The 111,880-nt window shown below is 68.0% G+C and carries 104 protein-coding genes, 1 pseudogene and 1 other annotated feature (2 of these 106 cut by a window edge); of the genes and pseudogenes, 62 read left to right on the forward strand and 43 right to left on the reverse strand.

Annotated features, from left to right (window positions below):
- Positions 1-115, forward strand: partial view of a LacI family DNA-binding transcriptional regulator gene (locus PBN85_RS17465; RefSeq protein ID WP_271301039.1) — the final stretch only. Its footprint begins 908 nt before the window's first position; the window shows 115 of its 1,023 coding nt (coding positions 909-1,023); its start codon lies beyond the left edge, outside the window; the stop codon is at positions 113-115.
- Between the two features lie 15 nt (positions 116-130).
- Here the strand turns inward: PBN85_RS17465 and PBN85_RS17470 are convergent, their stop codons facing one another.
- Positions 131-1,000, reverse strand: coding sequence for an MBL fold metallo-hydrolase (locus tag PBN85_RS17470; protein ID WP_271301040.1), 870 nt, complete (start codon positions 998-1,000; stop codon positions 131-133).
- 72 nt (positions 1,001-1,072) lie between these two features.
- On the opposite strand from PBN85_RS17470, the gene PBN85_RS17475 reads away from it, so the two are divergent.
- Genes PBN85_RS17475 through PBN85_RS17485 form a run of 3 tightly spaced genes read left to right on the forward strand, consistent with a single transcriptional unit; the run spans position 1,073 to position 2,694 of the window.
- Complete coding sequence (locus PBN85_RS17475) at positions 1,073-1,384, forward strand: ArsR/SmtB family transcription factor (RefSeq protein ID WP_271301041.1); 312 nt, start codon at positions 1,073-1,075, stop codon at positions 1,382-1,384.
- Positions 1,385-1,388: 4 nt separating this feature from the next.
- Positions 1,389-1,907, forward strand: coding sequence for a rhodanese family protein (locus tag PBN85_RS17480; protein ID WP_271301042.1), 519 nt, complete (start codon positions 1,389-1,391; stop codon positions 1,905-1,907).
- Between the two features lie 7 nt (positions 1,908-1,914).
- The gene (locus tag PBN85_RS17485) at positions 1,915-2,694 is read left to right on the forward strand and encodes a sulfite exporter TauE/SafE family protein (protein WP_271301043.1); all 780 of its coding nucleotides are present in this window, start codon (positions 1,915-1,917) and stop codon (positions 2,692-2,694) included.
- Positions 2,695-2,730: 36 nt separating this feature from the next.
- On the opposite strand, the gene PBN85_RS17490 is transcribed toward PBN85_RS17485, so the two are convergent.
- Positions 2,731-3,585 (reverse strand): serine hydrolase, encoded by an 855-nt coding sequence (locus tag PBN85_RS17490; protein WP_081793131.1) that lies wholly within the window; start codon positions 3,583-3,585, stop codon positions 2,731-2,733.
- A gap of 301 nt (positions 3,586-3,886) precedes the next feature.
- Here PBN85_RS17490 and PBN85_RS17495 point away from each other — a divergent pair, with 301 nt between their 5' ends.
- Positions 3,887-4,783 (forward strand): Gfo/Idh/MocA family protein, encoded by an 897-nt coding sequence (locus tag PBN85_RS17495; protein ID WP_037535363.1) that lies wholly within the window; start codon positions 3,887-3,889, stop codon positions 4,781-4,783.
- 30 nt (positions 4,784-4,813) lie between these two features.
- Here PBN85_RS17495 and PBN85_RS17500 read toward each other — a convergent pair whose 3' ends face one another.
- Positions 4,814-5,260, reverse strand: coding sequence for a hypothetical protein (locus PBN85_RS17500; RefSeq protein ID WP_037535364.1), 447 nt, complete (start codon positions 5,258-5,260; stop codon positions 4,814-4,816).
- A gap of 193 nt (positions 5,261-5,453) precedes the next feature.
- Between PBN85_RS17500 and PBN85_RS17505 the strand changes: the two genes are divergently transcribed.
- From PBN85_RS17505 to PBN85_RS17520, 4 genes are all read left to right on the forward strand, one after another.
- The gene (locus PBN85_RS17505; RefSeq protein WP_271301044.1) at positions 5,454-5,831 is read left to right on the forward strand and encodes a hypothetical protein; all 378 of its coding nucleotides are present in this window, start codon (positions 5,454-5,456) and stop codon (positions 5,829-5,831) included.
- A complete protein-coding gene (locus tag PBN85_RS17510; RefSeq protein WP_271301045.1) occupies positions 5,824-6,225 on the forward strand; it encodes a hypothetical protein in 402 nt (133 codons plus the stop codon). Before PBN85_RS17505 ends, PBN85_RS17510 begins: the two co-directional genes overlap by 8 nt.
- 154 nt (positions 6,226-6,379) lie before the next feature.
- Positions 6,380-6,910, forward strand: coding sequence for an SAM-dependent methyltransferase (locus tag PBN85_RS17515; protein WP_271301046.1), 531 nt, complete (start codon positions 6,380-6,382; stop codon positions 6,908-6,910).
- Entirely contained in the window at positions 6,907-7,170 is a 264-nt protein-coding gene (locus PBN85_RS17520) for a hypothetical protein (protein WP_037535367.1), read from the forward strand. The genes PBN85_RS17515 and PBN85_RS17520 overlap by 4 nt, the downstream gene beginning before the upstream one ends.
- A 28-nt stretch (positions 7,171-7,198) precedes the next feature.
- Here PBN85_RS17520 and PBN85_RS17525 read toward each other — a convergent pair whose 3' ends face one another.
- The 3 genes from PBN85_RS17525 to PBN85_RS17535 form a co-directional block, all read right to left on the reverse strand.
- Positions 7,199-8,227, reverse strand: a complete 1,029-nt coding sequence (locus PBN85_RS17525) for an SDR family oxidoreductase (protein WP_271301047.1) — start codon at positions 8,225-8,227, stop codon at positions 7,199-7,201.
- 821 nt (positions 8,228-9,048) lie between these two features.
- Entirely contained in the window at positions 9,049-9,390 is a 342-nt protein-coding gene (locus PBN85_RS17530; RefSeq protein ID WP_271301048.1) for a hypothetical protein, read from the reverse strand.
- An 85-nt stretch (positions 9,391-9,475) separates the two neighbouring features.
- Positions 9,476-11,242 (reverse strand): chloride channel protein, encoded by a 1,767-nt coding sequence (locus PBN85_RS17535; protein WP_051583530.1) that lies wholly within the window; start codon positions 11,240-11,242, stop codon positions 9,476-9,478.
- 393 nt (positions 11,243-11,635) lie between these two features.
- Here PBN85_RS17535 and PBN85_RS17540 point away from each other — a divergent pair, with 393 nt between their 5' ends.
- Complete coding sequence (locus tag PBN85_RS17540; protein ID WP_271301049.1) at positions 11,636-13,069, forward strand: DUF4139 domain-containing protein; 1,434 nt, start codon at positions 11,636-11,638, stop codon at positions 13,067-13,069.
- Positions 13,069-14,631 (forward strand): DUF4139 domain-containing protein, encoded by a 1,563-nt coding sequence (locus PBN85_RS17545; RefSeq protein ID WP_271301050.1) that lies wholly within the window; start codon positions 13,069-13,071, stop codon positions 14,629-14,631. Before PBN85_RS17540 ends, PBN85_RS17545 begins: the two co-directional genes overlap by 1 nt.
- Positions 14,632-14,653: 22 nt before the next feature.
- On the opposite strand, the gene PBN85_RS17550 is transcribed toward PBN85_RS17545, so the two are convergent.
- From PBN85_RS17550 to PBN85_RS17565, 4 genes are all read right to left on the reverse strand, one after another.
- Positions 14,654-17,818 carry an efflux RND transporter permease subunit gene (locus PBN85_RS17550; protein WP_271301051.1) on the reverse strand — a complete coding sequence of 1,055 codons (3,165 nt, stop codon included), beginning with the start codon at positions 17,816-17,818 and terminating at the stop codon, positions 14,654-14,656.
- Positions 17,815-19,089, reverse strand: coding sequence for a TolC family protein (locus PBN85_RS17555; RefSeq protein WP_081793132.1), 1,275 nt, complete (start codon positions 19,087-19,089; stop codon positions 17,815-17,817). Before PBN85_RS17555 ends, PBN85_RS17550 begins: the two co-directional genes overlap by 4 nt.
- Positions 19,090-19,197: 108 nt before the next feature.
- Entirely contained in the window at positions 19,198-20,412 is a 1,215-nt protein-coding gene (locus PBN85_RS17560) for a DUF1501 domain-containing protein (protein ID WP_271301052.1), read from the reverse strand.
- A 15-nt stretch (positions 20,413-20,427) separates the two neighbouring features.
- Positions 20,428-21,936, reverse strand: coding sequence for a DUF1800 domain-containing protein (locus tag PBN85_RS17565; RefSeq protein ID WP_271301053.1), 1,509 nt, complete (start codon positions 21,934-21,936; stop codon positions 20,428-20,430).
- Between the two features lie 265 nt (positions 21,937-22,201).
- On the opposite strand from PBN85_RS17565, the gene PBN85_RS17570 reads away from it, so the two are divergent.
- Positions 22,202-22,663, forward strand: coding sequence for a VOC family protein (locus PBN85_RS17570; RefSeq protein WP_271301054.1), 462 nt, complete (start codon positions 22,202-22,204; stop codon positions 22,661-22,663).
- A gap of 100 nt (positions 22,664-22,763) precedes the next feature.
- On the opposite strand, the gene PBN85_RS17575 is transcribed toward PBN85_RS17570, so the two are convergent.
- The 5 genes from PBN85_RS17575 to PBN85_RS17595 form a co-directional block, all read right to left on the reverse strand.
- The gene (locus PBN85_RS17575) at positions 22,764-23,000 is read right to left on the reverse strand and encodes a DUF3253 domain-containing protein (RefSeq protein ID WP_037535371.1); all 237 of its coding nucleotides are present in this window, start codon (positions 22,998-23,000) and stop codon (positions 22,764-22,766) included.
- Positions 23,001-23,009: 9 nt separating this feature from the next.
- On the reverse strand, positions 23,010-23,831 hold the full coding sequence (locus PBN85_RS17580; RefSeq protein ID WP_271301055.1) for an SDR family NAD(P)-dependent oxidoreductase: 822 nt from the start codon (positions 23,829-23,831) through the stop codon (positions 23,010-23,012).
- Entirely contained in the window at positions 23,828-24,814 is a 987-nt protein-coding gene (locus PBN85_RS17585; protein ID WP_271301056.1) for an aldo/keto reductase, read from the reverse strand. The genes PBN85_RS17580 and PBN85_RS17585 overlap by 4 nt, the downstream gene beginning before the upstream one ends.
- A 112-nt stretch (positions 24,815-24,926) precedes the next feature.
- Positions 24,927-25,661 (reverse strand): SDR family oxidoreductase, encoded by a 735-nt coding sequence (locus PBN85_RS17590; RefSeq protein ID WP_037535393.1) that lies wholly within the window; start codon positions 25,659-25,661, stop codon positions 24,927-24,929.
- 95 nt (positions 25,662-25,756) lie between these two features.
- Positions 25,757-26,629 (reverse strand): aldo/keto reductase family oxidoreductase, encoded by an 873-nt coding sequence (locus PBN85_RS17595; RefSeq protein ID WP_271301057.1) that lies wholly within the window; start codon positions 26,627-26,629, stop codon positions 25,757-25,759.
- 187 nt (positions 26,630-26,816) lie between these two features.
- On the opposite strand from PBN85_RS17595, the gene PBN85_RS17600 reads away from it, so the two are divergent.
- Complete coding sequence (locus PBN85_RS17600) at positions 26,817-27,725, forward strand: LysR substrate-binding domain-containing protein (protein WP_271301058.1); 909 nt, start codon at positions 26,817-26,819, stop codon at positions 27,723-27,725.
- Position 27,726: 1 nt separating this feature from the next.
- Here the strand turns inward: PBN85_RS17600 and PBN85_RS17605 are convergent, their stop codons facing one another.
- Positions 27,727-28,917 carry a tyrosine-type recombinase/integrase gene (locus tag PBN85_RS17605; RefSeq protein WP_037535392.1) on the reverse strand — a complete coding sequence of 397 codons (1,191 nt, stop codon included), beginning with the start codon at positions 28,915-28,917 and terminating at the stop codon, positions 27,727-27,729.
- 196 nt (positions 28,918-29,113) lie between these two features.
- Here PBN85_RS17605 and PBN85_RS17610 point away from each other — a divergent pair, with 196 nt between their 5' ends.
- The 4 genes from PBN85_RS17610 to PBN85_RS17625 all read left to right on the forward strand — a co-directional run bounded on the left by PBN85_RS17610 (position 29,114) and on the right by PBN85_RS17625 (position 31,234).
- Positions 29,114-29,356, forward strand: coding sequence for an AbrB/MazE/SpoVT family DNA-binding domain-containing protein (locus PBN85_RS17610; protein WP_037535391.1), 243 nt, complete (start codon positions 29,114-29,116; stop codon positions 29,354-29,356).
- Positions 29,353-29,739, forward strand: coding sequence for a type II toxin-antitoxin system VapC family toxin (locus tag PBN85_RS17615; RefSeq protein ID WP_037535390.1), 387 nt, complete (start codon positions 29,353-29,355; stop codon positions 29,737-29,739). The genes PBN85_RS17610 and PBN85_RS17615 overlap by 4 nt, the downstream gene beginning before the upstream one ends.
- A 111-nt stretch (positions 29,740-29,850) precedes the next feature.
- Positions 29,851-30,426: a universal stress protein gene (locus PBN85_RS17620; RefSeq protein WP_271301059.1), complete on the forward strand. Its 576-nt coding sequence runs from the start codon at positions 29,851-29,853 to the stop codon at positions 30,424-30,426.
- A gap of 595 nt (positions 30,427-31,021) precedes the next feature.
- Positions 31,022-31,234, forward strand: coding sequence for a hypothetical protein (locus PBN85_RS17625; RefSeq protein WP_271301060.1), 213 nt, complete (start codon positions 31,022-31,024; stop codon positions 31,232-31,234).
- A gap of 202 nt (positions 31,235-31,436) precedes the next feature.
- On the opposite strand, the gene PBN85_RS17630 is transcribed toward PBN85_RS17625, so the two are convergent.
- The gene (locus PBN85_RS17630; protein ID WP_271301061.1) at positions 31,437-31,949 is read right to left on the reverse strand and encodes an energy transducer TonB family protein; all 513 of its coding nucleotides are present in this window, start codon (positions 31,947-31,949) and stop codon (positions 31,437-31,439) included.
- Between the two features lie 262 nt (positions 31,950-32,211).
- On the opposite strand from PBN85_RS17630, the gene PBN85_RS17635 reads away from it, so the two are divergent.
- From PBN85_RS17635 to PBN85_RS17650, 4 genes are all read left to right on the forward strand, one after another.
- A complete protein-coding gene (locus PBN85_RS17635; protein ID WP_271301062.1) occupies positions 32,212-32,907 on the forward strand; it encodes a DUF4396 domain-containing protein in 696 nt (231 codons plus the stop codon).
- 163 nt (positions 32,908-33,070) lie between these two features.
- A complete protein-coding gene (locus PBN85_RS17640; RefSeq protein ID WP_271301063.1) occupies positions 33,071-34,279 on the forward strand; it encodes a hypothetical protein in 1,209 nt (402 codons plus the stop codon).
- A gap of 38 nt (positions 34,280-34,317) precedes the next feature.
- Positions 34,318-35,883: a DUF389 domain-containing protein gene (locus PBN85_RS17645; protein WP_271301064.1), complete on the forward strand. Its 1,566-nt coding sequence runs from the start codon at positions 34,318-34,320 to the stop codon at positions 35,881-35,883.
- Positions 35,880-37,082, forward strand: a complete 1,203-nt coding sequence (locus PBN85_RS17650; RefSeq protein WP_271301065.1) for a cation:proton antiporter — start codon at positions 35,880-35,882, stop codon at positions 37,080-37,082. Before PBN85_RS17645 ends, PBN85_RS17650 begins: the two co-directional genes overlap by 4 nt.
- Positions 37,083-37,166: 84 nt before the next feature.
- Here the strand turns inward: PBN85_RS17650 and PBN85_RS17655 are convergent, their stop codons facing one another.
- Positions 37,167-39,530 (reverse strand): membrane-bound PQQ-dependent dehydrogenase, glucose/quinate/shikimate family, encoded by a 2,364-nt coding sequence (locus tag PBN85_RS17655; protein WP_271301066.1) that lies wholly within the window; start codon positions 39,528-39,530, stop codon positions 37,167-37,169.
- Positions 39,531-39,717: 187 nt separating this feature from the next.
- Between PBN85_RS17655 and PBN85_RS17660 the strand changes: the two genes are divergently transcribed.
- On the forward strand, positions 39,718-41,541 hold the full coding sequence (locus PBN85_RS17660) for a diguanylate cyclase (RefSeq protein ID WP_271301067.1): 1,824 nt from the start codon (positions 39,718-39,720) through the stop codon (positions 41,539-41,541).
- Between the two features lie 48 nt (positions 41,542-41,589).
- Here the strand turns inward: PBN85_RS17660 and PBN85_RS17665 are convergent, their stop codons facing one another.
- Positions 41,590-42,624 carry a cache domain-containing protein gene (locus PBN85_RS17665; protein ID WP_037535080.1) on the reverse strand — a complete coding sequence of 345 codons (1,035 nt, stop codon included), beginning with the start codon at positions 42,622-42,624 and terminating at the stop codon, positions 41,590-41,592.
- Positions 42,625-42,850: 226 nt separating this feature from the next.
- The gene (locus PBN85_RS17670) at positions 42,851-43,153 is read right to left on the reverse strand and encodes a hypothetical protein (RefSeq protein WP_271301068.1); all 303 of its coding nucleotides are present in this window, start codon (positions 43,151-43,153) and stop codon (positions 42,851-42,853) included.
- 145 nt (positions 43,154-43,298) lie between these two features.
- On the opposite strand from PBN85_RS17670, the gene PBN85_RS17675 reads away from it, so the two are divergent.
- Positions 43,299-45,302 (forward strand): beta-galactosidase, encoded by a 2,004-nt coding sequence (locus tag PBN85_RS17675; protein ID WP_271301069.1) that lies wholly within the window; start codon positions 43,299-43,301, stop codon positions 45,300-45,302.
- Positions 45,303-45,376: 74 nt separating this feature from the next.
- Entirely contained in the window at positions 45,377-46,141 is a 765-nt protein-coding gene (locus PBN85_RS17680; protein WP_271301070.1) for an IclR family transcriptional regulator, read from the forward strand.
- Between the two features lie 52 nt (positions 46,142-46,193).
- On the opposite strand, the gene PBN85_RS17685 is transcribed toward PBN85_RS17680, so the two are convergent.
- The gene (locus PBN85_RS17685) at positions 46,194-46,493 is read right to left on the reverse strand and encodes a hypothetical protein (protein ID WP_271301071.1); all 300 of its coding nucleotides are present in this window, start codon (positions 46,491-46,493) and stop codon (positions 46,194-46,196) included.
- 320 nt (positions 46,494-46,813) lie between these two features.
- Between PBN85_RS17685 and PBN85_RS17690 the strand changes: the two genes are divergently transcribed.
- The 4 genes from PBN85_RS17690 to PBN85_RS17705 all read left to right on the forward strand — a co-directional run bounded on the left by PBN85_RS17690 (position 46,814) and on the right by PBN85_RS17705 (position 51,056).
- The gene (locus PBN85_RS17690; protein WP_037535092.1) at positions 46,814-48,322 is read left to right on the forward strand and encodes an alpha-L-fucosidase; all 1,509 of its coding nucleotides are present in this window, start codon (positions 46,814-46,816) and stop codon (positions 48,320-48,322) included.
- Between the two features lie 105 nt (positions 48,323-48,427).
- Positions 48,428-49,714, forward strand: coding sequence for a TonB-dependent receptor domain-containing protein (locus PBN85_RS17695; RefSeq protein WP_271301084.1), 1,287 nt, complete (start codon positions 48,428-48,430; stop codon positions 49,712-49,714).
- A gap of 81 nt (positions 49,715-49,795) precedes the next feature.
- Positions 49,796-50,779, forward strand: coding sequence for a glycerophosphodiester phosphodiesterase family protein (locus PBN85_RS17700; protein ID WP_271301072.1), 984 nt, complete (start codon positions 49,796-49,798; stop codon positions 50,777-50,779).
- Positions 50,780-50,801: 22 nt separating this feature from the next.
- Entirely contained in the window at positions 50,802-51,056 is a 255-nt protein-coding gene (locus PBN85_RS17705; RefSeq protein WP_271301073.1) for a hypothetical protein, read from the forward strand.
- Between the two features lie 99 nt (positions 51,057-51,155).
- Here the strand turns inward: PBN85_RS17705 and PBN85_RS17710 are convergent, their stop codons facing one another.
- Positions 51,156-51,626 (reverse strand): monooxygenase family protein, encoded by a 471-nt coding sequence (locus PBN85_RS17710; protein WP_271301074.1) that lies wholly within the window; start codon positions 51,624-51,626, stop codon positions 51,156-51,158.
- A gap of 57 nt (positions 51,627-51,683) precedes the next feature.
- Between PBN85_RS17710 and PBN85_RS17715 the strand changes: the two genes are divergently transcribed.
- Entirely contained in the window at positions 51,684-52,232 is a 549-nt protein-coding gene (locus PBN85_RS17715) for a TetR/AcrR family transcriptional regulator (protein ID WP_037535073.1), read from the forward strand.
- A 282-nt stretch (positions 52,233-52,514) separates the two neighbouring features.
- Here the strand turns inward: PBN85_RS17715 and PBN85_RS17720 are convergent, their stop codons facing one another.
- Entirely contained in the window at positions 52,515-53,432 is a 918-nt protein-coding gene (locus tag PBN85_RS17720; RefSeq protein WP_037535090.1) for a LysR family transcriptional regulator, read from the reverse strand.
- Positions 53,433-53,537: 105 nt separating this feature from the next.
- Between PBN85_RS17720 and PBN85_RS17725 the strand changes: the two genes are divergently transcribed.
- From PBN85_RS17725 to PBN85_RS17770, 9 genes are all read left to right on the forward strand, one after another.
- Entirely contained in the window at positions 53,538-54,236 is a 699-nt protein-coding gene (locus tag PBN85_RS17725) for a pirin family protein (RefSeq protein WP_037535072.1), read from the forward strand.
- A 47-nt stretch (positions 54,237-54,283) separates the two neighbouring features.
- On the forward strand, positions 54,284-55,111 hold the full coding sequence (locus PBN85_RS17730; protein ID WP_271301075.1) for an alpha/beta fold hydrolase: 828 nt from the start codon (positions 54,284-54,286) through the stop codon (positions 55,109-55,111).
- A gap of 88 nt (positions 55,112-55,199) precedes the next feature.
- Positions 55,200-55,790 (forward strand): NADPH-dependent FMN reductase, encoded by a 591-nt coding sequence (locus PBN85_RS17735; protein ID WP_037535070.1) that lies wholly within the window; start codon positions 55,200-55,202, stop codon positions 55,788-55,790.
- Positions 55,791-56,134: 344 nt separating this feature from the next.
- Positions 56,135-56,467, forward strand: a complete 333-nt coding sequence (locus tag PBN85_RS17740; protein WP_271301076.1) for an ArsR/SmtB family transcription factor — start codon at positions 56,135-56,137, stop codon at positions 56,465-56,467.
- Between the two features lie 11 nt (positions 56,468-56,478).
- On the forward strand, positions 56,479-56,907 hold the full coding sequence (gene arsC, locus PBN85_RS17745) for an arsenate reductase (glutaredoxin) (protein ID WP_037535068.1): 429 nt from the start codon (positions 56,479-56,481) through the stop codon (positions 56,905-56,907).
- A complete protein-coding gene (locus tag PBN85_RS17750; protein ID WP_037535067.1) occupies positions 56,907-58,193 on the forward strand; it encodes an arsenic transporter in 1,287 nt (428 codons plus the stop codon). Before arsC ends, PBN85_RS17750 begins: the two co-directional genes overlap by 1 nt.
- A 244-nt stretch (positions 58,194-58,437) precedes the next feature.
- Positions 58,438-58,492 (forward strand) — a sequence feature (sul1 is cis-regulatory element that is thought to sense ions involved in sulfur or methionine metabolism; They are found in Alphaproteobacteria).
- Between the two features lie 87 nt (positions 58,493-58,579).
- Positions 58,580-60,064 carry a SulP family inorganic anion transporter gene (locus PBN85_RS17760; RefSeq protein WP_271301077.1) on the forward strand — a complete coding sequence of 495 codons (1,485 nt, stop codon included), beginning with the start codon at positions 58,580-58,582 and terminating at the stop codon, positions 60,062-60,064.
- Positions 60,065-60,075: 11 nt separating this feature from the next.
- Positions 60,076-60,918: a universal stress protein gene (locus PBN85_RS17765; RefSeq protein WP_271301078.1), complete on the forward strand. Its 843-nt coding sequence runs from the start codon at positions 60,076-60,078 to the stop codon at positions 60,916-60,918.
- A gap of 130 nt (positions 60,919-61,048) precedes the next feature.
- Positions 61,049-61,282, forward strand: coding sequence for a cold-shock protein (locus tag PBN85_RS17770; protein WP_037535064.1), 234 nt, complete (start codon positions 61,049-61,051; stop codon positions 61,280-61,282).
- 350 nt (positions 61,283-61,632) lie between these two features.
- Here the strand turns inward: PBN85_RS17770 and PBN85_RS17775 are convergent, their stop codons facing one another.
- On the reverse strand, positions 61,633-62,658 hold the full coding sequence (locus PBN85_RS17775; protein WP_271301079.1) for a LacI family DNA-binding transcriptional regulator: 1,026 nt from the start codon (positions 62,656-62,658) through the stop codon (positions 61,633-61,635).
- 215 nt (positions 62,659-62,873) lie between these two features.
- Between PBN85_RS17775 and PBN85_RS17780 the strand changes: the two genes are divergently transcribed.
- The 5 genes from PBN85_RS17780 to PBN85_RS17800 all read left to right on the forward strand — a co-directional run bounded on the left by PBN85_RS17780 (position 62,874) and on the right by PBN85_RS17800 (position 70,374).
- Entirely contained in the window at positions 62,874-63,581 is a 708-nt protein-coding gene (locus PBN85_RS17780; protein WP_051583348.1) for a DUF6445 family protein, read from the forward strand.
- A gap of 182 nt (positions 63,582-63,763) precedes the next feature.
- Complete coding sequence (locus PBN85_RS17785; protein WP_271300920.1) at positions 63,764-66,976, forward strand: TonB-dependent receptor; 3,213 nt, start codon at positions 63,764-63,766, stop codon at positions 66,974-66,976.
- Positions 66,977-67,109: 133 nt separating this feature from the next.
- Positions 67,110-67,835: a SapC family protein gene (locus PBN85_RS17790; protein ID WP_037533509.1), complete on the forward strand. Its 726-nt coding sequence runs from the start codon at positions 67,110-67,112 to the stop codon at positions 67,833-67,835.
- Positions 67,832-68,866 carry a cupin-like domain-containing protein gene (locus PBN85_RS17795; RefSeq protein ID WP_271300921.1) on the forward strand — a complete coding sequence of 345 codons (1,035 nt, stop codon included), beginning with the start codon at positions 67,832-67,834 and terminating at the stop codon, positions 68,864-68,866. Before PBN85_RS17790 ends, PBN85_RS17795 begins: the two co-directional genes overlap by 4 nt.
- Positions 68,863-70,374: a tryptophan halogenase family protein gene (locus tag PBN85_RS17800; RefSeq protein WP_271300922.1), complete on the forward strand. Its 1,512-nt coding sequence runs from the start codon at positions 68,863-68,865 to the stop codon at positions 70,372-70,374. Before PBN85_RS17795 ends, PBN85_RS17800 begins: the two co-directional genes overlap by 4 nt.
- A gap of 206 nt (positions 70,375-70,580) precedes the next feature.
- On the opposite strand, the gene PBN85_RS17805 is transcribed toward PBN85_RS17800, so the two are convergent.
- From PBN85_RS17805 to PBN85_RS17815, 3 genes are all read right to left on the reverse strand, one after another.
- The gene (locus tag PBN85_RS17805) at positions 70,581-71,813 is read right to left on the reverse strand and encodes a histidine-type phosphatase (protein ID WP_271300923.1); all 1,233 of its coding nucleotides are present in this window, start codon (positions 71,811-71,813) and stop codon (positions 70,581-70,583) included.
- Between the two features lie 8 nt (positions 71,814-71,821).
- A complete protein-coding gene (locus PBN85_RS17810; RefSeq protein WP_271300924.1) occupies positions 71,822-74,395 on the reverse strand; it encodes a TonB-dependent receptor in 2,574 nt (857 codons plus the stop codon).
- Between the two features lie 991 nt (positions 74,396-75,386).
- Entirely contained in the window at positions 75,387-76,817 is a 1,431-nt protein-coding gene (locus PBN85_RS17815; RefSeq protein ID WP_271300925.1) for an IS1182 family transposase, read from the reverse strand.
- 92 nt (positions 76,818-76,909) lie between these two features.
- On the opposite strand from PBN85_RS17815, the gene PBN85_RS17820 reads away from it, so the two are divergent.
- Positions 76,910-77,131: a hypothetical protein gene (locus PBN85_RS17820; RefSeq protein ID WP_152542197.1), complete on the forward strand. Its 222-nt coding sequence runs from the start codon at positions 76,910-76,912 to the stop codon at positions 77,129-77,131.
- Positions 77,132-77,276: 145 nt separating this feature from the next.
- Here the strand turns inward: PBN85_RS17820 and PBN85_RS17825 are convergent, their stop codons facing one another.
- From PBN85_RS17825 to PBN85_RS17840, 4 genes are all read right to left on the reverse strand, one after another.
- Positions 77,277-78,851: an MFS transporter gene (locus PBN85_RS17825; RefSeq protein ID WP_443026790.1), complete on the reverse strand. Its 1,575-nt coding sequence runs from the start codon at positions 78,849-78,851 to the stop codon at positions 77,277-77,279.
- A 139-nt stretch (positions 78,852-78,990) separates the two neighbouring features.
- Positions 78,991-79,398: a CBS domain-containing protein gene (locus PBN85_RS17830; protein WP_271300926.1), complete on the reverse strand. Its 408-nt coding sequence runs from the start codon at positions 79,396-79,398 to the stop codon at positions 78,991-78,993.
- 250 nt (positions 79,399-79,648) lie between these two features.
- A complete protein-coding gene (locus PBN85_RS17835; protein ID WP_271300927.1) occupies positions 79,649-80,854 on the reverse strand; it encodes an IS1182 family transposase in 1,206 nt (401 codons plus the stop codon).
- A 258-nt stretch (positions 80,855-81,112) separates the two neighbouring features.
- On the reverse strand, positions 81,113-82,711 hold the full coding sequence (locus PBN85_RS17840) for a chloride channel protein (RefSeq protein ID WP_443026791.1): 1,599 nt from the start codon (positions 82,709-82,711) through the stop codon (positions 81,113-81,115).
- A gap of 64 nt (positions 82,712-82,775) precedes the next feature.
- Here PBN85_RS17840 and PBN85_RS17845 point away from each other — a divergent pair, with 64 nt between their 5' ends.
- A complete protein-coding gene (locus tag PBN85_RS17845) occupies positions 82,776-83,177 on the forward strand; it encodes a MarR family winged helix-turn-helix transcriptional regulator (protein WP_152542196.1) in 402 nt (133 codons plus the stop codon).
- Positions 83,178-83,293: 116 nt separating this feature from the next.
- On the opposite strand, the gene PBN85_RS17850 is transcribed toward PBN85_RS17845, so the two are convergent.
- Positions 83,294-84,175 carry an AraC family transcriptional regulator gene (locus PBN85_RS17850; protein WP_271300929.1) on the reverse strand — a complete coding sequence of 294 codons (882 nt, stop codon included), beginning with the start codon at positions 84,173-84,175 and terminating at the stop codon, positions 83,294-83,296.
- Positions 84,176-84,634: 459 nt separating this feature from the next.
- Positions 84,635-85,075, reverse strand: coding sequence for a MerR family transcriptional regulator (locus tag PBN85_RS17855; RefSeq protein ID WP_271300930.1), 441 nt, complete (start codon positions 85,073-85,075; stop codon positions 84,635-84,637).
- A gap of 71 nt (positions 85,076-85,146) precedes the next feature.
- Between PBN85_RS17855 and PBN85_RS17860 the strand changes: the two genes are divergently transcribed.
- The 7 genes from PBN85_RS17860 (at position 85,147) to PBN85_RS17890 (ending at position 93,065) form a co-directional block, all read left to right on the forward strand.
- Complete coding sequence (locus PBN85_RS17860) at positions 85,147-85,809, forward strand: cation transporter (protein ID WP_271300931.1); 663 nt, start codon at positions 85,147-85,149, stop codon at positions 85,807-85,809.
- Positions 85,796-86,161, forward strand: coding sequence for a hypothetical protein (locus tag PBN85_RS17865; RefSeq protein WP_271300932.1), 366 nt, complete (start codon positions 85,796-85,798; stop codon positions 86,159-86,161). The genes PBN85_RS17860 and PBN85_RS17865 overlap by 14 nt, the downstream gene beginning before the upstream one ends.
- 65 nt (positions 86,162-86,226) lie before the next feature.
- Positions 86,227-87,492, forward strand: a complete 1,266-nt coding sequence (locus tag PBN85_RS17870; RefSeq protein ID WP_271300933.1) for a TolC family protein — start codon at positions 86,227-86,229, stop codon at positions 87,490-87,492.
- Positions 87,489-88,655 (forward strand): efflux RND transporter periplasmic adaptor subunit, encoded by a 1,167-nt coding sequence (locus PBN85_RS17875; RefSeq protein ID WP_271300934.1) that lies wholly within the window; start codon positions 87,489-87,491, stop codon positions 88,653-88,655. The genes PBN85_RS17870 and PBN85_RS17875 overlap by 4 nt, the downstream gene beginning before the upstream one ends.
- A gap of 3 nt (positions 88,656-88,658) precedes the next feature.
- Positions 88,659-91,886, forward strand: a complete 3,228-nt coding sequence (locus PBN85_RS17880) for an efflux RND transporter permease subunit (protein ID WP_271300935.1) — start codon at positions 88,659-88,661, stop codon at positions 91,884-91,886.
- A gap of 11 nt (positions 91,887-91,897) precedes the next feature.
- The gene (locus PBN85_RS17885) at positions 91,898-92,812 is read left to right on the forward strand and encodes a cation diffusion facilitator family transporter (protein WP_271300936.1); all 915 of its coding nucleotides are present in this window, start codon (positions 91,898-91,900) and stop codon (positions 92,810-92,812) included.
- Positions 92,813-92,822: 10 nt separating this feature from the next.
- Positions 92,823-93,065: a hypothetical protein gene (locus PBN85_RS17890; protein WP_271300937.1), complete on the forward strand. Its 243-nt coding sequence runs from the start codon at positions 92,823-92,825 to the stop codon at positions 93,063-93,065.
- 35 nt (positions 93,066-93,100) lie between these two features.
- Here PBN85_RS17890 and PBN85_RS17895 read toward each other — a convergent pair whose 3' ends face one another.
- Positions 93,101-93,283 carry a hypothetical protein gene (locus PBN85_RS17895; RefSeq protein WP_183930285.1) on the reverse strand — a complete coding sequence of 61 codons (183 nt, stop codon included), beginning with the start codon at positions 93,281-93,283 and terminating at the stop codon, positions 93,101-93,103.
- Positions 93,284-93,345: 62 nt separating this feature from the next.
- On the opposite strand from PBN85_RS17895, the gene PBN85_RS17900 reads away from it, so the two are divergent.
- Positions 93,346-93,681: a hypothetical protein gene (locus tag PBN85_RS17900; RefSeq protein ID WP_271300938.1), complete on the forward strand. Its 336-nt coding sequence runs from the start codon at positions 93,346-93,348 to the stop codon at positions 93,679-93,681.
- Positions 93,682-93,722: 41 nt separating this feature from the next.
- Here the strand turns inward: PBN85_RS17900 and PBN85_RS17905 are convergent, their stop codons facing one another.
- Positions 93,723-94,319 (reverse strand): recombinase family protein, encoded by a 597-nt coding sequence (locus PBN85_RS17905; protein WP_271300939.1) that lies wholly within the window; start codon positions 94,317-94,319, stop codon positions 93,723-93,725.
- A 233-nt stretch (positions 94,320-94,552) separates the two neighbouring features.
- Between PBN85_RS17905 and PBN85_RS17910 the strand changes: the two genes are divergently transcribed.
- The 6 genes from PBN85_RS17910 to PBN85_RS17935 all read left to right on the forward strand — a co-directional run bounded on the left by PBN85_RS17910 (position 94,553) and on the right by PBN85_RS17935 (position 102,543).
- On the forward strand, positions 94,553-94,846 hold the full coding sequence (locus PBN85_RS17910) for an AbrB/MazE/SpoVT family DNA-binding domain-containing protein (protein ID WP_271300940.1): 294 nt from the start codon (positions 94,553-94,555) through the stop codon (positions 94,844-94,846).
- Positions 94,843-95,229 carry a PIN domain-containing protein gene (locus PBN85_RS17915; RefSeq protein ID WP_125994373.1) on the forward strand — a complete coding sequence of 129 codons (387 nt, stop codon included), beginning with the start codon at positions 94,843-94,845 and terminating at the stop codon, positions 95,227-95,229. Before PBN85_RS17910 ends, PBN85_RS17915 begins: the two co-directional genes overlap by 4 nt.
- A 676-nt stretch (positions 95,230-95,905) precedes the next feature.
- On the forward strand, positions 95,906-97,420 hold the full coding sequence (locus tag PBN85_RS17920; RefSeq protein ID WP_271300941.1) for an ATPase domain-containing protein: 1,515 nt from the start codon (positions 95,906-95,908) through the stop codon (positions 97,418-97,420).
- Positions 97,420-99,393 carry a hybrid sensor histidine kinase/response regulator gene (locus PBN85_RS17925; protein WP_271300942.1) on the forward strand — a complete coding sequence of 658 codons (1,974 nt, stop codon included), beginning with the start codon at positions 97,420-97,422 and terminating at the stop codon, positions 99,391-99,393. The genes PBN85_RS17920 and PBN85_RS17925 overlap by 1 nt, the downstream gene beginning before the upstream one ends.
- A gap of 388 nt (positions 99,394-99,781) precedes the next feature.
- Positions 99,782-102,127 (forward strand): PAS domain-containing sensor histidine kinase, encoded by a 2,346-nt coding sequence (locus tag PBN85_RS17930; protein WP_271300943.1) that lies wholly within the window; start codon positions 99,782-99,784, stop codon positions 102,125-102,127.
- Positions 102,128-102,144: 17 nt separating this feature from the next.
- A complete protein-coding gene (locus PBN85_RS17935; RefSeq protein WP_271300944.1) occupies positions 102,145-102,543 on the forward strand; it encodes a response regulator in 399 nt (132 codons plus the stop codon).
- A 97-nt stretch (positions 102,544-102,640) separates the two neighbouring features.
- Here the strand turns inward: PBN85_RS17935 and PBN85_RS17940 are convergent, their stop codons facing one another.
- Positions 102,641-102,862, reverse strand: a complete 222-nt coding sequence (locus PBN85_RS17940; RefSeq protein WP_152542197.1) for a hypothetical protein — start codon at positions 102,860-102,862, stop codon at positions 102,641-102,643.
- A gap of 315 nt (positions 102,863-103,177) precedes the next feature.
- Here PBN85_RS17940 and PBN85_RS17945 point away from each other — a divergent pair, with 315 nt between their 5' ends.
- Positions 103,178-104,383: an IS1182 family transposase gene (locus PBN85_RS17945; RefSeq protein WP_271300927.1), complete on the forward strand. Its 1,206-nt coding sequence runs from the start codon at positions 103,178-103,180 to the stop codon at positions 104,381-104,383.
- A gap of 191 nt (positions 104,384-104,574) precedes the next feature.
- Here the strand turns inward: PBN85_RS17945 and PBN85_RS17950 are convergent, their stop codons facing one another.
- The 4 genes and pseudogenes from PBN85_RS17950 to PBN85_RS17965 form a co-directional block, all read right to left on the reverse strand.
- Positions 104,575-105,033, reverse strand: a complete 459-nt coding sequence (locus tag PBN85_RS17950) for a c-type cytochrome (protein WP_271300945.1) — start codon at positions 105,031-105,033, stop codon at positions 104,575-104,577.
- 38 nt (positions 105,034-105,071) lie between these two features.
- Entirely contained in the window at positions 105,072-106,307 is a 1,236-nt protein-coding gene (locus PBN85_RS17955; protein WP_007406293.1) for a molybdopterin-dependent oxidoreductase, read from the reverse strand.
- Positions 106,308-106,396: 89 nt separating this feature from the next.
- Positions 106,397-107,548, reverse strand: a pseudogene (locus PBN85_RS17960) (TDT family transporter).
- On the reverse strand, positions 107,545-108,417 hold the full coding sequence (locus PBN85_RS17965; protein WP_063690128.1) for a LysR family transcriptional regulator: 873 nt from the start codon (positions 108,415-108,417) through the stop codon (positions 107,545-107,547). The pseudogene PBN85_RS17960 and the gene PBN85_RS17965 overlap by 4 nt, the downstream one beginning before the upstream one ends.
- Positions 108,418-108,563: 146 nt before the next feature.
- On the opposite strand from PBN85_RS17965, the gene PBN85_RS17970 reads away from it, so the two are divergent.
- Both PBN85_RS17970 and PBN85_RS17975 read left to right on the forward strand, forming a co-directional pair.
- Positions 108,564-109,631 carry a molybdopterin-dependent oxidoreductase gene (locus PBN85_RS17970; protein WP_063690130.1) on the forward strand — a complete coding sequence of 356 codons (1,068 nt, stop codon included), beginning with the start codon at positions 108,564-108,566 and terminating at the stop codon, positions 109,629-109,631.
- The gene (locus tag PBN85_RS17975; RefSeq protein WP_063690133.1) at positions 109,628-110,140 is read left to right on the forward strand and encodes an MgtC/SapB family protein; all 513 of its coding nucleotides are present in this window, start codon (positions 109,628-109,630) and stop codon (positions 110,138-110,140) included. The genes PBN85_RS17970 and PBN85_RS17975 overlap by 4 nt, the downstream gene beginning before the upstream one ends.
- A 51-nt stretch (positions 110,141-110,191) precedes the next feature.
- On the opposite strand, the gene PBN85_RS17980 is transcribed toward PBN85_RS17975, so the two are convergent.
- The 3 genes in view from PBN85_RS17980 to PBN85_RS17990 are tightly spaced (at most 1 nt apart) and all read right to left on the reverse strand, a layout consistent with a single transcriptional unit that may run on beyond the window.
- Positions 110,192-110,962, reverse strand: coding sequence for an anti-sigma factor family protein (locus tag PBN85_RS17980; protein WP_063690136.1), 771 nt, complete (start codon positions 110,960-110,962; stop codon positions 110,192-110,194).
- Positions 110,959-111,468 (reverse strand): RNA polymerase sigma factor, encoded by a 510-nt coding sequence (locus tag PBN85_RS17985; RefSeq protein WP_188658595.1) that lies wholly within the window; start codon positions 111,466-111,468, stop codon positions 110,959-110,961. Before PBN85_RS17985 ends, PBN85_RS17980 begins: the two co-directional genes overlap by 4 nt.
- 1 nt (position 111,469) lies before the next feature.
- Positions 111,470-111,880, reverse strand: the 3' portion of a protein-coding gene (locus tag PBN85_RS17990) for a beta-propeller fold lactonase family protein (protein WP_063690139.1). The gene runs 1,029 nt beyond the window's last position; only the last 411 of its 1,440 coding nucleotides appear in the window; its start codon lies off the right edge, out of view; it ends in the stop codon at positions 111,470-111,472.

Genomic DNA, 111,880 nt, shown 5'->3' on the forward strand with positions numbered 1-111,880 from the left:
GGTCGCCGCGGCCGACATGGTCGTCGCCCAGCTCAAGGGCGAACCGTCCGTGCCCTGCCGCCGCCACCGCCACGAGCTGATCGTCCGCGGATCGACCGGGCCGGCGCCGCGATAGGGGGGGCGACCCCCGTCACCCCGCGCGCCACGTCACCGGGATGCGCAGGAAGGTGACGCCGTTCGCCTCCGCTTGATGGACATGGCCCGCGCGGATGTTGACCTGGATCGAGGGCAGCAGCAGCTTGGGCACGGCGAGCCCGGCGTCGCGCCGCTCGCGCATCGCGACGAACGCGTCCTCGCTCACGCCGTCATGGACGTGGACGCTCGAGCGGCGCTGCTCGGCCACCGTCGTCTCCCAGCGATAGTCGTCGCGGCCCGGCGCCTTGTAATCGTGGCACAGGAACAGCCGCGTCGCGTCGGGCAGCGCCAGCAGCCGGCGGATCGAGCGGTAGAGCGTGCGCGCATCCCCGCCGGGGAAGTCGGCGCGGGCGGTGCCATAGTCGGGCATGAACAGCGTGTCGCCGACGAACGCCGCATCGCCGATCCGATAGGCCACGTCGGCCGGGGTATGGCCGGGGACGTGCAGCACCTCGACCGCCAGCGTGCCGATCGCGAACCGCTCGCCGTCCTCGAACAACCGGTCGAAGTCCGAACCGTCGGGGGTCAGATCGTCCATCGCGAACATCGGGCGGAAGATCGTCTGCACGGCGCGGATATGCGCGCCGATCCCGATCCAGGCGCCGGTCTGCGCCGTGACGAAGGGCGCGGCCGACAGGTGATCGGCATGCGCATGCGTCTCCAGCACCATCGCGATCCGCCAGTCGTGCGCGCGGGCGAAGGCGACGATCCGTTCGGCCGAGCGCGTGTCGGCGATGCCGCTCGCCGGATCGAAGTCGAGCACCGGATCGATCACCGCCGCGATGCGCGTCGCCGGATCGCCGACGAGATAGCTGATCGTGTTGGTCGGCGCGTCGAAGAATGCCTCGATGAAGGGCTGGGTCATGATGGGCTCCTTACCCCCCTTGCTCATATATTAGCATATGCTACATAAGCAACACCTAATGGAGTGGCGACGATGCTCGAGCCGATGGATCTGGCGACCTTCGAGGCGAAGGCCGGACAGGTCGCGGACACGCTGAAGGCGATCGGCAATGCGCGCCGGCTGATGCTGCTGTGCAAGCTCGTCGAACATGGCGAGATGACGGTCGGCGATCTGGCGCAGGAGGTCGGCCTGTCGCAATCGGCCTGTTCGCAGCATCTGGCGAGGATGCGCGACGAAGGTCTGGTCACCTTCCGGCGCGAGAGCCAGACGCTGTGGTATGCGATCGCCGACGCCCGCATCGAAACGCTGCTCGCCACCCTCTACCAGCTCTATTGCAAGGAGTGACGCGATGACGCCTGCGACGCTTTCCCCCGCCGACACCCGCGCCGCGATCGACGCCGGCGCGCGGCTGATCGACATCCGCGGGGCCGACGAACATGCGCGAGAGCATATCCCCGGTGCGGTGAACGTGCCGCTCGACCGGATCGGCGATCTGCCGCGGGACGGCCGTCCGGTGATCTTCCATTGCCGGTCGGGGATGCGCACCGCCGCGCATGCGGCGGCGCTCGGCGCGGCGGCGGGCGACGCCCCGGCCTATATCCTCGGCGGCGGCATCGCGGCGTGGCGGCAGGCCGGACAGCCGATCGTCGCCGATCGATCGCAGCCGCTGGAGATCATGCGGCAGGTGCAGATCACCGCCGGTGCGCTGGTGCTCGCCGGCGTGCTGCTCGGCGCGTTCGTCGCCCCCGGCTTCTTCGCGCTGGCGGGGTTCGTCGGCGCGGGGCTGATGGTCGCCGGCGTCACGGGATGGTGCGGCATGGCCAGCGTGCTGCGCGTCATGCCGTGGAACCGGCGCGCGGCGGCCTGAGGCGGGCATGGCCAGCGCCGCCATCCTCGCCGCGCTCGCATCGGGAGGCGTGATCGGGCTGATCCTCGGCCTGGTCGGCGGCGGCGGATCGATCCTCGCGGTGCCGCTGCTCATCTATGGCGTCGGGATCGGCTCGTCGCATGCGGCGATCGGGACGGCGGCGGTCGCCGTCACGGTCAATGCGCTCGCCAGCCTGATCGGCCATGCCCGCGCTCGCCGCGTCAAGTGGCGCTGTGCCGGCGTGTTCGCGGCGTCGGGGATGATCGGCGCGGCGCTGGGCGCCGAGCTCGGCAAGGCGTTCGACGGCCAGCGGCTGCTCGTCCTGTTCGGGCTGCTGATGATCGGCGTCGGCCTGTCGATGCTGCGCCCGCGCCGGACCGCGGATGCGCCCGACGTGCGGCTGACCCGCCGCAGCGCGGCGACGTTGCTGCCGCGTCTCGTGCCGATCGGGCTGGGCGTCGGGCTGGCTGCCGGCTTCTTCGGGATCGGCGGCGGGTTCCTGATCGTGCCGGGGCTGGTCCTCGCGACCGCGATGCCGCTGTCCGTCGCGATCGGCACGTCGCTGGTCGTGGTCAGCGCGCTCGGGCTGACCACCGCCGCCTCCTACGCCCTGTCGGGGCTGGTCGACTGGGGCGTGACGGCGCTGCTCGTCGCGGGCGGCGGCGCCGGGACGATCGCCGGCATCGCGCTCGGCCGCCAGCTCGGCGCCCGCAAGGGACTGCTCGAACGCGGCTTTGCCGCCGTGGTGATCGCGATCGGAGTCTATGTCACGGCGACGGCGGTCTAGGGTTGCCGGGTCGCGGCCATCCGCCGGAGCGCAGCCCTATTTCAGCTGCAGGAACAAGGTCAGCGCGTTGCGTTCGGCGTCGGCGAAGCGGTCGTAGATGGCGCGGGCGACCGCGGCGATGCCGGGCTGGCGATCGCGGCCGCCGCGCGCGAAGACCGCGACCGCGAGCCGGCGGCCGTCGGGCATGGTGATGAAGCCGACGTCGTTGGTGACGCCGTCGAGCGTGCCCGTCTTGTCCTCCACCCGCGTGCCCGCCGGCAGCAGCGCGCGGATGCGGCGGGTGCCGGTCGCGCAGCGGCTCATCAGCCCGAACAGCAGGCCGCGGCTTTCGGCGGAGAGCAGCGGGCCGTTGAGCTTGTCGAGCAGCGCGACCATCGCATTGGGCGTCGCCACATCCTTGCTGTCGAAGACATGGCCGGGTTCGCGGAGCAATTGCGCGATCGTCCGGTCGACGCGGATGCCCGCGATGCCGTTGGTCGCGAGCCATTGCTGCACCGCGACCGGGCCGCCGACCGCGGCGAGCAGCTGGTCGGCGGCATGATTGTCGCTGCGCACGATCATCAGCTCCATCAGCTGCGCGGCGGAGCGGCCGGCGACGACGTCGGTCAGGCGGCGCCGGCCGCGATCGACGTCGGTCAGATAGGCGCCGGCGATCGCGAGCTTGACCGTGCTCGCCATCGGATAGGCGATGTCGCCGTTGATCGACACGGTCGATCCGTCGCGCAGGTCGAGCGCGGCGATGCCGTAATCCCCCGGCCAGGCCGCCACCAGCGCGCTGAGCGTCCGTTCGAGCCCGATCAGCGCGGGCGAACTCGCCTGCGCCGGGGCGGGCAGCAGCAGACCGGCGGCGAGACAGCAGGCGAGCAGGCGGGGCAGCGGGAGCAGACGCATCGATGACTTTCGCGGGGGCGGTGTTGCGCTAAGGGATATCGCGTAAATCGTAGCTTAACGCGACGCGCCGCCAACTGGCCAGTGCGCCGTGTCGCGCCGAACCGCCGGCCCGGCGCGCCGAACCGGGCCATGCGGCACGACGGCAGGCGTTCCCCGGACAACCGCGACCGGTCGGGAGGGCCAGATCGGCCGCGCATGCCGATAGGGCGCGCGCACCGACCGCGACGATCCATTGCTAGACGCGAAAGCAACCCGCTATCGCCGCACGCGGGCCAGGTCCGGCCCGGCGGGAGAGACACGGATGCGGGTGCTGGTGATCGGGCTGGGCGATATCGCCCGCAAGGCATATCTGCCGGTGCTGTCGCAGCGCGGCGATCTCGACCTTCACCTCGCGACGCGCGATCCTGCCGCGCTCGCCGAGGTCGGTGCCGCGTTCCGGATCGCGCCGCGCTACGGCAGCGTGCAGGACGCGCTGTCCGCGACCGCCTTCGACGCGGCCTTCGTCCATGCCGCGACGCCGGCGCATGGCGATCTCGTCAGGCTGCTGATCGAACGCGATGTCCCGACCTTCGTCGACAAGCCGCTCGCCGATCATCTCGGCGCGGTCGAGGCGCTCGTCGCGCTCGCCGTGGCGCGCGGCGTGCCGCTGGCGGTCGGATTCAACCGGCGGTTCGCACCCGATTATGTCGCGCTGCGCGGGCGCGGCGCGTCGCTCATCGTCATGGAGAAGCATCGCCGGCGCCAGCCCGACGCGCCGCGCCGGGTGGTGTTCGACGATTTCATCCACGTCGTCGACACGGTGCTGTCGCTCGCGCCGGCACCGGTCGTCCGGCGCACGATCGAGACGCATGTCGTCGACGGCCGGCTCCACGCGGTCACGCTGACGCTGGCCGGCGACGGCTTCACCGCGATCGGCACGATGCACCGCGACAGCGGCCTCGACGAGGAACGGCTCGACGTCATCGGGCGCGGCAGCCGTCACAGCGTGCGCAACCTCGCCGAGCGGATCACGGCGCGCGACGGTGCGCAGCAGCTGCACCGCCGCGGCGACTGGGCGTCGGTCGGCGAGCAGCGCGGCTTTGCGGCGATGTGCGACGATTTCCTGCGCGCGGCGCGCGAGCGGCGGCCGGTCGATGCCGCCGCCATCCTCGCGACGCACGCGATCTGCGAGGCGATCGTCCGGCACGCCGAGGGCTGACGCGGCGCTCCCCCCGCGGAGGCGATGCGGCTACCGCCGGGCGAGCCGCTGGCGGGTGAGGCGCGGGTCTTCGTAGAGGTCGCGGCAGGCGCGCAACCGGAAGCGGTTCCACCAGCGCTGCCAGCGATGCTCCGCGGCATCGTGGAGGATGTGGCAGCGCTGGCACAGCGCGCGGAGGTTGCCGCGCGCGCTGTTGCCGGGATCATGGTCGAGATGCGCGCAGGCGAGCACGACCTTGGTGATCCGTACCGAGCCGAGCGTGACCTGGCCCCTGATCGTCACCGGCCGGCCGCGACCGTTGCGCCAGCCATGCGCCTCGACGTCCCACCAGCGCCCGTCGCCGAGATGCGCGACGCGGCGCAGATGCGGCCGCCCGCATTGCTCGCAGCGCGCGCCGGCGCGGCGGAAGCGGACGTCCGCCGACAATTGGTCCCAGTCGATCGGATAGAGCCAGCGGTTCTCGGGGCGGATCGGCATACCGATTCTATGAGTCAGTCGCTCGCGGAACAAAAGGGAAAACGTGCGGCGCCCGCCGCCCGGCCGCGGCGCGCCGGCGTGTCCGCGGGGTCGGCCGGGCGGCGGCTATGCCGGCACTATGCGGAAAGCCGGAATCGCTCTCGCAATACTATGCGTCGCCCGATAGCTGGATGGCCGCAACGAGGATTGTGGCATGACGGCTTCCCATCAACAGTGGCGTCTGGATTTCGCGATGCGCGCCGCGGGCCTGCTTCTGTGCGGCCTTGCCGGTCTGGCGATCGCCCGGCTCGGCGCGATGCCGCTGCGGCCGCGCGCGGTGAGCGCGGCCGCCTATCTGCTCGCGACGATCGCGTTCCTCGGCGCGAGCGCGGGCAGCGCGATGGCGCTCCTCGGCCGGCATCTGTTCGACGAGGTCGCGGTGAGCCAGCGCTGGCGGCACCGCCGGCCGGTGCGGCCGCCGGTCGCCGGCTTGGTCCCCGTCACGGCCGCGCCGGACGCGGACGGCAGCGGGACGGACGGCAGCGGGGCGGGCGGCGGGCGCCAGTTGCTCGGCGCGCGCGGTCATGCGTGATCGCGGCGCCCGGCTGTGCGGAGGCATCCTGCTCGCGGCGGCCGGCGCCACCACGCTGATCCACCGCGCGGTCTATTCGGTCTACCGGGGCGGGCCGGCGACGGTCGCGGAGTTCGCGCTCGGCCTCGCCACCTTCCTGCTCGCCGCGTCGGGCGTGCTGCTGCTCCTCCACGGCCGGAGGCTGCTGGCGCGGCCGGCGACGGCGCAGGACCGGCGCGGATCGTCGCCGCAGCAGGACCTTCGCGCGCGGCTGCTCGATCCGATCACCCCGGCCGGTCGCGCTTATGATACGCGGCGGGGTGCGGCGCTGATGAAGACGCGGCATCGAGCCACCGCGGCGACGGCCTGCGCCGACCGGCGCCACCGCCGCGGGCCGCAGCGGCGCGGCGATTAAGGCACCAGCCGCCCGTCCCGATGCGACGAACCGTTGGCAAGGCTATGCGCGCGCTATGCGATTCACCGGAATCGCTCTCGAATCGCTATGCGCCGCTGCGTAGCTCGGCCGGGCGAGCGCGAGACGCTCGATCCTGTGAGGCCAGCGCAGCGCCATGACGTCCGATTCCGATTCCAGACCCGAGCGCGGGTCGACCATCCCGATCGCCGGGCCGCGCGCCGGCTGTCGGCGTGACGGGCGCCACGGCGCGCGCGGCGCCTGCGCCGATCCGCGCTGGCCGCAGATCGTCGCGGCACTCGCCGCGCTGCGCGAGCGGCACCGCCGCGCGGTGCGGATCGTCGATGCCGATTGCGCCTGCGGCACGCTGTTGATCGCCGCGGCGCGTCACGCCCATGCCGCGGGCTTCACCGGCATCGAGGCGCGCGGCATCCATGGTTCGCCGACGCTGATCGGTCGCGCGCGCGCCGCGGCGGCACGGCTGCACGATCCGGCGATCGGCGTCGTGTTCGAGCGGGCGGAGGCGCAACAGGCGCTCGCCGCGGAGGCCGAGTTTCCCGCCGACATCGTGCTGTGGCACGACGCCGGCCCGGCGGGGGAAAGCGCCGGCGTCCGCGCCGCGGTCGCCGCTGCCGGCCGATGGATCATCGGCGATCCGGCACCCGATGCCGGCGGGAGGCGGGCATGACCCGCCGCGACCTGCGGTGGAAGCTGGTCGGCGTCGCGCTGACCGCGGCCGGCTGCGCGCTGCTGCTGGTGCTCGACCGGTCGCCGCTGATGATCGCCGTCTTCCCGCTCGCCTTCGCCGGCCTGCCGCTGATGATCCACGGCAAGCGGGTCGGGCAGGCGATCCGGGCGGAGCGGCGCGGCCATTACAACACCGCCGAGGTGCTGCACGCCGCGCGCCTGCGACGCCGGATCCGGCGCGACGCCGACCTCGACCCCTGACGGCGGGAGGCCGGCGCCTGCCGCCGGCTTACGGCTGGCCCGAGCCGCCGGCCGCGCCATAGACCTGGCCATTGGCATAACTGGCGTCGGAGGCGGCGAGCTGGACGTAGATCGAGCCGAGCTCGGCGGGCTGGCCGGGGCGGCCGAGCGGGGTGTTGCCGCCGAACTGCTGGAGCTTCTCCATCGTCGCGCCGCCCGCCACCTGCAGCGGCGTCCAGATCGGGCCGGGCGCGACGCCGTTGACGCGGATGCCCTTCGGCCCGAGCTGCTTGGCGAGCGATTTGGTGAAGTTCATCATCGCCGCCTTGGTCATCGCGTAATCGACCAGATTTTCCGACGGGTCATAGGCCTGTTCGGAGGTCGTCTGGATGATCGCCGATCCCGGCTTGAGATGGGGCAGCGCGGCCTTGGTGACGTAGAACATGCCGTAGAGGTTGGTCTTGAGCGTCGCGTCGAAATCCTCGTCGGTGATGTCGAGCAGCGACTGCCGCTGCTGCTGCCGGCTGGCGTTGTTGACGAGGATGTCGAGCCCGCCGAGCTGGCGGACGGCGGTGTCGACCAGCTTGGCGCAATAGGCGCGGTCGCGCAGGTCGCCGGGAATCGCGACGGCCTTGCGCCCGGCCTGGCGGATCAGCGCGATCACCTCGCGCGCATCGGGCTCCTCGGCGGGCAGATAGGCGATCGCGACGTCGGCGCCCTCGCGCGCATAGGCGATCGCGGCGGCCCGGCCCATGCCGGAATCGCCCCCGGTGATCAGCGCCTTGCGCCCGAGCAGGCGGCCCGAGCCCTTGTAGCTCGTCTCGCCGTGATCCGGCCGCGGGTTCATCTTGCTGGCGAGGCCGGGAAAGGGCTGCGACTGTTTCTCGAACGGCGGACGCGGATATTGGGTGGTCGGATCGATCAGCCCCGGCCCGGCCGCACCGGCCGCACCGCCCGCCTGCTGGGCCGCGGCGGAGGCGGCGGTGGACGCCGCCAGCCCGATCGCCGCCCCGCCGACCACGGCGCGGCGGCTCAATCCTGCTTGCTGCGATACGGCGTCGTCGGGCTGCTTGCTCATGATATACTGCCTTGTTCTGCTTCGTTTTCCTGAACAGTGCAGGCAGTGCTCAGTTCCTCGGCACCGGTTCTTTGCCGAACCTCGCCACGATCATCGCGAACGTCGCCCTCTGCCCGGGCTTGGGAGAGGGATCACGCGGAGGCGCGGAGGCGCGGAGCGGGAGCGGCTCGGGCTGGCGCGGCCCTCCATCGCCTGCCGTCTGCTGTCCAGCGCTGCCGCCGCAACACAGCGAATCAACTCCGCGCCTCCGTGCCTCCGCGCCTCCGCGTGAACCCGATTTGGCTTCGCCCGAGGGCGGAGTGCGGAGGAGGATTGCACGCGAAGACGCGAAGACGCGAAGAGGGCGCGCCTCCGACCGGGCGTGGCCTACTCTACCTTCCTGTGGATGGCATGGCCGCGCTCGCGGCGCGCGGCCTATGCTCGGGCAGCGGCACAGAAAGACATTGGTTCACGCGGAAGCGCGGAAGCGCGGAGGCGCGGAGGGGTAGTGGTTTGGGCTGGCGCAGCCTTCCATTTCCGGCCCCCGCTGTCCCGCGCTGCCGCTGCAACACAGCGAAGCGCCTCCGCGCCTCCGCGTGAACCCGATTTGTTTTCTCCCGAAGGCGAAGTGGGGAGGAGGATTTCACGCGAAGACGCAAAGACGCGAAGAGGGCGCGCCTTGGACCGGGCGTGGCCTGCTCTTCCTGCCCGTGCAGGACATGGGCCGCGCTCGCGGCGGGCGGAACATCTTCGCGTCTTCGCGTCTTCGCGTGAATCAATATCCGCCCTCAGCGCCCTCTGCGCCTCAGCGCCTCAGCGCCTCTGCGCGAACCAGCCGCCCGTCAGCGCTGTTTCTTCGTCGCGGTGGCGGTGAAGTCGGGGTCCTTCTTCGCCACCCAGTCGATGAATTTGCGGATCGCGGGATCGGCGAGCAGGCCGTCGACGTCCATGCCGTGCCGCTGCAATTCCGAATTGGTGAAATTGGCGATCAGCGTCTGCTGGCAGATCGGATGCATCGGCACGACGTCGCGCCCGCCGCGGCTCTTGGGCACGGGATGATGCCAGACGGTGGTCGTGCCGAGTCCGCGCCCGCACAGCCAGCAGGGCGCGGCGGGGGCGGCGGGCGCCTCCGCCTCGGGCTCCGGCGCGTCATACGGGCCGTGTTTCGGATGTTTGCGCGCCATGCTTTCGCTCCCTGTCGATCCCGGCTGCCTTGCCGCGTCGCGCCGCGTGCCGCCAGTCTCTTGCGACCGCGGCATCGCCCCGCCGTCAGGCCTCGCCGAACAATTCGCGCTGCGCCTTGTCGAGCTCCTCGGCATAGCGGCGCCGCACATAGGGTTCGGAGAGCAGGCCGAGGACGCGGCCCTCGGCGGTGACGACCGCCATTTCGTCGGCGCTCGCCGCGTCGAACGCCGCCATGATGCGGCGGATGTCGGCGGCGGGATCGAGCGTGCGGTCCTGCTGGATGGCGAGCGTCGCGACCGGCTGGTCGGGCGCGATGCCGTCGGCATAGGCGCTCGCGGTGCGGACGATGCCGGCATAACGCTCGTCGCCGTCGGTCAGCACCACCCGGCTGGTCGCGCCGAGCGGCACGGCGCGGCGGAATTCGGCGACGGTCAGCGTCGCCGGCGTCGCGCGCTCGACCCGCCGCATCATCCGCCCGGCGGTGAGCGTGCGCATCCAGCCGACGTCGCGTGCGCTCTTGATCGTCTCGCCGCGCAGGTGGAGCCGCCAGGTCGAGAAGGAATAGCCGAACAGCTCGCGCACGATCGTCGTCGCGACCAGCGATGCGGCGACCGCCGCGCCGGCGAGCGAGAAATCGTGCGTCGCCTCGAGCACCAGCATCGCCATCGTCATCGGCCCGCCGACCACCGCCACCGCGAACGCCGCCATGCCGACGAGCGCGGCATTCTGCGGATCGACCACCGGATAGCCGGCGAGCAGCGCGACGACCCCGGCATAGAGATGGCCGAACAGGCTGCCGAGGAACAGCGAGGCGAAGAACAGTCCGCCGCGGAAGCCGAAGCCGAGCGAGACGATCGACGCCGCGCTCTTCATCACGAAGATCGCCGCGACGATGCCGAGCGGCAGCGCCGCCTCCAGGTCGAGGTGGAGCGCGCCATGACCGGCGGAGAGCACCTGCGGCGTCGCGAGCGCGAGCGGGATCAGCAACAGGCCGCCGAGCACCGGACGCGCGCCGGGCGGCACCGGCAGCTGCCGCGTCAGCCGCTCGACCTCGGCGACCGCGCGCATCAGCACGATGCCGAGCAGCGCGGCGAGGCCGCCGAGCCCGCCGTAGACGAGATAATGGTGCGTCTGCACCGCCTCGCCCGCCGCGGCATCGACCAGATAGGGGTGGACGCCGAGCGACTGCGCGACGAGCACCGCGGAGAGGGCGGCCGCCGCGACCGGCGCGATCGCGGCGGGGGTATAGGCACCGATGACGATCTCGAAGGCGTAGAAGGCGCCGGTCAGCGGCGCGCCGAAGGCGGCGGCGATCGCCGCGCCGGTGCCGGCACCGACCAGCACGCGCAGATCGCCGCGCCGCAGCCGCAGCCAGCCGCCCGCGGCGGAGGCGACCGCCGCACCGAGCTGCGCATAGGCCGCCTCCAGCCCGACCGAGGCGCCGAAGCCGTTGGACAGGATCGTCTGTCCCGAGATCACGAGGCTGTCCGTCCACGATACCTGCCCGCCGTGCAGCGCATTCGCCTCGACCGCGTCGACCAGCCGGCGCTGGCGGGCGCGGGTGAGCCAGGAGAAGGCCATCAGCAGCAGTCCGCCGGCGGGCAGCGCCAGCAGCGCGAGCGGCGGCACCGCGCCGGCGGTGCTCAGCCGCGCGCCGTCGGGCAGGCGGAACAGCCAATGCTGCAACGTCCGCGCGATCGCGCCCTGCAGGATGCTGAGCGTGCCCGCCGCGGCGCCGACGATCACCGCGAGCAGGATCAGCATCGCCTCGCTGGACCGCGTGCGCCGGCGCAGCCACGCCGCCAGCCCCTTGCCGGACGCGCCGGCGGGTATCGGCAGCCTTCCCGCCATCAGACCGTCGCGACACGCGGCGTAGCGGCGGGCAGGACTGGCAGGGCGGGCATGGCGACCGGCGTTAGCGGGATTCGGCCGGAGGGTCGAACGCAATGTCGAGACTTTTGCGACGGCCCGGCGTCGCCCGGACCGCGGCGGATCGTGCCGCACACGGGATGTCGGAGCAGAGTCGGTCCGGCATCCACGGTTCCGCAAGAGCATGAGCCGTTATGTTCGCGGCACGGTGGACCCGGAACACGTCCGGGGTGACGCCGTGTTGCGGACGCCGAGCGTGATCTTACCGCGATCGTCATGCCGGGTGCCGTCACAGAGTTTCGCCCGCCGGTCGATCACCGCGTTGCCCTTTGCCGCGGACCGCGTCATGTTCGCCGCACAGCGGGGGAGATGGACATGCGTACGACGATCTGGCGAGCCTGCGGGCTGGCGCTGTTGCTCGACCCGGCCGCGGCCGCGGCGCAGCAGGCCGCCCCGCCGCCCGCCGACTCGCCCGCCGCGGGCAGCGCGCAGGGCGACGTGTCGGTCACCATCTACACCAACAATGTCGCGCTGGTGCAGGACATCCGGCCGCTGGCGCTGGCGAGCGGGCGGGTGCAGCAGAGCTTTCCCGACGTCAGCGCCGCGATCCGGCCCGAGACGGTGTCGCTGACCGTGCCCGATGCCACGATCGTCGAACAGAATTTCGACTATGACCTGCTCAGCCCGTCGAGCCTGATGGAAAAGGCGGTCGGGGAGACGATCACGTTGCTGCGCACCAATCCGGCGACCGGCGTCGAGACGCGCGAGCGCGCCAGGGTGCTCGCGGTCAACGGCGGCGTCGTGCTCGACGTCAACGGCCATGTCGAGGTGCTGCGCGACGACGGCCTGCCGGTGCGTGCGATCTTCGACCGCGTGCCCGATGCGCTGCGCGCGCGCCCGACGCTGTCGGTGACGCTGGCGAGCACGCGCGCCGGATCGCGGCCGGCGACGCTCTCCTATCTCAGCCGCGGGCTCGGCTGGAGCGCCGATTATGTCGCGCTGTTCGACGACCGCAGCGGCACCGTCGACGTCCAGGGCTGGGTGACGTTGAAGAACACCAGCGGCACCACCTTCGCCCATGCCAAGACGTTGCTCGTCGCCGGCGAGGTCGGCAGCAGCGACGACGAGGACAGCGGCAATTACGTGCCGCGGCGCCGTCGTCCGACGCGGACGCAGCCCGGCACCGAAACATCCGGGCGCGAGCAGCTCGGCGATTTCTATCTCTATCCACTCGCCGCGCGCACCACGATCGCCGACAAACAGACCAAGCAGGTCAGCTTCCTCGATGCGAAGGGCGTCGCGGCGCGGTCCGGCTATCGCTTCGACAATGGCTGGCTCGGTACCTCGAACGAGCCGCGCAGCGCGCAATCGGTGCTGCGCTTCAGCAATTCGGGCGCGGCCGGGCTCGGCGACGCGCTGCCGGCGGGGGTGGTGCGCGTCTATGTCCGCGACGCGCGCGGCCAGCCGCAGTTCGTCGGCGAGAACCGCATCGACCATACGCCGCAGGGGTCGACGATCGCGCTGCCCACCGGCGACGCCTTCGACGTCAAGGTACAGCCCGTCACCGTCTCGCGCACCCGGCTGGGCAACGACCGCTGGCGCACCGCGATGCGCTACACGCTGACCAACGCCCGCGCCAGGCCGGTGACGGTGGAGCTGGTGCAGAACGGGCTCGACTGGGCCGACGTGCGCGTCGTCGAGGACAGCGCGCACGGCGAGCGGCGCGACGCCGGCACGCTGGCGTGGCAGGTTGCGGTGCCGGCGAACGGCAACGCGACGGTGACCGCGACCTTCGACACCCGCTACTGATGCCCCGGCTGCGCGCGATCGGGCTGGTCGCCGGCCTGATGCTGGCGAGCCTGCTGCCGGGCGGGGCAGCGGCGCAGACCGTCGTCACCTCGCCCGCGCCCGCCTCGGTCGCGCTCACCGTCTATCGCGCGCCCTACGGCCGGGGCGCGATGAACCTGCAATATCTCGACGGCTTCGCCTTGGTCACCGAGACGCGCCGGGTGCACCTGCCGCGCGGCCGCGCGACGCTGCGCTTCGAAGGGGTGGCGGAAGGGATCGTGCCGGTCAGCGCGATCATCGACGGCCTGCCCGGCGGCACGATCGAGAAGAACCGCGACGCGCGCCTGCTGTCGCCCGCGTCGCTGGTCGACGGCACGCTCGGCCGCGCGGTCACGCTGACCCGCACCGACCGCGCGACCGGCCGGCAGGTGCAGCAGGCCGCGACGATCGTCGCCGGCCCCGCGCCGGGGATCGTGCTGCGCACGGCGACGGGGATCGAGACGCTGCGCTGCTCGGGCCTGCCCGAACGGCTCGCCTTCGCGGGCGTGCCGGCGGACCTGTCGAGCAAGCCGGTGCTGAGCGTGACGACGACCAGCCCGACGCCGCGCACGGTGACGGTGCGCCTGTCCTATCTCGCCTCGGGCTTCGACTGGCGCGCGAGCTATGTCAGCACGCTCGCCGCGGACGGCCGGACGATCGACCTGTTCGCCTGGCTGACGCTCGCCAACGGCAATGCGGAATCGTTCGCGCAGGCGGAGGTCCGCGCCGTCGCCGGCCGGCTCAACCGCGTCCCCGTCGCGGCGATCCCGCGGACGGTCGGCAAGCTGCGCCTCGTCTGCTACCCGCTCGGCACCACCACGTCCGACCTGCGCGCGACGTCGTTCGAGCCCGCCGACGAGATCGTCGTGACCGGCTCGCGGATCATGGCGTTCGCGCCGCCACCTCCGCCGCCACCACCACCACCCCCGCCGGCACCGCGGGCACCGCCCGAGGATCTCGGCGACCTCAAGCTGTACCGCGTGCCGGTCCGCACCACCGTCGCCGCGCGCGGGCAGAAACAGGTCGCGCTGCTCGAGCAGAAGGCGGTGGCGGTCGAGCGCCGCTACCGTCGGCCGGTGATCTATCCCGGTGCGACGTTCGAGAACGCGCCGGCCGCGATCGTCCTCGTGCTGCGCAATGACCGCGCGGGCGGGCTCGGCATCGCGCTCCCCGCCGGCAGCACCGCGCTCTATGCACAGCGCGGCGGCGAGCGGCTGCTGCTCGGCCAGGGCGCGATCACCGACCGGACGGTGGGCGAGACGGTGCGGCTGGCCGCCGGGACGAGCGAGCGGGTGACGCTGACCCAGACGACGCTGCCCTCCGACCCGCCGATCGGCGTCCGGCCCGACGCCGAGGGCGTGCGCGGGGCGATGCTCACCGCGCGCAACGCCACCGCGCAGCCGGTGACGCTCGACGTGCCGATCGGCACGGCGGGACAGGCGATCACCGCCGAGGGCAAGCCGCTGCCCCGCATCGACGGCCTCGCCACCTGGTCGCCGCGGCTGCCGCCCGGCGGCACCGCGGTGCTGCGCTACCGCTATTGAGGCATCGGCCGGCGTGCCCCCCTCAGGCCTCGGCGTCCGTTCGGCGGGGGATCGCCAGCCAGCGGTAGAGGCTGGGCAGTAGCAAAAGCGTCAGGATGGTCGAGGTGACGATGCCGCCGATCACCACGGTGGCGAGCGGCCGTTGCACCTCGGCGCCGGCGCCAGTGGCGATCGCCATCGGCACGAAACCGATCGAGGCGACGAGCGCGGTCGACAGCACCGGGCGCAGCCGGTCGCGCGCGCCCTGCCGCACCGCCGCGTCGGTCGACAATGGCTCGCCGCCTTCGCGGCCGTCGCGAAGGCTGTTGATATGGTCGATCAGCACCAGCCCGTTGAGCATCGCGATGCCCGACAGCGCGATGAAGCCGATCGCCGCGGTGATCGAGAAGGGCATGCCGCGCAGCCACAGCGCCAGCACCCCGCCGGTGACCGCGAACGGGATGCCGGTATAGACGATCGCCGCCTCGCGCACACTGCCGAGCGCGGCATAGACGAGCAGGAAGATCAGCAGCAGCGCGGCCGGCACGACGATCGACAGGCGCTTCTGCGCGGCCTCGAGCTGGTGATATTGGCCGCCGAATTCGATGCGATAGCCGGGCGGCAGCCGGACGCCCCGCGTCACCGCGTCCCGCGCGCGCGCGACATAGCCGGCAAGGTCGCTGGTGTTGAGGTTGACCATCAGCGCCGCGCGCCGCTTGCCGCCGTCGTGCAGGATCGGCTCGACCGCGTGGATGCGGCGCAGGCTGGCGACGCGCGACAGCGGCACCATCCCGTATGCGCCGACGCGCAGCGGCAGCGCGAGGATCGCGGCGGGATCGGCACGCAGCGCCTCCGGCATGCGCACGACGATCATGTGGCGCGCCTCGCCTTCGGGGATGAAGCCGACCTCGGCGCCGGCGACGCCGTCGGTGATCGCGCTGTTGACCTCGGCGGTGCCGAGCCCGAGCCGCAGCATCGCCGCATGGTCGAGCTCGACGACGAGGCTTTCCGGGCGGCCCGCGGTCTCGAACGCGACGCTTTCGGTCCCGGCCTGCCGCTGGAGGATCGCTTTCGCCTGTTTCGCGGCGCGTTCGAGCACGACATAATCCTCGCCGAAGATCTTGACCGAGACGTCGGCACGCACGCCTTCGAGCATCTCGTTGAAGCGCATCTCGATCGGCTGGGCGAATTCGAACGTCTGGCCTTGGTAGACCTGCCGCCCGACGCGCTCGATGCCGGCGATCAGCGCCTGCTTGGTCGTCGGCCGGCCGTCGCCCTGCGGCCAGTCCTTCGCGGGCGTGTAGAAGAGGTAGAGGTCGTTCTCATTGGGCGGCATCGGGTCGGTCGCCACCTCGCTGGTGCCGATCCGCGAGAAGCTGTGGGTGATCTGCGGATACTGCCGGCGGATCGCGCGCTCGGTCGCCTCCTCGATCGCGAGGCTGCGCTCGAGCGACATGCCGACCGGGCGATAGACCATCGCGGTGATCGCGCCCTCGTCGAGCTGCGGCGTGAATTGCGAGCCGAGGCTGCGGAACAGCAGATAGGTGAGGGCGAGCAGCCCGACGGCGGCGATCGTCAGCCAGGCGGGATGCGCGATGGCGCGCTCCAGCACCGGCGCATAGCCGCGCTCGGCATAGCCGATCAGCCCGGTCTGCCGCCCGTCGGTGGCGTCGCGCGCCGGCGCGCGCAGCAGCCATGCCGACAGCGCCGGCACGATCGTGAAGGTCCAGACCAGCCCGGCGCCGATCGCCAGCATCACCGCCTGCGCCATCGGCTGGAACAATTTGCCCTCGACCCCGCCGAGGCTGAGCACCGGCACGTAGACGAGCGCGATGATCGCGATGCCGAACAGCGTCGGCCGCGCGACCATCGCGGCGGCATGGGCGACCGTCTCGCGCCGCGCCTCGGCATCGAGCGCCGCACCCGTCTCGTGCCGGTGCCGGGCGAGCAGGCGCAGGCTGTTCTCGACGACGACGATCGATCCGTCGACGATCAGCCCGAAATCGAGCGCGCCGAGGCTCATCAGATTGCCCGACACGCCCAGCGCATTCATCCCCGTGACGGTGACGAGGAAGGCGAGCGGGATGACGATCGCGACGATCAGCGCCGCGCGCCAATTGCCCATCACCAGCAGCAGCACGAGGGCGACGAGCAGCGCGCCGACGCCGAGATTGTGTTCGACCGTCGCGATCGTCCGGTCGACGAGGTCGGAGCGGCTGTATTGCGGGTGGATCGCCATCCCCCTGGGCAGCGCCGCCTGGATGTCGGGCAGCGCCTGTTCGGCGCGCAAGGCGACCTCGCGGCTGTTCTGGCCGACCAGCATCATCACCGTGCCGAGCACCGTCTCGCGTCCGTTCTGCGTCGCCGCGCCCTGCCGCGGCGCCGACCCGATCACCACGTCGGCAAGGTCGCGGACCTGCAACGGCAGCACGCCCGCGGCGAATTTGACGGGGATCGCGCCGATCTGCGTCGCGTCCATCACCCGCGCGTCGGTGCGTACCGTCAGCCGCCGCGGCCCCTGCGCGATGATGCCGCCCCCGGCATTCTCGACGTTCTGGCCGACCGCGCGGGCGAGCTCCGCGGCGGTGACGCCGTGCAGCGTCAGCCGGGCGGGATCGGGCTGGACGACGAACTGCTGCTCGATGCCGCCGTTCGAATTGACGTCGGCGACGCCGGTGACCGCGCGCAGCATCGGCCGCACGGTATATTCCTGCGCCTCGTACAGCTCCATCAGCTGCCGCTGCGCATCGAGCCCCGGCGGCGGCGTGCGCCATTCGAGCGTGTAATAATAGATCTCGCCGAGGCCGGTGGTGATCGGCGCGAGCTGCGGCGAGGCGCCGGGCGGCAGTTGGTCGCGCACCGCGGCGAGCCGTTCGGTGACGAGCTGGCGCGCGCGCAGCTGGTCGGTGCCGTCCTTGTAGAGCAGCGTCACCTGGCTGAGGCCGGTCTTGGTCAGCGAGCGCGTCTCGTCGAGCCCGGGCTGGCCCGCCATCGCGCGCTCGATCGGCAGCGTCGCCAGCCGCTCGATCTCCTCGGGCGCGAGCGCGGGGACCATCGTGTTGATCTGCACCTGCACCCCGGTGATGTCGGGGATCGCATCGATCTTCAGCGTCGCGAACGCCCAGAGGCCGAGCGCCGCGACCAAAGCGGTGACGAGGGCGACGGCGAGGCGATGCCGCGTGACGCCGTCGAGCAGCCGCGCGATCATCGGCCGGGCGCGGTCCCGCCGTTGAGCGCACGCAATTGCAGCAGCGCCTCGATCGCCTCGCGCCGCGTATCGAGGATCGCCACCGTCGCATCGACATAGGCCTGCTGCATCTGCGTATAGGTGGTCAGCGGGATCGCGCCGAGCCGGTAGTTGCGGTCGGCCTCCTCCGCCGCGGCGGCGAAGCGACGCGCCGATTCACCGTCCCACTGGCCGAGCGCGCGGCGCTTCGCCTCATATTGCGCCGCCTGATCGAAGACGTCGCGCGCGATGCGGCGTTCGGCGGCGATCAGCGTCGCATTGGCCTGCGCCTGCCGCCCCGCCTCGACCGCGACGTCGCCGGCCTGGCGGTTCCACAAGGGCAGGGGGGTCGACAGGCGGAGGCCGTAATTGGTCTCGCGCACGTCGGAGCGGGCATGATCGTAATAGGGGCCGACGCTGACCACCGGGATGCGGCTCTTGCGGGCGAGATCGACGCGCAGCCCCTGTTGCTCGAATTGCGCGCGCAGCGCGCGCAGCTCGAAATTGTTCGTCGCGGCCTGGGCGGCGAGCGCGGTGCCGGGCGGCAGGTCGGGCAGGGTCATGTCCGGCCGCACGATGCGGATCCGCGCGGCAAAGGGCGTGCCGCGCAACTGGTTGAGTTCGTAGAGGATCGAATTGGCCTCGGCATCCGCGGTGGCGGCGGTGCGCTCGGCGCTGATCGCATCCGCCTGCAAGGCCGCCGCCTCGAGCTGCGGCGCCGGCCCGGCCGGATCGCGCGACACGATCACCCGCGCCAGCGTCCGCATCCGCGCCGCGACGGTGCGCGCGGCATCCGCCTTCTCGTCCGCGGCGAACAGGCCGTAGCCGAGCGACCGCGCCCGTGCCGCCAATGTCGCGTCGAACTGCTGCAGGCCGATCCGCGCCAGCGCGATCTGGCGTTCGGCGATCGCCCGGCGCAGCGCGATGCGGCCGCCGAACTCGATCGGCTGGACGACCGATACCGCATAGCTCTGCCCGTCGCCGAGCGGGGCGCCGGTGACGGGATCGCTCGCCCGCCGTTCGCCGAATTCGACCACCGCCTCGGGATCGGCCCAGCGCCCGGCGGCGTCGCGCGCCTCGCCCGCGGTGTCGATCTGGCGCTGGTAGAATTGCCGCTCGGGATTGCTGGCGATCACCTCCTGCGCCAGCCGGTCGAGCGAGATCGCCGTCGCCTCCTGCGCCGCGGCTGCGGCCGGGATCGTCGCCGCTGCCACCGCCAGCCCTGCCCATCGCGTCCCTGCCCATCGCGTCATCGTCATCGTCGCCACTCGTGCCGGACCCTCGCCCGCGGTTAGGCGGATGTCCGTCGCGACGCGACTAAATCTCGGTTTAGTTTACCGATCAGCGGGCGGGCCGATGGCTCAGATCAGCTTCAGATCGTCCGGCCGCGCATTCGGGAACAGCGTGTCGAGCTGCGCGCCCGACAGCGAGAATTGCCGCCGGACGAGGCCGCCGATCAGCGACCGGTAATCGGTCAGCACCGGCAGATCGCGGTTCTGGTTGAGCGTCGCCTCCGATACGGCGACCTGCGCGCCGGCGAGCCGCCCGCCCGACAGGCCGCCGCCCATCACCCAATAGACGCTGCCATGGCCGTGATCGGTGCCCTTGTCGCCATTCTCGCGGAAGGTGCGGCCGAATTCGGAGACGACGACGACATTGGTGGTCCGCCACGCCTCCGGCCCGATCGCCGCGACGAAGCCGGCGAGGCCGCGCCCCAGCGCGCCGATCCGGTCGGCGAGATAGCCGGTCGCGCCGCCCTGGTTGACGTGCGTGTCCCAGCCGCCGACGTCGACGAAGGCGAGGTTGAACTGGTCGCGCATCAGCGTGCCGATCCGCCGTGCCGACAGTTCGAACCCCTTGGCGCTGACCGCGCCGCGGCTCGCCGCGGTCATCTCGTCGGCGAGCGCCTTGTAGACGGTGTCGCGCACGTCGAAGCCTGCGTGGACCGAGCGGCCGAGCAGCGCGTCGTTGCGGTACATCGCCTCGATCAGCTGCGCCTGGCGCGCGTCGATCGGCTTGCCGACGCTGGCGAGCGCGAGATTGGGCACCGGGCTGGAGCCGCCGCGGAAGCAGAGCGGCAGCTGGTCGGTGAAGGCGATCGGCCGGTCCGCCGCGCCGCGCCCGAGCACGCCGGCGAGCCGCGCCATGAAGCCCGAGCCGTAATCGCGATGCCCGCCGACCGGCTGGCCCAGTTCGATCGTGTCCTGCGTCTCGAAATGGCTGCGGCTCATGTCGTCGGTGCCGGCGAAGGGGACGAAGGCGATCTGCCGCGCCTGCCACAGCGGCATCAGGCTGTCGCGGAGCGCGGAATGCAGGCTCCACGTCGCGTCGAGCGCGACCGGCGCGGCGGGATCGGCCGCGTCGGGGCGGGCGAGCGCGATCGTCGGGCGCGCCTGATGGTAGAAATCGCTGCCGGTCGGCGCGACGACGTTCGCCGCATCATAGGCGCCGCGCAGGAAGACGACGAGCAGCCGGCTGCCCGCCTGCGGCGCGGCGAAGGCGCGGCCCGCGACGACGACGGGGGCGAGCGCGGCCGCGCCTCTCAGCAGATCGCGGCGGTGGACGTGCGGGGACATGGCGGCGACTCCTGACTAGCGGCGCATGAATTCGGGCGAGGAGAGGAACAGCGCATTCCATTCCTGCGGCGAGCGGGCCTGCGCGAGCGCGTCGCGCGTCGGCGGGCCGAGCGTTGCGGCGAGGCCGTCGTAATAGAGCGCATTCTGCACTTGCGGGAAGGCGGGCGCCTCGTCGGCGACGCCGGGGCGGCGGAACAGCCCGGCCGATCCGCCCCCGATCTGGCGCGCGATGTCGAAGCGCGTCGCCATCTGCCCCGGTCCCGACCAGGCGGCGCGGTCGAGCGGATAGCCGTCGGGGGTTTCGTGATTGTACAGGCCTTCGCCCATCCGGTTGAGCCAGCCGACGATCGGCATCGGGTTGAGGATCACCCGGTCGCCATAGGCGAGCCGCACCGCCGAGATCGCATAATGCGCCGGGTCCTTGAACGCGCGGCCGGTGGAGGCGGCGAATTCGCGCGAGCGGATCATCGTCCGCATCACCTCCGCCATATCGCCGTGGCTGCGCTGGAAGCGCGCCGCCATCCGCGCGACCAGCGCGGGCGGCGGGGCGTCGCCCATGAAATAGGTGGCGAGCTCGGTCGCGACGTGCTGCGCGGTCGCCGGCGCGGCCGCGATCAGGTCGAGCGCCTGTTCGACCTCGCCGAAGCCCGAGCCCTTGATGACATGGCCGAGGAAATGCTTGTCGCCGAAGTCGTGGCGCGCCGGGTTGAATTCGAACAGGCCGGCGCGGAGGTAGAGCGGCTGCCATTGCGGCCTCAGCCGCGGCGGCTCCGGCCTCAGGCTGACGCCGACGCCGGTGAGGATGCGCGCCAGCTCCTGCACGTCCTGCTGGCTATAGCCCGAGCCGACGCCGAGCGAGTGCAGCTCCATGATCTCGCGCGCGTAATTCTCGTTGATCCGGCCGACGGCATTCTGGTCGTTGTCGAGATAGCGCAGCATCGCCGGATGGCGCAGCGTCGCCTCGAGGATGTCGCGGAAGCGGCCGAAGGCATGGGCGTGCAGCGTCTGTTCGTAATCGCCGACCATCAGCCGGATGTCGCGCTTGTTCGCCTGGACGTTGAAATGGTTGAACCAGAACCAGGTCATCTGTTCGCGGAGCTGGTCGGGGGCATAGAGGTCGCGCAGCACCGAACGCTGCCGCGCCTCGTCGGCGACGGCGTTGAGCGTCGCCTGATAGGCCTTGCGCGCCGCCTCGCGCTGCGCCGGATCGGTCAGCGCCTTGGCGGCGCGGTTCTGCGCATCGACCGCGACGACGATCTGCGCGAGCGGCTCGCGGCTGATCCGCATCTGCGCCACCGTCGCGGCGAGCGGCGCGGGCAGGCTGGTGTCGTCGCTGGCGAGCTGCGCGTCGAGCCAGCGATCGGGGTTGGCGGCGCGCGCGTCCGCGGCGGTCACCCCCCAGGTGAGGCGGTTCGCCCAGCCGATCCCCGCGCCGGGCGCCTCGCCCGCGGCGAGCGCCGGCGCCGGCAGCAGCGCCAGCGCGACGGCGGCGAGCCGCGTCGCCCCGATCCCGTGATGGCGCATCGTCGAGTCCTCCATCCGTGGCGGCTAACTCCTTGCCGCCGCGAAGCTGAACGGCAACTTTCCTGGCGCGATCGTGACGATCATTTCATCGGGCCGTCATGCGCCGCTGGTGGTGGCGGATGACCGGTTGCGCCTCGCCGGCCGATCCTTTTCGGGAAAGCAGTCTTGCCCTAATCCAGCACCATGAGAATCATGTTCGCCATGCTGTTGGCCTCGGTCGCGACAGGTCCAGACAGCGCGCGCACGGGCCAGTGAGACTGCACCAATGAACGACGCCGCAAACGTGATGGCCGTGGATCACACCGGCTTTGCCGTATCATCTTTGGACGAAGCCATTCGCTTCTGGACGGCAGCGCTTGGCTTCACGCTGGAGCGGCAGTCGGAAATGGGGGGCGACTTCCTGCATCAGGTGACGGGTGTCGATGATCCGCGTGTGAAGACGGCGATCGTCAAGGCAGCTGACGGGTATGTGGTCGAATTGTTGCAGTATTCAAAAGGACGTCAGAACGGGGAGGTACCGAACAGCGCGGGGGCGATCGGTGCGGCTCACCTCGCTCTGACCGTGAACGATATCCATGCTGCCATTGGTCGCGTCGAAGCCGCAGGCTGGAAGGCCAAGGGTCGTCCGCTGCCAATCGCGGGTGGTCCCCGAAAGGGGACTTTGGTGGCCTATGTTTCAGGCCCCGATCATATCACGATCGAGCTCATGCAGCCGCCAGCCCGTTAAGGCGCCCGTGGGACCTATCCCATCTCACCATCGTCAATCGTCGGTTTCATTGCCGAACCGCCCCCGCGCCCGCACGCACCGCCCGCGGCGATCGCAGGCGTCATTCCTCGCCCACCCGCCCGATCCGGTACGGCCCCGACCGCGTCGTCAGCGGCGTGCCCTGCCAGCTCAGCCGCACCCGCCGCTCGCGGACCAGCGCGTCGATCGCGGCGTGGACCGCGGGCATCGCCGCGCGCCAGTCGGGCGCGATCGCGCGGGCGACCTCGCTCGGGCAGACCGTCGCGCCCGGCGCGCGCCGGGCGAGCAGCGCCAGCGTCACGGTTTGCGGATCGGCCATCGGCGCCGCCTAGTCGCCCGCCATATGGCGGGCGAAGGCCTCGGCATGATCGGGATGCCAGCGCGACAGCGCGGGGCGATTGGCGAGGAGGTCGCCCGCCGCCCAGGCGATGCGCCTGGCGTCCTGTTGCGGCGTCGTCTCATTGTCCGGGCAGAGGATGTAGAAATCGCCGTCCGCGAGCCGCTCGAGCATCAGCGCGACGACCTGCTCGCCCGTCCATGCGCCGGCCGGCTTCTCGGGCCGCGGCGAGGTCATGCCGGTATAGGTGAAGCCGGGGATCAGCAGATGCGCGCTGACCCGATCCCCGGTGCGGGTGCGCAGGCTGTGCGCCAGCCCCTCGGTCAGCGCCTTCACCCCGGCCTTGCTGACATTGTAGGCGGTATTGCCCGGCGGCTGGGTGATCCCCTGTTTCGATCCGGTGGCGATGATCAGCCCGGGCGCGTCGCCCGCGACCATCGCCGGCGCGAACGCCTGCACGGCGTTGAGCACGCCCATCAGATTGACGTCGATGACGCGGCGCCAGACGTCGCCGTCGGCGAAGACGTCGCCGCCATCGCCGATGCCGGCATTGGCCATCAGCACCGCGACCGGCCCGATCCGCGCGGCGAGCGCGTGCATCGCCGCGGCGTCGGCGACGTCGACGCCATAGGCGCTCGCTCCGGGGATCGCCGCGGCGGCCGCGTCGAGCGCGTCGCCCGGCCGGTCGAGCAGCGCGACGCGCATGCCCTGTGCGGCGAAGGCGCGCGCCGCGGCGAGGCCGATGCCGCTCGCCGCGCCGGTGACGACCGCCTGCCGATCCGGCGCGATGGCTGCGAAGGAGGCGACGCTCACCGGTTGACGCTCGCCATCGTCGCGGCGGGATAGCGCATGCCGCTCGCCGCACCGGGCGGCAGGATCGTGTCGATCCGCGCCAGCTCGTCGGCGGTGAGCGTCACGTCGAGCGCGCCGAGATTGTCCTCGAGATAGCGGCGCCGCTTGGTGCCGGGGATCGGCACGATATCCTCGCCCTGCGCGAGCACCCAGGCGAGCGCGAGCTGCGCCGGCGTGCAGCCCTTGTCCGCCGCCATCGTGCCGATCGCGGTGACGAGGTCGAGGTTGCGGGCGAATGCCTCGCCCTGGAAGCGGGGATGGTTGCGCCGCGTATCGTCGGCGGCGAGATCGTCGGGCGTCCTGATGTCGCCGGTCAGGAAGCCGCGGCCGAGCGGGCTGTAGGGGACGAAGCCGATGCCGAGCTCGCGCACCAGCGGCAGGATCGCCTCCTCCGGATCGCGGCTCCACAGCGAATATTCGGTCTGCAGCGCGGTGATCGGATGGACGGCATGCGCGCGGCGGATCGTCTCCGGCGCGGCTTCCGACAGGCCGAGATATTTCACCTTGCCGGCGGCGACCAGCTCGGCCATCGCGCCGACCGTCTCCTCGATCGGGACGTCGGGATCGACGCGATGCTGGTAATAGAGGTCGATGATGTCGAGGCCGGTGCGCCGCAGGCTGGCGTCGCACGCCTGGCGTACATAGTCGGGCCGGCCGTTGATGCCGCGCGCGCTGCCGTCGGCGTCGCGGACGATGCCGAACTTGGTCGCGACGACGACCCATTCGCGCCGCTCGCGCACCACCCGCCCGACCAGCTCCTCGTTGGCGCCGACACCATACATGTCGGCGGTGTCGAGCAGGGTGACGCCGCGATCGAGCGCGAGGTTGATCGTCGCGACCGCCTCCGCCTCGTCGCGGCCGGCGTAGAAGTCGGACATGCCCATGCAGCCGAGGCCGAGCGCCGACACCTCCAGGCCTTGCCGGCCGAGCTTGCGGGTCTTCATGGCATGTCTCCGATGTGAGTGATGCCGGCACAATGATCGGCGCGGCATCGGGTTGCCGGCGATCGCGCGACGTCGGACGGACCGGCCCCCGGCGGGCGCCGGTCCGGGCCGGTCACGCGGTCACACCGCCGTCGATGGTCAGCGTCGTGCCGGTGATATAGCTCGCGTCCGGTCCGGCGAGGAAGGCGACCGCGCCGGCGATCTCCTCGACCCGGCCGTAGCGGCCGAGCGGGATGGCCGAGAGCATCTGCGCGGCGAACTCGCCGTCGGCGGGGTTGAGGTCGGTGTCGATCGGGCCGGGCTGGACCGTGTTGACGAGGATGTTGCGCGGCGCGAGATCCTTCGCCCAGCCGCGCGCCAGCGCCGCCACCGCCGCCTTGGTCGCGCTGTAGACGGTGGTCGCGGGGAAGGCCATCTCGCCCGAGATGCTGCCGATCAGGATGATCCGCCCGCCGTCGGTGAGGTGGGGCAGCGCCGCGCGCGTGCCGACGTGCAGCCCCTTGACGTTGACGTCGAACTGGCGGTCGAAGATCGCGTCGCTGTCCTCGGCGATCGTCGCGAAGGTGGCGACGCCGGCATTGTGGACGAGGATGTCGATCCCGCCCAGCGCCGCGGCCGCCTGATCGACGCCGGCGCGCTGCGACGCGGGGTCGGCGGCATCGGCCTGGAAGGCGAAGGCGGTGCCGCCTGCCTGTTCGATCGCCGCGACCGTGGCGTCGGCGGCGGCGGTGTTGCCGGCATAGGTGATCGCGACCGTCGCGCCCTCGGCCGCGAGCCGCCTCGCGATCGCCGCGCCGATGCCGCGCGATCCGCCGGTGACCAGCGCCGTCTTGCCTGTGAGTGACATATAAGGTCTCCAAATCGCCCGCGATCACGGCCTCGTGCGCTGTCGGCTGGCGGCAAGATGGCGCGGTCGCGCGTTAGTTCAATGATTCCGAACTATTAAATCTGTGGCGCACCGTCGATCGCGTCGAGCCGCGTCATCGCCGCCTCGGTCAGGGTCAGCGATGCCGCGGCCAGATTCTCGTGCAGGTGCGCCAGCGACGCGGTGCCGGGGATGAGCAGGATATTGGGTGACCGCCGCAACAGCCAGGCGAGCGCGACCTGCATCGGCGTCCCGCCGAGCTCCGCCGCCACGTCGGACAGGTCGTCCGACTGCAGCGGGCTGAAGCCGCCGAGCGGGAAGAAGGGGACATAGGCGACACCCTCCGCCGCGAGCGCGTCGATGAAGGAATCGTCGGCGCGATGGGCGAGATTATATTGGTTCTGGACGCAGACGATCGGCGCGATGCCGCGTGCCTCCTCATATTGCGTCGGCGTGACGTTGCTGAGGCCGATATGCCGCACCAGCCCCTGCCGTTGCAGATCGGCGAGGGTGCGCAGCGGCGCGGCGAGCGATCCCTCCGCCGGGCCGTGGACGTCGAACATCAGCCGCAGATTGACGACGTCGAGCGTGTCGAGGCCGAGATTCGTCAGATTGTCCTCGACCGCGCGCGCCAGTTCGTCGGGCGCGAAGGCGGGCAGCCACGCCGCGTCGTCGCCGCGCCGCGCGCCGATCTTGGTGACGATCAGCAGATCGTCGGGATAGGGCGACAGCGCCTCGCGGATCAGCCGGTTGGTGACGTGCGGCCCGTAGAAATCGCTGGTGTCGATATGGGTGACGCCGGCCGCCACCGCGGCGCGCAGCACGGCGAGCGCCGCATCGCGGTCGCGCGGCGGGCCGAACACGCCGGGGCCGGCGAGCTGCATCGCGCCATAGCCGAGCCGCGTCACGCGGCGTCCGGCGAAGGAATAGGTGCCTGCCTGGTCGATCATCATGGGTCTCCTGTCATGCTGCGGCGAGCCGCGTGCGGCAGCGGCAACCTCCCCTCCCGACGGACCACTCCGGCCAAGGCCGGGGTGGTCAGGAGACGTAAGCCGCGGTCGCCGATGCCGAGATATCGCTTGCGGATCATGCGGATAAGCCGGAGAGATCGGGACGGGCTGTGCGGAAAACCGAACGATGAAGGCCGACCTCGCCGATCTCAACGCCTTCCTCGCGGTCGCGAAGGCGCGCGGTTTCCGCGACGCGGCGCGCGGCACCGGATCGGGCGCGTCGACGCTGAGCGAGGCGGTGCGCCGGCTCGAGGCGCGGCTCGGCGTGCGGCTGCTCCACCGCACCACGCGCAGCGTCACCCCGACCGAGGCGGGGATGCGGCTGATCGAGCGGCTGGCGCCGGCGCTCGGCGAGGTCGCGGCGGCGCTCGACGTCGTCGACCGCTATCGCGACCGGCCGGCGGGGACGCTCCGGCTCAACGTGCCGGTCAGCGCGGCGCGGCTGGTGCTGCCGGCGATCCTGCCCGGCTTCCTCGCCGCCTATCCCGATATCGAGGTGGAGATCGTCGCCGAGGACGGCTTCGTCGACATGATCGCCTCGGGCTGCGACGCCGGCATCCGCTATGACGAGCGGCTCGAACAGGATATGATCGCGGTGCCGATCGGGCCGCGCGTCCAGCGTTTCGCCACCGCCGCGGCGCCCGCCTATCTCGCGGCGCGCGGCCGGCCGGCGCATCCGCGCGATCTGCTCGACCATCGCTGCCTGACCGCCCGTTTCACCAGCGGCGCGCTGACCAGCCCGTGGGAGTTCGAGCGCGCCGGCGAGATCGTGCGGGTCACGCCGCAGGGGCCGCTGATCGCCAGCGTCGCCGGAGCGGTCGATCTGCTCGTCGACGTCGCGATCGCGGGCGGCGGCATCCTGCATCTGTTCGAGGACTGGCTGCGCCCGGCGCTCGCCACCGGCGCGCTGGAGGCGGTGCTGCCCGACTGGTGGCAGTCCTTTTCGGGGCCGTTCCTCTATTATTCGGGCCGTCGCCTCGTCCCGCCGCCCCTACGCGCCTTTCTCGACTTTGTGCGGGAAGGGCCCCCGGCCTAGCTCACCCCCGCACCCCGGCGAGCAGGCGCGCGGTGGCGCCGCTCTTCACCTGCAACTGGCGGCCGTAGCGCAGCGCGGTCGACGGCGACGACCAGCGCAGGGTGAGCGCGATGCCGGTGCCGTCCTCGCCCGCGGCGAACAGGTCCTGCGTCAGCCCGACGCGCAGCGAGTGCGTCGACAGCGCGGCGACGCGCGCCTCGACCTCGCCGGCGGGCAGGTCGACCAGCCCCGCCGCCACCGCCGCGCGCGCGAGCCGGCGGTAGATGCCGGTGACGCCCTGGCGGGTGAGCGGCTGCGACCCGATCGTATAGGTGATCAGCCGCGCCGCATCGGCGGTGTTGCTCTCGCCCCAGCGCGCATCTGCCTGCTCCTTCGACCGCTGCCGCCGGCGGTCGACGCCGACGCGGCGGAACAGCACGCCCGCGGCGATCGCCGCGTCGCTGCGCCAGGCGGCGACGCGGCGCATCGTATCCGCCGACAGCCACGCCCAGGCGCCGAGCCCGTCCTGATCGGTCTTCGAGCGCGGCAGGTGGAGCAGGCCGCTGCCGTCGGGCTGCGCGCGCAGGTCGCGCACGTCGATCGCGGTGAGCTCGCCGACGCGCAGGCCGGCGTCGTAACCGAGGCTGAGCAGCGCCGCGTCGCGCCGGCCCTGCACGTCGCTGCCGCAGGCGTCGAGCAGCGCGGCGATGGTGAACCCGCCCGTCGCGCCGAGCGCCCCGCCGAAGCGCAGCGGTGCCGCCTGCCGCTGCGCCGCGCCATGCCGCCGGCGGTGCGCCCGCAGCGCATGGCGCACCATCGGCGCGGCGGTCGGCAGCGCCTCGGCGCGCAGCCCGAGCAGACGGTGGACGGTGGCGAGGCTGGCGATCCGCCGCGCGAGCGTCGCCGGCTTGCGCCCGTCCGCCTCGAGCGCGCGGAGATAGCGGACGAGATCCTCGGGATCGGCCGGACAGGCGGGGCGGCGCTCGCCCGCGCACCAGTCGAGCCAGCAGTCGAGGTCGGCGGCGAGCGCCAGTTTCGACGCCTCCGCCATCGCCTCGAGCGCCACCTCGACGCCGATGCCGCTGACCGCCGGCCAGTCGACCGGCGCGGCGCGGCCGAGCGCGGCGATGAGCCGGGCCGCCGGCGTGACGCCGCTGTCGTCGCGACGGCGCTGCGGCAGCGCACCGGCGGGTCGGATCGTCAGCAGGGTCATGGCGGTCCTGTATTTGGCGATAAGCGTTCTGTTGTTACCATAAGCCACGATTATGGTAAGTGGCAATACGGAAGATGGCAGAGGGCAGGGGGCGTGTCACACGCACGTCATTGCGTCATGTACGTTCGTATTTGTCCCACGACATGTCGCGAGATATATATGCAAACAATAGCCATAGCAGCGACGAGGTTTTCCGATGACCGTGCAGGTCAACATCACGCCCAACGGACGCATGAGCCTGCCGGCGGACATCCGCAAGCGGCTCGGACTCGTCGATGGCGGCGCGGTCTATCTCGACGAGACTGCCGACGGCGTCGTGCTGCGCACCGTGTCGCAGATCGTGGCGCAGGCGCAGGCGCTGGCCCGGCCGTATCGCGATACGCCCGGCGCCAGCGTCGAGGACTTCCTCGCCAGCCGTGCCGGCGAGTCGGGCGAGTGACGGTGGTGCTCGACGCCTCGGCCCTGCTCGCGATGCTGCGCGGCGAGGCCGGGGCCAAGAAGGTCGAGGGCGCGCTCGCGGGCAGCCGCATGTCGGTGGTCAACATGGCCGAGGTCGCGTCGCATTACATCAAGCTCGGCATGCCCGACGACGCGGTCGACCGCTTGCTGCGGCCGCTGCCGATCGACCTCGTCCCCGCCGACATCGATCTGGCGCGCGAGGCGGGGCGGCTGCGCATCCATACCGTCACCGGCGGCCTGTCGCTCGGCGACCGCTTCTGCCTCGCGCTCGCCAAACGCGACGGCCTGCCGGCCTGGACCGCCGACCGCCAGTGGAAGACGATCGCCGATGCGGCGGGGGTCAAGGTGGTGGCGATCCGGTAGGGGCGTCGGGCGCCGGGATGGCGCGGGCACCGATGTCCGGATCCCGACCCGATGGCCGGGATCCGACGTGACCAAGCGCGGGCCCGGCGAACTCAGAAGCGCGCGCGGTCGGTGAGGGCGAAGGTGCGCTGGGACTGGATCGACGCGACCGGCGATGCCGCGGCGGCGCTGCGCCACCATATCGGCTGCAGCGACCTCGTCGTCGTCAGCCGGCGGCTCGACAGCCCGTCGCTGCTCGACATGCGCCGCATCGCCGGCGAGCTGATCGTGCGACCGGGCAAGCCGATCCTCGCGGTGCCGCAAGGCTGCCCGCGGCTCGCGCTCGACCGGGTGCTGCTCGTCTGGGACGGATCGCCCGGTGTGGTCGCCGCGATGCAGGCCGCGACACCGATCCTCGCGCAGGCGACGGCGACGACGATCCTAACGGTCGCGGACGGTCGCGCCGGACTGCCCGCCGAGGATGCCGCGACCTATAGCTCCCGCCACGGCGTCGCTGCGCGGATCGAGCCATGGCAATCCTCACAGGGGTGCACGGCGCAGACGCTGCTCACCGCGATCGCCGCGCGCGCGCCCGACCGCGTCGTCATGGGCGGCTTCGGCCATTCCCGTCTCGAGGAGGCGCTGCTCGGCGGCGTGACACGGACGATGCTCGACGAAAGCCCGGTGCCGGTCCTCTTCGCGTATTGACGCGCGCCAGGCGAGCAGCGCCTCGGGCGGCTCGACCGGGGCTATCCCCATCGGAACGCCAACCTCCATGGGGCGGGCGGGGCCAAGTTCGAATCGGCCGAGACGCTGCTGGCGGGGGAGACTCCATCGGCCTCCGTCGGGTTGCGCAAGTAACGTCCGGTTCCAATTGCCGGCAGGTCTACGATCACCCAAAATTGATCCGCGTTGCGAAGCTCTCCGGCGATTGACAAACGACCGATTCGGCACCATTATCGCGCGAGTCGAAGAGCTTGCATAGATCGCTCGTCGTAAGATCATTTAATATCGTATACCGTTCAGGCTCTCGGCTGTGCAGCAGGGAGGATGGTCGTGTCATTCATTGCTATGATCGCCGATATCCTGTGCGTGATCTGGCTCCTTGAGCTTGTGATCGTTATCCTGTCCGGACTGTATTCGTGGAGACGATCCCAATACATCGACAGGAAGAACATGCACGTCTGGTCTGCGCCGGAGAGCAGATCACGCGACCTTCGGCCAGTTAAACGATAATTCCACTCTCCGATCCGCGTCCAAGATCATCCTGTCGGCACGTATCGATCCATGGAAAGGATGGATTATGTCCGTGTTCATCGAATATGGAGAGTCGCCGCGGGTGTGGGTCGATGATGGCCACGTCTTTCTGGAGGCGAGCGACGGCCGCAGGGTCCGGATGAAGCCGGAGGTGGCGATCAAGCTCGGTCGATCGCTCGAGGCGTGCGGCACCGAATCGTTCATCAACAAGGTGCTGGATGGCAATGCCGCGCCGACGGACTTTCCGGCGCCGAAGTAACGCCCCGGTCGATCCGCGCGAAAGCGCGACCTCGATCTGCCCCCTCCGACGACCTCGTCGAATGCCAGCAGTCGCCGCACCGGACCGACTTGCCCGCGCCGTCGGCGCGCTCACCATCGATCCGTCGCCGCGCCCTCCGCGAAGGCGCAGCCCGATACCCGCAGAGCCATCGGACTGCGCCCCCCTGGAATGCCCGGCGGCCTTAGCTGCCCGGCATCCGAGCCAGTGATGCAAGAACCAGGGGTGGATCGGTGCGTTCGGCAAGGGCATCGGCCGGCAGATCCCGGACTCGGGTGTTGGCCCGCACCATATCGCGCATCTCCTCTTCGTCTTCCGCGAAGAACAGCTGCGCCTCGATTTGCCGTCCCGACGCGATACCCGCCGGCAGGCTGGCGAGCCCGTTCAGTTTCGATGCGGCGTTCAGCGCGGCTTGGTCGATCTGCCGGTTGCCGGACTTGCGGCAGAACCAGACGCTCCGCAAACTTCCGTCCGCGTTCATAGTGAAGCGGACGTGCGCGAAGCCATACAGGCGTTCGGTCGGGCTCATCGCGACCGGATAGCGCATCGCATCGTTGATCCTGCGCGAAAGCTGCGCCGCCCAGAGCTGGACGGTGGCCGGCGCGGTGACATGGATATCGGTGGGTCGCTTCTTCGCTTCGGCGACCGGGAACAGAACAGACATTATGACGATCGCTGTGAGGAACAGTCGTTTCATGTTTCGATCTCCCACTGCCAGGTGATCGGCCATCAGACACGTGCGTAAACCTGCGGGCGTTTGCCGCATGGTCGCTTTGGTCGATGAGGGAAACGTGGTCTGCGGTCGCGCTTCGACTCGCCGCGAAATTGTGCCGGAACGGGCCAAATGTCAAGATAAAGCGTGTGCGTTGAACCACTTGCCCGGTCGACGATCGTCCGCCGCGGCGCGCGTCGCCGGACGACGGACGGCAGCCATCGCCGGCGTGTCGCGTTACACGGTCATGACGAACGTTCCGGCCTCCCTGCACCTCGCGGCGATCGCCTCGCTGTCGCTGGCGGTGGCCTGCGCGATCACCATCGCGCTCGATGTCTGGCGGCACCCGCCCAAGATGGCGGTGATGGCGCTGGTCTGGCCGCTGACCGCGCTGTTCGGCAGCCTGGTGTGGCTGGCGATCTATTATCGCTGGGGACGCGCGACGCGGCAGGACGAGGACACGCCCTTCGCCGTCTCGGTGCTCAAGGGGGCGAGCCATTGCGGGGCCGGCTGCACGCTCGGTGACATCGTCGCCGAGGGACTCGCGCTCGCGGTGCCGGCGGTGGCGGTCTGGTTCGGCTATGGCACGCTGTTCGGCACGCGCATGGTCGCGCTCTGGATCCCCGACTTTCTGTTCGCCTTCCTGTTCGGCATCGGCTTTCAATATTGGAGCATCGTGCCGATGCGGCAGCTGTCGCCGGGCGAGGGCATCAGGGCCGCGCTCAAGGCGGACGTGCTGTCGATCGGCGCGTGGCAAATCGGCATGTACGGCGGCATGGCGCTGATCCAGTTCCTGTGGTTCGCGCCGCAGTTCGGCGGCCTCGCCGAACCCGGCCAGCCGGAGTTCTGGATGGCGATGCAAATCGCGATGCTCGCCGGTTTCTGTACCAGTTATCCGATGAACTGGCTGCTGGTGCGAAACGGCGTCAAGGAGGCGATGTAGCGCGCGCGTCGATTATTCCGTCGCGGAGCCGGCATTTGCCGGCACGCCGCTGACGTTGCGAAATGTTAACCTTGGTTGACAGACGGCGACGCGGTCCCGAGGATAGCCGCACCCCTGCCGTGGCTGCAAAGCGGCCGCTTTGATCCCGTCACCGGAGTCCTCCATGATCGTCATCATCGCGCTCGGCGTCTCGATCCTCGTCGCGGCATGGCTGACCGTCAGCCCGTTCGCGCGATCGGATGGCTGGCGCGCGACGGTGACGCCGCTCGCGTCGATCATCGGTTCGGGCTTCCTGATCTGCGGGCCGTTGCTGGCGCGCGAGTTCGGCGGCGCGGCGCTCCTCGCGATGGCGGCGCTGCTGGCGATCGCTTATGCCGCCGGATGGGTGATCCGCTTCAACATCCGCCATGTCGAGGATCATCTGGCGACCGCCCCCTTCGCCGATCCGATCGCCTGGACGGCGCGCATCACCCAGGGCGTGCTCGCCCTCGCCTATGCGGTGTCGGTCGCTTATTACCTGAAGCTGCTGGCGGAATTCTCGCTCAAGCCGATCGCGGTCGATCCGGCCTGGCAACCGGTGATCGCCAATATCGTCGTCACGGTGCTGATCGCGGCGATGACGCTGCTCGCGCTCGGCGGCGATCTGCGCAAGGTCGAGCATGTCGCGCACGGCACGGTGTCGATCAAGATCGGCATCATCGCCGGCCTGCTGGTGGCGCTCGCCATCGCCTGGGTGACGGGCGGCGCGGTCCAGCCGCTGCCGCCGGCGCGGGTGGGCTGGGCCAGCCTGCCGATGCTGCTCGGCCTGATCATCACGGTGCAGGGGTTCGAGACGTCGCGCTACCTCGGCCACGATTATCCCGCCGAGCTGCGGATCCGGACGATGCGCCATGCGCAATGGATCGCCTCCGCCATCTATCTCGCCTTCATCGCGCTGCTCACCCCCTTCCTGTCGCGCGCGGCGCAGACCGAGGGGGTGGCGGGGATCCTCGACATCATGCAGCTGATCGCTCCGGCGCTCGGCGCCTTCGTGCTCGCCGGCGCGGTATCGAGCCAGCTCAGCGCGGCGGTCGCCGATTCGATCGGCGCGGGCGGGCTGATCAACGAAGTGTCGCGACGCCGCGTGCCCGTGCCCTTGGCCTTCGCGCTCGCCGGTATGCTGGCGATCGGCGTCGTCTGGCTGACCGATCCGTTCCAGGTGGTGGCGCTGTCGTCGCGGGCGTTCGCCCTGTTCTACGCGCTGCAATGCGCGCTGGCCTTCGCGGTGGCGCGGCGCAACGGCGTCGGCGACTGGCGTCACCGCTGCGGCTTCGTCGCCATCGGCCTGATCTGCCTCACCGCGGTCGCGGTCGGCGCGCCGGCCGAAAGCTGACCCCCCTCCCGACGCGCATGCAGGATTCACAGTCGCCGATGACCTCCCCCACCCTTCCCGCCGACCGGCATGCGGCCGCCGGACAGCTCGGCCGCCTCGCGCTCTATCGCTGGTGGCGCACGTCGGTGGTCGGCCGCGTCGACCATGAGGCGGTGCTGGCGCGCGTCATCGAGGAGAGCGGCTGGAGCCCGCGTTTCGCCTTCATGACGATGATGTCGGCCGGCATCGCCGAACTGGGGCTGCTGCTGTCGTCGCCGGCGGTGGTGATCGGCGCGATGCTGATCTCGCCGCTGATGAACCCGATCCTCGGCTTCGGCTTCAGCCTCGCGCTGTTCGATTTCCGCGAGCTCAGGCGATCGCTCAAGGCGCTGGCGATCGGCTCGGCGGTGGCGATCGCGTTCACCGCGCTGCTCGTCCTCGCCTCGCCGCTGCAGGCGCCGACCGCCGAGATCGTCGCGCGGACGCGCCCCAATCTGTTCGACCTCGCCGTCGCGCTGTTCGCCGCGCTCGCCGGCACCTTCGCGATCATCCGCGGGCGCGGCGACACGATCGTCGGCGTCGCGATCGCGACCGCACTGATGCCGCCGCTCGCGGTGGTCGGCTATGGCATCGCCACGCGCAACGCACCGGTCGGCATGGGCGCCTTCGCGCTGTTCGTGACCAACTTCATCACCATCGCGCTGTCGGCGACGGTGATGGCGCGCTTCTACGGCTTCGGCCATCATCTGTCGCGGCGCCAGGGCTGGATGCAGACCATCGTGCTGACCCTGGTCTTCATCGGCATGGCGATCCCGCTCGGCATCTCGCTCAACCGGATCGGCCGCGAGGCGCTGGCGACGTCGCAGACCCGCTCCTTGCTGTCGGAACGGTTCGGCGAGGCGGCGCGCGTGACCCAGCTCGACATCGACTTCACCGCCGAGCCGATCGTCGTGCGCGCGGTCGTCATCACCCCGCGCCGCGCGATGCAGAAGACCAGCGCGATCCAGGCGGCGCTGGCGACGGCGCTCGCGCGGCCGGTGCGCCTCAACCTCGACCAGATCCTGCTCGGCGCCGGGGCGGACGCGCTGGCAGCGCAGCGCGAGGAGCTGCGCCAGGCGGGCGAGGCGACCAACAGCGCCGCGCAGCGGGTGACCGATCTGGCGAACGGCATCGCGCTGATCACCGGCATCACCCCCGATGCGGTGACGATCGACCGCGACCATCATCGCGCGGTCGCGGCCGCCGCCCCGCTGCCCGGCGCGAGCGTCGCGACCTATCGCACGCTCGAACGGCGCGCGGCCGAGCAAAGCGACGACTGGGACGTCGCGATCGTCCCGCCGCAGGGACCGCTGCCGCCGATCGCCTTCGCCGACGGCGCCGACACGCTCGACGCGGCGGCGAGCGACGCCGTCGCCACCTCGGCCTGGGCGGCGCACCGCTGGAACGTCTCGGCGCTGACCGTGCCGGGCCTGCCCGCCGGCATGCCGCCCGAGGCGCCGACGCTCAGCCAGCGGCGCGCCCTCGCCGTCGCCGCGCTGTTGCGGCAGCAGGGCATCGCGACCGAGCCCGCCCCCGCCGCGGGCCGGCAGTTCGCGTTGACGCCGGTGGCGGGGGGCGGCCGATGAGCGGCGATATCGGCCTCACCGACCTCGGCACGCTGCTCGTCGTCGCCTCGCTCGTCGCGATGGTGTCGCGGCGGATCGGGCTGCCCTATACGGCCGGTCTGGTGCTCGCCGGGATCGGCCTTGCCTATTCGCCGGTCGGCGCCGCGCTGCCGCTGTCGCGCGAGCTGATCTTCAACGTCTTCCTGCCGCCGCTGATCTTCGAGGCGGCGATGCAGCTGCGCTGGTCGCGCTTCCGCCGGGAGATGCCGCTGACCCTGGTGCTCGCCTTCTTCGGCGTCGCGGTCAGCGCGGCGGTGGTCGCGGGCGGCATGCACCTGCTGCTCGGCTGGAGCCTGCTCGGCGCGGCCTTCTTCGGCGTGCTGATCGCGGCGACTGATCCGGTCTCGGTGATCGCCGCCTTCAAGGAGATGAAGGCCGAGCCGCGGCTCAGCATGGTGGTCGAATCCGAAAGCCTGCTCAACGACGGCGTCGCCGCGGTCGGTTTCGCGATCCTCATCGGCATCGCCAATGGCGAGGCGCTGACCGCATCGGGCGCCGCGCTCGCGCTGCTGTGGACGGTCGCCGGCGGTCTGGTGATCGGCGCGGCGATCGGCATCGGCGTGCTGACCCTCGCCGGCCGGACGACGGACCATCTGGTCGAGGTGACGCTGACCACCGTCGTCGCCTGGGGATCGTTCCTGCTCGCCGAACATGTCCACGCCTCGGGCGTGTTCGCGGCGCTGGCGGCGGGGCTGATCGTCGGCAACGTCGGGCCGCGCGGTTCGATCTCGGTCGCGGGTCGTCAGCATGTGCAGGATTTCTGGGCCTATGCCGCCTTCCTCGCCAATTCCTGCCTGTTCCTGCTGATCGGCAGCCACGAGGCGCATCAGCCGATCGCGCTGGTCTCGCTGCCGCTGGTCGTCGCGATCGTCCTGACGCTGGTCGGCCGTGCGGCCGCGGTCTACCCGCTGGCGCTGCCGTTCGCCCGATCGGGGCTGCGGCTGCCCGCGACCTATCAGCATGTGCTGGTGTGGGGCGGATTGCGCGGCGCGGTCGGCCTCGCGCTGGCGCTGGCGGTGCCGGCGAGCGTCGCCGAGCGCGGCGAGATCGTCGTCGTCACCTTCGGCGTCGTCGCCTTCTCGATCTTCGCGCAGGGGCTGACGATGCCGCGGCTGCTGCGGCACTGGCGGTTGACCGGGTCGGACGAGGCGGAGCATTGACCGGCCGCGGCATCGCGCCGGCGACGGGCGACCGGCCGTGACGCGACGGCGGCGCGCGATCCGGTTGCCGACGCCGAAGCGCCGTCAGCGCTTCGGCAAGGCGTACGCCAGCGTATAGTCACCGTAGCGCGTCCCCAGCGCGCCATGGCCCCCCGCGGTGATCACGACATATTGCCGCCCGTCGCGCCCGCGATAGGTCATCGGCGTCGCCTGCGCGCCCGCCGGCAGCCGCGCCTTCCACACTACCTTGCCGCTATTGAGGTCGAAGGCGCGCAGATATTGGTCGGTGGTCGCGCCGATGAAGGCAAGGCCGCCCGCGGTGATGATCGAGCCGCCGAGATTGGGCACGCCGGTCTTGATCGGCACGCCGAGATGCGATCCGAACAGGCCGGTGTCGCGCGCCGTCCCCAGCACCTTGCGCCACACCACCTTGCGCGTGCCGAGATCGACCGCGGTGAGATGCCCCCAAGGCGGCGCGACGCAGGGCGCGCCGAAGATGCCGACCCAGGCCTTCACTACCGCGACATAGGGGGTGTTGTACTGCGTCTGGAGCTGCGCCTGCATGGCATTCTCGCCGCCCTGCTTCTGCTTCATCAGCGACGCGACGCGCGGATCGTCGCGGCGCATCAGCCAGAGCTTGAACGGCATCTCCATCGTGTTGACCGTCATGATGCCGCGCACCGGATCGACCGCCGCGCCGCCCCAGTCGGTGACGCCGTCGAAGGCGGGATGGCCGATGATCGGCTTCAGCCCCATCGGCTGATAGATGCCCGTGCCCTGCGCCCGCCGGATGTCGATCCGGCAGAAGAGCTGGTCGATCGGCGTCGCGCCCCAGGTGGCGACCTCGGTCGGCGCGGGCGGGGTGAAGCTCGGCATGCCGGTCGAGAAGGGCTGGGTCGGCGAGACGCGCACGCCCGGCGTCGCGCCGTCGGTGCGCACCGGCCGTTCGGTGATCGCGGCGATCGGCGCGCCGGTCAGGCGGTTGAGGAAGAACACCTGCCCCATCTTGCTGGTCTGGATCAGCGCCGGGATCACCTGCCCATCGGGGGCGCGATAGTCGAACAGCGACGGGCCGATCGGCAGGTCCATGTCCCACATGTCGCGGTGGACGAGCTGCCGCGTCCAGCGCAGCTTGCCGGTCGCGACGTCGAGCGCGACGATCGACGAGCCGAAGCGATCGTCGAACGGCCGGCGATAGCCGATCCAGTAATCGGGCGAGGCATTGCCCGTGCCGAGGTAGACGAGGCCGTTGGCGGCATCGGCGGTGATCGCGCCCCAGACGTTGGGCGTGCCGCGCGTATAGGTCTGCCCCGCGGGCAGCGGCGCGATCGCGTCCGGCGAGCGGCCGACGTCCCACGCCCAGACCGGCGCGCCCGACACCGGATCATAGGCGCGCACCACGCCCGACGGAATGTCGCGGTTGACGTTGTCGATGATCCGCTCGCCGATGATCAGCCGATTGTTGACGACGACCGGCGGCGTGGTGCCGATCTGATCCGAGGGCTTCGACGTCCCCATATTGGCGCGCAGGTCGATCGCGCCGCCCTGCGCGAAGCTCGGGCAGGGCCGCCCGCTGTCGGCGTCGAGCGCCACCAGACGCGCGTTGAAGGTCGGCGCGAAGATGCGGTGCGGGCACGGCGTCCCCGCCGGCGCCTCGAAATAGGTGACGCCGCGGCAGACCAGATAATTGTTGCCGGCGATCGGCGCATCCTCGTGCCAGCTCCACTTGGTCTTGCCGGTGGTGGCGTCGATCGCCTGGACGAAGGAATGCGGCGTGCAGGTGTAGAGCGTGTCGCCGATATGGATCGGCGTCGCCTCGGAATGATATTCGCGCTTGTGCTCCTGCGTCTCGGCCGCCACCGGCAGGTCGCCGGTGCGCTGCGTCCAGGCGAGCTCGAGCCGGCCGACGTTCTGCGGCGTGATATCGGCGAGCGCGGAATAGCGCCGGCCCGACAGCGTGCCGCCATAATCGCGCCAGTCGCCGTCCGCCTCGCCGGTCGGGGCGGCGGGAAGGGTGGCGCCGCCCGCGCCCTGCGCCCCTGCCCCCGCGCCATGCAGCACGACCCCGCCGATGCCGAGCGCGAGCAGCATCGCGGTCGTCGCGGCCACCGCGCGCCGATCGGGCCGCCACGCCCGCGGGCGCCAGCCGGTGAGCAGCACCAGCACCAGCAGCACGGTCGGCGCGACCAGCCTGGGCACGAGCTGCAGACCGTCCAGCCCGACTTCCCACACGGCCCAGATCAGTGTGCCGAGCCAGATCGCGCCGAACAGCCAGCGGCCCGACCGCGGCGCACGGCCGAGCAACGCGCCGCTGGCGATCATCGCCAGCCCGGCGACCAAATAATAGAGCGACCCGCCGAGCGAGGCGAGCACGCCACCGGCCACGGCGAAGAAACCGCCGAGAATGGCCAGGCACCAAGCGAGCGCCAGTCTGTACAGCCGAGCCATGCCTTGCGTCCTTCCGCCCGTTTGGCGGTCAACGTCCGAACTTGGCAGAAGTTACGCGATGGCGACCCGGACCGTCCCAAGACACGGACATACGGCCCGCGCCCGCGTCAGGCACGTTCGATACGCCGTCGTGCCGGACGGCGACCGGGTAACAGGATGCTAAATTCTGGCCGCTACCGTCGCCGGCATGTTGTCGTCTCTCTCAGCACGGATCGCCGCGATCGGCCTCGTCGTCCTGATCGCCCTGGCCTCGCTGGCCGGCCTGCTTGTCGATGCGTCCCGGCAGACCAGCCAGAGCTTCGAATGGGCCGGCCATTCGGCCGAGGTGATCGAGACGACCGAGGCGGCGCTCGGCGATCTGCGCGAGGCGGAATCGGGCCAGCGCGGCTTCATCATCACGCGCAATCCCGCTTATGCCCGGTCGTTCGCCGAACGGGTGGAAAGCTCGGCGCGCAATATCGCGGTCGCGGTCCGGCAGACCGCCGACAACCCGCTGCAACATGCCAGGGCGCGCGAGATCGCGACGCTGATGGCGCAGCGCGCCGTCTTCCTGCGCCAGCCGCTGGTCCTCGCGCGGCGCGGCGATTTCGCCGGCGCGGTCGCCATCGTCGCCAGCGGGCGCGGGCGTGAGCTGATGGATGCGATCAGCGTCCGCGCCACCGGCTTCCTCGACGAGGAGCGCGCCTTGCAGACGAGCCGGCAGGATGCGGCGGACCGGCGGCTCGCCGGCGGGCGGCGGCTCGCGATCATCGGCGCGGTCGTCGTCGCGCTGCTCGTCGTCGGCAGCTTCGCGCTGCTGATCCGCGGCATCCGCCGGCCGCTGGCGACGATGATGCGTGCCATGACCGCCCTGGGCGGCGGCGAGCAGGACGCGCGTATCGAGGGGCGGATGGGGTCCGAGGAGTTCGACCGGCTGGCCCGCGGCTATAACGCGATGGCGGAGCGGCTGAGGACCGCCGTCGCCGACCGGGCGGACAGCGAGCGGCAGTTGCAGACCGCCAATGCCGAACTGCACCGCAACAGCGAGACGCTGCGCGAACGCGGCTCGGTGATCGAGCTGCTCGGCGGCATGTCGCATCGCATGCAGGCCGCCCGCACCGACGACGAACTGGCGCAGATCATCAAGGTCTTCGTGCCGCGCGTGCTGCCCAACCTGCCCGGCGCCCTCTACGCGCACAACAATTCGCGCAACTGCCTGGTGCCGATCGCCAGCTGGGGCGGCACCGCCGTCGCGGCCGAGGGCTTCGCGCCGGAACGCTGCTGGGCGTTGCGCCGCGGGCAGAGCCATTCGGTCGTCGAAGCGGGTCGCGACATCGTCTGCGGTCATGTCGGCGCGGACGAACTCTATCATTGCGAGCCGCTGCTCGCGGGCGGTGAGGTGATCGGCGTGCTCTACCTGCAGGGCCGGATCGAGGACGAGAATCGTTTCCGCATGGCCGTGCTGACCGAGAATATCGCCTCGGCGCTGGTCAACCATCGCCTGCAGCGCTCGCTGCGCGAGCAGACGATCCGCGATCCGCTCACCGGCCTGTTCAACCGCCGCTACATGGAAGAGACGCTCAAGCTGGAGATCGCGCGCGCCGCCCGCGCCGGTACGCCGCTCAGCCTCGTCATGTGCGACATCGACCATTTCAAGCGGTTCAACGACGAATTCGGCCATGATGCCGGCGATGCGGTGTTGCAGCATGTCGCCGCGGAGATGCGCGGCCGCTTCCGCGACGGCGACGTCGTCTGCCGCTTCGGCGGCGAGGAATTCACCATCATCGCCCCCGGCACGACCGCCGATGCGCTGGCCGGCCGCGTCGAGATCGTCCGGCGCGCGATCGCCGAGCTGAGCGTCCGGCACGGCAGCCGCAGCCTCGGCTCGACCAGCATGTCGTTCGGCATCGCGACCTGGTCGGAGCCGATGGCGCGGGACGGCTCGACGCTGATCCAGGCCGCCGACGTCGCGCTCTACCAGTCCAAGCGCGAGGGCCGGAACCGCGCGACGATCAGCCTCGTCGCGGCCTGACGGCGGCGGGACGACCGCCATTGCGACGGACGCGTCGGGGTTCGCCCGCTATCGGCGGCGCTGCGCCAGCGTCCGCGCGATCTCCTGTTCGGTGGCGACATGCTCCTCGATGATGCAGCACAGGTGGAGGTCGGTGATCGCGCGATCGGACAGCACGCGCGCCTGCGCGGTGTTGAGCCCGTCGGATGCCTTGGCGACCATCTCGTCCCGGGTCGCGTGCGGATGCGGCGCATGCCAGGCATAGCTGCCGGTGGTCGCGACGACCTTGCCCGCGGCGTCGACGATCGATCCGACCGCATTGGTCGCCTTGCGGTTGACGACGTTCATGATCGCGCCCGCCTGCCCCTCGAAATCGAACTCGAGATAGCAGACCCCGATCGTCGTCCCCTCGAAACGGACGGGCGCGACGAAGATCAGCACCTTGCGGTCGTTCGACCAGGGGTTTTGCCAGATCTCGTCGGTCATCCATTCGACCGCGGCGGGTGCGGCCATCGCGCGCTGGAATTGCGGATAGCCGCTGAAATCGACGTCGCGCACCGCCGCATTGGCATGCGCACAGACCGCGACGCGGCCGTCGCTGTTGACGGCGAAGGCGTTGAGAAAATAGGGCGAACACCCCAGCAACGTGCGCAGCCGGTCGAGCGCGCGCGCCGCGACGCGCGGCGCGGCCGGGTCGACCAGCAGCGCCTCGACCAGCGAATAATCGGTCGCGAGCATGCGGATGTCGATCGAACGATCGTATAGCGTGCGGCCCAACGTATCCGCGATCGACTGGGCGAGGTCCGCCAGCCGCCCGCCCTCCATGTCGCTGGCCAGTTCGTCCGCCAGCGCGGTCCCCGTCGCGAGATAGCCGAGCACCTCGTCGCGGAAGCTCATCGCCGCGGTGCGCGCCGAGCCGGCGAGCGATTTCACCTCCTGCGCGACGATCGAGAAGCCACGGCCGGCCTCGCCCGCGCGCGCCGCCTCGATCGTCGCGTTGAGCGCGAGCAGGTTGGTGCGGCTGGCGATGTCTTCGGCCTGTTGGGCATGGGCCAGCACTTCGCCGCTGAGCGAATGAAGCAGGGAACGGATCCGGCGCGGCATCGATGGCTTTCGTGAACAGTTTGCCGCCGGTACCGCGTATTTACCATAACATCTAGGGCCGTATCGGGCTTTTTCAGCGATTTAGATTAAAGGCCTGGGCGTCGCGGGGCGCACGGATGCCTGCATCGATCGTCTCAGGCGCGCCGTGTGGCGCCAGATCGCTGATGGCGGCCGGTGCGCTATGCCGGCGTGACGGCGCTCGCGCTGCCGAGCGTCGCGATGGCGATCATCGTCCGGTAAGGGGCGAGCCGTCGCCGCCACGATACAGCAGCCGGACCCGCGCCCTATGGCCCAGGCTGCGGTCCGACAGGGGCGGCTGGAACGCCATCGCCCCGGGCGACAGGAGAAGCGCCCGCCGGTCGACGGTAGCCGCGGCGGGCGGATGGTCGACCGGATAGACGGAGCGGACATATCGGCTGGCACATCCCCCGGTCAGGTCGGACACGCCGATCATCGGCCAGGCGAGGACGGATGCCTGCGCCTTGCCCGTCGAGACGATCGTCTTGCGCAGATGATAACTTGTTTGCATAGGTGCACATACTTCGGAACAGTCGGGCAGCGCGGGCCATGCGCGCCGGTATCGATGCCAATGAGGGGATTGCATGATGGTGAAGGGTCGTAACCTGACCAAGGCGGCGCTTTCGGTGGCCATGTGCCTCGGGGCGGCAGGATCGATGGCGACATCCTCCCTGGCGCAGAGCGCGCAGGGGCATCCGCAATGGCCCGGCAAGGGCGACCTGTTCGTCGGCACCAACTACCAACCCGTCGACCGCTCGACGGCACAGATCCGGCAGGACATTGCGGTGATGAAGCAGGCGGGCTTCAACGTGGTGCGGATGGGCGATCTGTCGTGGGACGCGTTCGAGCCGCAGGAAGGCCAGTTCACCTTCGAGTGGTTCGACGCGATCCTCGATCAGATGCAGGCGGCGGGCATCCGCGTCGTGCTCGACATTCCCGGCGAGCCGGCGCCGACCTGGCTGCACAAACATTATCCCGGCGTCGACATCGTCGACCAGAACGGCACCCGGCTGAACGCCGCCACCCGGTACTGGGACAATATCAGCGATCCGGATTACCGCCGCCTGGCGAAACGCCTCGCCGACCGGATGCTGCAACGCTACGCCAAGCATCCGGCGGTGATCGCGATCGGCTATGACAATGAGATCGGCAACGGTCGCATGTCCTATTCCGCCGCGGATCGCGATCGGTTCGTCGCCTGGCTGCAGCAGCGCTACGGCACGATCGCGGCGCTGAACAAGGCGTGGGCGACGCAACGCTGGTCGCGGCGCATCAACGACTGGTCGGAGGTCGATCTCCCCTATGAGCGGGGGCCGGGGCCCAACGAACGCTATCTCGACCTGCGCCGCTATTGGTCGGACGACACCTTGGGTGCGCTCAAGGATCTGGAGGCGGTGCGCAAGCAACGCGCGCCTGATGTCCCGGTCCTGTCCAACCTCTGGCCTTATGCCGGCCAGAAGGGGTTCGACTTCCTGCGTTCGTGGGACGAGATCTCGACCTATGGCGCGCTCGGCTTCTATCCCGGCGATCCGGCCGATGCGGCGGTCGACGTGATGTTCAACCGCGCCGGCCATACGACGCCGGTCTGGTTCAACGAATTCACCGCGGGCGGGGGCGGCTATTACGGCACGCCGGGCCGGTCCCGCATGTGGGCCTATTTCGGCCTGCTTTATTACTCCCAGGCCTTCCTCGCCTGGACGTTCAATTCGCATCTCGGCGGCGAGGAGCAGGCGCTGTTCGGACTGATCGATCATGACGATCGGCCGTCCTGGAAGGTGGGCGAGTTCGCACGCATTGCCGCCGAGATGAAGACGCTGAAGAATCTGGGGTTCCCGCGCACGGGCCGGCCGGACGTGGCGGTCGCCTATTCCTATCAGACCAATTGGCTGGTCAATCCGCCGCCCGGTCCCAACACCATGCAGGAATATTACAAGGCCGATTACCGCAAGCAGGTCGGCAACGCCTATTTCCCGTTCTTCCGCGACAATATCGACGCGGCGACGATCGACGTCGGCCATGATCGGCTCGACACCTACAAGCTGATCGTGATGCCGACCGCCTATCTGGTCGATCGGCCGACCTCCGATGCGATCCGGGCCTATGTCAAGAATGGCGGCACCGTCGTGATGACCGGCTATTCGGCGAAAGTCGATGCGACGGGCAAGTGGTTCGACACGCCCCTGCCCGGCGGGCTGACCGACGTCTTCGGCCTGCGGACCAACGCCTTCTACCGCGCCGACACGCCGTTGACGGTGCAGTTCGGCACCGCGACGCTGACCGGCAGCGACCCCTATTATGAGGTGCTCGAACCGTCGACCGCACAGGTGCTCGCCCGCTTCACCAACACGGGCAATCCGTCCCCGGCGATCACCGTCAACCGTTATGGCAAGGGGCGGGCGATCTATCTCGCCACGGCGGCGCAGCCCGAATTCATCCAGCCGTTGATCCGCTCGCTCTACCCCTCGGTCGGGATCACGCCCGGGCCGGTGACGCCCGACGGCGTCTCCGCGCGGATCGTGGACGGCCGGACGCTCTATGTGAACACCACGGCCAAGCCGGCAAAGGTGACCATCAATGGCCGCCGGACCGACGCCCTCACCGGTCGCACCGCGACCGGCACGGTCGAACTCGAACCCTATGGCGTCGCGCTGATGCACTAGCCTGGCGCCCGGCGGCATTTGACACTGCCGGACGGGCATCGCAAGGCGCGCTCCGGTCAGCATTGGGAGAGCGCATGCGCGACGGTCTGAAAGCGTCCTACGCCGCGCCGGCTGTCGAAAAGGCCTTCGAGATACTGGAGATGCTGCGCCGCCAACCCGGCGGCGCGCTGGTCAGCGAGATGGCGGTGCTGCTCGGCCGTTCGGTCGGCGAGTTGTTCCGCATCGTCGTGGTGCTGGAGAAGATGGGCTATCTGCAGAAATCCAGTGCCGACGACCGCTATTCCGTCTCGTATAAATTGCTGGACCTCGCCTTCCACGCCACGCCGGCGCAGGATGTCGTCGCGGCCGCGCGTCCGTTCATGCGGCAATTGGCGAGCGAGGCCGCCCAGTCGTGCCATCTCGTCGTCGTGAACGGCGCCAAGGGTCTGGTCATTCACCGCGAGGAGAATCCGGGTACGCGGGGCTTTTCGCTGCGGCTGGGCGCCGAGGTCGATCTGATGACGAGTTGCTCGGGACAGGTGCTGCTGGCCTTCACCACGGAAGACCAGCGCGCCAGTCTGCTGCATGCGATCGGCTATGAGGCCTATGCGTCGAACGTGGCCCGGCTGGCCGCGGTGCGCAAGCGGGGGTACGAGCAGCGCAAGAGCGCGATCACGGGCGGCGTGACCGATATCAGCTTTCCGATATGCGGCCGCGACGGGTTCGTGGCGGCGGCACTCACCATCCCGTTCCTGGGTCAGATCGGCGGATCGCAGGCGGCCGAGCTGATCGCGGCGCGCGCGCTGCTGAAGGAGGCGGCGGCAGCGACGTCGATCGCGCTCGGTCACCGCCCCGCCTGAAACCGCGCCGGCTGCGATCGCCCGCGACGGTGCGGTCACGGCGTGGGAGCGCTCAGCCGGTCCGTTCCCCCGACAGGAAGCCCGCATGGGTCGGCATCGCCTCGGCTCCCCTCTGCATCAGCGCGTGCATCCGGCGGAGCGCTGCGCGGGCCTCCCCCGGCGGCACCAGGTCGGCGTGTCGACCCGCTGCGTCTGCTTGTAATGCAGGATGACGAAGTCGCGCACCGCCTCGGTCTACGGCGGCATCGGCCGGCTGCGTCGTCGATCCGGCCGGCCTATCCTGTGCCGCCTGCGCCGCGACGGGTGCCCCCGCCAGCGCCACCGCGTTCGCGAGCGCCGACTTGGCCACCATGATGTGATCGTTACCCCTCGTTGCCCTCTCCCGTCGCCCGCATGACGCGGATCGTTGCCCGACGGCGTATCATGAGCCTTCACATGTGAAAATGAATATTCGTATATGGTTATTGATGACAGCGGCTCGCCGATGACCCTTGCGTCCATGGCCAAGCCCTGCGATGACAGCAGAGGTCACATATGAAAATCAATTCTCATGAATGGCCGAGGCGAAATGGCGGGCCGGATAGGCTACCGTCTCATGCGTGCGCGGCGGATCGATAGCGGCCTTCGCAGCCGACAAGGGAGGATGACGAGGTGAAGATCAGCAAGCGCGAAATGCTCGGGGGCGTGGTGGGGACGACGGTGGCGGCTGCCGGCGCCGGCCGTGCCGTGGCCCAGGCGATGCCGGCCATCGCACCGGGGCCGTTCCAGCCGACGACGACATCGCTCAGCGCCTATGATACGCCCGCCTGGTTCCGCGATGCCAAGTTCGGCATCTGGGCGCATTGGGGGCCGCAGGCGGTACCCGGCCAGGGCGACTGGTACGCCCGCTTCATGTATACGCCCGGCCACCCGCATTACGACCATCACGTCAAGACCTACGGCCACCCTTCGGAGAAGGGCTATAAGGACATCATTCCGCTGTGGACGGCGGACAAGTTCGACCCGGAGGCGCTGGTTGCGCGCTATCGCGCCGCGGGTGCGCGCTACATCGTCTCGATGGGCGTGCATCACGACAATTTCGATCTGTGGCGATCCCGGCATCATCGCTGGAATGCCACGGTGATGGGGCCGAAGCGCGACATCGTCGGCGAGTTGCAGGCGGCGGCCAAGCGTCACGGCTTGCGCTTCGGCGTGTCGGAACATCTGGGGGCGAGCTACACCTGGTGGTATCCCAACCATCTGTACGATCAGTTCTGGCCGAAACTGGGGGTCAGCTACGACGGCGCCGATCCCCGCTACGCCGATCTCTACCACGACAATCGCGACGAACCGTTCATCAACACGCCGGCGTCCTGGTATACCCGGAACGCGGCCTATCAGGCGCACTGGCTCAAGCGGATCCGCGATCTGATCGACAGCTACAAGCCCGATCTGCTCTATTCGGACGGCGGGTTGCCGTTCGGCGACATCGGGCGGCAGATGCTGGCGCATTACTATAACGGCGGCTCGAAGCGCGGCACCGTCGACGTCGTCTACACCTGCAAGAATCTCGGCTCGGGGGAATTCAGCGACGCCTGGTCGACGCAGGACGTCGAGCGCGGCGCGCTGACCGGGATCAACCCCAAGCCATGGCAGACCGACACTTCGAACGGCGACTGGTTCTACAAGCAGGACGACACCTACAAGACGGCGGCGCAGGTGATCGCGACGCTCGCCGATGTCGTCAGCAAGAACGGCAATCTGCTGCTCAACGTCGTGTTGCTCGGCGACGGCAGCCTTCCCCCGCAGTCCGAGCAATTGCTGGATGATCTTGCCGCGTGGATGACGGTCAACGGCGAGGCGATCCACGGCACGCGGCCCTGGACGCGGTTCGGCGAAGGGCCGACACAGGGGACCGAGGGCGCCTTTTCGGAAAAGGCCGATTATGTGGATGGCGACATCCGCTTCACCACGCGCGGCAAGACCCTCTATGCCATCACGCTGACCGAGCCCAAGACCCGCCTTGTCGTGACGGCGCTGCGCAGCGGGGCGGACGGTCGGTCCGACACCGTCCGCGCCGTGCGCCTGCTCGGCCACAAGGGGGCGCTTTCCTATCGTCAGACCGCGGAGGGTCTGGTCGTCGACCTGCCCGCCACCTTGCCGTCACGCCATGCCAGCGTGGTGGCGATGACGCTTGCCTGATCGGTCGCCCCACCATGACGCCACGGCGGCGGCGGCGGCGGCGGCGCCGGCGCCGGCAGCGGCGGCCTTGGCGCCTATGATCCGTCGGCCGATTCGGGGCTGGTGATGCAGGCGCAATATCGCGCGATCCAGACCGATTTCTATTCGACGCAGGGCGACCTGTCGGTGACGCGCAAGCTCGATACCGGCTTCGGCACGCACGACATCCGGGTCGGCAGCTACGGCTCGCTGTGGGGCCAGACGATGTTCACCGCCTATCAAAACTATCTGATCCAGGTGAAATCGCAGCCCCGCGTGCTCGACCTCGCCGCCTATGCGGCGAGCGGCGCGGTGCCGGGCTATGTCACCGACCATGGGTCGCTCAACGATGCGGTGTCGCTCAATGCCGGCAAAGTCGATGGCCAGCTGATCGCGCTCTATGGCACCGACAGCTGGGACATCACCGACCGGCTGCGCCTCGACGCGGGCTTCCGCCACGAATGGTATAGCTACAGCGGCTATGACCGGCTGACCGGGGCGTATAACCTCGGCGATCCGACGACGCTGGCCGACAACAATACCCGCGGCTTCACGGGCGCGATCGGCACGCTGCGCCTCAAGCAGCAGGCGACCAACTGGACGGTCGGCGGCAATTACGATCTCAGCCGCCATATCGGCATGTATCTGCGCGCGTCGCAGCTCGACGTGCCGCAGAACACCACCATCGCCTTCACCTACCCCACCCCCGCGGTGGTTCCGACCAAGGCCAAGCTGTACGAGGCGGGCGTCAAGCTCGCTGCGGGTGGATCCTATCTGTACGTCACCGGCTTCTACACCAAGTTCGATCCGCTGAACGCCAGCTTCGCCGGCTTCAACCCGGCGACCGGCCGCGCCGATGTGACCACCACCTTCATCGGCACCGCCGAAACCAAGGGCATGGAGGCCGACGGTCGCCTGCGCCTGCCCGGCCCCTTCTCGCTCGCCGGGTCGGTGACCGTCCAGAACCCGCGCTACCTCAACTTCAGCAGCAACACCGGCCTCGACGGCAGCCGCGCCAACGGCAAGCAGATCGTCCGCGAGCCCAGGCTGTTCCTCAACGTGCGCCCGACCGCCGATGTCGCTTTCGGCGCCACCAAGGTCAGCCTCTACGGTCGCTACGATTATGTCGGCCGCCGCTACACCGACTTCTTCAATTCCACCGCGCTGCCGGCCTACGGGTCGTTCGGCCTCGGCGGGATCGTCTCGGATGGCGTCTGGCAGGTGCAGGTCGTCGGCGACAATATCACCAACGCGCACGGCTTTACCGAGGGCAATACGGCGGGCGACCGGTTCGGCCAGGGCGTGCCGACCGCGATCTTCGGCCGCCCCCTGTTCGGCCGCAACGTGCGGCTGATCGTCAGCCGCTCCTGGTGAGCCCGCGCTGACCGTGATCGCGCCGGAGAGGGTAGCCGACCGGGCCCTTTCTCCCATCCCCGTCTCCTGTGAAAGCCTGCCATGTATCGTCCGCTTCTCGCCGTCGCCGTTGCGGCGCTCGCGCCCTCCACCGTACAAGCGGCCCCCGCCGATGCCCTGCGCCGTCTCGCCGACCCCGATGGCGGCCTGATCGTCATCGCGCATCGCGGCTGCCACGAAGCCGCGCCGCTCCACGCTTTGGGGAGCAAGCCGGAAAACTCAATCGCGGCGCTGCGCCAGTGCGTCGTTCTCGGTGCCGACGTGATGGAGACCGACGTGCGTCGCAGCCGCGACGGCCATCTCGTCATCCTGCACGACGACAGCGTCGACCGGACCACGAACGGCACCGGCAAGGTCGCCGACCTCAGCCTCGCGCAGTTGCAGGCGCTACGGCTGCGTCAGGACGAGGGCGGCGCGACGGCGGCGCTCACCGACCAGACGATCCCGACCCTCGACGACCTGCTCGCGCTGGCGAAGGACCGCATCGTCCTCAACCTCGACGTCAAGGACATGATCTACGGCGAGGTCGTCGATGCGGTGCATCGCGCCGGCGCGCAGGACCGGGTGATCGTCAAGACCTTCGCCGGCGTCGCCTCGGTCCCGCTGGCGACGATCCCGCCCTATGACCGCGTGCCCTTCGCCGTCATCCCGATCACCGCCGATCCGGCGGCGGGCGATGTGCCGCAGATCATCGCCAGCCAGATGCGGGGGCGGATCAGGCCGATCGCGGTCGAACTGCCGATCGTGCCGCTGACGACGCTGCCCGTGATCATGAGCCGTGCGAAAGCACTCGGCGTGCCGGTCTGGATCAACACGCTGTTCAAGGGCTTCGTGACGGGCATGGGCGGCGACCCCGAAGCCCGGCAGGACCCCGCCGCAATCTGGGGGCGCCTCGCGGCTATGGGCGTGCGCCTGATCCAGACCGATGCCGTCGAAGCGCTGCTGCGCTATCGTGAACTCCGCCGACGGGCGCCGCAGAGCATCGGGCGCAACGATCGGGGTCACGCCCCCCTCCCGCGCCCGTAGCCGATCCGCTACGGGTGGCGCGATGGCCAGAAAGAAGCGCTACCTGACCGCGACGATGGCCGACGGCTATGTGAAGACGATCGGTCCCACCGCCGCGCCATTCACCCATTACTGGCGGATCGTCGCGCATCTGCATAACGGCAAGACGGAGGTATTCTGGGGCCACACGACCTCGATCAAGGAAGCCGCCGGCAAGGAAGCGCTGACGCAGCAGGCGGCCAAACGACACGGATGGAAAGGCTTCGATTTCGAGGTCGTCGAACTTAGCGAACAGTGACGCATCCGACGCTACCCGTGGACGGATGGCATGACCATCACGGCCTTGGCGTCACGGAAACAAAGGGGCCGAACGCCGCCAGGCCCTCATATCCCACCCTCAGCCGACGGAAGCCGCGCCGCCCTGGATCCTGGATCGAGCCGACAGGAACGGGCCGTCCGGGCGCCGCTCCGCCGCAAAGTGCTGCAGACCGACGGGCTCCGGCATGGCGACGTACAGCGCCTCCACGCCGCCCCTGGCGTGATAGGTTTCGTGCCAGAATCCTGCCCCTGCCGACAGTGCGCGGACATCGCGCCACCAGTCGGCGTGCGGCCCGCCGCGCGTGAAGCGCTCCAGACTATCCATATCCTGCCAATATTGGCGGAAGCCGAAGTGGGTCAGGCTGAACATCATGCCTTCATGCGCCAGCAGACCGTCAGGCCGGTTGCGGGCGATGGCATGCAGGCCCGGTCCGATCCGGCGCAGCGCGCGCAGGCCGCGCCATCCCTTCACCCGGAAGCCGAGCAGGATCATGACGAGATCGGGATAGGCCGAAAGATCGACCGATTGGCGGTTGATCGACGCTTGCATTGTCGGGCTCCCTGTCGTGTACATCGTACACATAGGCTATCGGTGTACGATGTAAACATGGGCGATCCGAAATCCGTCGATCTACCGGCGCGTCTCGTTGCGGCTGCGCTGTCCGCGCTCGAGCGGGGCGAAGACATCGGCCTGCGCGCCGTCGCGCGCGATGCCGGCGTGTCCGCGATGGCACCCTACCGACATTTCCGTGACAAAGCGGCGCTGTTGGCCGCGGTGGCGATGCGGGGCTTTGTCGACCTCAAGACCGCGCTGCTCGCGGCCGATGCGCAGCGCGACGCACGCGCCGCACTGATCGCGCAAGGCGAAGCCTATCTCGCCTTCGCCCGCGCCCGTCCGGCCCTGTTCCGCCTGATGTTCTCCGGGCACGATTGTGGCCCGCCCCCCGTCGAGGACAATGCCTATGGGGTCATGGTACGGCGCGTCCGACAGCTCGCGCCGGCCGATCCGGACGCCGCCACGCTCGCCTGCTGGTCGGCCGTGCACGGCATGGCGACGCTCGCGCTCGACGGTGGCTTACCGCCCGGAGACGCTCGGCTCGAACATGCCGCGCTGTCGCTCGTCGTGGCCGGCCTGGCTCCCCCGGACCCTGGTTGAGCGGTAAGGGTCGTTCGCGGCAGTCCGCGCACTATCCAGCTTCACCCATCCGTTCACCCCGAGGCTGACAGCGCACGGCGCATGATCAATTCATGGATAACAGGAATGGAAGGCAGGTAGCGGCGGCGGACCTTGCCCGATACCGCCGCCTCTCCCGAAGAGGCTGATAAGACAGGACTGTCCGGGCTTGGGCGAAAGCGGAACGTCCGCTTCGCAGCGGCGTGATGTCGCTCCGCTCATCCGTCAGGCGCCACCGATCGATGGCGCGGCGGTTCGTTTCGCCTATACTGCATCGCAACCCCAAGGCGCGTTCGCCAGCTCGCGGGCCAGATGGTCGATGAGCGCCTGCACCCGCAGCGGCCGCAACGGACTGGGCGGCATGACGAGATGGAGGCCCAGCGGCGTCACCGTCCAGTCCGGCATCGCGACCGCCAGCTGGCCGTCGCGCAATTCGCGCCAGATCAGGAATTCGGGCTGGATCGCAAGGCCCTGCCCGGCGACGAGCGCCGGGTTGAGCAGATCGGCATTGTCGGTCCAGACCCGCACCGGCGGTTCGACCGCCTCTTCCCCGAAGGTCGGGTGCGTGAAGCGCCACATCCGGGAGGCACCGCCCGTATAGGCGAGCGCGCGATGCCGGCCGAGCTCGGCCGGATGCGTCGGCATGCCGTGGCGATCGAGATAGGCGGGCGAGGCCACCAGCAGCAGCCGGACCGGGCAGAGCCGGCGCGACAGCAGCGACGAATCGTCGAGGCTGGCGATCCGCAGCGCGACATCGAAGCCTTCCGCCACCAGGTCGACCTTGCGATCGCTCAGCGCGAAATCAACGGTGATCTCGGGATAGGCGTCGAGGAACGCCGGCAGCGTCGCGCCGAGATAGGCGATGCCGAACGACAGCGGCGCGCTGATCCGCACGCGCCCGCGCGGCACGTTGGATTGCTCGCCGGCTTCGTCCTCGACCGCCTCGCCCTCGCTGAGGATGCGCGTCGCGCGGTCGAGCGCGGCACGGCCCGCATCGGTGAGCGCGATGCGGCGCGACGTGCGCGCGATCAGCGTGAGGCCCAGCCGCGCCTCCAGCCGGGCGATCGCCTTCGACACGGTGGGATCGGACATGCCCATCGCGCGCGCCGCACCCGAGAAGGAGCCGTGTTCGGCGACCCTGGCGAAGATCGCCCAGGCTTCGAGGTCGGGAAGACGCTTCACCATTTCCGGCAAGGATGAGATGCCAAGCTTGCCGTTTCGTCAAGTGGGATCGAGGCGCATCTTGCGGTCATCGGAGCAGCAACGCTCCCGCCAGGAGACCGAACCATGATCGACCGTCGTCCCTTCCGCAGCCTCGGTGGCGCCAATCACGGCTGGCTCGACGCCAAGCATCATTTCTCGTTCGCGGGCTATCATGATCCCGCCCGGATGGGCTGGGGCGACATCCGCGTTTGGAACGACGATACGATCGCGCCCGGCACCGGCTTCCCGCCGCATCCGCACGCCGACATGGAGATCATCACCTATGTCCGCGAAGGGGCGATCACCCACCAGGATTCGCTCGGCAACATCGGCCGTACCGAGGCCGGCGACGTGCAGGTGATGAGCGCGGGATCGGGCGTCCGCCACTCCGAATACAACAGGGAGGCCGGCACCACCCGCATCTTCCAGATCTGGATCGAGCCCAAGACGCGGGGTCAGGCGCCGTCGTGGGGCGCCAAGCCCTTCCCGCGGGGCGCGCGTTCGGGGCAGTTCGTGACGCTGGCCAGCGGTTTCGCCGACGATGCCGACGCGCTGCCGATCCGCACCGACGCGCGGATCGTCGCCGCCACGCTCAAGGCGGGCGAGAGCGCCGACTACCCGCTCGGCGCGGATCGCCACGGCTATCTCGTCCCCGCGACCGGCACGATCGAGGTCAACGGCACCCGTCTGGAGGCGCGCGACGGTGCCGCCATCGCCGCGGAGGCCGTGCTCCGCGTCACCGCGATCGAGGATGCCGAGATCGTCCTCGTCGACGCCGCCTGATCCCCCATCCGTACCGCGTATCCTCACAGCTGCAAGGGAGACCCGTCATGCCGTTCATCACCACCGCCGACGCCACCGACATCTTCTACAAGGACTGGGGCGCCAAGGACGCGCCCGTCGTCATGTTCCATCATGGCTGGCCGCTCAGTTCGGACGATTGGGATGCGCAGATGATCGCCTTCGTCCAGAAGGGCTATCGGGTGATCGCCCATGACCGGCGTGGCCACGGCCGCTCGACGCAGAGCGCCGGCGGCCACGACATGGACAGCTATGTCGCCGACGTCGTCGCGCTGACCGACGCGCTCGACCTCAGGGATGCGGTCCATGTCGGCCATTCGACCGGCGGTGGCGAGGTCGCCCGCTATGTCGCCCGCGCCAAGCCCGGCCGGGTCGGCAAGGCGGTGCTGGTGAGCGCGGTCGCGCCGATCATGGTCCGGACCGACGCCAATCCGGACGGCGTGCCGATGGAGGTGTTCGACATGGTGCGCGAGCAGACCGCCACCAACCGCGCGCAATTCTACCATGACTTCACCCTCCCCTTCTTCGGCTACAATCGCGAGGGTGCGGCGGTGAAGGAGGCGGTGCGGCTCAACTGGTGGCGGCAGGGGATGATGGGCTCGGCGCTCGCGCATATGCTCGGCATCAAGGCCTTTTCCGAAACCGACTTCACCGACGACCTCAAGGCGATCGACGTGCCGACGCTGGTGCTGCACGGCGAGGACGATCAGGTCGTGCCCTTTGCCACCACCGGCAAGATGTCCGCCGGACTCATCAAGGGAGCGAAGCTCATCTCCTATCCCGGCCTGCCGCACGGCATGCCGGTGACCCATGCCGAGCGGATCACCACCGACCTGCTCGCCTTCATCCAGGGGTGACCGACGAGGGCGCACGGGGCGGTTGCGCGCCCCGTGCGTTCGCACGACAGGCAGGCATCACAGGCAGGCATCACAGGGAGACGTCGCGATGGGCGACCGGATACTGATCTTCTACGGCTCCTACCGTTCCGACCGGCAGGGCATCGCGCTTGCCGAATGGCTGGTCGGCGCCTTTGCGGCGCGGGGTGCAGCGGCCGAGCTGGTCGACGCCAAGGCGCTCGATCTCCCGATGCTCGACCGCATGTACAAGGAATATCCCGAGGGCGAGGCGCCGCCCGCGCTGGAGACGCTCGCCGCGAAGATCAGCGCGGCCGACGCCTTCGTCTTCGTCGCCGGCGAATATAATTGGAGCGTCCAGCCCGGCCTCAAGAACCTCACCGACCACTTCCTGGAGGAATGGTATTGGCGGCCGGCGGCGATCGTCAGTTACTCGGCCGGGCGGTTCGCCGGCGCGCGCGCCGGGCTCGCCTGGCACGGCATCCTGTCCGAGATGGGCATGGTGGTGGTGTCGAGCACGATCGCGGTCGGCGGGATCGGCCATGCCTTCGACGCGGCGGGCGCGCCGGCGGGCGATGGCGGCGCCGCCCTCAGCCACGCCTTCCCGCGCTTCGCCGACGACCTCGGCTGGTGGACGGAGGCCGCCCGCAGCCAGCGCGAGCGTCGCGCTCCGCCCTATTGATCCGGTGACGGGCGATGCGCGCCGGCCTCGGCGCCGAACGCCGGACCCTGCATCGCGGCCGGGCGGGACGATGACCGGAGCCGTCCTCATCCGGCGCCCGGCCAGCTGACGCCCGCCGGACGGGCGGCATCCGCCGGTCCATCCGGGCGGATCCGGTCTGGACGCGCGCCTCGCATCCGGATGGCGGACCGGGGCAGACCATCGCCGCGAACACCGAGCCGCCGGTCCGGCTTGCGGGCGGATCGTCCCGAACGCCATCGCAACATGCGGTCCCGGACACCGATTGCGGCGGAAAACCGCCAGACACGGCTATCGCATCACGATATATCCGCTATGCTGGATATATGGATAAGGACTTGGCGATCACCGCGCTGGGCGCGCTCGCGCAGGGTACGAGGCTGGACGTGTTCCGGCTGCTGGTGCGGCACGAGCCGGACGGCCTGGCGGCGGGCGATATCGCCCGTCAGTGCGACGTGCCGCAAAACACCATGTCGGCGCATCTCGGCATCCTCGCGCGCGCCGGCATCGTGCGCGCCGAACGGCACGGTCGGTCGATCATCTACCGTGCCGACCTCGACGGTCTGCGCGCGCTGACGCTGTTTCTGGTCAAGGACTGCTGCGCAGGCTCACCCGACGTGTGCGCGCCGCTGCTCGCCGAACTCGCCCCCTGCTGCTGAAAGGACGCCCCGTGGCCGTCGATATCGTCATCTATCACAACCCCGATTGCGGCACGTCGCGCAACACGCTCGGCCTGATCCGCAATGCCGGCATCGAGCCGCACGTGATCGAATATCTGAAAACGCCGCCCTCGCGCGCGCTGCTGGTCGAGCTGATCGACCGCGCCGGCATGACGCCGCGCGCGCTGCTGCGCGAGAAGGGCACACCCTATGCGGAGCTCGGCCTGGGCGACCCGGCGCTGTCCGACGAGGCGCTGGTGGATGCGATGATGGCGCATCCGATCCTCATCAACCGGCCGCTGGTCGTCTCGCCGCTCGGCGTGACGCTGTGCCGGCCGTCCGAAGCGGTGCTCGATCTGCTGCCGCGCGACCAGCTCGGCGCGTTCGCGAAGGAGGACGGCGAGCTTGTGGTGGACGCTTCGGGCCAGCGCCTCGTCTGATGCTGCTGGCCGTCCTGATCTTCGTCGCGACGATCGCGCTCGTCATCTGGCAACCCAAGGGCCTCGGCATCGGGTGGAGCGCGATGGGCGGTGCGATCGTCGCGCTGCTCGCCGGCGTCGTCACCTTGTCCGACGTGCCGGTGGTATGGGGGATCGTCTGGAACGCGACCGCCGCCTTCGTCGCGATCATCGTCATCAGCCTGCTGTTGGACGAAGCCGGATTCTTCGAATGGGCGGCGCTGCATGTCGCCCGCTGGGGCAAGGGGCACGGACGGCGGCTGTTCGTGCTGATCGTGCTGCTCGGCGCGGCGGTGTCGGCGCTGTTCGCCAATGACGGCGCGGCGCTGATCCTGACGCCGATCGTCATCGCCATGCTGCGCGCGCTGGGCTTCCGGGACAGAGCGACGCTGGCGTTCGTCATGGCGGCCGGGTTCGTCGCCGATACCGCCAGCCTGCCGCTGGTCGTCTCGAACCTCGTCAACATCGTATCCGCCGACGTCTTCGGGATCGGGTTTCGCGACTATGCCGCCGTGATGGTGCCGGTCGACCTCGTCTCGATCGCCGCGACGCTGGGCGCGCTGCTGCTGTTCTTCGGGCGCGACATCCCGCAGGATTATGACGTCGGGGCGCTGCGGGCGCCGCGCGAGGCGATCCGCGACGCTGCGACCTTCCGCGCCGGAGGGATCGTCCTCGCGCTGCTGCTCGCCGGCTTCTTCCTGCTCGAACCGCTCGGCGTGCCGGTCAGCGCCGTCGCCGCGGCCGGCGCGATCCTGCTGCTGGCGGTCGCAGGCCGCGGCCATGTCATCCAGACCGGCGCGGTGCTGCGCGGCGCACCCTGGCAGGTCGTGATCTTCTCGCTGGGCATGTATCTCGTCGTCTTCGGCCTGCGCAACGCCGGCCTGACGGATCATCTGGCAGCGCTGCTCGACCGCATCGCGCAGGGCGGCGTGTGGGGCGCGGCGCTGGGAACCGGCGTGATCGCAGCCCTCCTGTCGTCGCTGATGAACAACATGCCGACCGTTCTGGTCGGCGCGCTGTCGATCGACGCGACGCATGCGACCGGGGCGGTCAGGGACGCGATGATCTACGCCAACGTCATCGGGTGCGACCTCGGCCCCAAAGTGACGCCGATCGGCTCGCTCGCGACCCTGCTGTGGCTCCACGTCCTCGGGCAGAAGGGCGTGCGGATCGGCTGGGGCTATTATCTCCGGGTCGGGGTCACGCTCACCGTGCCGGTCCTCCTCGTCACCCTCGCGGCGCTGGCGCTGCGGATCGGACAGGCCTGATACCTGCGCGCGCCGGACCGATATCCCGGCGTCGATCATCCGGCCGTCCCCGAACGGCGCGAAGCGTCGCTATGGTCGGAGGGGCAGCGCTGGTGCAGCCCGAACGCCACCGCCACGGGCCGGTCGCGCCTCGCGACGGCGCGACGATCCTGACGGCCGGGATCGGCGGACCGGAAGGCCGAGGCGACGCCACGGATGTCCGCAGTTGCAATATGGGCCGATCAGTGACTATCTAAGGGCCTTCGACGGACCCGGATCGATTCGGGTGGCTCGGCCCGGCGCCTATCCCCGGGATAACCATAGCGAATTTGGGCCTCGCTTCCGAGCATCGTTGATCGAACGCGTCTGACGGCGTGCGCCCCTCGCTATTGCGATCAGGTTTCTACATGACATTTGCTACTTCGCTGCGACGCGAATGGCTCTCGAACCCGCGCGCGGACGTGCTGGCGGGTATCGTCGTCGCGCTCGCGCTGATCCCGGAGGCCATCGGCTTCTCGATCATTGCCGGCGTCGATCCCAGCGTCGGGCTGTTTGCCTCCTTCTCCATCGCCGTCATCATCTCAGCTGTGGGCGGACGCCCCGGCATGATTTCGGCCGCGACCGCGGCGATCGCCGTTCTCGTCCTGCCGCTGATCCGCGATCACGGCGTCCCGTACCTGTTCGCCGCCACCATCCTGATGGGGCTGATCCAGGGCGTCGCCGGCTTCCTCAAGCTCGACCGGCTGATGCAATATGTGTCGCGCTCGGTCATCACCGGCTTCGTCAATGCGCTCGCGATCCTCATCTTCGTCGCGCAGCTTCCCCAGCTCACCCACGTCGGGTGGGAAACCTATGCGATGGTCGCGGCGGGCCTGGCGATCATCTATCTGTTCCCGCGGCTGACCAAGGCGATCCCGTCGCCGCTGGTCGCGATCGTCATCCTGACGATCGTCTCGATCTTTGCCGGCGTGCACGTCAACACGGTGGGCGACATGGGCAAGCTGCCCTCGTCGCTGCCCGCCTTCGGCATCCCGCAGGTGCCGTTCACGCTGGAAACGCTGCGCATCATCTTCCCCTATGCGCTGACGATGGCGGCGGTGGGCCTGCTGGAATCGATGATGACCGCGCAGATCGTCGATGATCTGACCGACACGCCATCGAACAAGCGCCGCGAGATGAAGGGACAGGGCATCGCCAATGTCCTGACCGGCTTCCTCGGCGGCATGGGTGGCTGCGCGATGATCGGCCAGTCGGTCATCAACGTGAAGTCGGGCGGCTCGACCCGCCTTTCCACCCTCGTCTCGGGCGTGTTCCTGCTGTTCCTGATCGTCGTGCTGGGGCCGCTGGTCGCGCGCATTCCGATGCCGGCGCTGGTCGCGGTGATGATCATGGTGTCGATCGGCACCTTCTCCTGGGGATCGATCAGAACCCTCAGGAGCCATCCGTGGCAATCCTCGGTCGTCATGCTGGTGACGGTGCTGGTCGTCGTCTCGACGCACGATCTGGCGCAGGGCGTGGTCGCGGGCGTGATCCTGTCCGGCCTGTTCTTCGCCGGCAAGGTCAGGCGCCTGTTCGACGTGACGTCCGAGCTCAGCGCGGACGGCCGGACGCGGACCTACCGCGTCTCGGGTCAGGTGTTCTTCGCCTCGTCCGAGCGGTTCGCCGACGCCTTCGACTTCAAGGCGGTGCTGGACACGGTCGTCATCGACCTGACCGCCGCGCATTTCTGGGACATTTCGGCGGTGGGGAGCCTCGACAGGGCGATCCTCAGGTTCCGCCGCGAAGGCACCCATGTCGAGGTCGTCGGCCTCAATCAGGCGAGCGCGACGATGGTCGATCGCTTCGCCGTCCATGACAAGCCCGGCGCCGAAGCGGCGCTCGGCGCCCATTGAGGAGAGGGCTTATGAACCGCATATTGGCCTGTATCGATGCATCCGCCTATGCGACCAGCGTCGTCGATCTGGCGGCCTGGGCCGCGACCCGGCTCGGCGCCGATGTCGAGCTGCTGCACGTCGTCCAGCGCCGGGAGGCCGTCGCATCGCGCAACGATCACAGCGGCGCGATCGGCCTCGGCGTCAAGAGCGAGCTGCTGGAGGAACTGACCCGTATCGAGGAAGCGGCGGGGCGTCTCGCCATCGAGGAAGGGCGCATCCTGCTCGACGCAGGCGGCGCCCGCCTCACGGCACGGGGCATCGCGGTCGCGCCGTTGCACCGGCATGGCGGGATCGTGGAGACGATCGTCGAGCGCGAGGCCGATGCTGCATTGGTCATCATCGGCAAGCGCGGCGCGTCGGGCGCGTTCGCGACCGACCATATCGGCTCCAAGGTCGAACGCGTCGTGCGCGCCAGCGACAGGCCGGTGCTGATCGCCTCGCGCGACGCCGCGGCCCCCGACGCGGTGGTGATCGCCTTCGACGACAGCCCCGCCGCCTGCCGCGCCGTCCGTCATGTCGCGACCTCGCCGCTGTTCCATGGTCTGCCGGTCCATCTCGTCATGGCGGGGCCGGACGACGGCCGACACCGCGACCGGCTCGGCGCAGCCGCAGCCGCGCTGCCCGCCTGTGCCGAAACCGTCCTGCGTGACGGCAAGGTCGATGCGGTGATCGGCGATCATATCGCGGCGCATCCCGGCGCGATGCTGGTGATGGGCGCTTACGGCCATTCGCCGCTGCGCACCCTGATCGTCGGCAGCACGACGACGACGATGATCCGCACCGTCTGCGCGCCGGTGCTGCTGATGCGCTGACATCGCCGGGGACGCAGCACAGCCCGGTGTCGCGCCGAGGCGGATCGACAGCGGCGATCATCGCGGGTGCATCCGCTGCGGCGATGCGCCTCGCCTGCGCCGAGGAGGGCCAGGCCCGAAAGGACGCACCATGCCGACCGGAACGATCAGATATCTCGACCGGGGTGGAGCCTGGGGCTTCATCTCGCGGGACGACAAGCAGCCCAAGGTCTTCGTCCACGTCCGTGCGGCGGAGCGCGCCGGCTTTGCCGGACTGAGGCGCGGCCAGCGCTGGCGCTTCACGCTCGTCGAGCGCCCCAAGGGCGGGTTTGAGGCCGATGATCTGGAAATGCTGGGCGATCAACCGCCTCCGCCCGGACGATGAGCGGCTTGCCAGAGACGAACGGCCGGCGGGATCGTCTGCGCCGTCCCGCAGGGCATGCTCTTGCGGGACTTAAGACGGCTCGCCTCGACGCAGCTGCCAGGACGAGACCGTCGCAGGCCGCTGCGGGGGAGGACGAGGGCGGAAGCGCCGCTCCTGAGGCGCCGTCGGCGCCCCTGCCCCCTCCTCCGTTTTCAGCTGAACCGCGCCATCTGATACTGCTGGGACAATATGGTCCCGGGACGCCCGCACCGACCAAGCAAGTCCCAATGTCTCATTGGCGAGTATCCCCGTCCAAAACGTCCTTCAGCACACGCCGATACCGGCTGACCTATCGAGGCAGGCTTTGCCGTTCAGGACGAGCGTACGGGTCCCGTCGATTGCCGGACGATAAGCTGATGGCCATGGTTCAGACACATCACTGGGGGCCTATCCTGAAGCTGGGCGACGACCATGTCGGCCGCGGCGACCGCCATATCGAACACCGGCTGGCGGACGGTGGTGATCGCCGGCCAGGCGATGCGCGCGACCTCCGAATCGTCGAAGCCGGTGATCGACAGGTCGCCCGGCACGCTCAGCCCCATCTCCAGCGCGGCGGTCAGCGCGCCGACCGCCATGTCGTCGTTCTGCGCGAGGATCGCGGTCGGCCGCTCGGCGCGGGTGAGCAGGGTGCGCGCCGCGGCATGGCCGCTGTCATAGGTGTAGAAGCCGGTCGCGACGCGATCCGGCGCCACCGTGATCCCCGCCGCGGCGAAGGCCTCGGCGAACCCCTGCATCCGCGCCTCGGCCGAGGCGTGGGTGGGATCGCCGGTGATGATCGCGATGTCGCGATGGCCGAGGCCGATGACATGCGCGGCGATCTCGCGCGCGGCGCTGACGTCGTCGATGAGGTTGCTCGGCCCAGCGTCGATCAGGCGGGTCGGGGCGATGCGCGCGAAGCGGATGCTCGCCGCGGTCAGATCGGCCATGATCCGTGCGCTGTCCGACGCGGGCGGCGCGAGCACCACGCCGTCGAGCGCTGCCGAGCGCAACAGGCCGATGACGTCCGCCTCATGCTCCGAAATCGACGCGATCGGGATGACGACGAGCCGGTAATGGTCGTCGCGCAGCCGCTCAAGCACGCCCTTCTGCAGGTCGACGACATAGCTGGGCGAGGGGTTTTCATAGACCAGCCCGATCAGGTGCGAGCGGCGCTGGACCAGTGCGCGCGCGAGCATGTTGGGATGGTAATTGACCGCCGCGGCGGCCTCCCTGACCCGGCGGATGATATCCTCCGTGACGTGCGGCTGGCCGTTGAGCACGCGCGAGACGGTCTTGGTCGACACGCCGGCGTGGCGGGCGACGTCGACGATCGTGGTGCGATGCGGAGCCTGGACCATCCCCCGGTGTACGGATCACCATCGCATCGGTCCACTCTGGTTGCACCGTAAAGGCAATTGACAACGTTAGACAATTTGTATCGAAGTGTCTCTGCCGTCGGGAGAGCGGCATGAGGGGGGACTGGATGGATCGTCGCGGCGTGCCTGGCAGCGGACTGACCGCGGACGCCGAACGCGGCCCGGCATAAGCCCGTGATCCGCCACACCGCCATCGCATGAGCCGCGCCATGGCCTTTGCCATCGCCGGCGACGCCCGACTGACCGCGACGGAGATCGGGACGGAGCGCGCGCCGCTGCTCACGGCCGCCGGGCTGCTCGCCGATCCGGCCGAGCTGGTCGACGTCGCCGCGGCGAGTCGCTTCACCCCGGCCTATGGTCCGGCCGGCGGCTATCCCGGGCTGCGCGTTGCGCTGCCCAACGCCTATATCCAGTCCGTCGTCAACGTATTGGTCGGCCCGATCGGCGAGGCGTTCGGGCTGGGGGCGGTGCGTCCGAGCCGCGCGCAGGGCGCATTCTCTCTGGTGACGCTGGCGCCGGACGCCCTTGCCCCGCCGCAGCGCGCGCCGCATGTCGATTCGGTCGACCCGGCGCAATTCGCCATCCTCCATTATCTGTGCGACGCCCGCGCCGGCGGCACCGCTTTCTACCGCCACAAAGCGACCGGGTTCGAACGGCTCGACGAGTCACGGCTCGCCGCCTATCGCGCCGCCCGCGCGCCTGAGGCCGCGCCGGACGGCTATGTCGACGATGGCGCGCCGTGGTTCGAACGGACGGCGCAGGTCGACGCGGCGTTCAACCGGATGATCGTCTATCGCAGCTGCATCCTCCATTCGGGGACGGTCCCCTCTCCCGCGCAACTGACCGCCGATCCCCGCCGCGGCCGGCTTACCGCCAACATCTTTTTGACTCTGACCCCCGCCTAGCCTGCACGGCAATCGATTTCATCGAATGTTGTTTTGTCGCACATAATAAAGCGACAGCAAGAACCGATGATCCGTATACTTTTATTGCCATTGACAACGTAGGACAGGACAGTAGGTCTTGGCGCCGAGGCAAGCGAGGGCCACCGACGACAGGCGGCTGCTTGACCGTAAGGGGAGGAAGCATGAGGGGATTTTCGCCATTGAGGGCGCTCGTCTGCACGACATCGGTCGGCGCGATCGCATTGTGTCTCGCGACGCCCGCCGCGGCGCAGGTCGTCGGCGGCGGTGACGACAGCAACGCGCCTGCCACCAATGCGCAGCCGGGTTCCGAAGACGCGCCGCGCGCCGCGCAGGACGGCGCCACCACCGCCACCGCGGAAGGATCGAGCGAAGACATCGTCGTCACCGGCATCCGCGCCTCGCTCAACCGCGCGATCGACATCAAGCGCAACTCGAACGGCATCGTCGACGCGATCTCGGCCGAGGATATCGGCAAGTTCCCGGACACCAACCTCGCCGAATCGCTCCAGCGGGTCAGCGGCGTGTCGATCAACCGGGTCAACGGCGAGGGCGCCGAGGTGACCGCGCGCGGCTTCGGCGGCGGCTTCAACCTGGTGACGCTCAACGGCCGGCAGCTGCCCGCGACCAATCTGCAAGGCGTCGGCGGCGACCAGAGCGTCGATTTCGCGACCGCGACCGGCCGTTCGTTCGACTTCGGCAATCTCGCGTCGGAAGGCGTCAGCACGCTCGAGGTCTACAAGACCGGGCGCGCCGCGATCCCGACCGGCGGCATCGGCGCGACGATCAACGTCATCACCCGCAAGCCGCTCGATTCCCGCCAGTCGGGCCTGTCCGGCTCGATCGGTGCCAAGGCGTCCTACGACACCAGCATCGCCAAGGACGAAGACGGCCTGGCCAAGGTCACGCCGGAAGTGTCGGGCCTTTTGAACTGGAAAAATGATAGCGATACCTTCGGTGTCGCGCTGTTCGGCAGCTATCAGAAGCGCAATTCGGCCGCCGCCAGCTCGACGTCGAACGCCTGGAACATCCGCACGATCGACAATCCCGGCGACATCTTCGGCGCCAATACGGTGATCAACAACCGCCCGGCCGCGGGCAGCCTGATCGCCTTCCCGAACGACGCCCGCTACCATTTCTCCGAATCGACCCGCGAGCGGATCAACGCTTCGGGCGTCCTGCAATTCCGCCCGGTCGACAACCTGCTGCTGACCGCCGACGTCCTGTGGGCGCAGAACCGGCAGAACGAGGCGCGGCAGGATCAGACCAACTGGCTCAACCGGCCGTTCGGCACCGTCACCTTCGACAACAGCCCGGTGCCGACCGCGACGGTCATCTCGCAGGCGGTCCCCGATCCCAAGGACACCGGCTACGAGCAGCAGTTCCGCGCCACCAAGGACAAGCTTGAGGAATATGGCCTCAACGCCGCCTGGGACGTCACCGACAAGTTCAAGCTCGTCGCCGACATCCAGCATTCCAAGTCGCAGGCGCTGCCGGACGCGTCGAACGGCGCGAGCTCGACGCTGTTCTCGATGGGCGCGAACGTCGTCAACGGCCAGACGATCGACTGGTCGCGCGGCTTCCCCTCGGTCAGCGAGACGATCAACGACTGCAACGCGCTGTCGAGCAGCGCCGGACCGGGCCGGGTGATCGGCAATTGCAACGGCCAGCTCGATGCCGGCGATCTCGGCACGCAGGTCGCCCGCACCAATTCGGCGCGGCAGATCCAGACGATCAACCAGGCGCAGATCGGCCTCGGCTGGGATCTCGGCGGCGGCAGCAAGGCCGAATTCGGCGGCAGCTACATCGATTCGAAGCTGCGCTCGACCCGCACCCAGACCACCCAGACGCTGGGCGACTGGAGCATCAGCAATCCCGGCGAGGTCGCGGCGCAGGCCGGCGGTCTGCTCAAGACCTTCTGCCTCGTCTGCAAGTTCGATCACTTCAAGCCCGGCGTCACCGGCCCCGGCCTCAACGCCTTCCGTGGCAATGCGGTGGCGCTGAACAACATCTTCTCGCCGCTCTATGCCGCGCGCGGCAATCCCGTCACCGCCGGCTCGGCGAACGACGACCGCATCGAGGAGAAGATCGCCTCCGCCTATGGCCAGCTGACCTGGAAGGGCCAGATCGCCGGCGCGGACGCGACGCTGGTCGTCGGCGCGCGCTACGAGGTCACCAAGGTGCGCGCCTTCTCGCTGGTCAACGGACCCTCCGCGATCGTCTGGACGTCGGACAACGACTTCAACGTGCCGGGATCGTCGGTCGCCTCGCCGCTGACCGGCCGTGGCAGCTATGACAATCTGCTGCCGGCGATCGATTTCCAGATCTCGCCGTTCGAGAACGTCATCACCCGCGTCTCGTTCAGCAAGACGATCGCGCGGCCGTCCTACGGCGACCAGTTCGTCAGCTCGACCGCGGGTGCCGGCAGCCGCGCGACGCTGTTCGGCGGCCAGCCGAACGGAACGACCGGCAATCCCAATCTGCGCCCGCTCGTCTCGGACAATTTCGACGTCTCGGCGGAATGGTATTTCAAGTCGTCGAGCTACCTGTCGGCGGGCTTCTTCGACAAACGGGTGCGCAACTTCGTCGGCACCGGCCTGTCCAACGGCAATCTGTTCGGGCTGCGCGACGCGACCACCGGGGCGGCGGGATCGCGGTCGGGCACGGCGGCCGCCGCGCTCACCCGCCTCGGCCTCGACAAGACCGACATCAACCTGTTCAGCTATACGGCGCGGCTGGTCCAGAACGGCGGCAACGTCGCGCAGACCGATGCCGACATCCGCGCCAACAGCTCGGGCACCTCGGTCAACGGCGGCTATTTCGACCAGCTGTCGCGATCGGTCGACATCACGCCGGATGCCAACGATCCGCTGGCGATCTTCTCGATCGCCTCGCCGATCAACAACCGCGACGCGGAAATCTACGGCGCCGAATTCGCCGGCCAGTATTTCTTCGGCCGGACCGGGATCGGCGTCGCGGCATCGTACACTTTGGTCCGCGGCAACGTCGGCATCGACGTGCTGGCGGCGCCGACCGCGGACCAGTTCGCGCTGCTCGGCCTGTCCGACACCGCCAACGCCTCGCTGATCTACGACAAGAACGGCCTGTCGGCCCGCCTCACCTACAATTGGCGCGACAAGTTCCTGTCCGAGATCGGCCGCGGCGGCACCACCGATCGCAACCCGGTCTTCTTCGCGCCGTACAGCAGCGTCGATGTCAACGTCAGTTGGGACATCAATCAACAGATCGCCGTCTCTCTGGAAGGTATCAACCTGACGAGCGAATCGGTACGCAGCTTCGGCCGCTCGGAGAACCAGACCTTCTTCGCGCAGGAGAACAAGCCGCGACTGTTGCTGGGCGCGCGCTATCGCTTCTAGACTTGGTCTTTTCTACCCCTCCCCTTGGGGCCGCTCTTCCGGAGCGGCCCTTTTTTTCGGAAAGACGCTTGCTGACCCGGACGCGGCAGGATAGGCCGGCGACCGGGACAGGATCACAGACAGACAAAGAGAGATGCTGACGGCGATGAACCGCGTGCTGCTCAACACCATCGATCATGCCGATCTGCGCGTCGCGATCCGCGCCGGGGCGGCGTTCGGCGACGACGTCAACCAAGCGCCGATCTTCCCGTCCGAATTCGAGGAAGCGCAGCGCGCCTTCCCGATCATCTTCCGCGAGGAGGACGGTGCGATCCAGCCTTATGCGCTGCTCGGCCTCGACCGCGACGAGAATCTGTTCCTCGCCGGGGATCGCTGGACGAGCGACTATGTCCCGGTCTTCCAGCGGCGCGGCCCCTTCTCGATCGCGGTCGGCACGACGCAGGCGGGCGACGACGACGGTCCGATGGTGCATCTCGACCTCGCCGATCCGCGCGTCGGCGCGGCGGACGGCCTGCCGCTGTTCAAGGAACATGGCGGCACCGCGCCGCTGCTCGACCATATGACCGAGGTGCTGCGGACGATCTATCAGGGCATGGAGACGGTCGCGGCGATCTGCGCCGCGTGGCGCGACGCGGGACTGCTCCGCCCGATCACCTTGCAGATCGCGCTCGACGACGGCCGGACCTATGAGGTGCCGGACATATTCACCGTCGATCGGCAGGCGCTCGCCGACCTTTCCGGCGAGCCGCTGGAGCGGCTGCACCGGCACGGCCTGCTCGCCGGCGCGATCCTCGCCGCGGCGTCGCTCGGCAACGTCCAGCGGCTGATCGCGCTCAAGGCGCAGCGGGCGGCGCGATGACCACCGCCGCGATCACCGACCGGCGCGTCGCCGAGGTCGCGGCATCGGGCGCGCCGTTCGATCCCGATGCGCTCGTCCGGCACGGCGAGCCGGTGATCGTGCGCGGGCTGGTGCGCGACTGGCCGATCGTCACCGCCGGGCGGCAAAGCGACGCGGCCGCGGCGGACTATCTGCTGTCCTTCTACAGCGGTCAGCCGGGCGTCGGCTACACCGCGCCGGCCGAGGCGGGCGGGCGCTATTTCTACGACGACAGCCTCACCCGCCTCGCCTTCGCCGCGGAGCGTGTCGATCTCGCCGCCTATCTGCGCCGCATGCTCGCCGGGGTGGAGGCGGAGGCGGGCGCGTCCTTCTACGTCGGCTCGACCGACCTCGGCCAGTTCTTCCCGGGCCTCGCCGCGGCCGGCAACGATCTCGCGCTCGACGCGGCGGTGTTCGGCCAGGCGCTGCGCAGCATCTGGATCGGCACGCGCACCATCGCGTCGGCGCATTACGACATGTCGAACAACATCGCCTGCGTCGCGGTCGGCCGGCGCCGGTTCACGCTCTTCCCCCCGGACCAGATCGCCAATCTCTACCCCGGCCCGCTCGAGCCGACGCCGGGCGGACAGGTCGTCTCGCTGGTCGACTTCCGCGCGCCCGATCTCGATCGCTTCCCGGCCTTCGCCGAGGCGCAGCGGCACGCCCGTGTCGCCGAGCTCGAGCCGGGGGACGCGATCGTCTACCCCGCGCTGTGGTGGCACCACGTCGAGGCGCTGTCCGACTTCAACGTCATGATCAATTATTGGTGGAATGCGTCGCCCGCCTTCATGGACTCGCCGATGACGACGATCCTGCACGCGCTGCTCAGCCTGCGCGACCGGCCGCCGGCCGAGAAAGCGTCCTGGGCGGCGATGTTCGACTATTACGTCTTTGGCGATGCCGGCCGCGCCGCGGCACACCTGCCCGCCCCGGCGCAGGGCGCGCTCGCCCCGCTCGACGCGCGCACGGCGCGGCTGCTGCGCGCGCAGCTGCTGCAGCGGATCAACCGATGACCGCGCCGGCGACCCCGCGCCGCATCGTCATCGCGGGCGGCGGCACCGCCGGCTGGCTGGCGGCGGCGATCCTCACCCGTCAACTCGGCCCGTTCGCCGAGATCACGCTGATCGAGTCGGACGAGATCGGCACCGTCGGCGTCGGCGAATCGACCATCCCGACCGTCCGCGCCTTCCATGCGCTGATCGGCGTCGACGAACGCGAGTTCATGGAGGCGACCGGCGCCAGTTTCAAACTGGGCATCTCGTTTGAGAACTGGGCGCGCCACGGCGATCGCTACATCCATTCCTTCGGCGACGTCGGCCAGTCGACATGGATGAGCGATTTCCACCATTTCTGGCTGGAGGCGCAGGCGCGCGGCATCGCCGAACCCTTCGGCGCCTATTGCTACGAACACGAGGCCGCGGCGGCCGACCGCTTCGCCGTCGGCGGCACCCCCGCGCTCAATTATGCCTATCATTTCGACGCGGGTCGCTATGCGCACTTCCTCCGCGGCAAGGCGGAGGCGAACGGCCTGCGCCGGATCGAAGGGCGGATCGACCGGGTCGTCCGCGACGCCGACAGCGGCGACATCGCCACGCTGATCCTCGCCGACGGCACCGCCGTTCCGGGCGATCTCTTCTTCGATTGCACCGGCTTCCGCGCGCTGCTGATCGGCGAGGCGCTCGGCGTCGGGTTCGAGAACTGGGGCGAATGGCTGCCGACCAACCGCGCGCTGGCGATGCAGACCGAGGCGACCGGGCCGGCACCGCCCTATACGCGCGCGATCGCGCACGATGCCGGCTGGCGCTGGAAGATCCCGTTGCAGCATCGCGTCGGCACCGGGCTGGTCTATTGCGCCGACTATCTCAGCGACGATGCCGCCCGCGCCCGTCTGCTGGCGTCCGCCGAGGGCAGGACGCTGATCGAGCCGCGGCTGATCCGCTTCCGCACCGGCCGGCGCAAGGCGGCATGGCAGCACAATTGCATCGCGCTCAGCCTGGCGAGCGGCTTCGTCGAGCCGCTCGAATCGACCAGCATCCACCTGATCATGATCGCATTGACCCGCTTCCTCCAGTTGCTGCCGGCCGGCCGGCCGAGCGCGGCGGCGATCGCGCGCTTCAATGGCCAGGCGGCGCAGGAGATCGAGGGCGTGCGCGACTTCATCATCCTCCATTATCATCTCACCGGCCGCGACGAGCCGTTCTGGCGCGACCGGCGGACGATGGCGATTCCCGACAGTCTTGCCGAGCGCATCGCCCTGTTCCGGGACAGCGCCAATGCCTATCAGGCCGATCACGACCTGTTCCGCGTCGCATCGTGGTTGCAGGTCATGCTAGGCCAGCGCCTCGCAGCCTCGAGCCATCACCCGCTGCTGCGATTGATGCCTTCGAACCAGTTGAACGCCGTGTTGCAGGGTATCCGGCAGCGTATCTCAGCATCGGTCGACGCCCTACCCTCCCACGAAACGTATCTGCAGGACTATCTCCGCAGCAAGGGACCTCCTTCTTCGAGGACGCACCGATAGTTCGTGCGGACATACTTGCGAATCGGGGAGAATGGCTGCCGTGAAGCAAGGGCGCGCGAAGGGCGCGTCATCAGGATTGGCGATTGCCTTGCGATGTCCAACACCTCCCTTCTCGGCAATCATGGGACGACGCTTTTAAAGAAGGATACCGCCGGCACCGCCGGCACCGTGCGTCGTGGAGGGCAACCATCCTCACGTCGGGCACGCTATCGTGCCGAAGCCGCGACGCCTGCCGTCATGAGGGTCTCGAATGCCTCGAGCGTGCACAGGCCACGGACGCCGCGCGCGTTGCAGGTCGCTATCGGTATCACGGCGCGATAGGGCCGTGTCGCACCGTCGAACCTGGTGAGCAGGCGGATCTGATCGAGCGTCTGGGACCGGTAGACCGCACGCACATAGCGGTGCCCCGATCCGTCGACCAACCGCTCGAACACGATCGCGCCGCCCGGCGACGGATCGTCCGCGGCGAGCCCCGGGACCTGCCAGTGCAGGCCCAGCAGACCGGCCAGGCTCGCCACGTTGGTGTCGTGTCCCGAGATCATCGTGATCCCAGGCGCATCCGCCCGTCCATCGCGGAGCGCGTCGCGGATCAGCGGGGCGATGCCGGCCATGTTCGCGGCGGCAACATAGCGCGGGCGCGCGAGCAGCCGGAATTCGACCGCGTGGAGTTCGGACGCCCGGGCGATGTCGGCGGCCGTCGCCCGGCCCCAACCGACATCGCGCATCGGCATGCCCTCGGCATATTCCAGCAGCAGGATCTGCGCGACGGTCGAGGCGCGGTCGAGCGCGCCGGAGAGTTTCGGCCTGCTGCCAGGCTTGACCGGCGCGAGCGCGGACGGTTCACCGGCGACACCGCAGCCGGCGCGCGCCGGTCCGCACAGGATCGTGTCGAGCCGCGACAGTACCGGGCGCAAGCGGCGTTCCTCCCCGGCGATCCCGTCGGGTCCGGCATCCGCGAGGACAGCCCGGCGCGCCGTTTCGGCATCGAAGGCGACCGCGCGTTCGCCGATCGGCGAGAAGATCGGGTCCGCGACATCCTGCGGACGATGCGTGATGTCGACGTCGCAGCCGGGGGCGACTGCGGCGGCCCAGGCGTCGGCGGTCGCGATCGTGCGCTGGTCGCTGTCGGCGACGATGTGCAGCGCCGCGCAGCCGGTGCGCGGCATCACGCCATCGGCGATGAAGCGCGCGCGATCCGCCTCACCCAGACGGCGCAGCGCCTCGGCCCCGTGCGGCGTGAGATAGCCCGGCTTGACCGGCCAGTCCGGCCAAGCCTCGGCCGCCGTTCCCACGGGCATCGGCGGCGCCTTGGTCGGCGAGCGCACGCCGTGGCGCATCAGCATGACGACGCGGTCGACGCGCAGGCCGGTCTGCGCCTCGACGGTCGAACCGGTCCAGGCCAGGAGGATCGCGGCGGCGATATGGAGGATCGATCGCATCGGGAATCCTAGAAGTGGAGCTGCGCGCCCCAGCGGAACGAAACACTATAGCGTTCCCGTTCGACCAGTTGCGCCTTCGTACCGATATAGCGGCGCCATGGCGCATCGGTCAGGTTCGTCGCGCTCGTGAAGAACGTCAATTCCGGCGTCACCTGATAGCTGGCGTTGACGTCGAGCTGGCCATTGGCATCGGTATATTGATCGAGCGCCGCGGTGGATCCCAGCGTGTCGAGATAGGCCGACCGATAGGAAAAGGCCGCCCGCACCGCGACGCCGTATTTCTCGTAGAAGATCTGGGCGGTGCCGACGTGCTTCGATTGCAGGAACAGCGGGATGTCGCCGGTCCGCGGCGCCGCGCCCAGGATCGTGCCGTCGCCCTTGCCCCAGATGCGGGTGTAATTGGCGCTGACGCCGAACCCGTCGAGCGGCGACGGCAGGAACGTGAAGCGGGTCTGGAGATTGACCTCCACCCCGTAGACTTTCGCCTTGTCGATGTTGAGCGCGGTCGATACCGTCGCGTTGGTCAGCGCCTGGCCGGCAAACGTGCCGCTCTGCCCGAGCAGGGACTGGGCGTAGATCGGGTTGTCGAGCGACTTGTAGAAGCCGCCGAGCGAGATCAGCCCCTGGCCCGGCAGATAATATTCCAAAGCGCCGTCAAAATTGAGCGCTTTGTAAGGCTTCAGGTCCGGATTGCCGCGCGCCACCGAATTGGGATTCGTGGTCTGGTCGACCGAGACGAACGGCGCGAGCTGGGCGTAATTGGGGCGACCGATCGACGTCGTTACCGCGCCGCGCAGGACGAGGTCGTCGGTCGCATCATAGCGGGCGTTGAGACCGGGGAAGACGTCCGTATACCGTCTCGAACCGAAGCTGTTGAACCCCGAATCGAGCGCCGATTTCGCGGTGATGAGCTTTGCCGCGCTGCGATCGCGGGTCTGCTCGATGCGTATGCCGGGAACGAGCGTCAGCTTCTCGATCTTGAGCGTCGCCATCGCATAGGCGGCGGCGATCCGCTCCCTGACGTCGTAATCGTTGGCAAGGCTGTTATTGATCGAACCCCCCGTGTTGAGGGTGATCGTGCCCGGATGGGCGGCAAGATAGGCCTGGCCGCGATCGTAATCGATCCGCGGGCCGAAGGCATAGTCGCTGCCGTAGAAGCTCGTGTCACCGACATAGGACACGTCGGCAAGCGTGAACGGTCGTCGCGCGGCCAGGCCATAGGTGACATAGTCGCGATCGTTGGTCTTGTGCCGGTCGAGATATTTCGCGCCGATCTTGATCGACGACCCGTCGCTGCCCCATGCCAGCGGGATCGAATAATCGATCCGCCCCTGCGCCAGCGTCTCGACCGCGAGCCGGTGGTCGTAATTGACGCTGTTGAGGGTGTATGCGGTCTGCGCCACCGCATTGGCCGGCACGAAGACATAGGGTGTGCCGGACACGTCGTAATTGACGGTGAGCGCGGTGCCGCCGGTGCGGAAATTATATTCCGAGCGCAGAGGATCGCGCTTCTGCGCGCGCGCATAGCCGCCGCTGATCGTCACATGCCCCGGCCCGAGATCGATTTCACCGCCGCCCTGCACCGACCTGGTATTGTCCGCCTCTTCGCGTCGCCGCACGCGCACGCTGCCGCGGCCGCGGAACGTACCGGTCGTCGCGGTCTGGTTGGTGAAGGCGGATTCATTGTCGATGATGAACTGGTCGCGCGTCTCATTGTCGTCGAACGCCGAATAGGTACCGCGCAGGAAGACTTTGGTCGTATCGCTCGGCCGCCAGTCGAGATTGAGCACCGCCCCCTTGCGCGTCCGCGTCAAATTATAGTCGCGCAGGCCATATTGATCGGGCACGACGAAGCCATTCGCCGCCACAGGCACACGGTAATTGGTCGAACCCTGGAAATTTTCGGACTCGATCGGCCGTTTCGAATAATTGACCGAAAGGACCGCACCGAACTGACGGTCCGGGCCGAACAGTCCGCCGACCTGGATATCGCCCTCATAGGGATGCCCGTCGTTCAGCTTCGACCAGCCATAGGCGGCACGGGCATCGGCGAAATAGGCCTTGTTGCGATCGAACGCCGACAGCGTGCGGATGTCGACCGAGCCGCCGATCGCATTGGCATCCTGATCCGCGGTCAGCGACTTGGTGACGACCACCGCGCTGATGAGTGCCGAGGGAATGTCATCGAGCTTGACCTGTCGACCCTCGGGCTCGGGCGCCGGGAGCGTCATGCCGTTGAGCGTGACGTTGACCAGATCCGGGTTGATACCACGGATGATGACATAGCGGCCTTCGCCCTGATCGTTGGCGACCGACAGGCCGGGAATGCGGCGCACGGCCTCGGCGACGTTCTGGTCGGGCAGCTTGCCGACATCGTTGGCGTAGATCGCGTCGACGAAATTGTCGGCCTTGCGCTTCTCCTCGATCGCCTTGCGTTCGCCAGCGCGGGTGCCCGTCACGACGATATCGGCGGGCTCCGCCAGATCCGCCCGCTCCGGCATCACGGGCGCGGGCGCAGTCTGTGCGTCGACGGTCGTCACGCAGAGCGCGCTCACCGCGATCCCGGCCGCCAGCGCAGCCATCGAAATTCTGATCACGTCCTGCTTCCCCCCGGCCATGCCGGGGCGGCGCCTAGTGGCTGTAAACGACTCTTGGGCGACAAACCCGTGACGGTTTTATGTCAGGTGGTCGGCGTCCCAGGCTGGACCAACGGCCGATCCCATGGGGTCGGCGTTGCAGAGCGGCTCGGCCGCCTGCCTCCGATGTTCGACATCGGTCTTATGCCTTTGCCAAATCTATCCGTGGGATCAGGTGCGCGATCAGGGGCCGGTATCGGCTTCGCCCTGCGATCCGACCCGCTGGCGTTCCGTCAGCGTGAGAGTGGGGCGACGCATGATCGAAATACCTGCTGCCGATATCGGACCATATCGTCAGCGCGCGCACGACGCTGCGGACATGTCGTCAATTGACGACTGACATCCGGAACAGTCGCAACCCTCACCCCGGAAAACGCTCTGCCCTATCGTCACGATTATGGCGAGGCGCTGCCGATCACCGTTGCAGCCGGCTATCTGCCTATAGCGCTTGAGTACTCAAAGTACAAGTAGGAGGTACTTGAGCCAAGTATAGCGCCTGTAGCCGATGTGATCTTGGAAAGGAGAAACCTCCATCCTCGCCCGACCTAACCTCCCATTTTCATGGTAATTTAGAAAAACCGACCTCGATCATCTAAGGGTGTATATCGAGTAATGAAGCGCCAAGGACAGGATTATAGGTCCGGTAGGCGAAGCTGGTCATGGAAACGGATCGTTCTTCCATCCGGAACATCATACAGGCTTCGTCGCGCAATCGACAATCCGGGTGCCTGGTTGAGGAACAGCTATCAAGACGGCCCGCGCCGTTCCGATTGGGATGCAGACCGTCCGAAAACTCGCCTGTGATTATGGTCTGGACGTTCACCGGCCGAGAGGTGTCTGAAGGGGGCGGGCTTTTCAGCTTTTGCGCTCCGATGGGGTGAAATGGGCTACTGTGAGGCCATATCCGGCGTCGTGAGGGCGGAGCTGGCGGCGTGGATCAGGCCTGCACCGCCCGAATCATCCCCGGCACGCCGATGAGGGTGATGGCCCGCCTGATATTGTAGGCGAGTGCCGTCAGGCTGAACTCGGCACGGACCTTCTCCAGACCGCGCATCAGGAACGCCCCCTGGTTCATCGATTGTTTTATCGTGCCGAACGGGTGTTCGACGGTGGAACGCCGGACGACGAGGAGGTCTGGTCGCTTTGCGAGGCGCTCGGCCATGCGCTCGATGATCTCTTCCTTCTCCCAGCGGTTGACGCGTCGCCAGCGCCCCTTGGTACACAGCGCCTTCATCTGGCACCCGGCGCAGGCGGCAGGATTGGAATACTGGATCGTGACATGCCCGCGCGTCACCGAGCTGTAGCGGGTGTCGAGCACCTGCCCACCGGGGCAGTGATAGGCATCTGCTGCCGGATCGTAGCGAAACCGCTCCTTGGGGAAGAGGCCGTTGCTGACGTTGACGCCCCGGTGCGGGCGCGGAATGTACGGCGTGATGCCGGCGGCTTCGCAGGCCTCGATGTCCTCGCCCTTGTGGTAGCCCATGTCCGCCACGGCATCGATACGCTCGACGTCGAGCACTTCCATCGCCGCGCGGGCGGTGGGTGCCAGCAGGCCCATGTCGTTGCAGGCGTTGGTGACATGCTGCTCGACGATCAGGCTGTGTTTGGCATCGACTGCCACCTGCGCGTTGTAGCCGATGGTGACCTTGCCGTGAGCGACCATCGCGCGCGCATCGGGATCGGTGAGCGAAATCTGCCCTTCGGCGCTCTCTTCAATTTGGCCGAGCAGCGCGACGCTTGCCTGACGCTGCTCACGTAGTCTGGCGATCTTCGTCCCCAGCGCGTCGGTACGGCCGGTGCCGGCACCATCTTCACCGCGGTCGATCTGGTCGAGCTCGGCCAGGTATCGCTCCAGTCGCGCGTCGGCCGACGCGAGATACGTCGCCAGCCGCTCCCGGCTGAAGTTGCGCGCCCGGCTGTTCACCGCCTTCAGCCGCGTGCCGTCCACCGCCAGCAGCTCGCGCCCGAACAGGTCGAGCTTGCGGCACAGCACCACGAACTCGCGGAACACCGCCTTGAACGCGGCCCGGTTTTCGCGGCGGAAATCGGCGATGGTCCGAAAGTCCGGCCGCACCCCGCGCAGCAGCCAGATCAGCTCGAGATTGCGTATCGCTTCCGCTGCCAGACGCCGGCTCGACCGCACCCGGTTGAGGTAGCCGTATAGGTACAGCTTGAGCATGTCGGCTGGATCGTAACCCGGCCGTCCCGTCGCCTTTGGTTGCGCCCGCAGAAAACCGGCACCGCCCAGATCGAGATCGTCGACGAAGGCGTCGATAAACCGCACCGGATTGTCCGCTCCCACATAGTCCTCGACCGACGCCGGCAGGAGCAGCGCCTGGTCCCGAGCATGACCTTCGATATATGCCATAGGCACGGTATATCCGCTGTCCTCAGGCAAAGGAATCAGGCGGATTGCTCTTTCGTTCGAGCCGTATCAAACCTGCGCCCGAGAGGTGAGCAATGAAGTTCGGTCCTGCATATAAAACCGCTTTCTGGATCAACATCGGCTGCACCATCATGGTCGGTTTGCTGTTGGCTTACGAGCTTTTCGTTACTGGAACCTCGTCTCCCGGAGCCCCAGCGATACGAAAAGTCATTTTCGGGGTGTTGATCGCCCAGTTGGCAAGCGCAGTTGCCATGTCGATGGCGCGGCGATCGGCGAGCAAAACCACTAATCCCTGATGGGGTTTTTAGCCCCCCCATATCACCAGCATCGTAGTCATGTTTTCGGACGGTCTGGATCGAGTTTCGGGAACGATCAAAGCCAACTGACAGCGCTGGTCAGCTTATCACCCAAAGCGATTTGACTGGATGCGCCAGGCAGTTTCTACCGCTCGACGAAAATGGAAGGGCCATTGGTCGCGTCGAGCTCACGAAGGTCGCGCCCGCGCGTTTCACGCCCGAACACGGCCACAAGCACGAGTGAAAGCGCGGTCGGCACCATGACCAGCAGCGACGAGCGTCCCATCGACAAAGTTATGCCGCCGATCGTCAGACCCTGCGCCAGCAGTCCGCCCCCCTTCGTGCAAGCGGCAACCCAGCCCGTCGCACGGGCACGCACCCGGAGCGGAAAGCTTTCCGCGACATACGGCAGGACGATCGCAATGATACCATTCGTCCCGACGATCAGCAGCGCTACCGGCAGGACCGGACTGCCGATCCCAGCGAGTTCCAAGCGCAGGACCAGTAGCAGTCCGGCCAGCGTGATGGCCGTCATCGCCAGAAGCGCCCCCTTCGTACTCCACCGACTGTACAGCAGCGCGGCGACAAAGACCGTCGGGAATGCGATCAGCGCGCTCTCGGCGAGCAATCGGCTGGACACGCCGACCGAATAGCCCTTTGCGACCAAGTCGGCCGGCAGCCAGAGCAGCACGCCGAAGTTGATAAGGCCCCATGACAGGGCGCACAGGCTGAGCGCTGCCAATTGACCGTACAGCCCGATCCCGGTCAGCGCATGCGACACGCCCTTTTGCGCATGTTGTGCCGGACCCGCCCGCTGCGCCTTCGCGCCGAAACGCCGCATCACCGCTTCCGCCTCGCTCGTCCGGCCACGCGCCAGCAGGAACTTGGCGGATTCGGGGATGAAAGCGCCAAGAACCACCAAGGTCAGCCCGGTCGGCAGGTTCGCCAGCCACAGGATCCGCCAGCCGAAGATCGGTTGCACCACCGCCGACATGCCGCTAGCCGCGAAATAGCCGCCGACCGCCCCCAGTCCGCCGACGAGGACGAGGCTCCAACCCCGATGCCGGCTCGGCATCATCTCGGCGAGCAGGGCATAGGTCACCGGCAGCATCCCACCGGCCGCAGCGCCCATCATGAAGCACATCGCGATATTCCAGGCCAGACTCGGCATCGCGCCGCAAATCGACGTGCCGACGAACATCACCGCCGATAACAGGATCGACGCCTTGCGGCCGTAAAGGTCGGCGATCCAGCCCCAGAGCACCGATCCGACAACCGTGCCGGCCAGCGCGAAGAACGGGACCAGCGAGACGGTCTTTTTCGGCACGCCATATTCGCTGACCATGCCCGGGACAGTGAAGCCGAGCGAGGCGGGCTTCATCACGTCGATAATAAGTGCGATGACCAGCACCGCCATCAGCCCCCAATGCGCCAGTCCCAACGCCGCATCCTCCGGCGGTGCGACGATGATGTCTGCCGCCGCGGTACGCTGGGCCGCTACGTTGCGAGGTAGCAGGCCATAGGCGGCCGTCAGCGTCCCCAGCACGATCAGCGCCATGCCGAACAGCATCATGCTGTCCATCGGCATGCCGGCGAGGCGATAGTGCATCGACCGCGCCATCGCGAACATGGGCAGGTGCGCGCACACGCCAAAGGTCACGGCGATGCAGCCCAGCACGAAGGCCCACACCGCCTGCCGGTCTGACAGCGTACTTCTCATCGCCTGCATAGTGCCCCATAACCCCCTCAAATTGACCGCCATCAGATGACGTGTCGTCATCGGCCTGCCGCGTCATGCGGCGTCTTTTCATACCTTGGCAAAACCGGACAGAGGCGTGCTGATGGTTCGGATAGCGCGTTCACTGCGCTTTTCGACCGGTAAACCGCATCCGGTCGCGCTCGTCGCTGTGCCGGCCAGTTCGCGCAAGCAGCAGATCACGGCGGGCAATCAGACCAACGAGCATGCCGCCGTCATCCACCACCGGCACCCGGCCGATGTCCTCGGCCAGCATCAGTTCGGCGACGCGATCGACCGGCAGGGTCGGCGGAACGGTGGAGAGGGAGCCATCCGATATCATATCCCCAAGGGGCGCCCCCGCGTCGGGCGGCGAGTCCATCCAACGTAACGCATCGGCGCGCGATACGAGACCGACCGGCCGTCCATCGCCATCTACGACCGGATAGGAGCGATGCGGGGCATCTCCGAAAAACACGGCAGCGTCCGCCACCGACATGGTGGCGAGCAGCGTATCGGGATCACGTGTCATGATCTCTCCAACCCGGACGAGGCTCAGCGGATCGACGGTATATTCTTGGCTAAGGTGACGGCCACGTCGGGCGATCTTCTCAGTCAGGATCCAGACCGTCCGAAAACTCGCCTGTGATTATGGTCTGGACGTTCACCGGCCGAGAGGTGTCTGAAGGGGGCGGGCTTTTCAGCTTTTGCGCTCCGATGGGGTGAAATGGGCTACTGTGAGGCCATATCCGGCGTCGTGAGGGCGGAGCTGGCGGCGCGGATCAGGCCTGCACCGCCCGAATCATCCCCGGCACGCCGATGAGGGTGATGGCCCGCCTGATATTGTAGGCGAGTGCCGTCAGGCTGAACTCGGCACGGACCTTCTCCAGACCGCGCATCAGGAACGCCCCTTGGTTCATCGATTGTTTTATCGTGCCGAACGGGTGTTCGACGGTGGAACGCCGGACGACGAGGAGGTCTGGTCGCTTTGCGAGGCGCTCGGCCATGCGCTCGATGATCTCTTCCTTCTCCCAGCGGTTGACGCGTCGCCAGCGCCCCTTGGTACACAGCGCCTTCATCTGGCACCCGGCGCAGGCGGCAGGATTGGAATACTGGATCGTGACATGCCCGCGCGTCACCGAGCTGTAGCGGGTGTCGAGCACCTGCCCACCGGGGCAGTGATAGGCATCTGCTGCCGGATCGTAGCGAAACCGCTCCTTGGGGAAGAGGCCGTTGCTGACGTTGACGCCCCGGTGCGGGCGCGGAATGTACGGCGTGATGCCGGCGGCTTCGCAGGCCTCGATGTCCTCGCCCTTGTGGTAGCCCATGTCCGCCACGGCATCGATACGCTCGACGTCGAGCACTTCCATCGCCGCGCGGGCGGTGGATGCCAGCAGGCCCATGTCGTTGCAGGCGTTGGTGACATGCTGCTCGACGATCAGGCTGTGTTTGGCATCGACTGCCACCTGCGCGTTGTAGCCGATGGTGACCTTGCCGTGAGCGACCATCGCGCGCGCATCGGGATCGGTGAGCGAAATCTGCCCTTCGGCGCTCTCTTCAATTTGGCCGAGCAGCGCGACGCTTGCCTGACGCTGCTCACGTAGTCTGGCGATCTTCGTCCCCAGCGCGTCGGTACGGCCGGTGCCGGCACCATCTTCACCGCGGTCGATCTGGTCGAGCTCGGCCAGGTATCGCTCCAGTCGCGCGTCGGCCGACGCGAGATACGTCGCCAGCCGCTCCCGGCTGAAGTTGCGCGCCCGGCTGTTCACCGCCTTCAGCCGCGTGCCGTCCACCGCCAGCAGCTCGCGCCCGAACAGGTCGAGCTTGCGGCACAGCACCACGAACTCGCGGAACACCGCCTTGAACGCGGCCCGGTTTTCGCGGCGGAAATCGGCGATGGTCCGAAAGTCCGGCCGCACCCCGCGCAGCAGCCAGATCAGCTCGAGATTGCGTATCGCTTCCGCTGCCAGACGCCGGCTCGACCGCACCCGGTTGATAGCCGTATAGGTACAGCTTGAGCATGTCGGCTGGATCGTAACCCGGCCGTCCCGTCGCCTTTGGTTGCGCCCGCAGAAAACCGGCACCGCCCAGATCGAGATCGTCGACGAAGGCGTCGATAAACCGCACCGGATTGTCCGCTCCCACATAGTCCTCGACCGACGCCGGCAGGAGCAGCGCCTGGTCCCGAGCATGACCTTCGATATATGCCATAGGCACGGTATATCCGCTGTCCTCAGGCAAAGGAATCAGGCGGATTGCTCTTTCGTTCGAGCCGTATCAAACCTGCGCCCGAGAGGTGAGCAATGAAGTTCGGTCCTGCATATAAAACCGCTTTCTGGATCAACATCGGCTGCACCATCATGGTCGGTTTGCTGTTGGCTTACGAGCTTTTCGTTACTGGAACCTCGTCTCCCGGAGCCCCAGCGATACGAAAAGTCATTTTCGGGGTGTTGATCGCCCAGTTGGCAAGCGCAGTTGCCATGTCGATGGCGCGGCGATCGGCGAGCAAAACCACTAATCCCTGATGGGGTTTTTAGCCCCCCCATATCACCAGCATCGTAGTCATGTTTTCGGACGGTCTGGATCGACCGGCGGAGCACCAGCACCGCGATCGCATAGCCCGCCACGCTCGCCGCTGCCGCTACCGGCAGCGCGTCGAGGCGCCCCGTCAGCTCGACCGCGAAGACGGCTGCGGTCAGCGGCGCGCGCATCGAGGCGCTCATCATCGCCGCCATGCCCGCCATCGCGTACAGACCGACACCGCCCGGCAGCCAGTGCCCTGCCAGCGCGCCGACCGCCGCGCCTAGCATCAATAAAGGCGCGAGGATGCCGCCGGACGTGCCCGAACCCAGCGCGACCACCCAGACTATCGCCTTGACGACCAGCAGCAGCACGATCGCGCGCGCCACCATCGATCCGTCGAGCAGCGCTTGGATGTTGTCATATCCTGCGCCGAGGACGCGCGGATCGATCAGCCCGCCGATCCCGACGACGAGTGCACCCAGTGCCGGCCACCACATCCAATGGACCGGCAGGCGATGGAAACCGTCCTCGATCCGGTACAGCGCCGATGACAGCGACGAGGCTAGAACGCCGACCACGACGCCCAGAGCTGCCGCACCGACCAGCGTCGTCGCATCGATCATCATCGGCGCGACGAGCGGGAACATCGGCCCGCTGCCGATCATCAACGGGCGCCACGCGATCGCGGCCAGCGCGGCGACCGTCACCGGCACGAAACTACGCGGCTTCCATTCGAAGAGCAGCACTTCGATCGCGAGCAGCATGGCCGCGACCGGTGTGCCGAAAATGGCGGTCATCCCCGCCGCGGCGCCCGCCACCAGCAGGGTCTTGCGCTCAGCGGCGCTCAGATGAAAGCATTGCGCCAGCAGCGAGCCGATAGCGCCACCGGTCATGATGATCGGCCCCTCTGCGCCGAACGGACCGCCCGATCCGATCGAGACGGCCGCCGACACCGGCTTGAGCACCGCAACCTTGGGCGACAGCCGGCTCTGCCCGAACAGGATCGCCTCGATGGCCTCGGGAATGCCGTGGCCGCAGATCTTCTCCGATCCGAACCGCGCCATCAGTCCGATCACCATGCTGCCTGCCACCGGGACGAGCAGCGTGCGCACGCCGTGCGCGGCAGGCACGATCGACACCGGCGCGAACGAGGCGTGGTCGTACCAGGCAAGGTTGGTCGCCAGCGCGATCAGCTTCAACAGCAGCCAAGCGGCGGCAGCGCCACCGCTGCCGACGACGAGTGCCAGACCGGCGAGCATCAGCATGCGGCGGTCGGCGGTGTGATCGGCGAGACGGAGCGGGGGAGATGGATGAAAGCTCATTACCGGCAACTATATCGCGCTACGATATTTCTCAATCGGTCGTTTTCGTGCCATGATCGAGGCCATGGACGATCCGATCAGCGACAAGGACTATCGCGCTCTCGCCGGGTTTCGACGGCAATTGCGCACGTTCCTATCCTTCAGCGAAGATGCGGCCGTAGCGGCCGGCATCACCGCGCAGCAGCATCAGGCTCTCTTGGCGCTGCGCGCATCACCCGATCTGGCACTGCCGGTAGGTGAGCTTGCAGATCAACTCCGACTACGTCCGCACAGCGCCTCCGGTCTCATCGATCGATTGGAAAAACTCGACTTGGTACGGAGAACGGCGGGCACGACCGATCGCCGGAGCGTGACCGTGGTTTTGACCCCGGCCGGGGCGAACAAGATCGCCGCGCTTGCGCTTACTCATCGTGGCGAACTTCGTCGCCTGCGTCCGTTGCTGCTGAATATACTCTCAGACTTGTGATCGTATGGCGCGGTCGGAAGAGGAGCAACGGAAACCGTCGGGACATTCTCAGATGGATCGAATTTTTGGAAAGGGCGGCCTCTTCGCTACGGAGCCATGCCGCCCCCTGCACCAACCTACTTCAGCGGCAGGAACAGGTCCGCGGTTGCTTCATGTTCCGGCACCTCCGGGAAGAAGGTGACGCGCTCGCAGTAGAGCGGGAAGTCCCGCGCTTCCTCTCCGCTGGCCGGTAGCCAATCGCGGTAGAGATACAGGGCGGCAAGCTCCAGATTGTCGGTGTTGCCAACGACGCGCAGCACCGCACAGCGTCCGCCTGGAATGGTGCCGGCCTCGATCCGCTCGCCGTTCGCCTCGATGGGGCGGTCGGTGCCGACACACAGGTCCATGCGGTATTCGGCCGGAGGCGTCGTGCGCGGATCGGAGTGGAAGACGTTGAAGGTCGGGCTGACCTTCGGCGACAGCCCAGTCGCTTTGCGCCAAGCGATCAACCGCTGGATGGTCGCGCCGATCGTCGCCGGGTCGCCGCGATGCTCCATGATTGCCACCGGCGTCGGGGCCACGTCACGGATCGTCACGTCGTCAGGGGTATAGGTATTCTGCATGAGCTTGCTCCTCGCGTTGTCGAGAGGCCCGAAGGCTGCAAGCCACGGCTCCCAATCAGGAGTTTTCCTGAACGACGACGGGGATTGCCCGAACCGTTGCCGAAAGGCGCGGGCAAAGGCATCCGGGGCGTCGTAACCTGCATCCATAGCTATGTCGGTGACGCTCTGCGCGACCCGGTATGCCAGCCGGTAGGATGCCCGCTTCATGCGGGCGAGCTGGATATAGCGATGCACGGACAGCCCGAAGGTCGCCGCGAACTGCCGGTGGAAATGGTATTTCGAAAAGGCCGCGACCCCGCTCACCACGTCCAGGTCCAAGTCGCAATCCAAGTGCCGGTCGATGTGATCTAGCACCCGCTGCATCCGGGCATGGTAGTGGGGAAGCGCCGCCTTCATCGTCCTATCCTCCGTGGCGACGCCAGCTAGGCGCTCACGGATATCATGCGCTCGACCGATCTTGCGGTTCTAGCACAGCCCGATGAGCCTTCCCGCAAAGGAAGGGCAAGAGATTGGCGAGCGTCGATCGGCGAGCTTCCTTTCGTCTCAGGTGCGGCGCTTTCCCAAAATCCGTTCCCAAAACCATTTTCCCGAAATTGCCCTACGGACATGGAGTTTCGGGAAAGGCAGGATGGCCACGATAGGTCTTCGCGGAGAGGTCCAACTGACGACCCCTCCCCTGCCAGCCCCTCCCGCAGACTGCTGCCTTGGCCGACCCAATATCGGTGCCTTTTGGGTATACCCTTGAAGTACCTCGAAATGCCGGTCCGTTTTTCTTGAAGACAGACTTAAAAAATAACAGAACATTTTTGGTGCGTTTTATGGCGGTTTATCAATCCATGGAGGACCATAGAGCACCTACCCATCGAGTACCGCTATTGCATTGGCGTCGGCCGAGCCGCTTGGAGCCAATGCTTCAATGATCCGGCAGTCGGCGACGGTGTTGCGGCTACAGGAATCGATCAGCGCATCCAGTTCTCCAGCTAACGCCGTCAGGTCGGCAATCTTGCGGGTGATCGCATCGCGGTGCTGGTTGGCTATGACGTCGACAGCCATGCAGGACTGGTCGCGCCGGTCGGCAAGCCCCATCAACTCCCGCACCTGGTCGATCGAGAAGCCGAGATCGCGCGCGCGCCGGATGAACGATAGGCGGCGGAGATGCGCGGCGTCATAGGTCCGGTAGTTCGAGGCCGACCGCGCTGGCGCCGGCAGCAGGCCGATCTGCTCGTAATAGCGGATCGTCTCGACCTTCGTGCCGGTCGCCCCGGCCAGTTTTCCGATCGTCAGGTGGCCGGACATGGCGCTTGACCCTCTAGTGACTAGAGGGTGCATATAGGCTGCCGGATCGACTCTATCGAGGTGGTGGAAACATGGCCTGCACGAGCTGCGCGTTCGACAAGGCGGGCACTTTCAACGACCCCAAATGGCGGCGCGCGCTGTGGATCGCGCTCGCGATCAACGGCGCCATGTTCGGCGTCGAGATCGTCGCCGGCATCACCGGCGGATCGACGGCGCTCCAAGCCGACGCGCTCGACTTCTTCGGCGACACCGCGAATTACGCGATCAGCCTCGGCGTCGCGGGAATGGCAATAGCGTGGCGCGCCCGTGCGGCCATGTTGAAGGGGGCGACCCTCGCGCTGCTCGGCCTCTATGTTCTCGCCGCTGCGGGCTGGGTGGCCGTTCACGGCGCCGCGCCCCACGCCGAGGTGATGGGGATCGTCGGCATCGCCGCGCTGATCGCGAACCTCGTCGTGGCGGTCATGCTCTACCGTTTCCGTGAGGGCGATGCGAACATGCGATCGGTCTGGATCTGCTCGCGCAACGACGCGATCGGCAACATCGCCGTCGTTCTGGCGGCAGGCGGCGTGTTCGGCCTGAACAGCGCGTGGCCCGATCTTGTCGTCGCGGCGCTGATGGCGGCGCTGGGATTGTCGGGCGGCATCCAGATCATGCGGCAGGCCCGTGCCGAGGTGCGGTCCTTCCCGTCTTCCGCGCCCCTCGATTACCAGGGATCATTACATGGCAGCCGGTAAACTGCTACGGGCAGGAACGATGCACCGTTTGTCGGCCCTCTTCCTCTGTCTGATGCTCGTGCTGTCGCTCGGGTTCGGATCGGTCGCGCATGCGGCCGAGGGTCCGGGCGTCGAGGTTTCCGTGGGCACCGCGATTGGCCATGCCGATGGCGATGGCGATCAAGTGCCGGCCGATAGCCAGAAGGGTTATCCGCATCATCATGGTGGATGCCACGGCCACGATATCGGCGTTCCGATGGCGCCCGATCCCGTGGCGTCCGTCACCGGACTGCGCGTAGCCTTGTCGGCATGGGACAAGGGTCCGATGGCGCGCGCGCCGTCGGACCCGGCGCTGCGACCACCCCAAGCCTGAGCGACGTCTAAGCTCCGCCGGGCACGCCCGCGCGGAATCCAGCGTTCGTCAGGAGTCCGTTACCCATGCAGCGTTTTATCGCGGCCCTTTTGGCCGTGGCGTCGTGCGCGTCGATCGCGCACGCGCAATCATCCGAGCCGGCATCGACCAGTCCCCCGCTCACGCTCGTGCGCGCGCTGGCGCTTGCCGGCGCAGCCGCGCCGACGCTCGAAGCAGCGACAGCAGGCGTGCGCGCGGCCGAGGCCGGTCGCACCGTTGCCGGCTATCGTCCCAACCCGTCCATCGTCGCCGAAACCGAGAATATCGCCGGCAGCGGCCAGTACCGCGGTGTGCGCAGCGCCGAGACGACGGCAGGGCTGGCGTTCCCGATTGAGCTGGGGGGCAAGCGTTCGGCGCGGATCGCCGTCGCCGACGCGATCGGCAATCGCGCCCGGATCGGATCGGCCCTTGCCGAGGCCGATCTGCGTCTCGCCGTCACCCAGCTCTACATCGAGGCGACGGCGGCCGAGCGCCGCCTTGCGACCGCACGCGAGCAAGCCGGCATCGCGCGCGAGGCATTGCGCGCAGCGGGGGTTCGCGTGCAGGCCGGGCGTGCCTCGCCGCTCGAACAGCAGCGAGCCGACGTGCTGCGCATCAACGCCGAGACCGCCGTGGAACGCACGCAGCGGCTCGCCGACGTCGCCCGCGACAATCTGGCGCGCCGGATCGGGCAGCCCGTCACCGGCGTCCTCGACATGGCATGGTATGATCGTGTCGAGGGCTATGGGCCGGCGCGGCCGATCGCACCGGCCGGCACGCTTGCGCTCGCCGCAGCGCGCGCCGATGCAACCACCGCCGACGCCCAGGTCAGGCTTGCCCGATCGCAGCGCATTCCCGACGTGACGCTCAGCGCTAGCGCGCGGCATCTCGAAGCGACGAACGACGTCGCCGCGGTGTTCGGCGTGTCGATCCCGATCCCCCTCTTCAACAACGGTCGCGCGAGCGTGACGCAGGCCCGCGCGCAGAGCGATCAGGCACAGGCGCTCCGGCGTGCGGCCGAGCTGGACACCGCGCAGGACATCGCCCGCGCCCAGGTCGAGGTGGCGAATGCGGCCACGTCCGCCCGCAACGCCAGCGGACCGGCACTCGCATCGGCAACCGAGGCCGCGCGGATCGCGCGGATCGGCTACCGCGAGGGCAAGTTCGGGCAGCTCGACCTTCTCGATGCCGAACGCACCCTGTCCGAAACGCGCACCGCCGCGATCGACGCGCTCGCCACCTATCATGACGCCAAGGCACGCCTGGAACGGCTCGTTGCCGCGGCGCCCTCGCTCGAGGAAAACGACCGATGAAGAAGAACTTCGTGCGGGCGCTCGCGCCCGTGACACTGGCGATCCTCCTGGCCGGGTGCGGTAGGGGCGGTAGCGAGGCGGGCGGCAATGCCGGCGCCGAGAAGACAGAGGCGGCCGAAGGTGCCGAGGGCAAGGAAGCCCCCAAGGATATCGTTACCCTGTCCGCCCAGCAGATCGCGGACGCCGGCATCGAGGTCACGCGGCCGACCGTGGGCGGCGAGGCAGGCGCGATCGAGCTGTCGGCGACGATCGAGGGCGACCCGCAGGGCGTCCAGGTGGTGTCGGCAGCGGTCGGAGGACGGCTCGTCTCGCTGACCCGCAACCTCGGCCAGTCGGTCGGGCGCGGCGATCCGCTCGCGATCATCGAGAGCCGGGAGGCGGCCTCGCTCAAGGCGGAGGTGGAAGCCGCCCGTGCGCGTAGCGCCCTCGCTCAATCGAACCTGCGCCGCGAACAACGCCTGTTCGCGGAGCGCGTATCGCCCGAACAGGATCTCGTCGCCGCGCGCACGGCCGCCACGGAAGCCGGCATCGCGCTGCGTCTCGCGCAGCAGCAATTGTCGGCGACCGGTAGCGGGGGCGGTGCGCTCAACCGCATCGCGGTGCGCTCGCCGATCGGCGGCCAGGTCATCGCGCGCTCCGCCACGCTCGGCCAGACGGTCGCGGCCGACGCCGAACTGTTCCGGATCGCCAATCTCTCCAAGGTCACCGTCACGACGTCGCTGGTGCCGAACGATGCGGGTCGGGTGAAGCCGGGTGCGCGCGTCGAGGTGACGGCGTCCGGCCGTCGCCAAGAGGGACGCGTGACGTTCGTCTCGCCCGTGCTCGACGAAACCACCCGACTGGTGCCGGTGATCGCGACGCTCGACAATGCCGGCAGCACGTGGCGGGTCGGCGAGACGGTCAACGTGTCGATCCTCGTGCCCGCCAGCGGCGATCGCACCGTCGCCGTGCCATCGGCCGCGGTGCAGATGATCGAGGACAAGCCGTTCGTCTTCGTTCGCACCGCGACCGGCTTCCGCGCGACCCCGGTGACACTCGGCCGGACCAACGGCGGTCAGGTCGTGGTGACGTCAGGTCTGACCGGCCCGGAGCGGATCGCGTCCACCAACAGCTTCACGCTCAAGGCCGAACTCGGCAAGGGCGCGGCCGAGGACGAGGACTGAGCCATGATCGGTCGCATCGTCACCCTGTCCGTTGAGAAGCGCTGGCTTGTCCTGCTCCTCACGATCGCCGCGGCGTTGCTCGGGATCGGCGCGCTGCGCCAGCTCCCGATCGACGCCGTTCCCGACATCACCAACAACCAGGTGCAGATCAACGTCGTCGCCCCTGCCCTTTCCCCCGACCAGATCGAGAAGCAGGTCGCCTTCACCGTCGAGACGGCGCTCGCCGGCATCCCTGGCCTCGAATATACCCGTTCGCTCAGCCGTAACGGCTTCGCGCAGATCACCGCCGTCTTCACCGAGAAGACCGACATCTACTTTGCGCGGGCGCAGGTCGCGGAGCGGCTGCGCACCGCCGAGGAAGACCTGCCGCAAGGCGTGAACCCGGAGATGGGACCGATCGCGACCGGGCTCGGCGATATCTTCATGTGGACGGTCGAATATCGTGAACTCGATCAGGTCCATCATCGCAACGGCGAACCCGGGCTGCAACGCGACGGCAGCTACATCACGCCCGAAGGGGATCACCTCGTCAGCGCGGCGGACAAGGCGACCTACCTGCGCACCGTGCAGGACTGGATCGTCACGCCACAGCTCAAGAGCGCGGCGGGGCTTGCCGGCGTCGACTCCCTCGGAGGCTACACCAAGGAATATCTCGTCGTTCCCGACGTGCAGCGGATGGCCGCGATGCGCCTCACGCTGCAGGATTTGACGACGGCACTCGACCGCAACAACACCAGTGCCGGCGCTGGCGTCGTCAACCGCAACGGCGAAGGGCTTGCCGTCCGCTCGGACGGCCGCGTGCGCAATGCCGACGAGCTGGCCCGAACCGTCGTCGCCACCCGCGAGGGCGTGCCGATCCTGCTCAACCAAATCGCGACCGTTCGCACCGGTCAGGCGCTGCGTATGGGTTCGGCATCCGAGAACGGGCATGAGGTCGTGGTCGGGACCGCGGTCATGCGGATCGGCGAGAACAGCCGCACCGTATCAACGGGCGTGGCCGAGCGGCTGACGCAGATCGGCCGTTCGCTGCCGGTCGACGTGGTGGTGAAGCCGGTCATGAACCGGACCGAGCTGGTCAACTCGACCATCGCCACGGTCGCGCGGAACCTTGCCGAAGGCGCGGTGCTGGTCATCGTCGTCCTGTTCGCGCTGCTCGGCAATTTCCGGGCGGCGCTGATCGCCGCGCTCGTCATCCCCATCACGATGCTGCTCACCAGCATCGGCATGTTGGAAGCCGGCGTGTCGGCGAACCTGATGAGTCTCGGCGCGCTCGATTTCGGCCTGATCGTCGACGGTGCCGTCATCATCGTCGAGAATGCGCTACGCCGCCTTGCCGAGGCCCAACACGGTCGCGAGGGCGAGCTGACGATGCAACAGCGGCTCGGCCTAGTCGCCGCGTCCGCCCGCGAGATGATCCGCCCGTCGGTCTACGGGCAGGCGATCATCATCCTCGTCTATGCGCCGCTCCTCACCTTCACCGGCGTCGAGGGCAAGATGTTCGAGCCGATGGCGCTGACCGTCATCATCGCGCTCGTCTTCGCCTTCATCCTGTCGCTGACCTTCGTGCCCGCGGCCATCGCCATCTGGCTCAGCAAGCGGGTGGAAGAGAAGGAAAGCCGCGTCGTGGCGTTTCTGCGGCAACGCTACGAACCGGGCCTCGACGCGGCCATGCGCCGTCCGAGCCTGACGATCGGCGTCGCGATCGGCGCGCTGGCGCTCGCCGGCGTCGCCTTCACCACCCTGGGCCAAGAGTTCCTGCCCCAGCTCGATGAAGGCAACGTCCTCGTGCAGGCCGTCCGCATCCCCGGCACGTCGGTCGACCAAAGCCAGGCGATGCAGTTCAAGGTCGAAAAGGCGCTCGCCAAGGCGCCGGAGGTTCGGTTCGCTTTCTCGCGCACCGGCACGTCGGAGATCGCCTCCGATCCGATGCCGGCGAACGCGACCGACACCTTCGTCATCCTGAAACCCAAGAAGGAATGGCCGGACCCCGGCCTGTCGAAGGAGGCGCTGGTCGAGCGACTGGAAAAGCGTCTCTCCACCCTGCCGGGCAATGCTTACGAGATCACCCAGCCCATCCAGATGCGGTTCAACGAGCTGATCGCGGGCGTGCGCGGCGACATCGCGATCAAGGTGTTCGGCGACGACTTCGGCGAGATGAACGCGACCGCCGATCGGATCGCGAGCATCCTGCGCAAAACGCGCGGCGCGGCAGACGTGCGCGTCGAGCAGACCGAGGGGCTGCCGATGCTCGATATCCGTCCGAACCGCACCGCCATGTCGCGGGTCGGGGTGACGGCCGGTGACGTGCAGGACACCGTTGCCGCGGCGATCGGGGGCCGGCAGGCGGGCGTCATCTTCGAGGGGGATCGACGCTTTCCAGTCGTGATCCGGATGGCGGAAAGCGCGCGGTCCAATTTGACCGCTGTCGCGCAGGTGCCTGTTCCGACCGCCAGCGGCGGTTTCGTACCGCTATCGACGGTCGCTGATATCGCTGTGGTCGATGGTCCCAACCAGATCAGCCGCGAGAACGGCAAACGGCGTGTCGTCGTGCAGGCAAACGTCCGCGACCGTGACGTGGCGGGCGTCGTCGCCGACGCGCGCGCTGCGATCGACGCCCAGGTGAAACTGCCTGCCGGCACCTATCTCGAATGGGGCGGACAGTTCGAGAATTTGGCGTCCGCGCGCGATCGGCTCGCGATCGTCGTGCCGATCTGCTTCGCCGTCATCATGCTGTTGCTCTACGGAGCGCTCGGTTCGGTGCGCGATGCACTGATCGTATTCACCGGAGTACCGCTGGCGCTGGTGGGCGGCGTGCTGGCGCTGGTGCTGCGTGGGATGCCGTTCTCCATTTCCGCGGCCGTCGGCTTCATCGCGCTTTCGGGTATCGCCGTCCTCAATGGGCTGGTCATGGTGTCCTCCATCCACGACCTGATGCGCGCCGGCGTGGATCGGGCTGTAGCGGTCCACCAAGGGGCACTTGCCAGGCTCAGGCCGGTGGCGATGACCGCGCTCGTCGCATCGCTCGGCTTCGTGCCGATGGCGCTGGGACACGGTGCCGGCGCCGAGGTGCAGAAACCCCTCGCCACCGTCGTCATTGGTGGCCTGATTTCGGCGACGCTGCTGACCTTGTTCGTGCTGCCGACGCTCTACGCGCGCTTCGGCGCGCGCACGCTGCCGGCACCGTCGAGTGACCATCTCGAACTGCCCCCCCTCCCCGCTCCGGCACATTGAAAGACCAGACGATGCACGACCATGCAGCGGGCGGACACGCCCACGATCATACCGCCGGGGCCAACGCCAGGATGCTGGGGTGGGCGCTGGCCCTGACCACCGCCTATCTCGTCGCCGAAGTCGTCGGCGCGTTCGTCTTCAACAGCCTCGCCCTGCTGTCCGACGCGGCGCACATGCTGACCGATGTTGCCGCGCTGGTGATCGCGCTGCTGGCGATCCGGTTCGGCCAGAAGCCGGCCGACGACAAGCGGACGTTCGGTTACAAGAGGTTCGAGATCCTCGCGGCGGCCTTCAACGCACTGCTGCTGTTCGCGGTCGCGATCTACGTGTTGGTGGAGGCCGTCCAGCGCTTCCGTCAGCCCGAAGCCGTCCAGTCGACCGGCATGATGATCGTCGCCGCGATCGGGCTCGTGGTGAACCTCGTATCCATGAAGCTGCTGACGTCGGGCAAGGACGCCAGCATGAACGTCAAGGGCGCCTACCTCGAGGTATGGGCGGACATGATCGGCTCGATCGGCGTGATCGCGGGCGCGCTTGCGATCCGCTTCACGGGGTGGACATGGGTCGATCCGATCGTCGCGGTGGGCATCGGGCTATGGGTGTTGCCACGGACCTGGGTGCTGCTCCGCGATACCACCAACGTGCTGCTGGAAGGCGTCCCCGGTGGGATCAAGCTGCCCGAGCTGCGGGCAGGGATTGCCGGGCTTCCCGGCGTCGCCGGGGTTCATGACCTCCATGTCTGGTCGATGTCGTCGGACGACATCACCTGCACCGCGCACGTCACCCTCGCCGAAGGCGCCGATGCCGATGCGGTCAGGAAGGCGGTCGCAGATACGCTCGATCGCCGGTTCGGCATCGAGCATTGCACGATCCAGACCGAGGCGCTGGCCGAAGCGTGCGAGGACAATCACCACCTGCACCCTTGAGGGCGATGATATGACCGGGCGAAAGGGCGCGCGCTGGACGCTAGAGGCGGACGCCGAGCTGCGCCGGCGCGTGGCCTCCCGCCAGCCCGTGTCGGTGATCGCGAGAGAGATGGGCCGGACCCAGGATGCTATCCGCGGCCGGGCGGCGATGCTGCGCATCGCCCTGCCGTCCACGATGCGCCCGTGGCGCGAGACGGTGAAGCGGGGGCCACGGATGCCGCGCTCGATCCTGCATCCGACCGGGGAGGAATGAAGACGGGGGCGGTCGCCCGCCCCCGTCCCGTCGGCTTACTTCATGTTCGGCATGGCATGGCCGGCATGGTCGCCGCCCTTCGCCTTGTCGCCATGATCGCAGCAATCAGCACCGTCCTTGCAGCACGCCATGTCGGCGCAGCAATTCGCGACCGCGGCGAACGCGCCGGTCGAAAGCGTGAGGGCGAAAGCGGCGCTGATGAGCTTGAACTTGGTCATGATATTCTCCGTGTAGATTCGTGTGAGGTCAGGTTCGACGTCACGCGATCTGCGGAGGGGGTGTGGCCGGTGCGCTGGTCAGCCCGAGCAGGCCCGAATGGGCGACTGCCCAAGGCGAGAGAGGCACGAACGGTATCGGTTCGATCTGCGCGATCGTTTCGCCGGGCATTGCCGCGCACGGCATGGCGCAGGCCGAGGGCGGTATCTTCTTGGTCGGCGCATGGCCTGGCGTGTCCGCACAATCCATCGTCGCCGACGCGATCGGCGTCGCGGCCATCGCCATCGTCTCGCACAGCGGGCCGAGCCTCACCAGCATCATCACCGCCAGGACGACGATCGCCGCTGTGCGCGCAAAACGAAAAAACGGGACAACCCGGAGCGACATGCCAGCCTCGTAGATCGACCGTCGATCGCACACAATGGTCGGCGATCGTTGGACCTACCGAGTGCGTGGCTTTGCCCCCACGGCTTTTATCGTCTCGGTCACGACGATAGATTCTGGAAGGAACCGATAGACGGTGCCCCGTGAGATACCGAGTTGCCGCGCGATGTGTGATGGCCTCATACCGTCCATTGCCAGCGCCCGCACGGCTTCCGGGTCAATCCGCGCCTTACCACCCTTATAGACGCCGCGCGCTTTAGCTGCAGCAATACCTTCCATCTGGCGCTCACGACGCAGGTTTGTCTCGAACTCGGCAAACACGCCCAGCATGTCGAGGAAGGCCTTGCCCGCCGCAGTGCCGGTATCGATGGGCTGCTCGGTGGCCTTCAGCGCCACCCCCCTGCCCTTCAATTCATGTACGATATCCTGCAAATCCTTCATCGAACGGGCAAGCCGGTCGATCCGCGTGACGACCAGCGCGTCGCCTTCACGCAGAAAGTCGAGCAAGATTTGCAGTTCGGTTCGCGAGCTGCGCTCACTACCCGACTTCTTCTCTGACCGGATCGTCTGACAGCCCGCGGCCCTCAATGCCGCAATTTGGACATCGAGATCCTGCTCCGAGGTCGATACCCGGGCGTAGCCAAAAAGCGTCATCACCCCCCCCTTTTGTTCAATCAGCTTCTAGACCACAACGACCATCTGTTCAATATGCCTGCAAGTGACCCTGATCGAACACCGAAACTGTCTCAACGCCTTTGTACGATTACGGTATACCCACATTGACGGCAATGTCTTGGCATTCCAATCAAGGCTGCCTCTCGCATCGTTGTGTCATTCCGTCCGATGTGGCATGATGAGGCTTAGCATTTAAAACGGAGGATTCCACGGTGGCTACGCAGACCATAGATATCCGGGTCGCTAGCAATGGCCGCATGGTTCTTCCCGCATCGGTGCGCAAGGCTATGGGCCTACACGGTGACGCGAAGGTCATTCTGACGATTGAGGACGATCAAGTACGCCTGTCTCCGATCGGGCATGGTGTATCGCGTGCGCAGGCGCTCTATCGAGAACACGCCAAGCACGCGCGCACGACAGACGACTTTCTGGATGACCGGAAGGCGGAAACGGCAGCTGATCTCGGTGAGGCAGCTTCAGGCGGCGAGGATCAAGACGTACAATGACATCGGCCGTCCTCGACGCATCCGCGGTTCTGGCGCTGGTTCGAGATGAACCCGGCGCCGACAAGGTCGCTCCCCATATCGGGCGCGCTGCAATTTCGGCGGTCAACCTCCAGGAGGTCATCAAGGAACTGCTGCTCAGTGGCCTTGACGAGGCGACCACCCGTGAACTGCTTGACGAGCTTCGTCTCGACGTTCGTGCCCACGATGGCGACGCAGCCTATGCCGCCGCTGCCTTGCATGCACAGACGCGGCAATATGGCCGCGGCTTAGGCGATCGGTCCTGTCTCGCGCTCGCTGTGCAGCTTGGCGTCCCTGCTCTCACTGCCGATCGTGAGTGGAAGAAGGTGAAGGTCAAGAACTTGAAGCTCGAGCACATCCGATAGCCACAGCCATGGTGCGCCTGAATCTTCAGCGCTGACTTCGTGCTTTCGACGACACTGGGTTCGGTGGGCCATGCGAACGGGCGGAAACGGGCGGTCTATACCTTTGCCCCCCCCGCCCCGCACATTCCGCAGTCCAACGGACCGCTGGTCGTTTTCGGGCATACCCTCCGCGTTACTAATTGGGCCGGTCCGATTTGCGCCGAAAAGGAACGTCTAAAATTCGGCCCGATTAGCCCCTCTGTCCGCCTGGGGTCCTAGCCAAGGAAGACCATACGGCACCCTATCAAACGGCACCGAAGAGTCTCCAATGAGGGTTGAAGAGCTGCATTTCGTCTCCGCCTTATGAGCGGCCGGCGAGGCGGGAGTGACGCATTGCCGTCCGCTGCTGGCGTCCGTCCCACAAACGATGGTGTTTTGGGAACGTAAATCGCTTCTCGAAACGCAGCCATGTGAGAAGCGAAACCCCAGTCAGCGGCAGACATGCCGCTTCGCCGCGCACGATCAAGAACACGCTCGATCGTCCCGCCCTGCACGATGACCGAGAACAGCACAACGATGTACGTCGCCGCGAGCGCGATCAATCGAGCCAGCCCGGCCGGCGAAAGGCTTCCTAATTTCAACTGTCATTAGCGGTCCGGGGTTCGCTGATGTAAACTCCTCGAAACAGGAGTGATATGTGACGAGCGAACCGCCTACACGCCTCGCCTCGACCGGTGTCGAAGGTCTCGACAATGTGCTGGCGGGCGGCCTGACGCGAGAGCGTCTCTACCTGGTCGAGGGCACGCCTGGAACGGGCAAGACGACGCTCGGTCTGGGGTTCCTGCTCAAGGGAGCCGAAGCCGGCGAAGCCGGGCTCTACATTACTCTGGCTGAAACCGAGGCCGAACTGCTGGCGGTAGCGGAAAGCCACAATTGGAGCCTCGATCCGATCACGCTCAGTGAGATGGTCCCGGCCGAGGGGCTGGCCGCCGACAACGAGCAGACGCTGTTTCACCCCAGCGAGCTTGAGCTTGGCGAAACGGTGCGTGGAATTATCGCCAAGGTCGAGGGGGTCCAACCGAGCCGGGTAGTGATCGACAGCCTCTCCGAGCTGCGGCTTCTGGCGCAGAGCCCGGTCAAGTATCGCAGACAGATACTGGCATTGAAGCAGTTCTTCGCGGCACGGAAATGCACCGTGCTGCTGCTGGACGATCGCAGCGCGACCGGAAGCGACCTCCAGCTTCAATCCATCGCCCACGGTGTCGTCATGCTGGAGCAGATGCTGCTTGGCTTCGGCGCGCAGCGTCGCCGCCTGCACGTGCTCAAGATGCGCGGCGTCAAGTTCCGTGGCGGCTACCACGACTTCACGATCGAACGCGGGGGATTGTGCGTTTACCCGCGCCTGGTCGCAGCCGAACACGGCAACGCCTTTGACGGGGCCGCGGTATCCACCGGTTTGCCCCAACTCGATGAGTTGCTGGGTGGCGGCCTGCTGCCGGGAACGGCGACGTTGCTGTCAGGACCGGCCGGCGTCGGCAAGACCACAACCACCGTACAGGCCTTGGTGGCAGCGCTCGAGCGTGGCGAGCGGGCCGCCTACTTCCTCTTCGACGAACGAGTGCCGACGCTGCTCAAGCGCTCTGCCGCGCTTGGCATGGATCTCCAGCCGCACCTCGATGCGGGTACGCTGGAAATCCGCAGCATCGACCCCGCCGAACTATCGCCCGGCGAGTTCACCAACGCCGTCCGAAAGGCCGTCGAAGAGGACCAGGCCACGGTCATCGCGGTCGATAGTCTCAACGCATATCTGCAGTCGATGCCGAGCGAGCAGTATCTCGTTCTGCAGATGCACGAACTGCTGAGCTATCTGGGTGCGAAGGGCGTCATTTCGCTCCTCATCCTCGGTCAACACGGCGTGACGGGTGACATCCGCTCGGACGTTGACCTGAGCTATCTTGCCGATACGGTCATGCAGCTCCGCTATTTCGAAGCACATGGAGAAGTCCGTCAGGCGATTTCGGTCATCAAGACCCGAACGTCGCGGCACGAACGCACGATCCGTGAGTTTCAGATCACGGAGGCTGGCCTGCACGTCGGCGAGGCGCTGACCGATTTTCAGGGTGTGCTGACGGGCGTTCCGACGTTCGCGGGTGAGGCGAAAATGCTGATGGCAAGTCGGGGCGAGGGTGGCATGGACGCGAAGGACGCTTAGTGGACCTGCGCGTCCTGATCCTTGCTCCTCAGGGGCGTGATGCCCTTCTCGCTTCCGAACTGCTCAACAAGCGCGGAATCGTATCCGAGGTCTGCACGTCGCTTGACGATCTGCTGGTCGGGCTGACTGCGGGCGCTGGTGCCGTACTGGTGACAGAGGAAGCGCTGGCGCTCGGCAACCTCACAGCCCTGACGGAGTGGATCGCGGACCAGCCCACCTGGTCCGATCTCCCCTTTATCGTGCTCGCGAACGGATCGGCGCGGCCTCGTTCGAACCTCGCGTCCGAACGTCTCGATGCGCTTGGGAACATGATGTTGCTGGAACGTCCGCTCCACGCGGATGCCATGCTGGGCGCAATTCGTTCTGCGCTCAAGGCAAGGCGCCGACAATATCAGGTCAGGGGCGCGGCCGAAGCGCTGGAACAGGCGGTGGTCGAGCGGACCGACGAGCTGGAGAAGGCGCGGGCAAGCCTGGAGGTCGCACTGCACGCGGCCGACATGGGAAGCTGGGACATCGATATGGCCACGGGCGAGGCGCGCCGCTCGCTTCGGCACGACCAGATTTTCGGCTTCACCGAGATCCAGCCGCACTGGAACGTGGATATCTTCCTTCAACGCGTCGACCCCGCCTATCGCGCGAATGTCGCGGCGGTCTTCGAAGCTGCGCCAGCTCTGGGCGAACTCGATCTCGAATGTCCGATCACCACCGTTACCGGCGAGCGTCGCTGGATCGCGGCCAGAGGCCGAGTATCCTATGAGGACGGCACGCCGGTGCGGATGACCGGCATTGTCTCGGACATCACCGCCCGCAAGGAGGCCGACGCACAACTTGCCCAGGCCGCCAAGATGGACACCATCGGCCAGCTCACCGGAGGCGTGGCCCACGATTTCAACAACCTGCTGACGCCGATCGTCGGCAGTCTCGACCTCCTGCGGCGCCGTCACGGGGATGATGAGAAGTCGCAGCGCTTTATCGTCGGTGCGTTACAGGCGGCAGAACGCGCCTCGACGCTGACACAACGGCTCCTTGCCTTCGCGCGGCGCCAAGCGCTGCAACCCCGAGCGGTCGACGTCGCCGCACTCATCGACGGCATGAGCGACTTGATCCGGCGCTCGCTTGGTCCGACCGTTGCGGTCGTGATCGATGTGCCGGCAACGATCGAAGCGGTAAAGGTAGATCCCAACCAGCTCGAGCTCGCTCTTCTCAACCTTGCGGTCAACGCACGCGATGCCATGCCCGGAGGCGGGCGGCTGACGATCGGTGCGACCATGATGACGGTCGATGGTCGCAACAGCATAGGGCTTACGGAAGGCCGCTATGTTCGTCTGATCGCCAGCGATACCGGCGTCGGCATGGACAAGATCACGCTGGCACGTGCTGTCGAGCCGTTCTTCTCCACCAAAGGGGTCGGCAAGGGCACCGGGCTTGGCCTTTCTATGATCCACGGCCTAGCGGCGCAATCGGGCGGGACGCTTCGGATCGAGAGCGAACCTGGCCAGGGCACCGCGATCGAGCTGTGGCTGCCGGTCAGCGATGAGGCCGTTCTTGAGCAGCAATCCGAGCGAGACGAGCCGGTCCGGGCAACGCAGCACGCGAAAGTGCTGCTGGTCGACGACGAGGAGATCGTCAGGACCGCCACCGCCGACATGCTGCGCGATCTGGGATATGAGGTCGTCGAGATGCCGTCAGCGATCCAGGCGCTGTCGGCGATCCGTTCGGGGATCGACGCCGATTTGCTCGTCACCGATTACCTGATGCCGGGAATGACGGGTGCGGCGCTGATCTATGAATTGCGCAGCAAGGGCATCGGGCTGCCAACCCTGCTCATCACTGGTTATGCCTCAACGGGTGAGGACGTGCCTGCTGACGTGCCACGTCTGTCCAAGCCGTTTCGGCAGGCTGATCTTGCCGGACGAGTTTACGATCTGCTCGCCTTTAGGCGAGGATCACGAACATTGCGCTCTGTAAATTAAGATTGCCAGATCCTAGTCACCAGAAATTGCGGAAATCGGGCTGGACGTACATGATGCTTCGGACCTTCTCCGGCAGGCAGATGTATCGCTATACGAGGCCAAACGAACCGAACGGGGAACAGGCCGTATATTCGGATCGACTGCTTTGCTTAAAAGACATGTCCAGCACTCGACGTTGCGAGCGATCCCATAGATGATGGTGGAAGCGGGACTTTGCTGAAGAGCGGGGCCGGATACTAACCATGTCAGCACTGCTCCGCTAAGGCGCTTGCAGAAGTGGCTATTCCCAATGCTAAATGTTCCAATTTCCAATGGGGACCGCTACGGATGCTGATCCTGCCGGGGGGCGGGTTCGTTAACCGCTTGGGTCGAGGAAGCGACGGCAGGAATGGTGAGCAACGTTGAGGGCATCGCCATGGGCGACGTGCATGACGCACCGCGCATGGCCGACATGCTGTCGGCGTTCGACTGGAGCAAGACTTCGCTCGGGCCGCGCAGCGATTGGCCTGCTTCGTTGAGCACGGCGGTCGACATCATGATGGCATCGGGTCACGCCATGTGTCTGGCTTGGGGACCGGAGCGCACGTTCCTCTACAACGACGCCTATATCCCAATTCTCGGCAAGCGGCATCCGTTTGCCTTCGGCGTGACGTTCGCCGAGGCGTGGCCCGACGTCTGGGACGAGATCAAACCGCTTGTCGACAAGACCTTCGCCGGCGAAACCTCGACATTCCGTGACATGCCGCTGCTGATGACGCGCAACGGCTATCCGGAAGATACATGGTGGAGCTTTTCATATTCGCCGGTGCGCGGTGAGAACGGCGAGGTAGCCGGTCTGCTCAACGTGACGCTGGAGACAACCGATCGCGTCAAGGCTGAACGCGACCGCGATGCCGCGACCGCCGAGCTACAGCGCAGCGAGGCCAAATGGCGCCAGCTGTTCGAGACGCTGGAGGAAGGTTTCGTCCTCGGCCAGGTCATACGCGATGACACAGGCCAGATTATCGACTGGCGCTATGAAGAAGTGAACGACGCCTGGTACGATCTTGTCGGGATCGAACGCGGATGTGCTGTCGGCCAGACGATCCGCGAAGTTTTCCCCGGTGTCGAGGACGAATGGGTGCTGGAGTTCGCCCGTGTTGTCGAGACGAGTCAGGCGATCCGCTTCACCCGGCAGGTTGGCGACCTCCAGCGCTGGTATGACGGTGTATGTCAGCCAGCCGGGGCCGATCACTTCACTGTCCTGTTTCTTGAAGTCACCGATCGCGTCAATGCCGATCGGCGTCGCGAAGCGCTCGCCGAACTTGGGCGAATGCTGACCGCGATTGATGACCCCGAAGATATTGTGCGGGCGGCAACCGCACTGATCGGCCGCACACTTGGTGTGGGGCGGGTCGGCTTTGGCACGGTCGGGGAGGACGGCGAGAGGTTCGTCGTCCCGAGCGACTGGACGGCGCAGGACTATCCGACGCTCGCCGGCACCTACCGCATGGATGATTATGGCGGCTATGCGCAGGACCTGCGCGAAGGTCGAACGGTGGTCATCCCAGACATACGCCTCGATCCACGCACGTCGGGTGATACCGCGCCGCTGGAATCCGTCGCGGTGCGCAGCCTCGTCAACCGGCCCGTCCGGGAGAAGGGGCGGACCGTTGCCATCCTCTACGTCAACGACGGTGCGCCGCGCGATTGGACACCCGAGGAGGTCCAATTCATCGCCGATGCCGGCAATAGGACGTGGATCGCGCTTGAACGGCGCCGGGCCGAGAAGGAGGCTAGGGAAACTGCCGCGTTCCTGAGCAGCGTGCTTGCCGCCTCGACCGACTGCATCAAGGTGGTCGAGCTGGACGGCAGCGTGTCCTTCATGACCGATGGCGGCATGAAGGTCATGGAAATCAGCGACTTCAACACGGTACGCGGTTGCCCGTGGCCGGAGTTCCTGAAGGAGAGCGGTCCTGCCTACGCTCTTGAAGCGATCGAAGCAGCGAAGCGCGGCGAGACGACCCATTTCGAAGCGCCCGCCGACACCTATGCCGGAAATCCCAGGCACTGGTCGGTGTCGGTCTCACCGATCCTCGGCCCGGACGGGGAAACCGCGCGCATCCTGTCGGTGTCCCGCGATCACACCGAACTCCAGAAGGCCCGTGAGCAGCAGCATCTGCTCAACGGCGAGCTGGCGCATCGCATCAAAAACACGATGAGCGTGGTGCAGGCCATCGCTCATCAAACGCTTTCCAAAGCGGAGGATCAGGACGCCGTTGCCGCATTCGGCAAGCGCCTCGGCGCGCTCGCTGCGGCGAACGATGTGCTGACCCGGGACAATTGGTCGAGCGCCCGCTTGGGCGATGTCGCCCGCAAGGCGCTGGAGACGTTCGGCGAGGATCGCTTCACGCTGGCCGGTCCCGACGTGATGATCGGACCGCGCGCGACGCTGGCCCTCACGCTCATGCTACACGAGCTGGCGACGAACGCCGCCAAATACGGTGCACTGACAGCACCGGAGGGCCAAGTTACCGTGACCTGGGCTGTACGCCGGGACGGCGACAAGGACGTGCTTGATCTGAGCTGGGTCGAACGCGGCGGCCCGGCGGCCGTGGAGCCGACGCGAAAAGGTTTCGGCTCGCGCATCATCCGCATGGGACTAACCGGCTCCGGAGGCGTTCAGTTACGCTACGAGGCGGAAGGGCTGTCGGTGCAGGCCACGGCACCGCTTTACCAGATACAGGAAGCGTAAGGCGTAGCCACGAAGTCATGGGACAATCTCAACCCCTCAAGCGATGGCCGGTACTGGTAGTCGAGGACGAACCGATCCTGCGCCTCGATGCGATCAGCATGGTCGAGAAAGCCGGTTTCGAGGCGGTCGAGGCGTTGAGCAGCGCCGACGCCATCCAGCTCCTCGAAGAACGTCTGGACATTCGCCTCGTCTACATGGACCTCGATATGCCGCGCAGCCGCAAGGGCATCGAGATTGCAGCGGCGATACGCAAACGCTGGCCGCCGATCGAGATCATCCTGACCGCCGCCTACTTCACGCGAGAAAGCGTTGAGCTTCCCGAACGTGCCGAGTTCTACTCGAAGCCGATCGACCATGACGAAGTCATAGCCGCCATGCAGCGCCTGATCGAAGCTAACGAGTCCCGCCCAGCTTGATATTGTGATGGTGGGGGTGTCGGTATTCCCTATTGGGATGCAGACCGTCCGAAAACATGACTACGATGCTGGTGATATGGGGGGGCTAAAAACCCCATCAGGGATTAGTGGTTTTGCTCGCCGATCGCCGCGCCATCGACATGGCAACTGCGCTTGCCAACTGGGCGATCAACACCCCGAAAATGACTTTTCGTATCGCTGGGGCTCCGGGAGACGAGGTTCCAGTAACGAAAAGCTCGTAAGCCAACAGCAAACCGACCATGATGGTGCAGCCGATGTTGATCCAGAAAGCGGTTTTATATGCAGGACCGAACTTCATTGCTCACCTCTCGGGCGCAGGTTTGATACGGCTCGAACGAAAGAGCAATCCGCCTGATTCCTTTGCCTGAGGACAGCGGATATACCGTGCCTATGGCATATATCGAAGGTCATGCTCGGGACCAGGCGCTGCTCCTGCCGGCGTCGGTCGAGGACTATGTGGGAGCGGACAATCCGGTGCGGTTTATCGACGCCTTCGTCGACGATCTCGATCTGGGCGGTGCCGGTTTTCTGCGGGCGCAACCAAAGGCGACGGGACGGCCGGGTTACGATCCAGCCGACATGCTCAAGCTGTACCTATACGGCTATCAACCGGGTGCGGTCGAGCCGGCGTCTGGCAGCGGAAGCGATACGCAATCTCGAGCTGATCTGGCTGCTGCGCGGGGTGCGGCCGGACTTTCGGACCATCGCCGATTTCCGCCGCGAAAACCGGGCCGCGTTCAAGGCGGTGTTCCGCGAGTTCGTGGTGCTGTGCCGCAAGCTCGACCTGTTCGGGCGCGAGCTGCTGGCGGTGGACGGCACGCGGCTGAAGGCGGTGAACAGCCGGGCGCGCAACTTCAGCCGGGAGCGGCTGGCGACGTATCTCGCGTCGGCCGACGCGCGACTGGAGCGATACCTGGCCGAGCTCGACCAGATCGACCGCGGTGAAGATGGTGCCGGCACCGGCCGTACCGACGCGCTGGGGACGAAGATCGCCAGACTACGTGAGCAGCGTCAGGCAAGCGTCGCGCTGCTCGGCCAAATTGAAGAGAGCGCCGAAGGGCAGATTTCGCTCACCGATCCCGATGCGCGCGCGATGGTCGCTCACGGCAAGGTCACCATCGGCTACAACGCGCAGGTGGCAGTCGATGCCAAACACAGCCTGATCGTCGAGCAGCATGTCACCAACGCCTGCAACGACATGGGCCTGCTGGCATCCACCGCCCGCGCGGCGATGGAAGTGCTCGACGTCGAGCGTATCGATGCCGTGGCGGACATGGGCTACCACAAGGGCGAGGACATCGAGGCCTGCGAAGCCGCCGGCATCACGCCGTACATTCCGCGCCCGCACCGGGGCGTCAACGTCAGCAACGGCCTCTTCCCCAAGGAGCGGTTTCGCTACGATCCGGCAGCAGATGCCTATCACTGCCCCGGTGGGCAGGTGCTCGACACCCGCTACAGCTCGGTGACGCGCGGGCATGTCACGATCCAGTATTCCAATCCTGCCGCCTGCGCCGGGTGCCAGATGAAGGCGCTGTGTACCAAGGGGCGCTGGCGACGCGTCAACCGCTGGGAGAAGGAAGAGATCATCGAGCGCATGGCCGAGCGCCTCGCAAAGCGACCAGACCTCCTCGTCGTCCGGCGTTCCACCGTCGAACACCCGTTCGGCACGATAAAACAATCGATGAACCAAGGGGCGTTCCTGATGCGCGGTCTGGAGAAGGTCCGTGCCGAGTTCAGCCTGACGGCACTCGCCTACAATATCAGGCGGGCCATCACCCTCATCGGCGTGCCGGGGATGATTCGGGCGGTGCAGGCCTGATCCGCGCCGCCAGCTCCGCCCTCACGACGCCGGATATGGCCTCACAGTAGCCCATTTCACCCCATCGGAGCGCAAAAGCTGAAAAGCCCGCCCCCTTCAGACACCTCTCGGCCGGTGAACGTCCAGACCATAATCACAGGCGAGTTTTCGGACGGTCTGGATGGTATTTCGGGATTATGGAAGTAGATCGGTTAGCCGGTTCCACCTGAGACATCAGGAGCCACTTTGGGGTCCGGGTCCTGCGCCTTGCCGGTCGCGGGTGCCACCTTCTGGCTCGGCATAGCGGTGAGATAAGCAACGATCGCATCGACGTCCTTCTCGGCCACTGGCGCCTTATACACCTCACGCATCTTGGTGACGGTCGCCTTCCACTGATCCGCCGATAGCGCAGGCTGGGTCAGCGCCATGCTGGCTGAGTGGCACGAGGTGCAATTGGCATTGATGACGTCGGCGTGCGGACCGTCGGGGTAGGTCGCGTCGTCGGCCGGCAGGTCGACGCTGGTCGAGGCAAGCGAGAAGCCGCGCGCTGACACGCTGGCGGCCGGTGCCGGCTCAGACATCTCGGAGATCGGAACGGGCGCCTTGCGGCTGCTCGGCGCGCCGATCGAGACGAGGATGATGCCGGTCAGGCCGATCAGGCCAGCAGCCATCATGCCGGGAGACGGAGTCTTCATGATTTGCTCGCTCCTCAGGCCGCGATGATGGTGGTGGTTTCAATGTTGCCGCGCATGAACCCGCCGGGATTCCAGATCGGCTTCATCGGCTGAGCGACACCGTTGGTGTTCCAGCAGCGCACCATGATGGGGTTAGGCCCGCGTCTCAGCGGCACCCGCCCGTCCCAGCGCCGGAAGCTGTACCTGCCCTCGTCCGCTCCGAGCGTCGTCCTGTACCAGGTGCGGCCACCGTCCGACGACACATCGACCTTGGCGACGCCGCAATCGCCGCCCATTGCGATGCCGCCGACCGGGATCGACGCTTCATAGGCGATCGCCTGACCATCGGGCAGGCTGGTCATCCAGCTACGCGGGATCATGCGATTGATCGGTACGGTCGGGAAGTCCTTGGCACCGGGCGCGACATTCGCGCCGGGTGTCGCGGGGATCTTGTAGGCCTTGGCCATCCAATACTGGTCGTCAGGGCCGGGCAGTACCTCGATCGCGTTCAGCATCTTGACCCAATAGGTCGAGTACCAGCCCGGCACGATCAGCCGGCAGGGAAAGCCGTTGAGGAGCGGCAGTTGCTCGCCGTTCATGCCGAAGGCGATCATGACCTCGCCGTCGCGGGCATGGTCGATGTCGAGTGCCTTCTCGAAGTCAGGAGCGCCCGCCACGACCGGCTGATCGAGAGCGCCGAAGCGCACCTGCACCGCGCCTGCCTTGACCCCGGCGAGGTCGAGCACGTCGCGCAGGCGAACGCCGAGCCACTTGGCGTTGCCCATCGCGCCATTGCCCCATTGCGCGCCGGCGACGCGCGGCTGGAACAGCCCGCGGCTGTTGCCCGAGCACTGGTTCACCGCCGCCATCTCGACCCGTGGAAGGCGCAGCAGCTGAGCGAGGCTGATCGACAGCGGCCGATTGACGTGGCCGAAGACGTTGAGGCGGAAACTTTCGACGTCGATCGAGGTCGGTATGTCGGCCCAGTGCCAGCGGACGAAGAACTGGTCGTTGGGCGTGAACACCGACTTGTCGAAGACCTCCATCGGCGTCTCCAGCAAGGGTGGATGGACGCGCTGGAGGATCATGCTGCCCTTGCCGGGAAAGGCGCTGGTCATCGGCCGCTCGGCATTGCCGCCGGGCAGCTTCAGGTCGACGAGCTGCTGCGCCAGTGCCGGCGCGGCGGCAAGGCCGGCGGTGCCGAGCGCGGCATGGCTGAGGAAGCGGCGACGGCTGGTCTCACTCGCCAGCCCGGCGTCGAAATTGTCCATGACAAGGCTCTCCTGTGGCCAGTCACGCTGGCGGATCAAAGGGGCATTCTGCAAGTGATCGGACCGGCTGATCCGATCATCATGGCGGATCAGTTCGGGGTGGCGATGCAGGGCGAGACGAACAGGTTGCCCCGCCATGCACCGGCTAGCGTCTTGGCACCGACCAGCAGCCACATCGCCGCGAGCGCAACCGTCAGCACCGTGCCGACGATACCGAAAAACATAAGGTTCAGCGTCGTGCCGAGGCGGAAGGTGGCGACGGTGTAGACGCCGAGCGGGAAGGTGTAGCCCCACCAGCCGAGGTTGAACGGCACGCCCGCGCGCCAGTAGCGGATGGTGATAAGCGTCGCGAGCGCCAGCCACCACAGGCCGAAACCCCAAAGGCAGAGCCCGGCGACAACGCCGATCCCCTGCGCGACGGTGCCGACGCCGGCTAGCCCGTGCGCGGTGAGGATCGCCGGCGCATCCGCGCCGAGCACCAGCATGCCCAGAGCACCCGTGCCGATCGGCCCCAGCGCCAGCCAGGAAGATGCCGCCATGCTTTCATGCGGCAACTTGTGGAGTGCCATGCGCAGGATGAGGATGGCGAGGATGCCAAACGCGACCGGCACCGAATAGGCCCACAGCACATAGGAGGTCGCGAGCGTCACTATCTGCGCGTGGGGATCGGTTAGATGCGGCGCGAGCAGCCCGCCGCTGGCGCCCGCCACTTCGGCAGCGACGACCGGCAGCAGCCATACGGCGGTCATGCCGTCCAGGCTGTGCTCGTGGCGGGTAAACATCAGCTAGGGGATCAGCACGCCGCAGGCGAGCGACATGGCGACGTCGATCCACCACAGGACGTGTGCGACCGGCACAATGCCATCCCCGAACCGCGCGATGCCGAAGGCGAGGCAACCGTTAATGATTGTCGCCAATCCCATTGGGATGGTCCCGATAAACATCGACACGGTGTTGTGCCCGAAGATGCGCCTCGCCTCGTGCCCGAACATGGTCCAGCGCGCGCCATAGAGACCGGCGAACAGCGCGAAGAGCGCGATGTTGAAGAACCACAACACCTCGCCAACCGGCTTTAGCGAGGGGCCGATGCCGGGCACCTGCGGCAGCGCGAGCGCGAGGATGCCCGTGCCCATCGTCGCGGCGAACCAGTTGGGCGTGAACTGGCGGATCATCTCGCGGGGGTGATCGAGCCGGCTGAGCGGCTTGAAGCCGCTTAGAACGGAGTGCGTGTCGGCAGTCATGCGACCTGCTCCTTGATAAGGTCCGTCAGCGCGTCGGCCGCGCGGGTGCGATAGCGTTCCTTGTGGCGCAGCGCGTGGAAGGCGCGGTCGGGCAGCCCGAGCGGCAGCTCGACCAGATCGCCGGCCTTGAGCGCGCGTGCGACGACCAATCGCGACAAGACGGCAACGCCGGCACCAGCCTCGACCGCGGTACGCACGGCCTCGTTGGACGGCAGCGTCATCGCGACGGTCAGCTGGGCCGGATCAAACCCGCGCGTTCGCAGTACGTCCTCGAAGGTCGAGCGCGTGCCCGAACCCTGCTCGCGGACGATCCAGCGTGCAGCGCGAAGCCAGTCCTCGTCGACGCGCCCGGCGTCCTCGCGGCCGACCAGCACCATCGGGTCACGCCCGACATTCCAGTGGGCGAGCGCCGGTTCGTCCACCTCGCCCTCCACGAAACCGAGCTCCGCCGCGCCGCTCAGGACCTGCGCTGCCGCACCTTCGGTGTTGTCGATCGCCAGTTCGACCGCGATCTGCGGGTGGCGTTCGTGGAAGGCGGCGAGCTTTGCCGGCAACCAGTAGCTCGCGATCGTCTGGCTTGCGACGATCCGCAACGAACCACGGGCAAGCCCGGCATAGTCCGCCAGCATCGTCTCGGCATGCGCTGCCCGCCCCAGCACCGCGCGCGCTTCCTCCAGAAAGCCGCGGCCTGCTTCGGTCAGCTGGATGCCACGCCCGACACGGTGAAACAGAGGTATCCCGTAGCGCGCTTCGAGGGCCGCGACCGCGCCGGAGGCAGCAGACTGCGTGACATTCAGCGCTTCCGCTGCCTTGGTGACGTGTTCGCGCTCGGCGACACCGACGAAGATTCTGAGCTGCTCCAGGGTCATGCAGCTTATATCGCGCAATCTGATCGATACGACCAACCGTTTGATCTGTTTATTCCAATCTGGATATCGGAATGATCGGCAGCCTTTCGTCTGTGATGGTCTCCAAGACGTGAAGCAATACGCGCATGCGGCGCGTTTGATCGTCCATGACCGATATGATCGAGCGCAGTTCCGATCCCTACAACGCCGAGCCAATGCCAGGTGCGTTGATCGAGCGGTTCCTGACGCCGCAGGCGCTGTTCTACGTGCGCAGCCACGGGGCGGTGCCCGACCTGCCCGCTGATCATCGGATCGAGGTGAGCGGGAGGGGCATGGCGAGCCGCTTCTTATCGGTGGAGGAACTGAAGAACGCGTTTGCCACACGCACGGTGACGGCGGTGCTCCAGTGCGCCGGCAACCGGCGCACGGATCTCCAGCAGGTCGCCAAGACCTCCGGCGACCCGTGGGACGTTGGCGCGATCGGCAATGCGCAGTGGACCGGCGTACGACTGTCCGACGTGCTGGATGCCGTCGGTGCGCCGGATGCGTCCGACCTGTTCGTAGCATTCACCGGCGCGGACGAGGTGGACGTCGAAGGCGAGGAAGCATTGTTCGGGGTCTCGATCGCCATGGACAAGGCGCGGCAACCCGACGTCCTCATTGCCTGGGCGATGAATGGCGAGCCGCTGACGCCCGAACACGGCGCACCGCTCCGCATGGTGATACCGGGCTATGCCGGGGTGCGAAGCGCCAAATGGCTGACACGGATCGAGGTGCGCGACACGCCATCCGACGCACCGATCCAGGCACACGACTACAAGCTCTTTCCTGCCGATGTGACGAGCAACACCGTCGACTGGAGCCAGGGTCTGACCATCAATGCCATGCCGCTCAACGCCGCGATCTGTGCGCCCGGCTCTGGCGAAAGCCTGCCGGCCGGGGAGGTGCGGATCGAGGGTTATGCCATCGCCTATGATCGCCGCATCTCGCGCGTCGAGGTGTCGGTAAACGGTGGTCGCGACTGGCAACAGGCGACTTTTGCCGATGATCCGGAGACCCATTGGGGTTGGCGACGCTGGACCCTCGACGCCACGCTCGCCAAGGGTCGCCAGCACCTCGTCGTGCGCGCCTTCGACGAGGCTGGACAGGGACAGCCCGAACGGCCGGACACGATGTGGAACTTCGCCGGCTATCTGTGCACCGCCTGGCATCACGTGCACGTGCTGGTCGAATGATCGAAGCGTCAGCGGCATCGGACATCGGCTTCTGGATCGATGCGATCGGGCGGCTGGTGGTGGCGACTGCGGCCGGGATGGTACTTGGTTGGGAACGCTCGCGCGAGAACCGGCAGATCATGGGCTTGCGGACACTGGGTCTGGTCGGTCTGGCGAGCTGCATCGCCGTGCAGGCGATCGTGCATAGTGGCTTGCCGAACGTGAACGCCGATGCCGCAGGACGGGCGATGCAGGGCATTCTGTCCGGCGTCGGCTTCATCGGTGCCGGCGCGGTGCTGCGGGTCGGTCAGGGTCAGGAAGTGCATGGACTGGCGACCGCCGCGTGCATCTGGGTCACCGCCACCATCGGCGCGGCAGCAGGGTTGGCGGTGTGGCCGCTCATCATCGGCGGGTTGAGCCTTGCGATGCTCGTACTGTTCGTGGGCGCTCCGCTCGAACGCCGCATCCGCGAGCGGGCCAGGCTGACGCCAGCCGAGGCCGACAGGAAGGACGCCGAACGAAAGCCGTGATCGCGCTGGACAGCCCGGTGCCTGTCGGCGCCGGGAAGCGGCAAGGCGCTATCAGGACACCAGCGCGGCACCTGCCTGGCGCCGGACTTCATCGGCGATCGGATGCAGCTCGGCCGCGGGGCGCTCGCCCACCACACTGTAGCCGATCCCGTCGACCGCCCATGTGATCCGGCCCATGGTCCCGCTGGACGTACTGGTCATGCTCGCGGTCTTGTCGATCTGCATGGGCCTCGTCAGCACCGCGAGTTTCGACGCTTGTGGTCCATCGTAGAGGAGCAGCGCCGCAGGGCCGTGGGGTGTCGCGACCAGTCGCCCTCCGCCATAGCGGTAACCGGCTGTGCTGAGGTCCGGGATGGTCACGCGCTCACCCAGTCGGGCGGAGGTCCACCGGATCAGCATGGCGCGCTGGTCGGGGCCGATTTCCGCCGGTCGTATCCGGTCGGCGGCATAGACACGGAAATTGTCACTCGCCTCGTTGGCCAGCGCCGCGATGCCCGCGCGAGGTTCGCCGCTCCACCGCGCGCTCGACCAGCCCCCGCCAAACCCGACCGCCACGAGAAGCGACGCGGCGATGGCGAGTTGCCAACGCGGTTGGCGTTGCCGTCCCCTGATGGCTGCGACGCGCATCGTCGCCGGGATCGGTTCATCCGCGATGGGAGCGAACAGCGATGCAAGGGCTCGCGCCTGCTCCGCCTGCTCCCGCAAACGGGCATGCACGTCCGGCTGGCCTTCAAGGTAAGCGTCGACCAGGCGCTGCCGCTCGGGCGACAGCCTGCCATCGATCCACGCGGCCAGATCGTCCTCGCCGATCGGGCTGGTCATTGCACGCTCCTCAATCGCGGCCGTTCACCCTCCCGGAGGAGCGTCGCCAGACGGTCGCGCCCCCGCGATATGCGCGACATCACCGTGCCCAGCGGCACCCCGACGACGGCAGCGACCTCCGCATAGGGCAGCCCCTCAACCGAGACGAGGAGCAGCACCGTTCGCTGTTCCTCAGGCAACGCATCAAGCGCGTGCAGCAGGTCGCGGTGGTGCAGGCCTGTATCCTGATCGGCCGGGCGGCCGAGCGCAGCGTCGTCCACGAGGTGGAGCGGAACCGCCGTGCCTCGCCGGTTATGCTGCCGCTGATGGTCGACCAACAGGTTGTGCAGGATCGTATAGACCCACGGGCGCACCTCCACGCCGCGTCGCTGTCGCCAGCGCCCGACTGCGCGCTCGAGGCAATCCTGCACCACGTCATCCGCCATCGCCCGATCGCGCAACCACGATCGGGCATAGCGGCGCAGGCCGGGGATCAGGGGTTCGATCGCGGCGGCAAGCGGGTCCATCTCAGTCGCGCTGCACCTGCACGATGCGACCCGGCGCGCCGTTCACCACCTCCGCGACAGCCAGAAAGCGCCGGGGCGCCGCGGTGCTGCCCTGAACGATCTGCCGGATCGGCCCCGATGCGTTGACGATCGCCGCACCTGCCGGGTTGCTCATGAAGTTCGCAAGCGGCTCTACCGCACCGCTGCCGTCCGCGTTGGCGGTCAGCACGAGCATGTAAGGCTTTTTGGGCTGCAAACCGGTAACGGCACTTTGCACGACCTGGATGATGCCCTGGTCGAAGAGGGTGATGCTGCTTGCCGCACCATTGCCGCCAACCGGCCCCATGGTCAGATGCACCGCCTTGCCGGCCGTACCGAGCGGTTGGAGATTGTCGGTGCCGGGGCCTGTCGGGACAGCGTTCGGCACATAGGC

This window comes from Sphingomonas sp. CV7422, assembly GCF_027945725.1.
GTDB classification, from domain to species: Bacteria; Pseudomonadota; Alphaproteobacteria; order Sphingomonadales; family Sphingomonadaceae; genus Sphingomonas; species Sphingomonas kyungheensis.

What these genes read in the sequence shown, in the direction of transcription:
- PBN85_RS17470 (WP_271301040.1), bottom strand. Translation starts at nt 1,000, where the DNA reads ATGACCCAGCCCTTCATCGAGGCATTCTTCGACGCGCCGACCAACACG.
- PBN85_RS17475 (WP_271301041.1), top strand. Translation starts at nt 1,073, where the DNA reads ATGCTCGAGCCGATGGATCTGGCGACCTTCGAGGCGAAGGCCGGACAG.
- PBN85_RS17480 (WP_271301042.1), top strand. Translation starts at nt 1,389, where the DNA reads ATGACGCCTGCGACGCTTTCCCCCGCCGACACCCGCGCCGCGATCGAC.
- PBN85_RS17485 (WP_271301043.1), top strand. Translation starts at nt 1,915, where the DNA reads ATGGCCAGCGCCGCCATCCTCGCCGCGCTCGCATCGGGAGGCGTGATC.
- PBN85_RS17490 (WP_081793131.1), bottom strand. Translation starts at nt 3,585, where the DNA reads ATGCGTCTGCTCCCGCTGCCCCGCCTGCTCGCCTGCTGTCTCGCCGCC.
- PBN85_RS17495 (WP_037535363.1), top strand. Translation starts at nt 3,887, where the DNA reads ATGCGGGTGCTGGTGATCGGGCTGGGCGATATCGCCCGCAAGGCATAT.
- PBN85_RS17500 (WP_037535364.1), bottom strand. Translation starts at nt 5,260, where the DNA reads ATGCCGATCCGCCCCGAGAACCGCTGGCTCTATCCGATCGACTGGGAC.
- PBN85_RS17505 (WP_271301044.1), top strand. Translation starts at nt 5,454, where the DNA reads ATGACGGCTTCCCATCAACAGTGGCGTCTGGATTTCGCGATGCGCGCC.
- PBN85_RS17510 (WP_271301045.1), top strand. Translation starts at nt 5,824, where the DNA reads ATGCGTGATCGCGGCGCCCGGCTGTGCGGAGGCATCCTGCTCGCGGCG.
- PBN85_RS17515 (WP_271301046.1), top strand. Translation starts at nt 6,380, where the DNA reads ATGACGTCCGATTCCGATTCCAGACCCGAGCGCGGGTCGACCATCCCG.
- PBN85_RS17520 (WP_037535367.1), top strand. Translation starts at nt 6,907, where the DNA reads ATGACCCGCCGCGACCTGCGGTGGAAGCTGGTCGGCGTCGCGCTGACC.
- PBN85_RS17525 (WP_271301047.1), bottom strand. Translation starts at nt 8,227, where the DNA reads ATGAGCAAGCAGCCCGACGACGCCGTATCGCAGCAAGCAGGATTGAGC.
- PBN85_RS17530 (WP_271301048.1), bottom strand. Translation starts at nt 9,390, where the DNA reads ATGGCGCGCAAACATCCGAAACACGGCCCGTATGACGCGCCGGAGCCC.
- PBN85_RS17535 (WP_051583530.1), bottom strand. Translation starts at nt 11,242, where the DNA reads ATGGCGGGAAGGCTGCCGATACCCGCCGGCGCGTCCGGCAAGGGGCTG.
- PBN85_RS17540 (WP_271301049.1), top strand. Translation starts at nt 11,636, where the DNA reads ATGCGTACGACGATCTGGCGAGCCTGCGGGCTGGCGCTGTTGCTCGAC.
- PBN85_RS17545 (WP_271301050.1), top strand. Translation starts at nt 13,069, where the DNA reads ATGCCCCGGCTGCGCGCGATCGGGCTGGTCGCCGGCCTGATGCTGGCG.
- PBN85_RS17550 (WP_271301051.1), bottom strand. Translation starts at nt 17,818, where the DNA reads ATGATCGCGCGGCTGCTCGACGGCGTCACGCGGCATCGCCTCGCCGTC.
- PBN85_RS17555 (WP_081793132.1), bottom strand. Translation starts at nt 19,089, where the DNA reads ATGACGCGATGGGCAGGGACGCGATGGGCAGGGCTGGCGGTGGCAGCG.
- PBN85_RS17560 (WP_271301052.1), bottom strand. Translation starts at nt 20,412, where the DNA reads ATGTCCCCGCACGTCCACCGCCGCGATCTGCTGAGAGGCGCGGCCGCG.
- PBN85_RS17565 (WP_271301053.1), bottom strand. Translation starts at nt 21,936, where the DNA reads ATGCGCCATCACGGGATCGGGGCGACGCGGCTCGCCGCCGTCGCGCTG.
- PBN85_RS17570 (WP_271301054.1), top strand. Translation starts at nt 22,202, where the DNA reads ATGAACGACGCCGCAAACGTGATGGCCGTGGATCACACCGGCTTTGCC.
- PBN85_RS17575 (WP_037535371.1), bottom strand. Translation starts at nt 23,000, where the DNA reads ATGGCCGATCCGCAAACCGTGACGCTGGCGCTGCTCGCCCGGCGCGCG.
- PBN85_RS17585 (WP_271301056.1), bottom strand. Translation starts at nt 24,814, where the DNA reads ATGAAGACCCGCAAGCTCGGCCGGCAAGGCCTGGAGGTGTCGGCGCTC.
- PBN85_RS17590 (WP_037535393.1), bottom strand. Translation starts at nt 25,661, where the DNA reads ATGTCACTCACAGGCAAGACGGCGCTGGTCACCGGCGGATCGCGCGGC.
- PBN85_RS17595 (WP_271301057.1), bottom strand. Translation starts at nt 26,629, where the DNA reads ATGATCGACCAGGCAGGCACCTATTCCTTCGCCGGACGCCGCGTGACG.
- PBN85_RS17600 (WP_271301058.1), top strand. Translation starts at nt 26,817, where the DNA reads ATGAAGGCCGACCTCGCCGATCTCAACGCCTTCCTCGCGGTCGCGAAG.
- PBN85_RS17605 (WP_037535392.1), bottom strand. Translation starts at nt 28,917, where the DNA reads ATGACCCTGCTGACGATCCGACCCGCCGGTGCGCTGCCGCAGCGCCGT.
- PBN85_RS17610 (WP_037535391.1), top strand. Translation starts at nt 29,114, where the DNA reads ATGACCGTGCAGGTCAACATCACGCCCAACGGACGCATGAGCCTGCCG.
- PBN85_RS17625 (WP_271301060.1), top strand. Translation starts at nt 31,022, where the DNA reads ATGTCCGTGTTCATCGAATATGGAGAGTCGCCGCGGGTGTGGGTCGAT.
- PBN85_RS17630 (WP_271301061.1), bottom strand. Translation starts at nt 31,949, where the DNA reads ATGAAACGACTGTTCCTCACAGCGATCGTCATAATGTCTGTTCTGTTC.
- PBN85_RS17635 (WP_271301062.1), top strand. Translation starts at nt 32,212, where the DNA reads ATGACGAACGTTCCGGCCTCCCTGCACCTCGCGGCGATCGCCTCGCTG.
- PBN85_RS17640 (WP_271301063.1), top strand. Translation starts at nt 33,071, where the DNA reads ATGATCGTCATCATCGCGCTCGGCGTCTCGATCCTCGTCGCGGCATGG.
- PBN85_RS17645 (WP_271301064.1), top strand. Translation starts at nt 34,318, where the DNA reads ATGACCTCCCCCACCCTTCCCGCCGACCGGCATGCGGCCGCCGGACAG.
- PBN85_RS17650 (WP_271301065.1), top strand. Translation starts at nt 35,880, where the DNA reads ATGAGCGGCGATATCGGCCTCACCGACCTCGGCACGCTGCTCGTCGTC.
- PBN85_RS17655 (WP_271301066.1), bottom strand. Translation starts at nt 39,530, where the DNA reads ATGGCTCGGCTGTACAGACTGGCGCTCGCTTGGTGCCTGGCCATTCTC.
- PBN85_RS17660 (WP_271301067.1), top strand. Translation starts at nt 39,718, where the DNA reads ATGTTGTCGTCTCTCTCAGCACGGATCGCCGCGATCGGCCTCGTCGTC.
- PBN85_RS17665 (WP_037535080.1), bottom strand. Translation starts at nt 42,624, where the DNA reads ATGCCGCGCCGGATCCGTTCCCTGCTTCATTCGCTCAGCGGCGAAGTG.
- PBN85_RS17670 (WP_271301068.1), bottom strand. Translation starts at nt 43,153, where the DNA reads ATGCAAACAAGTTATCATCTGCGCAAGACGATCGTCTCGACGGGCAAG.
- PBN85_RS17675 (WP_271301069.1), top strand. Translation starts at nt 43,299, where the DNA reads ATGGCGACATCCTCCCTGGCGCAGAGCGCGCAGGGGCATCCGCAATGG.
- PBN85_RS17680 (WP_271301070.1), top strand. Translation starts at nt 45,377, where the DNA reads ATGCGCGACGGTCTGAAAGCGTCCTACGCCGCGCCGGCTGTCGAAAAG.
- PBN85_RS17685 (WP_271301071.1), bottom strand. Translation starts at nt 46,493, where the DNA reads ATGGTGGCCAAGTCGGCGCTCGCGAACGCGGTGGCGCTGGCGGGGGCA.
- PBN85_RS17690 (WP_037535092.1), top strand. Translation starts at nt 46,814, where the DNA reads ATGCTCGGGGGCGTGGTGGGGACGACGGTGGCGGCTGCCGGCGCCGGC.
- PBN85_RS17695 (WP_271301084.1), top strand. Translation starts at nt 48,428, where the DNA reads ATGCAGGCGCAATATCGCGCGATCCAGACCGATTTCTATTCGACGCAG.
- PBN85_RS17700 (WP_271301072.1), top strand. Translation starts at nt 49,796, where the DNA reads ATGTATCGTCCGCTTCTCGCCGTCGCCGTTGCGGCGCTCGCGCCCTCC.
- PBN85_RS17705 (WP_271301073.1), top strand. Translation starts at nt 50,802, where the DNA reads ATGGCCAGAAAGAAGCGCTACCTGACCGCGACGATGGCCGACGGCTAT.
- PBN85_RS17710 (WP_271301074.1), bottom strand. Translation starts at nt 51,626, where the DNA reads ATGCAAGCGTCGATCAACCGCCAATCGGTCGATCTTTCGGCCTATCCC.
- PBN85_RS17715 (WP_037535073.1), top strand. Translation starts at nt 51,684, where the DNA reads ATGGGCGATCCGAAATCCGTCGATCTACCGGCGCGTCTCGTTGCGGCT.
- PBN85_RS17725 (WP_037535072.1), top strand. Translation starts at nt 53,538, where the DNA reads ATGATCGACCGTCGTCCCTTCCGCAGCCTCGGTGGCGCCAATCACGGC.
- PBN85_RS17730 (WP_271301075.1), top strand. Translation starts at nt 54,284, where the DNA reads ATGCCGTTCATCACCACCGCCGACGCCACCGACATCTTCTACAAGGAC.
- PBN85_RS17735 (WP_037535070.1), top strand. Translation starts at nt 55,200, where the DNA reads ATGGGCGACCGGATACTGATCTTCTACGGCTCCTACCGTTCCGACCGG.
- PBN85_RS17740 (WP_271301076.1), top strand. Translation starts at nt 56,135, where the DNA reads ATGGATAAGGACTTGGCGATCACCGCGCTGGGCGCGCTCGCGCAGGGT.
- PBN85_RS17750 (WP_037535067.1), top strand. Translation starts at nt 56,907, where the DNA reads ATGCTGCTGGCCGTCCTGATCTTCGTCGCGACGATCGCGCTCGTCATC.
- PBN85_RS17760 (WP_271301077.1), top strand. Translation starts at nt 58,580, where the DNA reads ATGACATTTGCTACTTCGCTGCGACGCGAATGGCTCTCGAACCCGCGC.
- PBN85_RS17765 (WP_271301078.1), top strand. Translation starts at nt 60,076, where the DNA reads ATGAACCGCATATTGGCCTGTATCGATGCATCCGCCTATGCGACCAGC.
- PBN85_RS17770 (WP_037535064.1), top strand. Translation starts at nt 61,049, where the DNA reads ATGCCGACCGGAACGATCAGATATCTCGACCGGGGTGGAGCCTGGGGC.
- PBN85_RS17775 (WP_271301079.1), bottom strand. Translation starts at nt 62,658, where the DNA reads ATGGTCCAGGCTCCGCATCGCACCACGATCGTCGACGTCGCCCGCCAC.
- PBN85_RS17780 (WP_051583348.1), top strand. Translation starts at nt 62,874, where the DNA reads ATGAGCCGCGCCATGGCCTTTGCCATCGCCGGCGACGCCCGACTGACC.
- PBN85_RS17785 (WP_271300920.1), top strand. Translation starts at nt 63,764, where the DNA reads ATGAGGGGATTTTCGCCATTGAGGGCGCTCGTCTGCACGACATCGGTC.
- PBN85_RS17790 (WP_037533509.1), top strand. Translation starts at nt 67,110, where the DNA reads ATGCTGACGGCGATGAACCGCGTGCTGCTCAACACCATCGATCATGCC.
- PBN85_RS17795 (WP_271300921.1), top strand. Translation starts at nt 67,832, where the DNA reads ATGACCACCGCCGCGATCACCGACCGGCGCGTCGCCGAGGTCGCGGCA.
- PBN85_RS17800 (WP_271300922.1), top strand. Translation starts at nt 68,863, where the DNA reads ATGACCGCGCCGGCGACCCCGCGCCGCATCGTCATCGCGGGCGGCGGC.
- PBN85_RS17805 (WP_271300923.1), bottom strand. Translation starts at nt 71,813, where the DNA reads ATGCGATCGATCCTCCATATCGCCGCCGCGATCCTCCTGGCCTGGACC.
- PBN85_RS17810 (WP_271300924.1), bottom strand. Translation starts at nt 74,395, where the DNA reads ATGGCTGCGCTGGCGGCCGGGATCGCGGTGAGCGCGCTCTGCGTGACG.
- PBN85_RS17815 (WP_271300925.1), bottom strand. Translation starts at nt 76,817, where the DNA reads ATGGCATATATCGAAGGTCATGCTCGGGACCAGGCGCTGCTCCTGCCG.
- PBN85_RS17820 (WP_152542197.1), top strand. Translation starts at nt 76,910, where the DNA reads ATGAAGTTCGGTCCTGCATATAAAACCGCTTTCTGGATCAACATCGGC.
- PBN85_RS17825 (WP_443026790.1), bottom strand. Translation starts at nt 78,851, where the DNA reads ATGAGAAGTACGCTGTCAGACCGGCAGGCGGTGTGGGCCTTCGTGCTG.
- PBN85_RS17830 (WP_271300926.1), bottom strand. Translation starts at nt 79,398, where the DNA reads ATGACACGTGATCCCGATACGCTGCTCGCCACCATGTCGGTGGCGGAC.
- PBN85_RS17840 (WP_443026791.1), bottom strand. Translation starts at nt 82,711, where the DNA reads ATGAGCTTTCATCCATCTCCCCCGCTCCGTCTCGCCGATCACACCGCC.
- PBN85_RS17845 (WP_152542196.1), top strand. Translation starts at nt 82,776, where the DNA reads ATGGACGATCCGATCAGCGACAAGGACTATCGCGCTCTCGCCGGGTTT.
- PBN85_RS17850 (WP_271300929.1), bottom strand. Translation starts at nt 84,175, where the DNA reads ATGAAGGCGGCGCTTCCCCACTACCATGCCCGGATGCAGCGGGTGCTA.
- PBN85_RS17855 (WP_271300930.1), bottom strand. Translation starts at nt 85,075, where the DNA reads ATGTCCGGCCACCTGACGATCGGAAAACTGGCCGGGGCGACCGGCACG.
- PBN85_RS17860 (WP_271300931.1), top strand. Translation starts at nt 85,147, where the DNA reads ATGGCCTGCACGAGCTGCGCGTTCGACAAGGCGGGCACTTTCAACGAC.
- PBN85_RS17865 (WP_271300932.1), top strand. Translation starts at nt 85,796, where the DNA reads ATGGCAGCCGGTAAACTGCTACGGGCAGGAACGATGCACCGTTTGTCG.
- PBN85_RS17870 (WP_271300933.1), top strand. Translation starts at nt 86,227, where the DNA reads ATGCAGCGTTTTATCGCGGCCCTTTTGGCCGTGGCGTCGTGCGCGTCG.
- PBN85_RS17875 (WP_271300934.1), top strand. Translation starts at nt 87,489, where the DNA reads ATGAAGAAGAACTTCGTGCGGGCGCTCGCGCCCGTGACACTGGCGATC.
- PBN85_RS17880 (WP_271300935.1), top strand. Translation starts at nt 88,659, where the DNA reads ATGATCGGTCGCATCGTCACCCTGTCCGTTGAGAAGCGCTGGCTTGTC.
- PBN85_RS17885 (WP_271300936.1), top strand. Translation starts at nt 91,898, where the DNA reads ATGCACGACCATGCAGCGGGCGGACACGCCCACGATCATACCGCCGGG.
- PBN85_RS17890 (WP_271300937.1), top strand. Translation starts at nt 92,823, where the DNA reads ATGACCGGGCGAAAGGGCGCGCGCTGGACGCTAGAGGCGGACGCCGAG.
- PBN85_RS17895 (WP_183930285.1), bottom strand. Translation starts at nt 93,283, where the DNA reads ATGACCAAGTTCAAGCTCATCAGCGCCGCTTTCGCCCTCACGCTTTCG.
- PBN85_RS17905 (WP_271300939.1), bottom strand. Translation starts at nt 94,319, where the DNA reads ATGACGCTTTTTGGCTACGCCCGGGTATCGACCTCGGAGCAGGATCTC.
- PBN85_RS17915 (WP_125994373.1), top strand. Translation starts at nt 94,843, where the DNA reads ATGACATCGGCCGTCCTCGACGCATCCGCGGTTCTGGCGCTGGTTCGA.
- PBN85_RS17930 (WP_271300943.1), top strand. Translation starts at nt 99,782, where the DNA reads ATGGTGAGCAACGTTGAGGGCATCGCCATGGGCGACGTGCATGACGCA.
- PBN85_RS17935 (WP_271300944.1), top strand. Translation starts at nt 102,145, where the DNA reads ATGGGACAATCTCAACCCCTCAAGCGATGGCCGGTACTGGTAGTCGAG.
- PBN85_RS17940 (WP_152542197.1), bottom strand. Translation starts at nt 102,862, where the DNA reads ATGAAGTTCGGTCCTGCATATAAAACCGCTTTCTGGATCAACATCGGC.
- PBN85_RS17950 (WP_271300945.1), bottom strand. Translation starts at nt 105,033, where the DNA reads ATGGCTGCTGGCCTGATCGGCCTGACCGGCATCATCCTCGTCTCGATC.
- PBN85_RS17955 (WP_007406293.1), bottom strand. Translation starts at nt 106,307, where the DNA reads ATGGACAATTTCGACGCCGGGCTGGCGAGTGAGACCAGCCGTCGCCGC.
- PBN85_RS17965 (WP_063690128.1), bottom strand. Translation starts at nt 108,417, where the DNA reads ATGACCCTGGAGCAGCTCAGAATCTTCGTCGGTGTCGCCGAGCGCGAA.
- PBN85_RS17970 (WP_063690130.1), top strand. Translation starts at nt 108,564, where the DNA reads ATGACCGATATGATCGAGCGCAGTTCCGATCCCTACAACGCCGAGCCA.
- PBN85_RS17975 (WP_063690133.1), top strand. Translation starts at nt 109,628, where the DNA reads ATGATCGAAGCGTCAGCGGCATCGGACATCGGCTTCTGGATCGATGCG.
- PBN85_RS17980 (WP_063690136.1), bottom strand. Translation starts at nt 110,962, where the DNA reads ATGACCAGCCCGATCGGCGAGGACGATCTGGCCGCGTGGATCGATGGC.
- PBN85_RS17985 (WP_188658595.1), bottom strand. Translation starts at nt 111,468, where the DNA reads ATGGACCCGCTTGCCGCCGCGATCGAACCCCTGATCCCCGGCCTGCGC.